Genomic DNA, 113,056 nt, shown 5'->3' on the forward strand with positions numbered 1-113,056 from the left:
GCGATCATCACGCCGAACGTGTAGTCCTCGAGCCCGTAGCCCGGGCCGGTCAGCAGCGCCCCGGACGGCTCCCGCATGATCGCCGCGCGCGTCTGCCGCGCCGCGGCGTCCGGGTAGACCACCGGGATGATGGCCCCGAAGTAGCCGATCAGCCCGGCGAGGGCCACCACCCAGACGGCGATCCGGACCCGGTCGCGGTGCAGCGCGAACCGCGCGAGCCGGGCGGCCCCGGCGACGGCGCCCGCGCCGCGGGCAGGCATCCGGGCCGGCGGCCGGCCGCCGACGAGCGCAGTCACCGCAGCACCCCGTCCACGCCGCCCGCCCCGGCCGGGCCGTACTGCTGCACGAACAGCTCCTCCAGCGTCGGCGGGGACGCCGTCAGCGACGCCAGCCCGAGGGTGGACAGGTGCGCGGTCACCGGGGACAGCGCTGCCTCGTCGACCGACAGCCGCACCGTGCGCCCGTCGACCCGGACCTCGTGCACGCCGGGGAGCGCCGCCACGCCGCGCGGGTCGCCGGCGACCGTCGCGGTCACCGCCGTGCGGCGGAGGTGGCGCAGCTCGGCCAGCGCGCCGGACAGCACCGCGCGCCCGTCGCGGATGATCGTCACCCGGTCGCAGAGCCGCTCCACCTCCGCGAGGATGTGCGAGGACAGCAGCACGGTCCGACCCTCGGCACGCGCCCGCGCGATGCACTGCTGGAAGACCAGCTCCATCAGCGGGTCCAGCCCCGAGGTCGGCTCGTCCAGCACCAGCAGCTCGACATCGGCGGCCAGCGCCGCGACGAGGGCGACCTTCTGCCGGTTCCCCTTGGAGTAGGTCCGCGCCTTCTTGCTCGGGTCGAGGTCGAACAGCTCGAGGAGCTCGGCGCGCCGCCCCGGGTCCGCCCCGCCGTGCAGGCCGGTGAGCAGGTCGATCGCCTCCCCGCCGGTCAGCCGGGGCCAGAGGCTGACGTCGCCGGGGACGTAGGCGAGGCGGCGGTGCAGGGCGACGGCGTCCGCCCAGGCGTCGCCGTCGAGCAGCCGCGCCGTGCCGGCGTCGGCGCGCAGGAGCCCGAGGAGCACCCGGATGGCGGTGGACTTCCCGGCCCCGTTCGGGCCGAGGAACCCGTGCACCTCGCCGGCCCGAACGCTCAGGTCGAGGCGGTCGAGGGCCCGCACCGGGCCGAAGGACTTGGACAGCCGGCTGATCTCGATGACGGGCACGACGCACGCACGCTCTCGGACGGACGGTCAGGATGGGTCGGGCGTGGGGGAGCGGGGTCGCCGGGACCGGGACGCCGGTCCTGCTGGCCCTGCCGGTCCTGCTGGTCCGGCTGGTCCGGCCGTCTCACCCCGGGAGCCGGCCAGGTACGCCAGGTAGGCGTCGAGGACCTCGCGGTCGGTGAGCAGGCCCTCCGTGTACAGCTCGAGCGACGGCAGCCCGACGCGCTCGACGTAGGCGCGCAGCGCGGCCCCCAGGTCCCGGGGGTCGCGCACCGGGTTCAGCGTCAGCTCGGTGAGCAGCGCACCCAGGCTGCACATGGTGAGCCACCGGGCCCGCGCGGCCTCGTCCCGGCTGGGCCGGACCGTCCCGGCGGCCACGCCGTCGGCCAGGTACTTCTCGGCGTCGGCCACGAAGGAGTCGACGAACGCGCGGGCCATGCCGCTCCCGTCCTGGAGGCTGCGCAGGACGTAACCGACCAGCGGCGCGTACGACTCGACCTGCGCCATCTCGACGAGCAGCTGCTGCGCCCGCGCCGGTCCGAGCACCTGCGCCTTGTGCTCCGCGATGGTGGCCAGCACGTGCGCGTCGCAGGCCTGCCGCAGCCCCTCCTTGCTGCCGAAGTGGTGCAGCACGAGCGCGGGGCTCACTCCAGCGTCCGCCGCGATGGTCCGCACGCTCGCGCCGAAGCCGTCGCGGGCGAACCGGTCGACGGCGGCCTCACGGATGCGCGCCCGGGCCGTGAGGTCCTCAGGCGGTGGCCGCCGCGCTGACCGCATGTTCAGGATGCTAGCCACTCGGTCAGCACCACGGCAAGACCGGAGCAGCCGGCGCCGGCACGCTCAGCCAGCGGCGCCGAACCACCGGGGCAGCTGCCCCAGCAGGCCCGCCTGGTCCTCGCCGGCCCAGGCCACGTGGCCGTCCGGCCGCAGCAGCACGGCGGGGACGTCCAGCTCCGGGCTGGCGTCGACGACGTGGTCGACCCGGTCCGCCCAGCCGGCCACGGAGAGCCGTCCGGTCTGGTCCAGCAGCAGCCCGCGGCCGGCGTACATCAGCTCGTAGAGCCGCCCCCGCCCCAGCGGAATGTCCCGCAGCCGCCGGCCGAGCAGCCCGTGCCCCTCGCCGAGGTCGTAGCGGACCCGACCCCGGTGACCTTCTCGATCAGGAAGCGGTTCACCTCCGCGAGGCCCATCAGCTCCGTCAGCAGCCGGCGGACCGCCTGCGGGCCCGGCTCGGTGGACAGCAGCTCGGCCTGCGCGCGGGTGTTGTCCAGCACGTCGGCGGCCACCGGGTGCCGCTCGGTGTGGTAGCTGTCCAGCAGCCCCTCCCGCGCCCAGCCGTCGACCTCCGCGGCCAGTTTCCAGCCGAGGTTGAACGCGTCCTGGATGCCGAGGTTCAGGCCCTGCCCGCCGAGAGGCGGGTGCACGTGCGCCGCGTCGCCGGCCAGCAGCACCCGGCCGGTCCGGTAGCGCTCGGCCAGCCGGGTGGCATCACCGAAGCGGGACAGCCAGCGCGGGGAGTGGATGCCGAAGTCGGTGCCGGCGTAGGCCCGCAGCTGTTCCCGGAACTCCTCGAGGGTCGGCGGGACCGAGCGGTCCTCGGCCACGGTGGCGGCGGGGACGACGACGCCGTACAGCCCGTTCCCGGCCGGGCCGACGCCGAAGCCGCGGTGGGTCCGGCGGACCTCGGCGACGACGGCCGCTACCTCCTCCGGCGGTGCGGTCACCGCCATCTCCCCGCGCAGCCACTCCGTCCGGGCCGGCTCGCCGGGAAAGCCCACGCCGAGCACCGTGCGGACGGTGCTGCGGCCGCCGTCGCAGCCGACGAGCCAGCGCGAGCGCAGCCGGCTGCCGTCGGCCAGGTCGACGCTGACCCCCTCCTCGTCCTGGCTCAGCCCGACCAGCTCGCTGCCGCGCCGGATCTCCGCGCCGAGCTCGGTGGCGTGCTCGGCCAGCAGGCGGTCGATGGTGGGCTGCGGGATGGCGAGGACGTAGGGATGCGCGGTGTCCATGTCCGCCGGCCACGGCCTCTCGATGCCGGCGAAGTAGCCGGCCCGGGTGAACGTCGTGCCGAGCTCGAGGAACCGGTCCAGCAGCCCGCGCTGGTCCAGCACCTCGATGCTGCGCACATGCAGGCCGAGCGCGCGGACCGCCTCCGGCGGCACCGGCTCCTTCTCCAGCACGAGCACCTGCACCCCGTGCAGCCGCAGCTCACTGGCCAGCATCGTGCCGGTCGGGCCGCCGCCGGCAATGATCACGTCAATCATGAAGGTCTCCGTCCGCTGGCATTTCTTGTGGACCACGGCCGCGCCTGGGACCAGCCGCCCGGCACCGCACGGCTTTCTGGGATCGGCATGCCGAGGGCGTCAGGCGCACAACTGTGCGGCATGACAGGGGCCTTGCCACAAGTCCCCCCGTGCGCTATATCTTGGAAGTGGCGAGATAAACACCGGAATTACCAGCCAGTGGATCGATCACCGACGAGGATCAGCCGACGCCGGTGGCTGTTTCGGAGCGGCCGCCAGGCGGTTCTCGGCGCGGCCGAGCAGGCGCCGGACCCCGCCGACGGCACGATCGCGGTCGCACGGCCGGCGCATCGTCGGCGGGGGAGCGTCGCTGTGCGGCAGGAGCACGACGCCGCCGCACCTGGTCACCGCCGGGCGGTGCCGCCGTCGCCGGAGCCGGCGCCGTCGTCCGGCCCGGCGGCCCGCAGCACCAGGCTGTCAGGGACCCGGGCGAGCCCGAGGATCTGCCGCACCACCGGCGGCGCCCACGAGCGGCCCGGGTCGTGGCGCAGGACCGGGTCGGTCAGCGCCACCTGCCGCCCGCGGACGAGGACTGTGCACCCGCCGGCGGCCAGCACGTTGCGCACCCAGTCCGCGTCCGCCCCGTAGGTCAGGGCGATCCGGTAGCCCCCGGGCGCGCGGAAGATGTTCACCGGGACGGTGCGGGACGTGCCGGACCGGCGCCCGGTATGGGTCAGCAACGCGAACCCGGGCAGGTGCGGGGCGACGCGGCGCATCACCCGGTTGAGGAGGTGCTTGTTCGCGCAGGCGAGGGCGCGGGGCAGCGGGCTCACCCGCCCAGCCTCGCCCACGGCAGGACGTCCGGCCCGACGGGGAGCCTTCCCGGGCGCCCGTCCGACCGGCCGAGATGCCTCCCGCCCGGGGGATACCCGGCTACCCTGGCGCCCACCGGCCGGGAGGGACCGCCATGACGCACCCGATCATGTTCGACGACGCCGACCCCTTCCTCGGCCGCCTGCGCCGCCTCGCGCTCGCCTTCCCCGACGCCGAGGAGCACGTCGCGCACGGCCGGCCCACGTTCCGGGCCGGGAAGACCTTCGCCATCTTCGGCTCCAGCACCAAGGGTTCGGCCACGGTCCGGGTCAGGTACCCCCGCGGGCTCCTCGTGCTTCCCGCGCCCGGTGAGCGGACGGCGCTGCTGGAAGACCCGCGCGCGTTCGTCCCCGCCTACCACGGACCCGCCGGCTGGCTCGGGCTGGACCTGGCCCACGACGGGGCCGGCCCGGCGGACGTGGACTGGCAGGAGGTCGCCGAGCTGCTCGACGACTCCTACCGCCAGGTCGCCGGCCCGCGCCGGGTGGCCCGGCTCGACGCCGACGGCGGGCCGGCCGCGCCGGGTCAGGCCGTCTCCCAGCCGGGGGTCGCGGGGTAGAGCGCGGCCGGCGGGGCCTGGCGGAACGGGCACCGTGAATCCCGGCAGCTCGGCCGTCCACCACCATCGCCTCGTGCCCGCTCGGTGTCCTGCCGCCCGCCTCTTCCGCTCTCGCCGCGTCGCTGTCACGCTGGGTCCATGTGCCGAAACATCCACGTCCTGCACAACTTCGCCCCGCCGGCCGCCTCCGAGGAGGTCCGGGCGGCGTCCCTGCAGTACGTCCGCAAGGTCGCCGGGATGACCAAGCCCTCGCAGGCCAACCAGGAGGCGTTCGACCGCGCGGTTGACCAGGTCGCGGCGGCCACCCAGGAGCTGCTCGACTCCCTGGTGACGGTTGCGCCGCCGAAGGACCGGGAGGTCGAGGCGGCCAAGGCCCGGGAGCGTAGCCGGAAGCGCTTCGCGACCCAGGCCGGGTAGCCGCTGCGGCCTGTCCGGGGCAGCCCGGCATCCGGTGCGGGGTCAGAGCGAGACGAGCGAGAGGGACGGATCCAGGCGTCGCAGGTCCCCTGCGTCGCTGGTCACGACGACCTGGCCGGTCCGGCGGGCGCAGAGAACCACATGCGCGTCCACGACGTCTGCCGTGCCCGATGCCGCCAGCAGGCGGCCGACGGCGGTCGCCCCCAGCCGGTCGAGAGCCACGACGTCAGTGGCCGGCTGGCGCAGGAGACGGGCGAGTCGAACCTGGCGGGTTGGGTTGCGTACCGCCTGGGCAAGAGCCGTCGCAGGGATGGTCACGCGGGCGGCGGTCTCCAGCGCCCGGGCCAGGAGCGTGATGACTCGGCGGTCGCCACGGTCCAGGCCGATGAGGGCCCCTGCGTCGAGCGTTACACCCCGGTCACGCGGCGCCAGCGTCACGGCCCTGGCCGAGAACATCATCCGCCCAGGCGCGCTCCTGGGCCGACAGCTCGCCGCCCGTATCAGCGAGCGCTTCTCTCAGCATCAGGCTCCACCCCGCCACGTCGTCCAGTGCGAGGGCCACAGCGTGCTGGACGAAGCCGGACACCGAGGTGGCCTGGCCCGCCTCGACAAGCCGACGCACCTCATCGAGCGTCGCCACCGGCAAGGTGACGGTGACCTTCCGAGTGTCTGCCATACCAGTCACCATACCGGCCAGGGAATGCTCTGGCCACCGCCTCGGGTGGACTACTTGATGCCGGCCGTGCCTCCGCGGAGACGGCAGCCGGGAGTGGACGGCTGCGCTCCACCCACCACCCACGGCGCTGGGCTACAACGGCGCTGCGTTGCCCGACGGTGCTGCCCGGGTCAGCCGCCGCCGGCGTACCCGTGCTGGCGCCACGCCTCGTACACCGCCACTGCGGCGGCGTTGGAGAGGTTGAGCGACCGGGTGCCCGGCACCATCGGGATACGCAGCCGCGCGGTGACGCGCGGGTCGGCCAGCACCTCCGCCGGCAGCCCGGTGGGCTCGGGGCCGAAGAGCAGCGCGTCGCCGGGGAGGTAGTCGACGTCGGCGAAGCTGGTGCTGGCGTGCCCGGTGAAGGCCAGCACCCGCCCCGGCGCGACGGCGGCCAGGGCCGAGTCGAGGTCGGGGTGCACCGCGACGCGGGCGAGGTCGTGGTAGTCCAGCCCGGCCCGCCGCAGGTGGGCGTCGGACAGGTCGAAGCCGAGCGGCTCGACCAGGTGGAGGGTGGCTCCGGTGCACGCCACCATGCGGATGGCGTTGCCCGTGTTCGGAGGGATCCGGGGCTCGTAGAAGACGACGTGGAACACGGGCGGCATCGTCTCAGTCACCGGTGCCCGCGTCGGCGCCGGTGCCCCGTACGGCCGCCGGAGCCGGGGCCGCCGCCGGGGCCGCCGCAGGCGCCGGTCACCTGACGGCGCCGGTCACCTGTCGGCGCCGGTCAGTCGACCGGCCGCCCCAGCCCCTCGACGACCTCCGCCGCCGGCAGCATCGTCAGCACCTCGCCCGGCAGCAGGATCTTCGAGCCCCGGATGCCGGAGCCGACGACGGCGGGGCCGGTGCTGACCCGGGTGTCCAGCAGCAGCCGCCACCCCGGCGGCACGCCGACCGGGGTGATGGCCCCGTACTCCATCCCGGAGGCCGCCACGGCCTGCTCCATCGGCCAGAAGGACGCCTTGCGCACGTCGAGCAGCTTGCGCACGGTGGTGTTGACGTCCGCCCGGGTGGTGGCCCGCACCACGCACGCCGCGACGCGCTCCTCCCCGGCCCGCCGCCCGGCCACCAGCACGCAGTTCGCGGAGACCTCCAGCGGCAGGTCGTAGGCCTCGGTCATCGCGGCGGTGTCGGCCAGGTCCGGGTCGATCGCGGCCACCAGCACCTGCCGGGCGACGACCGGCGCCCGCGCGGCCAGGTCGTCCAGGGCGGCGGCCGCCGGCGCGGCGAGCAGGTCGGGCCGGTCCAGGGCCGGCGTCCAGGTCAGCGTGCCGAGGACGACGGCGCCCGGGGCGGGGCCGGGAACTGGCCGGCCGCCGTCGGCGGGACCCGCGGCCGCCGGCTCTCCGGCCGGTCCGGACGGGGGCGTCTGCGGCGGGGGTGTCTGCGGCACGGCCGGTCAGCTCTGGAAGGTGGCCACGAGGATGCCCCGGGCGAGGGTGTGCGGCCGTGCCGTGCCCGCCGCCTTAGCCAGCGAGACGTCCTCGTCCAGCTCCAGGGTCTCGGTGTCCAGGGCGTGCACGACGAAGTAGTACCGGTGCGCCCGGTCCCCGGGCGGCGGCGCCGCACCGGTGTAGGCGTGCTCGCCGTCGTCGTTGCGCAGGTGAGAGGCCGCGCCCGGGAGCATCAGGTCGGACTGCCCGGCGCCCTGCTCCAGCTCGGTGGTGCCGGCGTCCAGGTCCACCACCGCCCAGTGCCACCAGCCCGACGGCGTGGGGGCGTCCGGGTCGAAGCAGGTGACCACGAAGCCCCTGGTCTCGGCCGGGAACCCGGACCAGGACAGCTGGGGCGAGACGTTGCCGCCGGCCTTGCTGTGCGCCGCCGGCATGGGGGCGCCGTCGGTGAGGTCGGTGGAGGTCACCGAGAACGCGGGCACGGCGGGCAGCTTCTCGTAGGGGTCCTGCGCGAGGGGTCGGTCGAGGTTCACGTGTCCTCCTCCTGCTCGGGAACTGCTCGGTCAGCTGTCCAACCTATCCCGCTCCGGGGACACGGGCCGGCCGGGTCGGTGGGGCCGGGCGATGTCACCGGCCGCGGCGACGATGCCTGGGTGGCCGCGGTTGACAGGCCGGGGACGACGGCCGAACACTAGTCGAACAGCAGTTCGACAGGAGGTGGGGTGAGGAGGTGGGCACCGCGCTCGCGACTGCCGGGATGGTAGACCGGCAGGCCCGGCTGGCGGCAGCTCGTTCGGCGCTGACCCGGGCGGAGACGGCCGCCGGGCTGCGTACCCGGCTGCCGGCGGCCGGGTCGGCGGGCGCCACCGCGCTGGTGGCGGTCCCCGGACCGGCGGTCGACCCGGCGGGCCCCGGGCCGACGGCGGCCCCGCCGGCCGCGGCGCAGGTCCCGGTCCCGACGGCGGGCCCCGGGACGACGGCGGTCCCGCCGTCCCCGGCGACGGTCCCGGCTGCCCCCGCCGCCCCCGCCCCGGGGGACGACCTGCCGGTGCCCGCGGCCCTGGCGCCCCTCTTCCCCGGCGGGGTGCTCGCGCGCGGCACCGTGGTGCAGGTCGCGGGCTCGACCTCCCTGCTCCTCACCCTCGCCGCCGGCGCCGCCGCCGTGGGGGCGTGGAGCGCGCTCACCGCGCTGCCGGACGTGGGCTGGCGCGCGGCCGCCGAGGCCGGGCTGGACCTGGACCGGGTGCTCGTCGTCCCCCGGCCCGGTCCCGACGCCCCGGCCGTGCTCGGCGCGCTGGCCGACGGGGTCGACCTGCTCGTCGTCGGCCGCTGCCCGGCCCTGTCCGACCGGGACCGCCGGTCCCTCTCCGCCCGCCTGCGGGCCCGGCAGGGCGTGCTCCTGAGCGCCGGGCCCTGGCCGGGGGCGAACCTGGCCCTGACGGTCGAGCGCACCGGCTGGGAGGGGCTCGGCCGGGGGTGGGGGACGCTCGCCCGGCAGCGGATGGTCATCACCGCCGTCGGCCGGGGGGCGGCGGCCGGGCCGGTGCGGACGGTGGAGGTCAGCCTGGGCGCGGGCACGGTCCGGGCCACGGGGCCGGCCCGGCCCGCCGACGTGGGCGGGCCCGCCGAGCAGGCGCCGGTGCTGCGGGCGGTGGGGTAGTGGCCGTCTCCCACGCCGCGCCGACGGCGGCCGGTGCACCTGCTACGACCGTCGCGCCGACGGCGGCCGGTGCACCCGCGCCGCCCGGTACGCCCCCGCTGTCGCCGAGCGGCCCGCCCGCCCAGGCCCTGCGCCGGGCGGTCGTGTGGGTCCCGGACTGGCCGGTCGCCGCGGCCGTCGCCGAGGGGGCCGTCCCGCCGGACGCCCCCGTGGCGGTCCACGACGGGCGCGGGGTGGTGGTGACCTCCGCCGCCGCCCGGGCCGCGGGGGTGCGCCGTGGCATGCGCCGGCGCACCGCCCAGCAGTTGTGCCCCGAGCTCGCGCTCCTCGGCGTGGACGAGGTCCGGGACGCCCGCGCCTTCGAGCCCCTCGTCCAGGTCGTGGAGACGGTGGTGGCCGGCGTCGAGGTGGTCCGTCCCGGCCTGGTCGTCATGGCCGCCCGGGGGCCCACGCGGCACCTGGGCTCGGAGGAGGCGCTGGCCGAGACGCTCGTCGGCGTCCTGGCCGAGGAGGCGGGGGCGGAGTGCCAGGTCGGCATCGGCGACGGCATGCTCACCGCCGTCCTGGCCGCCCGGCGCGGCGTCGTCGTCCCCCCGGGGCAGGCGGCCGCCGTCGCCTTCCTCGCCCCCCAGGACGTCGGCATGGTCGGCCACGCCGTCGCCGACCGCGGGTCCCGCGCGGAGGTCGCCGAGCTCGTCGACCTCCTGCGGCGCCTGGGCCTGCGCACGCTGGGCGCCCTGGCGTCGCTGGCGCCCGGCGACGTCGCCGCCCGCTTCGGCGGGCTGGGGCTGACCGCGCAGCGCCTGGCCCGCGGGCTGGACGGACGCCCGGTGGTCGCCCGCCGCCCCGAGCAGGACGTCGTCGCCGCCGCCGACCTCGACCCGCCGGCCGACCGGGCCGACGTCGCCGCCTTCGCCGCCCGCGGCCTGGCCGAGCAGCTGGCCGAGCGGATGCTGCGGCGCGGGGTGGTCTGCGGCCGCCTCCAGGTCGAGGCCCGTACCGAGGACGGGACCACGCTGACCCGCACCTGGGCCCTGGACGGCGCCCCCACCGCCCGCGAGCTCACTGACCGGGTCCGCTGGCAGCTCGAGGGGTGGCTCGCCGGGCGCAGCGGCCGGCCGCCCGCGGCGCCGCTGGTCCACCTCGCCCTGACCGCCCAGGAGGTCAGCCCCGCCGGGGCGGTGCAGGACGGGCTGTGGGGCCGGGCCCGGCGCGGGCAGGCCCAGGCGGACCGGGCGGCGCTGCGCGTCCAGGGCCTGCTGGGGCCCGACGGCGTGCTCGCCCCGGTGCTCCAGGGCGGCCGCGACCCGCGCTCGACCACCCGGCTCGTCGTCTGGGGGGACGAGGCGGCCCCGCTGCGCCGGACCGACGCCCCCTGGCCGGGGCAGCTGCCCAGCCCGTCGCCGGCCACGGTGCCGGCCGAGCCCGTGCCCGTGGAGGTGGCCGACGACGGCGGGGCGCCCGTGCGGGTGGACGCCCGCGGCCTGGCCAGCGCCGCCCCGGCCCGGGTGCGGCTGCCCGCCGCCGAGCCGGGGACGACGGCGTGCTGGCCGGCCGGGGAGCGGACGGTGACCGGCTGGGCCGGGCCCTGGCCGGTGACCGAGCGCTGGTGGGCGAGCGACCGGCGGCGCCGGGCCTACCTCCAGGTGTCCCTGGCCGACGCGCCGGCCCTGCTGCTCGTGCTGGAGGAGGGGTCCTGGTGGGTGGAGGGCGTCTACGACTGATCGGACGAGCGGGTGGTCCGTGGGCGGGGGGCTGACTGCCCGAGGCACACCGGCGTAGATTCGTCGGCACGGTCGACGCTTGGAGGTGGCGGCGTGCCGAAGGGCGAGGTCGAGGACGTGCCGTGCGCCGGCCACGGCGAGGACCCCGCGACCGAGGCGGTGGGACCCGTCTTCGTGGCCGCCGACCTCATCGGATGGCTGGGCGTGAGCCGGCAGGTGATCGACGAGCGGGTCCGGCGCCGCGACCTGCTGGCCCTGCGGACCTCTGACGGCTCAACCGTGTACCCGGAGTGGCAGTTCGACGTGGACGGTGCCGTGCTCCCCGGTGTCGGTGCTGCGCTCCGAGCGCTGAGCCAGGGCGGGATGGACGACCTGACGCACCTGCTGTGGTTCGCCGGCGAGAACCCTGAGCTCGGCGGCAGCAGCGCCGCCGCATGGCTCACCGAGAAGCGCGACCCCGGCGCGGTGGTCCGGGCCGCCCAGCACACCGCCGCCGGGTGGCGCCGGTAGCCCTAACAGAACACATGTTCGATATGATCAAGCGGTGTCCACCGTCCCCTACGCCGAGCTGCACGCGCACTCGGCCTTCAGCTTCCTCGACGGCGCGAGCCTGCCGGAGGAGCTCGCCGCCGAGGCGGCCCGGCTGGCCCTGTCGGGCCTGGCCCTGACCGACCACGACGGCCTCTACGGGGTGGTGCGCCTGGCCGAGGCCGCCCGCGCCCTCGCCCTGCCCACCGTGCTGGGCGCCGAGCTGAACCTGGGCACCACCGGCCGGGCCGGGGCGCACGAGGGCCCGGGCGCGGTGGCCGGGATGAGCGGGCGCCCCGACCCCGACGGCACCCACCTGCTCGTCCTCGCCCGCGGGGCCGAGGGCTACCGGCGCCTCGCCCGCGCCCTCGCCCGCGGCCACCTGGACTCCGGGGTGAAGGGCCGGGCGAGCTTCGACCTCGAGGACCTCGCCGCGCAGGCGGGCGGGGAGTGGCTGGTGCTCACCGGCTGCCGCAAGGGCGCGGTGCGCCGGGCCCTGGCGGGCGGGGGGACCGCCGCCGGGACCGGCGGCGGGACCGCGGCCGGGACCGCCGACGGCGGGGCCGCCGTCGGCGGGCCGAGCGACGGCGTCCGGGCGGCCCGCGCCGAGCTGGACCGGCTCACCGCGCTGTTCGGCCGGGACAACGTCGCGGTGGAGATCACCGACACCGGCGCCCCCCTGGACTCGGCCCGCAACGACGTCCTGGCCGAGCTCGCCGCCGCGGCGGCCCTGCCGCTGGTCGCCACCGGCGCCGTGCACTGCGCCCGGCCGGCCGACCAGCCCCTCGCCGACGTCCTGGCCGCCACCCGGGCCCGGGCGACCCTGGCGGAGATCGACGGCTGGCTCCCCACCGCCCCGGCCCACCTGCGCTCGGGGGCCGAGATGGCCGCCCGGCACCACCGCCACCCCGGGGCGGTGCCCGCCGCGGCGGCGCTGGCCGCCGAGTGCGCCTTCGACCTCCAGCTCGTCGCCCCGGACCTGCCCCCGTACCCCGTCCCGCCCGAGCACACCGAGGCCACCTGGCTGCGCGAGCTGACCTACCGCGGCGCCGCCGAGCGCTACGGCCCGCGCGGGGCTGAGCGTGTCCCGGGCGCCTACGAGATGATCGAGCACGAGCTGGACATCATCACCCGGCTGCACTTCCCGGGGTACTTCCTCATCGTCCACGAGATCGTCCAGTTCTGCCGGGAGCAGCGGATCCTGTGCCAGGGCCGCGGCTCGGCCGCGAACTCCGCCGTCTGCTTCGCCCTGGGCATCACCGCGGTGGACGCCGTCCAGCACCGGCTGCTCTTCGAGCGGTTCCTCTCCCCGGGACGCTCCGGCCCGCCGGACATCGACCTGGACATCGAGTCCGGCCGGCGGGAGGAGGTCATCCAGCACGTCTACGCCCGCTACGGGCGCGAGCACGCCGCCCAGGTGGCCAACGTGATCTCCTACCGGCCCCGCTCGGCGGTGCGCGACGCCGCCCGGGCCCTCGGCTACGACGTCGGCCAGCAGGACGCCTGGTCCAAGAGCATCGAGCGGTGGGGGAGCCTGCGCCCCGCCGACGCCGGCCGCCGCGGCGCCCCCGGGCGCCGTCGGGAGGGCCCGGCGCGGGACGGTCCGGGACGGGACGAGCCGGCCCCCGCCCCGGCCGGGGATCTCGACGGCATCCCCGCGCCGGTCCTGGACGTCGCCGAGCAGATGCTGCGCCTGCCCCGCCACCTGGGCATCCACTCCGGCGGCATGGTCCTGTGCGACCGGCCGGTCATCGAGGTGTGCCCGGTGGAGTGGGCCACCATGCCCGGGCGCACCGTGCTGCAGTGGGACAAGGACGACTGCGCCGACGCCGGGCTGGTGAAGTTCGACCTGCTCGGCCTGGGGATGCTCACCGCGCTGCGGATCGCCTTCGACGCCATCAACGCCGCCGCCCCGGCCGGGGCGGCCGAGCTCGGGCTGCACTCCCTGCCCCAGGAAGACCCGGCGGTGTACGACCTGCTCTGCGCGGCGGACACGGTCGGGGTCTTCCAGGTGGAGTCCCGCGCGCAGATGGCCACCCTGCCGCGGCTGCGGCCGCAGTGCTTCTACGACATCGTCGTCGAGGTCGCGCTGATCCGGCCCGGCCCCATCCAGGGGGACTCGGTCAACCCCTACCTCAACCGCCGCCGCGGCCGGGAGGCGGTCACCTACCTCCACCCCCTCCTCGAGCCGGCGCTGGCCAAGACCCTCGGCGTGCCGCTGTTTCAGGAGCAGCTCATGCAGATCGCCATCGACGTCGCCGGGTTCACCCCCGCCGAGGCCGACCAGCTGCGCAAGGCCATGGGGGCCAAGCGCTCGGAGGAGCGGATGGCGGCCCTGCGCGGGCGGCTGCTGGCCGGCATGGCGGCCAACGGGGTGAGCGCGCCGGTGGCCGAGCAGATCTACGACAAGCTCAAGGCCTTCGCCGACTTCGGCTTCCCCGAGTCCCACGCCTTCTCCTTCGCCTACCTCGTCTACGCCAGCGCCTGGCTCAAGGTCCACCATCCCGAGGCGTTCTACGCGGCGCTGCTGGCCGCGCAGCCCATGGGCTTCTACTCCCCGCAGTCCCTGGTGGCCGACGCCCGCCGGCACGGGGTCGCGGTGCAGCGCGCGGACGTCAACGTCTCGGCCGTCCAGGCCACGGTGGAGCGGGTGGGGGAGGCGGGTCCGGCCGACGGCGGGGCGGGTGGCGGCGGGTCGGCCGACGAGGCGGCCGGCGTCGCCCACCTGGTCCACTCCCACCCGGGCCTCGCCGTGCGGCTCGGCCTGGCCCCGGTGCGCGGGGTGGGCGAGCAGACGGCGGAGCGGATCGTCGCCGAGCGGGAGCGAGGCGGCCCCTTCGCCGACCTGCCCGACCTCGCGCGCCGGGTGGACCTCACCGCCGCCCAGCTGGAGGCCCTGGCCACCGCCGGCGCCCTGGGCTGCTTCGGCCTGGAGCGGCGCCAGGCGCTGTGGGCGGCGGGGGCGGTGGCCGGGGAGCACGGGACCCGGCACACGCGGCGGCGCAGCGGGCCCGGCGCCCGCACGGCAGGGACCGGTGGTCGCACCGCCGGGCCGGGCGCCCGCCGGGTGGAGCCCGGTGCCCGGCCGTGGCGCGGCGCCGGCCCGGGGGAGCCCGGGCCCACCTGGTACCAGCCGCCGCTGCCGGGCACCACGGTGGGGGCGGCGGCGCCGGAGCTGCCGGCCATGGCCCCGGTGGAGACCGCCGTCGCCGACGTGTGGGCCACCGGCGTCTCCCCGAGCACCTACCCCACCCAGTTCCGCCGTGCCGAGCTGGCGGCGGCCGGCGTGCTCCCGGTGGCCGACCTGGGCCGCCGGCCACCGGGGGAACGGCTGCGGGTGGCCGGGGTGGTCACCCACCGCCAGCGCCCGCACACCGCCGCCGGGGTGACGTTCCTGTCCCTGGAGGACGAGACCGGCCTGCTCAACGTCGTGTGCTCGGCGGGCCTGTGGGCCCGGTACCGGAAGGTGGCCCGGACCGCCGCCGCGCTCGTCGTGCGCGGGGTCCTGGAACGGGCCGACGGCGTGACGAACCTGGTGGCGGACCGGATCGAGCCGCTGAGCCTGGCCGTGCCGGCCACCTCCCGGGACTTCCGCTGAGCATCGAGCGCCGGAGGCCTCGGCCGTCCGCGAGCTCCGCCCTCAGGCCGTCCGCCGAGCTCCACCCAGGCCGTCCGCCGAGCCCGCGCCACCCCGGGCCGCCCGCCGCCGTCCCTCGGCCAGCCTGCGCGGGCACCCACCGCCGCGCTCAGTACCGGCCCGGCTCCTCGCCGTCGGGCTGGCCATACCTGCGCATGGCCGAGTAGACCGCCCAGACCACCGCCAGCAGCGGGATGGCGACGATCGCCCCGAGCAGCCCGGCGAGGAAGGTTCCGGCCGTGACACCGAGGGCCACCACCACCGGGTGCAACGAGACCTGCCGGCCCATGACGAGGGGCTCGAGGATGTGACCCTCGATCTGCCCGATGAGCGCGACCCCGACCGTGACGATGATCGCGGCGATGAACCCCTCCGCGGCCAGCGCCACCACCGCGGCGACGATCATCGCCAGCGGGGCACCGATGAGCGGGATGAACGCGCCGATGAACACCAGGACCGACAGCGGCGCGGCGAGCGGCACCCCGACGACCGTGAGGAGGATGAACGCCATGACGGCGTCGGCGCTGGCGACGATCATCGTGCCCCGGGCGTAGCCGGAGAAGGTGTACCAGCCGGCGCTGGCTGCGGTGTTCACCCGCTCGCGGCTGCGGGCCGGCAGCTGGCCCAGGAACCACCGCCACATGTGCGCCCCGCGGGCGAGGAAGAAGATGGTGACGAACAGGCCCAGGGCGAGCACGGTGAAGACCAGTGCTACGGCGCCGGCGTTGTTCAGGATCTGCCCGGCGAGGTCGGTGGCGTTCTCCTGGACGTAGGTGGTCGCCTCGTTGACGAGCCCGTTGATCGCGTCGTTGATCTCCGCCTGGGTGAAGTGGAAGGGCAGCGGCCCGTTCTCCAGGAAGTCCAGGATGGTGTTGATGCCCTGGCCGAACCGGTCGGCCAGGAAGTCCCACTGCCCGGCGACGGAGGAGATGACGTAGGTCAGCAGACCGCCCAGGACCGCAAAGCCGCCGAGCAGCGCCAGGGCGGTGGCGAGGGGGCGCGGCATGGCCCGAGACAGCCACGTGACGATCGGGTCCAGCACCGAGGTGATCACCAGGGCGAGGAAGACGGCGATGAACACCGCCTGGATGCGGCTGGTGGCGAAGACGACCAGGCCGACGGCGATGACGATCCCGATGAACAGCCACGCCGACATGCCCCACCGGCGCAGCCACCGGCTGACGTCCCCGTTGCTGTCGGCGGAGGTCCGCTCCGGCATCCGGCGGACCGAGACCCGGCCCGCGACGGTGGGGCGTGGGCCGCCCCGGGTCGTCAGCGGGGCGGCTGGGGTCGGTGGTGCGGCGGGGGGCTGAGCCACGGCCTGGTCCAGCATCTGGGAGCGGGTGGGGCGCCAGACCTGCCGCGCGCGCCGACCGACACGGCTGACCTCGCCGAGGAGCCGGCCGGAGTCGATCCGGAGCCGCCGGCCCGAACGATCGCTCATCGCGCCAGTGTGCCCTACCTCTGGCGCGGTCAGTGGTACACCACCTGGAGGTGCTCGCGAAACCCCGCCGCGTGCCTCAGGTGGGTGTGCTCGCGTCGGGCGGTCAGGCGGCGTCGCCGAGCGAGGGCCTTGACATCGGCGTGGTCGATGAACTGGCCGGCGGACCGGGCGTGGTCTGGCGCAGCCCCGGTGACTTCCATGGCCACCAGCTGCGCGCCCGCCTCGACCCACCGAGGGTCGGGCGGGCGCAGGGCGAGGGCCGTCGTCGCGGCCTTCCTGGCTCCATAGCCGCTGGGCTGCCGTGGTCATTGCCGCACTCGACCCAAGTCAGCAGAAGCCAGAATTTTGGCGCGGTCTTCCCCTGCGGTACTGACTGATGCGTGATGACGGCATGCATCGGATCCAGCTCGACCTGGACGACGAGGAGATGACTCTCCTTGCTCGCGCCGCCGCTCGTATCGGTGCGTCGCGCTCTGAACTGATCCGTCGGGCGATACGCATCCAGTACGGCGAGCAGACAACGCAGACCCGCCTGGCTGCGCTGCACGCTTCCGCGGGGACGTGGCGGGACCGATACTTCACCGGCGCGGATTATGTAGATAAGGTGCGCGGCAATCTGGACGAGCCGTCTTGATAGCTTAGTTCCCTAACCACTTGCAGTTCACTATCAGTTCGGGAGGCCGTCGAGCCGTCGCTCCGACGAGACTCTGCGAGTCCCGGAAGGAACACATGAAGCTTCTCCTCACGTCCGGCGGCATCACCAACACCAGCATCAGCGATGCGCTGGTCGACATGCTCGGCCGGCCGATCGCCGGTTCCACCGCGCTTTGCATCCCCACGGCACAGTGGGGCTTCCCCCGGGACGCGACGGTCCCAGCGCAGGGCTATCTGGACGGGCGCGCGTGGGGTGGCATGACGTCCCTGGGCTGGAAGTCGCTCGGCGTTCTCGAGCTGACTGCGCTCCCCACGATAGGCGAGGAGCAGTGGGTGCCCTGGGTCCAACAGGCCGACGTGCTACTGGTCGCCGGCGGCGAGGCCACGTATCTGTGCCACTGGTTGCGGGCCTCAGGGTTGGCCGACCGCCTCCCGTCGCTGGTTGACACGGTCTGGGTCGGGGTCAGTGCCGGCAGCATGGTGATGACCCCGCGGATCGGCGATGACTTCGTGGAGTGGACGTCCGCGCCCGACGATCGCACCCTCGGCGTCGTGGACTTCTCCATCTTCCCGCACCTCGACGTCTTCGCGGAGAACAGCCTGGCCGAGGCGGAGCGCTGGGCGGCCAGCATCGACGGGCCCGCTTACGCCATCGACGACCAAAGCGCCATCACGGTGCACGACGGCACGGTCGAGGTCGTTTCCGAAGGTCGGTGGGCGGTGCTCACCTCGTAGCCGGCCTGGACGACGGGCGCGGTCCGGTCCCCGGTATACGCGCCGTAAACGACCGAACCGAGGGTCCTAACCAAAGGCTCAACGAAGGGAGCAGCATGTCTCAACCGCGGCCGAGCGCAGTCCCCGAGGTCGCCGACCGTGCGGGGTTTGAGTATGCACTCTTCTGGGGAGGCCTGCCGCGACACGCCGCAGCATTTTCGGAGATCCCGCTGCCCTGGACAGGAGTGAGTTCTTGTCTTATGGCCGCTATAACCAAGCTGCTACGACCGCTGCAATCCGAAGCCGCCGTCGCTGCCAGCGTCTCTCCGGGTCGCCAGGCCCGGGCCGCCGCGGGGAGCCGCTGCTCCGATGACTGCGACTGAGGCACGCTCGCTCGCCTCAGCTCGGGCTCGGCCGGTCACCCCAGCCCGAGCACCTCGGCCAGCTCGACGGCGTCCTGGACGACGCAGCGGGCGCCGTCGGCCTCGGCCGGCCCGCCGTAGCCCCAGGCCACCAGGACGGCGGGGATGCCGTGGGCGGTGGCGCCGTCGACGTCGTGGTGGCGGTCACCGACCATGACCGCCCGCGATGTGTCCGCCCCGGCGGCACGCAGGCCGGCGAGGGCGTCGGCGACGATGTCCGCCTTGGCGCTGCGGGTCTCGTCCGCGGTGGCCCCGCACACGACGGTGAAGTGCTCGGTGAGGCCGTGGCGGTCCAGGATCGGCCTGGCCATCGACAGCATCTTGGACGTCGCCAGCGCGAGCGGCACGCCGGCGGCGTCGAGGTCGGCGACCAGCTCGGCCATCCCCGGGTAGAGCGGTGCGGCGAGCATCCGCGCGGAGTACCGGGAGCGGTAGTCCGCCACCACGGCCTCCAGGTCCTCCGGGCGGACGCCGCCGAAGCGGGTGAGCCCCTCCCGGATGGGTGGGCCGACGAAGGCGAGCAGGTCCGCGGGCGGGGGGTAGCCGAAGGTCGCCAGCGCCTCGGCGATGGCAGTCGTGATGACCGCGGCGGAGTCGGTCAGGGTGCCGTCCAGGTCGAGCAGCACCGCGGAGGGGTTCAGGGCGCGGCCGGCGCAGGGGTCGCAGGGGTTCGGAGCGGTGCCCGGGCCCACAGTGGCCCCAGGGCGCGGAGCGGCGCCGGGGCGCGGAGCGGCGCCGGGGCGCGGGGCGGTACCAGCGTGCGGGGTGGTGCCGGGGGCGAGGGCGGGCATGGGTCTCCGAGATCGACGGCCGGGGTCCCTCCCAGGGTAGGCCGTCAGCGAGAAGGCCCGCCGTGGCGTCCGCCGCCCTGGCGTGGCACGCTGACCTGGCCCAGCCTGCCGGCCGGCCCCGGAGGGGCAGGCCGCTCCACGGAGGAAGGACCACATGGCCAAGCTCGGCTCGCTCATCAAGGTCGCCGCGATGGCCGGACCCACGGTCTGGAAGGTCGTCCAGGCGATGGGACCGACCATCACCAAGATGCGCCGCGACTACCCCGAGGCCTTCGCCGCCGTCGAGAAGCAGGTGGGCCGCCTGGCCGGGAGCCGCAGCGCGGGCAAGGGCCCGGAGGGTCTGCGCAGGCGCATCAACGTGCTGCGCGACCAGACCACCTACCTGGCTGTCTCCGCCGACGGCGCCGCCGAGGTGCGCCGGGTCGAGCAGTGGCGCCGTCAGCTCGACAAGCTCGAGGCATCCCTGCCCCTGCTCGCCGCCATGGGCAAGACGGCCGCCCGCCGCGAGGCCAACCGCATCGGCGAGCGGATCGACGCCCTCTCCGCCGAGGTCCTCAACGCCTACATCGAGGAGCGACGGGACGACGCCGAGCTCGGGCGCTGAGACCGTGCCCGCGATCCGCGCCGCGGACCTGCCCGCCGCCGTCACCCTCGGCACCGGGCAGGGCGGCCTGCCGGTGCTCCGGGTCGCCGGCCGCGACGCCGACGCCGAGGTCTACCTCCACGGCGCCCACGTCACCGCCTGGCGCCCGGCCGGGCAGGACCCGGTGCTCTGGCTGAGCGCGGCGAGCCGGTTCGCGCCGGGCTCGGCGATCCGCGGCGGCGTGCCGATCTGCTTCCCCTGGTTCGGTCCCGCCCCCGGCGGCCGGGCGCCGTCGCACGGCTTCGCCCGGCTGGCCACCTGGCACCTCCTCGACGCCACGGACGACGGCGCCGCCGTCACCCTCGTCCTGGGCCTGACCGACGCCGACGTCACCGACCTGCCCGGCGCGGGGGAGTGGCCGCACCCGTTCACCCTGACCTACACCGTCACCGTCGGCGCCGAGCTCACGCTCGCCCTGACCGTGCAGAACACCGGGCGGGAGCCGGTGGTCCTCGAGGAGGCCCTGCACACCTACCTCGCCGTGCGGGACGTCACCGCCGTGCGGGTGGAGGGTCTCGACGGCGCCGCCTACCTGGACAAGGCCGCCGGTGCCGGGCAGCAGCGCACCCAGCACGGCCCGGTCACCCTCACCGAGGAGACCGACCGGGTCTACCGCTCCACCGCGCCGACGACCGTCGTCGACCCGGCGGCGTCCCGGGCCGTCACCGTGACCAAGGACGGCTCGGCCAGCACCGTGGTGTGGAACCCGTGGGCGGCCAAGGCCGCGGCGCTGCCGGACGTCGCCGACGGCGCCTGGCGATCCATGGTCTGCGTGGAGACCGCCAACGCCCTCGACGACGCGGTCACCCTCGACGCCGGCGCGAGCCACACCATGACCGCGCGGTACGCCGTCGCCGCGCAATGAGACAGCGGAGGTGCAAGCACCGGCGGGCCATGGGCGAGCGATGCGCCACGGGGCGCCTCACTCACCGCCCTTCCGACGAGCGCCGCGCCACGGTGCTCCTCGCCCACCGGGCGTAGCGTGACGGCTATGACCAGCCCCCAGCACCCCCTCGGCAGCTACGGCGTCTGGGTCCGCCGCCCGGACCTGACCCCCGACCTCGCCACCCGGATCGAGCGGCTCGGGTACGGCACCCTGTGGGTCGGCGGCTCCCCCGGAGCGGGCCTGGAGGAGGCCGCCGCCGCGCTCGCCGCGACCGAGCGGATCACCGTCGCGACCGGGATCGTCAACATCTGGCGCGCGGACGCCGCCGAGACGGCCCGGTCCTTCCGCCGGCTCGAGCAGGACCACCCCGGGCGGTTCCTGCTCGGCCTCGGCAGCGGCCACCCGGAGGCCGACAAGGCCCGCCGCGCCCCGCTGGCCGCCATGGCGGACTACCTCGACGTGCTCGACGCCGAGGGCGTGCCCGCCCACCGGCGGGTCCTCTCCGCGCTCGGCCCGAAGATGCTCCGCCTCGCCGCCGACCGTGCCGCCGGCAGCCACCCGTACCTCACCGTGCCCGCGCACACGGCCTGGGCGCGGGAGGTCCTCGGGCCGGGCGCCGTGCTGGCTCCCGAGGTCATGGTCATCGGCGAGACCGACAGCACCCGGGCGCGGGCCACCGGCCGCCAGATGCTCGGCGGGTACCTGGGCATGTCGAACTACACCAGCACGATGCTGCGGTGGGGGTTCACGCCGGAGGACCTGGCCGACGGCGGCAGCGACCGGCTCGTCGACGAGCTCACCCGGTGGGGCGCACCCGCGCAGCTCGCGGCCGGCCTGCGGGCGCACCTGGACGCCGGCGCCTCGCACGTCTGCGCCCAGGTGCTCCCGGTCGGCGCGGACCAGGCCCCGACGCTCGAGGCGCTCGCCGCGGAGCTGTTCGCCCGCTGACCGCCGGTGGCGGACCCGCTCGGCGCGGGTGCGTACCGCCGTCGTACCGGTCAGCCGGGGCACCGCCGTCGTACCGGTCAGCCCGGGCGCCGCCGTCGTACCGGTCAGCCCAGGCACCGGCGTCGTACTGCGGTCAGCCGGGGGCGTCGTCGCCCGCCGGGGTCGGCGGCCGGTGCACGGCGTGGACGTCGTGGTAGCGCTCGTCGAGGAACACCTTGGCGGTCAGGACCCGCCGGCCGGCCGCGAGGAGCGGGTAGGCCAGCGCGGCCAGCACGGCCCCCAGCGCGGGGCCGAGCAGGTAGACCCACAGGGCCGGGTAGGTGCCGCTGGCCACGTCCGGGCCCAGGGTCCGGGCCGGGTTCATGCTCGCCCCGGTGGGCGGGCCGCCCACCGGGACGAGGACGGTCAGGGCGAGGGCGATCACCGCCGGGGTCCACCGCGCGGTCCGGTGCGAGGAGGTCATGAGCAGGACGGCGAGCACGAGGAGGAAGGTGATCGCCACCTCGATGCCGAAGGCGCGCCAGGCGCTGACGCCCGGGCCCAGCTCGGTGCGGGCGTAGCCGGCGGTCCGGGCCCACTCGCCCATGACCGCCCCGAACGCCAGCGCGCCGAGCACGGCCCCCACCACCTGGGCGGCGACGTAGCCCAGCAGGTCGTGCACGTGCGTGCTGCCGCGGGCCCAGAACCCGATGGTCACCGCGGGGTTCAGGTGGGCGCCGCTGCGCCGGCCGAGCGGTGACACGGCGACCAGCGCGGCGAGCAGGCCGATCATCAGGCCGATGAGGGCCAGCCGCACGGTCGGGTTGGGGATCGCGGCGGTCAGCGGCGACAGCGGGCTCTCCAGGGCGGCCACCACGACGAACGCGAGGAACAGCTGCCCGCCGGTCCCGACCAGCTCGCACAGCCACTCCACCGGGTGCCAGCCCCCGAGCGCGGCGCGGGACTCGACGACGCGCCCGGCCTCGCCGCGCAGGCCGCCGCGGCGGCGGTCCTCGGTCATCGCCGGCGGCCCGCCGCGGCACGGCCGGGCGCCCCGACCCCGGCAGCCCGGGGCCCCGGCGGTCATGCTTGCTGCCACGCCTGCTCCAGGCCGGCGCGGTTGGCCCGGACCAGCTCGCGCAGGTCGGTGTCGTAGAGCGAGTCCGGCACGCCCTGGGAGAAGATCTCCACCACGCACGGACCGCGGTAGCCGGCGTCGTAGACCGCGTGCAGCAGCCGCCCGGTGGGGATCTCCCCGGTGCCCACGCTCCGGCGGTCCATCCCGGAGCGCGGGGTGCGCCAGTCGCTGGCCTGGAGCAGGAAGACCCGGTCCGGGGCGGCCTGCACCCCGTTCACCAGGTCGGGGTCCTGCCACAGGTTCCACAGGTCCAGGCAGATGCCGACCTCGTCCCGGCCCACCGCCTCGACGACGTCGAGGGCCTGCCGGTAGGTCCAGATCGCCGTCTCCTGGTTCAGCGAGACGGGGTTGAGCGGTTCCAGCGCGATCCGGACGCCGTTGTCGGCGGCGACGGCGGCCAGCTCCTTGTGGTCGGCGACCACCCGGTCGAGGGCCTCGGCCATGTTCCCGCCGGGCGCCGGGCCGGTGTTGGTGACGAAGGCCGCGCCCGGGGCGTAGGGCGCGATCCGCTCCACCGAGGCACGGAACGCGGCCAGCCGGTCCGCCCGGTCGGGCGGCTTCGGCTGGCTGGCGGAGGGCAGCACCGTGCGGACGGTCGCCTGGACCGAGCTGACCGTCAGCCCCGCCGCCTGCACCCGGCCCAGCTGCTCGTCGGCCCGGGCCGGGTCGAGCTTGACCTCGCAGACCTCGATCGCCGCGACGCCGAGGTCGGCGTAGCCGGCCACGTCCTCCTCGAAGCTCCACGGCTGGGTGGTGAACTCGCTGACCCCATAGGGGAACGGCATCGCCCCGGTCATGACGCACCGGCCAGGAAGTCGGCGACCACCTGGTTGAACTTGTCCGGCTCGTCGAGGAACAGCGCGTGGCTGGAGCTCTCGAAGAAGACCGTCCGGGCGCCGGGCACGTGCTCCCCGACCCAGGCCGGGCCGCGCCAGTCGAAGACCCGGTCCTGCCGGGCCACGAGCACCAGGGTGGGCAGGTCGAGGGTGGGCAGCAGGTCGCGCCAGTCGGCGCGGGTGTGGTCGGCCATGATCGCGTTGCGGGCCGACGGCGGGGACTTGGCCATCTCGGCGAGGAACAGCTCGCGCTGCTCCGCGGAGGGCTCGGTCAGCATGATCGTCTGGATCTGCTGACGGTCCCCGCCGGCCGGGTCCGCCGCCGTCTGCGCCTGCAGGGTGGCCAGCCCGGCGTCGTCGAAGCTGCTGGCGTGCGGGAACTTCCAGTCCACGCCGATGTACTGCCGGGGGCTCTGCTCGACGAGCACGGCCTGGGCCAGGCGGTGGGTGCCGAACAGCTCCAGGTAGCTCCAGATCACCGGGCAGCCCAGGGACCAGCCGAGCACGGTGACCTCGCGCAGGTCGAGGGCCTCGAGCAGGTCGAACAGGTCCTTGGCCAGCCGGGCGACCCGGTAGCCGTGGGCGGGCTTGTCGGAGTCGCCGTGGCCGCGCAGGTCCAGGGTGATCACCCGGGCGTGCTCGGCGAGCACCTCGGCGTTCTGGTCGAAGAATCGGCCGCTGAACGTCCAGCCGTGGATCATCACCAACGGCCGGCCGGAGCCGCGCTCGGTGTAGTGCAGCCGGATGCCGTCACTGGTCTCGACGTGTGGCATGGGGTTCCCTCCGGTCGGCCGCCGGTGCGTCAACCGGGCGGCGGGGCTGTCGGTCCGCCGAGCCCGGCGACGAGCTCGGGCGGGTAGCCGGCCCGGGTCAGCGGCGTCAGCACGTCGCGGCGCAGGTCGGGCAGGTAGCCGAGCAGGACGTCGGCCGGGCCGGTGATCTCGACGGCGCCCAGGGCCGCGGGCAGCAGCAGCGTCTGGGCCGCCTCGAGCCGCTCTTCCCGGTCCCCGGCCCGCACCAGGACCGGTGCGCCGACGTTGGTCAGGATCTGCGCCGTCGCGAAGGTGTGCCGCAGCGGGGCGGCGGTCCCGGCCCGCCACCGCTCCAGGGCGAAGTACGGCCCGGCGCACAGGAACACCCGCTCGACGCCGTCGTCCACGCCGACGTGCAGGCCGGGGCCGAAGTCGGGCCGGGTGTCGAGCCGCGCCTCCTGCACGAGGGTGTCGATGTTGGCCCGGACCTGGTCCTCGGGGATGGGCGAGCCGTCCTGCATCTGCCAGTGCATGGCGTGCTGCTGGATGTCCGAGGTCTGCTCGATCTCGTAGATGAGGGTGTCCGGGCCGAAGCTGTGCGGGGTGCCGCCGGGGACGTAGACGGTCTCCCCGGCGCGGACCGGGAGCCGGCGCAGCACCCGGTCGAAGTCCTGCGCGACCAGCGCGTCGTGGAGCTCCTCGGCGGTGACGCCGGCCTTCACCCCGCACAGCGCCGTCGCGCCGGGCGCGGCGTCGAGGACGTGCCAGGCCTCGGTCTTGCCGTGGGGCTGGCCCTCCAGCCGCTGGGCGGCGTCGTCGTCGGCGTGCAGGTGCACCGGCAGCGCGCCGGAGGCGTCGATGAACTTGGTCAGCACCGGGAACCGCTCGCCGCGCCAGCCCACCCCGACGAGCTCGTCGGGGTGGGCCTGGGTGAGGTCGCGCAGGGACCGCCCGGCCAGCGGCCCGTTGGTGACCTCGGCGCCGTTGCCGTCGACGTCGCTGCACTCCCAGGTCTCCCCGAGCCCCCAGTCCGGGATGCCGGTCTTGCCGAGCCGGCGGGCGATCTGGTGGCCGCCGAACACCAGCGGCCGGGCCGGCGTGGTCAGGCGCAGCGGGTACCAGTCCACGGGCGGCGTCCTCTCGGGGTCGGCGGGGCGGTCAGCGGCTGGGCACGGGCGGGCGGGTCAGAGGATCGGCGAACCGCCGGTGACCGCGACCCGCGCGCCGGAGACGTAGCTGGCCTCGTCCGAGGCGAGCAGGACGTAGACCGGCGCGAGCTCGGCCGGCTGCCCGGGGCGGGCGAGGGGGACCTGCTTGCCGAAGCTCTCCACCTGCTCCGGCGGCATGGTCGACGGGATCAGCGGGGTCCAGATCGGGCCGGGGGCCACGCTGTTGGCGCGGATGCCCTTGCTGCCGAGCATCTGCGCGAGCGAGCCGGCCATGTTCGCGATGCCGGCCTTGGTGACGTTGTACGGCAGCAGCATCGGCGGCGGGGTGTCGGAGTTCACCGAGGTGGTGGCGATGATCGCGGACCCGGGCTGCATGTGCGGCACGGCCGCCTTGGTCAGGTGGAAGAAGGCGCTGATGTTGATCGCGATCGTGCGGTCCCACTCCTCGTCGGGGATCTCCTCGATCGACTGGTGGGTGGCCTGGAAGGCGGCGTTGTTGACCAGGACGTCGATGCGGCCGAACTCCTGGACGGCCCGGTCGATGATCGAGCGGCAGTGCGCCGGGTCGGCGACGTCGCCGGGTACCAGGACGGCCTTGCGGCCGGCCTGCTCGACCCACTTCTGGGTCTCGGCGGCGTCCTCGTGCTCGTCGAGGTAGGAGATCAGCAGGTCGGCGCCCTCGCGGGCGTAGGCGATCGCCACCGCCCGGCCGATGCCGCTGTCGCCGCCGGTGAGCACGACCTTCTTGTCGGTCAGCCGGCCGGAGCCGCGGTAGCTCTCCTCGCCGTGGTCCGGCTTGGGGTCCATCTGCCCGGTGGTCCCGGGCGGGGTCTGCTGCTGGGGGGGCTGGGACATGACGACCTCCTGGGCTGGGCACGAAGGGGTACGGCGACCCACCAGCGGGGCTGGGCCCGCGTCGGGGAATGCCCTGCGTGGCAGGTCTGGTTCCCAGCGTCCTCCCCGGCAGGGGAAGCGCAACCCGGGAGGCTGGGCTGACGACGGCGCCCGGTCTCGCCGTGCCGACGACGGCGCCCGGTCCCGGTGTGCCGACGACGGCGCCCGGTCCCGGTGTGGCGACGACGGCGCCCGGTCCCGGTGGGGCGACGACGGCGCCCGGTCCCGGTGTGGCGACGACGGCGCCCGGTCCCGCTCGGCCGGCCCCTGGGCCGCTTTGGAACGGTCGTGCCCGCGACACACGGCCGAAGTTCCCGCGCTGATCCCGGGTGTGCCAGCATCGCGACGTCGGCCCGACCGGGCCGGTCCGAAGACCAGCGGACGGAGAGCGCGCCGATGATCGTGCTGACCGCGGCCGGCGTGCCGCGCCGACACCAGGAGGCGCTGTACGAGGAGCAGCTGCGGGTCGCCGACCTCAGCGTCGGCACCTTCCACATCCCGGCCGGCGGGCGGGACCCGCAGCAGCCGCACACCGAGGACGAGATCTACGTCGTGACCGGCGGTGCCGCCCGGCTGTGGACCCCCACGCAGGTCGTGGACGTGCGGGCCGGCAGCGTCGTCTTCGTCCCCGCCGGGGAGCAGCACCGGTTCGTCGACGTCACCGCGGACCTCACCGTGCTCGTGATCTTCGGGCCGGCGGAGCACTCCCGCGGCGACGGCGTCGGGCTGGAGCAGACCGCCGGGCTGGAGCAGTCCGCCGGGCGGGAGGAGCCCGCCAGGCGGGAGCCGGCCGGGCAGGGGGAGCCCGCCGGGCAGGAGCCGGCCGACCGTCAAGGGATCGGTGAAAGGCGATGAGGCGTCTCCTGGCGACCGGTGGGACGCGATGAGCCACCTCCTGGTGACCGGTGGGGCCCGCGGCATCGGCGCCGCCGTCGTGCGTCTCGCCGTCGAGCGCGGGTTCGTCGTCTCCTTCACCTACCGGTCCGACCACGACGCCGCCGCCCGGCTCGTCGAGGAGACGGCGGGACGGACGCACGCCATCTGCGCCGACGTCGGGGACCCAGCGCTCGCGCCGCGGGTCGTCCGGGACGCCGTCGCCGCGCTCGGCCCGGTGGACGCGCTGGTGAACAACGCCGGCACCACCGGCCCGCTCGGGACCTTCCTCGAGCGCACCGAGGCGGAGACGCGGCACGTGTTCGAGACCAATGTGCTCGGCCTCGTCGCGATGGCCCGGGCAGCCGCCCGCGCCTGGGTGGCCGAGGGACGGCCGGGCGTCATGGTCAACCTCAGCAGCACCGCCGCGGCCTCCGGGGCCCCGGGGGAGTACGTGGAGTATGCGGCGTCCAAGGCCGCCGTGGAGGCGCTGACCCGCGGGCTGGGCCGCGAGCTGGCCCCGGCCGGGATCCGGGTGGTCGCCGTCGCCCCGGGCAGCACCGACACCGACATCCACGCCGCCGCCGGCGACCCCGGCCGACCCGCCCGGGTCGCCCGCCAGATCCCGCTCGGCCGGGTGGCCCGACCGGAGGAGATCGCCCAGGTGGTGCTGTTCGCGCTGTCCCCGGAGGCCTCCTACCTCACCGCGACCACCATCACCGTCGGTGGCGGACTGTGAGCGCGGCGGCGGCGCCGTCGGCGACCGGCCGGACCCGGCGCCGTCGGGCAGGAGGGAGGGTTCCCCGATGACCGCACCCGCCGGGCACCGCGCCCGGCGCCCCGAGCACCAGGCGTTCGCGGCGGCCGCCGCGTGGTTCGCCGAGGAGGCGGGCCACGCGGTCGGCCGCCTCGAGGAACCGGGCCTGGGCGAGTGGACGGTGCGCGACCTCGTCGGCCACACCAGCCGCGCCCTGACGACGGTCCGCGCCTACCTGACCACCGAGCCCGGCCCGACGGAGCTCGCCGGGCCGGTGGAGTACTACCAGCGGGCCCTGCGGGCCTCGCCGGCCCAGGTGGCGCAGCGTGGTCGGGAGGCCGGCGCTCAGCTCGGTCCGGACCTCGTGGCGCCGGTGCGGACGCTGGTAACGGAGGTCACGCGGCTCGTGCAGGACGCCCCGGACGACGCCCTCGCCGCCACGCCCTTCGGGCTGATGCGCCTGGCGGACTACCTCCCCACCCGGACCTTCGAGCTCGTCGTGCACACCTGCGACCTGGCCGTCGCGCTCGGCCGCTCGCCCCGGCCCCCGCACGCCGCCGCGGCCTCCGCCCTGCGGCTGGCCGGCGAGCTCGCCGTGCGCGGGGGCCACGCCGACGTCGTCCTGCTCGCCCTGACCGGCAGGCGCCCGCTCCCGCCCGGCTTCACCGTCCTGGCCGGCGGGCCGGCCGTCGGCCAGGAGGCCGGAGGGCGCTGACCGGGCGGCGTCGTCGTCCGTCTGCTGCTCAGCCGGGTGGAGCCGGACGTGGCGGCTCCACCCCGGACTGTTCGAACGCGAGGACGCCCCTCGCGCAAGGACCCGTAGCACTCAGTGCGTCCCGTAGGTGGGCAGACACTCCCGAGCTCCTTCATCCTGGCCCTGGCTGGCGAGCCCAGGCTGGCTCCTTGGGCCGCTAGTCAGGCGGATTCGCGCCAGATGACCTGGTTCGGGATGATCTCGTGCCTTCCGGCGACGTCTTCCCCAGCAAGCCGGCCCAGCAGGATCTCTGCCATGCGGACCCCGGTTGCGGTTGCGTCCTGCCGCACCGTGGACAGCGCTGGCTGCGTCTGGATCGCCCACGGCGAGTCGTCGAACCCGACGACGCCGACATCCTCGGGAACGCGGCGGTGGCGGGCTCGAAGGACCGGCAAGGCACCCGCGGCCAGGAGATCGGACGCCGCGACGACGCCGTCGAGGTCGGGCGCGCGGTCGAGGAGCTCGGCCATCGCCGCGGAGCCGGCGGCGAGCGTCCACTCGGCGGCGGTGGTGACAAGCGACTCGTCATAGGCCTCACCCATGGCCTGGACGAACCCGGCATGGCGCAGCGCGGAGACCGGCGCGGCCGCTGGGCCGCGGATCTCCGCGACCCGTTCTCGGCCGGTCTGGCGCAGGCGGCGGGTGATGGCTGCCGAACCTGCGACGTTGTCCGTGTCGACGGACGGTGTCCGGCCGTCGCCGAGCGGCCTGCTTGCGGTCACGAGGGGCGTCGCAGAAGCCGAGAGCGCGACCGCGACGGGGTCGTCGTGCTGCATCGCGACGAGGACCGCTCCGTCGACGAAGCCGCCGAGGATGAGGTCGACGATGCGCTCGCCGGACTCGTCCGTGTCGACGATGAGCATGAACATCTGGTAGCCGGCAGCCGAGAGCGTCGTGTTCGCTCCGATGGCCATGCGGCTGAGGTTGGGGTCGGCGAAGAACAGGTCAGCGTGCTCGCGGACGACGAACGCGATCGCCTGCGTCTGCCGGCGAACGAGGGAACGCGCGGTGCGGTTGGGCACGTAGCCCACCTCTCGGATCGCAGCCTCGATGGCCTGGCCGGAGGCTGCGGAGACGTAGGAGCGCTTGTTGAGGTAGCGCGAGACGGTGGCGTGGGAGGTCCCGGCGGCGGCGGCCACGTCCTTGATGGTCGGGGGTCGGGTACCTCTCGGGGGGTTCATGGGCTCTCCGGCTCTGGAGTGGGGGAGGTTCTGGACGCTCGTGCACGCGACCGTACTCGGACGGCAGACGCCTCCGGGCGGGGCCTGGCCGTGGCGGCCGTGGGTGTGGTGACAGAACTATGGAAACGTGTACAGTACCCGTCGCACGCGAACATGTTCACGTGTACACACCGAGCGGTGTGGACGAGTGAAGGTCCCAAGGAGGGGAACATGCTGAACAGGCGGCGGATGCAGATCGGCGCCATGGTCACCGCGCTCGGTGTGGCGGTGGCCATGGCCGGCTGCGGCAATGGTGGCTCGGACGACGACGGCGGTGACGCGGGAACCGAGGCCAACGCGGGCACCCCGGTGACGATCGACTACTGGGGCTGGGTCCCCGGCATGCAGGACCTCGTTGACGAGTGGAACGAGGACAACCCCGACATCCAGGTCAACTACTCGGCGCAGAGCGCCGGGGACGACGCCACGTTCTCCAAGATCACGACCGCCGCCCAGGCCGGCGACGCTCCCGACCTGGTCCAGGCCGACGTCAAGTGGGTGACCAGCCTGCTGCAGTACGCCCAGGACGTCTCCGACGAGGCCGGGCAGTACGAGGACAACTACACCGCGGGCGCCTGGAGCAACGTCAGCCTCGGCGGCGCGACGTATGGCCTGCCGCAGGACTCCGGCCCCGTCGTCATGTACTACAACAAGGCGAAGTTCGACGAGCTCGGCCTTGAGGTCCCGACCACGTGGGAGCAGTTCGGTGCGACCGCGCAGCAGGTCGCCTCGCAGAATCCCGGCACCTATCTCGCCGGCTTCTCGTCCGACGACGTCGAGAACCTGCAGTCCTACGTCCAGCAGGCCGGCGGCCAGTGGTGGGCGATCGACGGCGAAGAGTGGGTCGTCGACGTGACGGGCGAAGAGAGCCTCAAGGTCGCTGACTTCTGGCAGGGCCTCGTGGACGCACAGGCCGTGTCCCCGACGAAGCGCTGGGACCCTGCGTTCTACAACGAGCTCGCGAACGGCCAGATCCTCTCGGTCGTCGGTGCCGCCTGGCAGGCGCCGCTCATCGCGGACAATGCCGCGGCGACGGCCGGTGACTGGGCAGTGGCGCCCGCCCCGCAGTGGGAGGAAGGCGCCGAGGTCTCCGCGAACAACGGAGGGTCGACGCTGCTGGTGCTGGAGGGCACCGAGCACGCGGAGGAGGCGCTCGAGTTCGCCAACTGGCTCAACACCAACGTCGAGGGCCTGCTCGGCCTCGGCCTGTTCCCCGCGACGCAGGGTGCCGAGATCGCCACCCCCGAGAACATCTCGGAGTACTTCGGCGGCGAGGACGTCTACGGTCTCCTCGCCGAGGCATCGGAGAACATCGAGACGCCGTGGCTCTTCCCGCCGACCTACGGCGACCTGAGCAAGGAGCTCACCGACGGCATCGCCGCGGTGACCAACGGCGAGACGACCCTGCCGGACGTGCTCGCGGGCTTCCAGGACTCCAGCCTGTCGGCGTTCGAGCAGGCAGACATCAACGCCACCCCGGCCGGCTGACCAGGGCGAGCAGAGGTAGTAGCGATGACCGATGTCACGACGGGCCCCCGGCGCGCCGCTGGGGGCCCGGGTGACCGGGTCCCCGTCCCGGCGGCGGTCCCGGCGCATCCGGCCCGGCGTGCCGCGCGGCGACGTTCGCTCCCGTGGAGCGTGCGCCTGCTGCTCCTGCCCTTCGTCCTGTTCTTCGTGGCGACGTTCGTCGTCCCGATCGTCTACTCGGTGTGGACGAGCCTGTTCTCCGTGACGAGCGGGGGAGGGCTCGGGCTGTCGAAGTCCGAGACCGTCTTCGTGGGGCTGGAGAACTTCGTCCGCGTCGCGCAGTCCGACGCCTTCTGGACGGGCATGGGCCGGGTGCTCGTGTACGGGCTCGTGCAGGTCCCGTTGATGACGCTGTTCGCGCTCGCCCTCGCGCTCGTGCTGGACGCGTTGATGTCGCGCGTGAAGAAGGTCTTCCAGCTCGTGTACTTCCTGCCGTACGCCGTGCCGGGTGTCGTCGCGGCGTTGGTGTGGGCGTACCTCTACGTGCCGCAGCTGAGCCCGGTGGTCCAGCTCCTCGAACGGTTCGGCGCGTCGCCCGACGTGTTCCTGCAGCAGAATACCTTGCTGCTGTCGATCGCGAACATCGCCACGTGGAGCTGGACGGGGTACAACATGATCATCATCCTCGCCGCGCTGCAGGCCATCCCGCGCGACCAGTTCGAGGCCGCGCGCCTCGACGGTGCCGGCGAGTGGCGTATCGCGTGGAGCATCAAGATCCCGAGCGTCGCCGGGGCGATCGGGCTCGCTGTGCTCATGTCGATCATCGGGACCGTCCAGCTCTTCAACGAGCCGACGATCCTGCGCACGATCTCCAACAACATCGACTCGCAGTACACCCCGATGATGATGGGGTACAACGCCGTGAGCTCGGACCCGGGCTTCTCCAGCGCGATCGCGCTGTCGATGGCCCTCATCACCGGCGTGCTCGTCTTCGCCTACTACCGACTGTCCACGAGGTTGTCCCGATGAGCGCCGCCACCGTCCCGAGCCGCACGACCCCGGGCACCGTCCGGCGGTTCAGCTGGCGCAGCGTCCCACCGGTCGCCTTCCTCACGATCAGCGCGATCTACTTCCTCATGCCGCTGTGGTGGCTCGTCGTGTCCTCCACCAAGAGCAACTCCAGCCTGCAGAACTCCAACGGGTTCTGGTTCCACGCCCCCCAGATCCTCGAGAACCTGCAGCGCACGTTCACCTACGACGGCGGGATGTTCCCGCGCTGGGTGCTCAATTCGATCCTCTACTCCGGGGCGGCAGCACTGATCGGCACGCTGCTCGCCGTGAGCGCCGGCTACGTGCTCGGCAAGTTCGCCTTCCGCGGCAAGGGACTGGTGTTCGGCGCCACCCTCGCCGGCGTCCTGGTGCCGAACGCGCTGCTCACCATCCCGCTCTACTTCGTGGCGAGCGCGGTGGGCCTGATCAACTCGCCGTGGGCGGTGATCATCCCCACCTGCGTCAGCCCGTTCGGGGTCTATCTCGCCCGCATCTACACCGAGCAGTCCATCCCCGACGAGCTGCTCGAGGCGGCGCGCATGGACGGCGCCGGCGAGCTGCGGATCTTCTTCACGATGGGCCTGAGAATCCTCGCGCCGGCGACCGTGACGATCTTCCTCTTCGTCTTCGTCTCGTCGTGGAACAACTTCTTGCTCCCGCTCATGATGCTCAATGCGGAAGAGCTCAAGCCCGTCACGCTCGGCCTCTACGGATGGCAGACCTACCGCGGCGCAGCCTCCTACGACATCGTCCTCACGGGCGCGCTCGTCGCGATCATCCCGATGGCGATCCTCTTCTTCACCCTCCAGCGTCAGCTCCGCACCGGTCTCGCTGCCGGGAGCGTCAAGGGATGACGGCACCGACCACCTACCGCCCGGAGGCCCACGGCATGCACCCGGCACCGACCACCTACCTGACCGAGACCGGCACCATGCGCGCCGCGCCGGCGACCTACTCCGCGGATGCCCACGGCATGCGCACGCCCCACCTCGCCTATGGCGGCGACTTCAACCCGGAGCAGTGGGACGAGTCCTACCTGGAGGAGGACGTGCGCCTGATGCGCGAGGCGGGCGTCAGCGTCGCAACGCTGGGCGTGTTCTCGTGGTCCGTGCTCGAACCGAGGCCCGGGCAGTACGAGCTGGACTGGCTGCGCCGCGTCATGGACCGCCTGCACGAGGCGGGCGTCGGCGTCGACCTCGCGACCGGAACCGCCTCCCCGCCCCCGTGGCTCGGTGCGCAGCACCCGGACACCCTGCCGGTGACGCGGGACGGCGTCCGGCTGTGGTGGGGCTCCCGTCAGCAGTACAACCCCGGCAGTGCAGTCCTGCGCGAGCGCATCCGGCTGCTCGTCGAGCGCATGGCCGCCGAGTTCGCGCACCACCCCGCGCTCGTCGCCTGGCATGTGAGCAACGAGTACGCGTGCCATGTCCATGAGAGCTTCGACGACGAGTCCGCGGCACGCTTCCGCACCTGGCTGCAGTCCCGGTACGGCTCCCTCACCGAGCTGAACGCGGCGTGGGGCACCGCGTTCTGGTCCCAGCGCCTCTCGAGCTGGGACGAGGTCATCCCGCCCCGGACGACGCCGACCATCCCCAACCCGCACCACCTGTCGGACTGGCGCGCGTTCTGCTCGGACAACCTGCTCGACCTGTACCTGCTCGAGCGCGACATCCTGCGTGCGGCCAACCCCGACGTACCCATCACGACGAACTTCATGGGTCTGTTCGGCCCGCTCGACTACTGGCGGTGGGCCGAGGAGGTCGACTTCGTCAGCAACGACTCCTACCCCGACCCGGCCGACCCGCGGGCCGCGCGGGTGTTCGCCTTCGAGGCAGACCTCATGCGCTCCCTCGGCCGGGGCAAGCCGTTCGTCCAGATGGAGCAGGTCACCTCGGCCGTGCAGTGGCGCTCGCGCAACGCGACGAAGCGCCCCGGCCAGTACGGCCTGTGGTCCCTCCAGGCGGTCGCGCACGGCGCGGACGGGATCCTCAACTTCCAGTGGCGCCAGTCGCTCGCGGGTGCCGAGGCCTTCCACGGGGCGATGGTCCCGCACGCGGGGACGAGCAGCCGCACGTGGGGCGAGGTCGCCGCGCTCGGGCGCCAGCTCGGGTCGCTGGACCAGGTGCGCGGCAGCCGCGTGCCCGCCGACGTGGCGATCGTCTGGGACTGGGCGAACGCGTGGGCCCAGGCCGACGCCGTCGGGCCGGTGGCGGACGCGGCCCCGGAGGCCGGTGCGCGCGCGTGGCACGCGAGCCTGTTCGAGCGCGGCCACGTCGTCGACTTCGTCCACCCCGACGACGACCTGTCGGCCTACCGCCTCGTGCTCGTCCCGTCGTTGTTCCGGCTCACGCCGGCTCACGCGCGGCGCCTGCGCGAGGCGGTCGCGGCCGGCACGTCCGTCCTGGTGACCTACCTCAGCGGCTACGTGGACGAGCACGGCCACGCGGTCGAAGGCGGCTACCTCGGCACGGTCGCGGACGTGCTCGGTGTGCGGGTCGTGGACGTCGCGCCGCTCGCCGTCGTCCCCGACGCACCGGGCCGCGCCGAGCCGATCGTGCCGGAGATCGACCGGATCACGACCGCGGTCGGCGCGCCGGCCGCGGAGCCTGACGTCCCGCTCGTCGGTGCGGACGGAGCGCCCTGGCCGGGTAAGGGCCTCGGCTGGGCGGAGCGGGTCCTCGTGGTGGACGAGGCGGTGGAGGTGCTCGCGCGCTTCGGTGGTCGCGACCACGACGGCGAGCCCGCGGTGGCCGTCCGCCGGACGCCCGGCGCCGGGGCTGCTTGGTACGTGGCTACCGACCTCGACGCGCGCGGCCGTGACCACCTGCTCGCCGACCTGCTCACCGCGGCCGGCGTGCCGGTGCCGGCCGCGGCGCCGTCCGGGGTCGAGGTGCGCGAGCGTGGCGGGGTCGTCTTCCTGCTCAACCACGGTGACGAGTCCGCGACCGTCGAGGGCGTGCGCGGCACGCGCCTCGACACTGGAGAGACGGTCGACGGCGGCATCGTCGTGGCACCGCGGTCCGCCGTCCTGCTCGGCGTTGCCGAGCAGCTGCCGGGCAGATGAACCGGAGGGGTGCTACCGCGCCCCGCGGCCCCGAAGGCCGCGCTGTGCACGACTCAATGAGGAGGAGAAGGATGTCACGTCGATCCGATGTCATGAGCTGGGGCCAGCGACGCCGACGAGGGCTCGGCCTGGTCGGAGCGATCACGGCCGCACTCGTCGCCACCGGCGGTGCGCTTCCTGCCGGGGGCGTGGAGGCCGCACCAACCGCGGCGGCCACGCCCGTAGCCACCGCGGTGGCTACGGATCCCTCGCTGCACTACGTCGACTGTGCTGCGCCGGTGGACGGCGACGGAACCGAGGCGGCGCCATGGAACACGCTCGACTCGGTCTCCGCCCACCTGCTCGAGCCGGGCGACCGGCTCCTGTTCCACCGGGGCTCGACATGCCACGGCAGCCTGCGTACGCAGGGCAGCGGGACCGCGGGGGCGCCGATCGTGATCGATGCCTACGGCGACGCCGAGGACGGCTACCCGGTCATCGCGGGCGACGGTGTGCCCGACGCCGTCCTGCTGGAGAACCAGGAGTACTGGGAGATCCGGAACCTCGAGATCACGAATGCCGACGCCGAACAGGCGAAGCAGTACACCGCCCAGCGCCGCGGCCTGACGATCCGCAACGTCGACCAGGGCCGGCTCAGCCACTTCCGCGTCGAGGGCCTGTACGTCCACGACGTGCTCGGCGAGGGCAAGAAGGACCTGGGCGGCTCGGGCGCCATCCAGCTCGAGGTCGACACGCGCGACGGGGTGACGCGTTCCTGGTTCGACGACACCGTGATCTCCGACAACCGGATCGAGAACGTCAACCGGTCGGGCATCAACATGTCGACCGCATGGAAATGCCGAGCCGAGATGGCCTGGGACTCGCCGTGCGATCCGCGGAGGCCCACGGAGCGTCCGTTCACGCCGTCCACGGGCCTGATCATCCGCAACAACACGCTCGAGGGCGTCGGCGGTGACGGCATCGTCGTGCAGATGAACGAGGGCGCGATCGTCGAGGGGAACTACCTCAAGGACGGTGCCAACCGCTCCAACTCTCACAACGCCGGAATCTGGGTGTGGAACAGCGACGACACGCTGTTCCAGTACAACGTCGTGACGAACACGCAGAAGATCAGCCAGAACGACGGTACCGCGTGGGACGCGGACTACGGGTCGCGCAACACCGTTTTCCAGTACAACCTCAGCTACGACAACGCCGGCGGGGGCATGTTCTTCTGCGGCTGCGGCAACTGGAAGATCGAGGGGCTCGGGTTCGCCACCGATGCAACCTACCGGTACAACCTCTCGGTCGGGGACGGCCAGGCCGCCGACCTGCTCGACGTACCGGGCAACGAGAACACCGACCGGTTCCAGTTCCTGTCCGGGGTGACGGACTCGTCGTCGTACAACAACACCATCATTCTTCCCGAAGACCTACCAGACGTCTCCGGCGAGGAGGGGTACCGCCTCAACGGCACGAACGACACCGGTAGCGGGCTGCTGCTTGCCAACAACCTGTACGTCACCACGGGTGAGATCGCCCCCGATACCTACGACTCGACGAGCAACGTGCTGAACTGGGTCCGCAACGCGTTCTCTGGCCCGGCCCAGAACTGGCCCGAGGGTACGGGGAAAGTCGAGATCGCCGAGACGCTGCTCACCGGCGTCGAGGGTACGTCGCCCGTCGAGGCGTTCCTCGCCCGTAGCGCCGAGCTCGAGGGTGCCGGGCAGCGGATCGCACCCGCAGGGACGTACGACATCCAGGGCAACCCCGTCGTCTCGTCGTGCGCGCCCGACATCGGCGCGTTCCAGGTGAGTGACCAGGCCGCGGACGACTGCGCGGACGCATGGACGGACCGCGTCGTCGAGGCGGGGTCGAGCATCAGCGTGCCGGTGCGCGCCAACGCGAGCGTGCGGGTCACCGGCGCGGCCGCGGGGACGATGGTCGTCACGAACCCGGCGGGGCTCGACCACGTCGCGACGCCTGACGCCCGGGGCACGGTCTCGACCGTCGTGCGCACGTCGACCGACGCCGATCCGACGCTGACGATCGCGTGCGATGAAGGTTGCACGGGGGTGAGGGTCACCGACGCGGCCGACGACATGATCGACGGGTCATTCGAGTCGCTGAAGAACACGCCGTGGTACCTGTCGCCGTGGCGCACCTGGCACAGCCCGTGGAGCGGAGCCGAGGCCGAGCGTCGACGTCAGGCAGCCGAGCTCCGCACGGGCGATGCCGCCTCGGTCTCCTCGGGCCGGCTCGCCGCGCGGATCACCAGCGCCGAGCCGCGCCTCGCGCAGGACAACCTGCCCGTCGAGGGCGGCGGGAGCTATCGACTCGCCGGCTGGGTGAGGCCGGCAGACGGCGCGGAACCGCTCACGGTGAGCCTCATGCCGTTCGTGGATAACGTCGTGGGGAGCGAGGTGCTCGCGTCCTTCGATGTTCCGGCCGGCGGGGGCGGTCTGGTCCGGCTCGACGAGCGCTTCGCACTGCCAGACGACGTCGCTGCGGTCACGATCGTCGTCAGCCAGGGCGGGCTCGTCGGCGCCCAGGAGGCCCACCTCGACGACCTCACCCTCACTCGCGACGATTCTGCGCCGCGTGTCGAGCGCGAGCCGGGCGACGTCACGGTTCGCGAGGGTGAGCTCGCGGCCTTCCTCGCGCGCTTCGCCGGGAACGATTCTCCGTCGGTCGAGTGGCAGCGCCTCGTCGACGGTGTGTGGGCACCTGTCACCGCGACGAAGCTCGGTCAGGAGGGTCAGGTCGAGCGCACCCCACGGCTCGTCCTCGACGACGTGACGCTCGCCGACTCCGGTAGCCGGTTCCGCGCGGTCGTCACCAACGCGGCAGGCACCGCGACGACGCGTGAGGCAAGGCTCACGGTCAAGCCTGCTCTCGCGGCCGGTTCGGGTGAACCGGCTGTCGCGGCGGAGGCACACTCGCGCTGCGTCGCCGGAAAGGTGTACCTCGCAGTGCGCGCGACCAACGTCTCGGACGTCCCGCTCGACGTAGAGCTCGTCACGCCGTACGGCAGCCGAACGATCGCCCAGGTCACGCCAGACGCCTCCGCCTCTGCTGCGTTCGCCGTGCGTTCCGCGCACATCGACAGCGGGATCGCAACCGTCCGCGTCGGTGGCGCGATCGTGGCCGAGCCCGCCTACGCCGCACTCGACTGCGACTGACGCTGCCACGACCCCCTCGAAGGAGAGCGCATGCCCTCACCAGAACGTGCCGCCCCGCCCGCGCGAACGACACCCACGGTCCGGTCGAGGCCAAGGTGTCCCTGCTGTGCCCGCGCCTGGGCCGGCAAGTGGCGGGCGGGACGTGGTCGCCCGCGGGCGGGCGTGGGTGTCGCGGCGCCGCCAGGGACATGAGGCAGGAGATCCGGGCATGCCCGGCAGACCGGATCGACAGGTGTCTTCGTGCGGGCCGCCTTCGGGATATCCGCAGTCAACGACGAAGGGAAGTGGTTTCGGTGGTGAAGCAGGGTTCGGTGGTGCGGCTGGGTGCGGCGGCGCTGGGTGGTGTGCTGCTGGTGGGTGTGGGGTCGGCGGCGTTCGCCGAGTCCCAGGTCGGCGAGGGCAGCGAGGTGGATGTGTCGGTGACGATCGAGGACACCGATCAGGGGGTGCTGGCGATGAGCGTGGCGGGGACGGCGGCGGCGCTGACGGAGAACGGGTCCACCGGGACGGTGCGCCAGTTCACCGGCGCGCTGCCGACGGTGACGGTGACAGACACCCGGACGGCTGAGGAGATCCCGGACGGGGCGTTCTGGTGGGTGGAGGGCACGGCATCGTCGTTCGTGGGGGAGGCGGGTCAGGCGGAGATCGGGGCGCAGAACCTGGGCTGGTCGCCGTCGGTCGTCGATGACGGGTCCGGTGCGGTGGCGGTGGGGCCGGATGTGGCTCCGGCGCTGGAGGTGGCGGAGGCGCCGAACAACGTCGGCCTGGTGGGTCGTGAGCTGTTGGCGATGGCGCTGACGAGTGAGGAGGCGGTCGGGTCGTGGGAGGCGAGCGCGGACCTGAGGCTGCAGGTGCCGGCCGATGTCGAGCCGGGGGCGTACACCTCGACGCTGACGCTGTCGCTGTTCGAGTGAGGCCGCGTGGGCGGGTGCCGGGTGGGTGCGGCATCCGCCTGTCCGCCCTGGCGGTCGGGGTGGCCGCTGCGGGGGGCGCGCGGCCCGGTGCCCGGGACGTGGAAGGCCGATGATGGCTGGGTCCTCTGGTCTGCGCCGGGTGCGCGCTCTCCTCGCCGCGGCGGTGTCTGTGCTGGTGCTCGCCGGGGTCTGCGCTCCTGCTGCCGCCTCCACGCAGGAGGAGCCGTCGGGCACGGTGACCTGGTCGGTGCGGCCGGCCGACGGGTCGGGCGAGGACGGCCGGGCGTGGGTGGAGCAGGAGCTGGACCCGGGGCAGAGCGCGAGGGAGCACCTGGCCATCCGGAACCTGTCCGCGGAGGAGGTGACGTTCCGGGTCTCGGCGGCGGACGGGTACTTCCGGGAGAACGGCCGGTTCAGCATGCTGCCCTCGGACCGGGAGTCCGTCGACGCCGGCCGGTGGATCGAGGTGCCGGAGGAGGTGCGGGTCGGCGCCGGGGAGACGGTCGTGGTGCCGTTCACCACCACCGTGCCGGAGAACGCCACTCCGGGTGATCATGCGGCGGGGATCGCGGCGTCGGTCCTGTCGGAGCAGGTCGGCGAGGACGGCACCTCGGTCGGGGTGGAGTCCCGGGTGGGGTTCCGGGTCATGACCCGCGTGCGGGGTGCGCTGGCGCCCGCAGCGGCGGTCGAGGGCGTCACGTCCGACTACGAGGTGTCGTGGAACCCGCTGGCTCCCGGCGACGCAGTCGTGCGGTTCGAGGTCGTGAACACGGGCAACGCCCGCCTGCTCGTGACGGGCGTGCTGGACGCGGCTGGCCGCAGGACTGCCTTCCCCGGCGCCGAGGAGATCGATCAGGAGCTGCTGCCGGGCGACCGGCGCGCGTTCACGGTGCCGGTGGCGCACGTCTGGCCGCTGTTCTACGCGCCGGCGTCGCTGGAGGTGGCGCCCGCGGCCGTCGGCGAGGGCGAGGGCACCGCCGTCGACCCGATCGCGGTCGACGCGGGCTTCTGGGCCGTGCCCTGGTCCCAGCTCGCCGTGCTCGCCGGGCTCGCGCTCATCATCGGATCAACCCTCTGGGGACGTCGCCGCTCGCGCCGCCGCCTGGAGAGCATGCTCGCCCAGGCACGCGAGGAAGGCCGCCGCCAGGCAGAGCAGACGAGCGAATGAAGAGCCGCGGGCCACGGCGGCGAGCTAGACGCCTCGGTGGCGCAGCAGTGCTGAAGGAGATCGGCGTAGACCTGGCGTCTCCGGAGAAGACCGGTCCGGAAGCCCGCAAACGTCCAGGCTGTGAGGGCCAAGCACGCAGTGCTGCCCGTTGTCCACCAACAAGACCTGAGCGCTGTTCGCGTCTATGGCAGGAGCGTGAACGCCGGGACGTGCGCTGGCCGCACGATCTCGAAGTGCTTCCGGTCGAGCGTGGCGATCTGGCGGGCACCGAACCGTTCTGCGACCGCGATGACGAATGCGTCGGCGCTGCCCAGGGGCAGGTTCGAGTAGCGCTCGACAAGGTCGGCGGCCCTACGCGCGTCGACGTCGTTGACGGCGATCATCCGGTACACACCGTCAGCGACGTCACGCAGGAAGGCGGCCTCGGCCGACGTGCCTGCGCGAGAGGCGAGCATGTACCCAACCTCTCCGACCAGGGGCGAGGGCAGGAGCAGTGGGCCCGGGTGAGTCTCAAGCAGCTCCACGCAGCTCTCGTGGTAGTTGTCCTTGCGGTTGGCTGCGGCGACGATCGGACCGGTGTCTACGACAATCACGCGGTGTGCCGACCGTCCCAGCCCTCTCGGACGATCTCCTTGGCCCGCACACCGAGGTCCGGCTCACCGTCGAACACGGCAGTCGTCCGGAACCTGCGCCGCTGCGGCTGTGGCTTAGCAGAGTCCGCCGAGAGCCTATGGAGCATGTCGACGGCGTCAGCGAGCCGCTCCTCGGGAACTTCGTCCAGGAGCTGGTGCGCCTCGTCCCTGACCGTCATGCTGTCAAGCCTAAGGGGGTGGGGCCCCGGGTGGGGGAGCACAGGTGATGCCGTGGATGAGACCGTCCGGGCGGCCCACGGCGGCAGGTGGGGCGGTGTGGACACGGGATAGGAAAAATACCGCATCGTTGCAGGTCAGGAGGGTGTCCGGAGGGGGACTTGAACCCCCACGCCCTATCACGGGCACTAGCACCTCAAGCTAGCGCGTCTGCCTATTCCGCCACCCGGACAGGTGGTGCACCCAGCCGCCGTCGCGGCGCGTGGCCACCGACGCCCGTCTGGGCAACGCCGTAGAAGATAGCACGCGCGCCCCCGCCCGACCGAACGGCCGAGGGGTCGAGGGAGCAGCCCGGCCACCGAGCTACCGCCCGCAGCCGCTGCACCGGCGCACCCGGTCGCTGTACTACCGTCGCCAGCCATGGAGCCCTTCGACCTGGCCACCCCCGACCGCCGCATGGTCCTTGCCCCGCCGACGGCTGCCGACGTGGACCGCATCACCGAGATCTGCCAGGACCCGGAGATCCAGCGGTGGACCACCATCCCGGTCCCCTACACCCGCGCCCACGCCGAGGGCTTCGTGACCGCCGTCGTCCCGCAGGGCTGGGCAGACGCGTCGGCGACCTGGGCCATCTACAGCGACGGCCGGCTGCACGGCATGGTGGACCTGCACGGGATCACCGACGGTAAGGCCGTGATCGGCTACTGGCTGGGGCGCCAGGCCCGCGGCCGCGGGCTGATGCACACCGCCGTCGGTCTCGCCCTCGACGCCGCCTTCGGCCGGCTCGGGCTGTCCGTCGTGGAGTGGCGGGCCGACGTCGGCAACTGGCCCTCCTGGCGGGTCGCCTGGCGGCACGGCTTCCGCAAGGAGGGCACCGTGCGGGCCCTGAACCACTCCCGCGGGGAGTGGAAGGACGGGTGGATCGGCACGCTGCGCGCGAACGACCCGCGGCGGCCGGCCACCGACTGGGACGGTCCGGTGCCGGTCGTGGCCGTTGCCGACGGCGGGGAGGTGCCGGCGGCCGACGGCGGGCCGTCCGGAGAGCCGCCGAACGCCGTCGGCGGGCCGTCCGGACAGCCGTCGCACGCCGTCGACGGCGCCCCTGGCCCCGCGCCGTCCCCCCGGGACCCGGACGCCCTCGTGCGCCAGTTCCACGCCACCTACGGCCTGCCGGTCGTGGCCGACCCGCCGAGCGTGGACCGGGACCGGGTCCACATGCGGATGGCGCTGGTGGCCGAGGAGCTCGCCGAGCTCGTCGAGGCCGTGTACGGGCCCACCGCGGGCGCCGAGATGTCCGCCGCGTTCACCCGGGCGGTCGCCGCCGACGACCGCACCCGGGACACCGTCGAGGCCGCCGACGCCCTGGGCGATCTCGTCTACGTCATCTACGGCATGGCGCTGGAGTGCGGCATCCCGCTGGACGAGGTCCTGGCCGAGATCCAGGCGTCCAACCTCTCCAAGCTCGGCGCGGACGGCCGGCCGATCTACCGCGAGGACGGCAAGGTCCTCAAGGGCCCCGGCTTCTTCCCGCCCGACATCGCCGGCGTCCTCGCCCGCCGCGGTTATCGCGGCCGGTCCTGACCGCGTCCCCTGCCCGACGGCGGGACGCGCGGCGTCCGGCCCCGACGGTGGCCCGTGGGGCCGGGGCGCCGCCGGGCACCACGTCCGGGGCCCGAGAGCGTCGGAGAGTCAGGCAGCGACCAGTGCGTCCATCTGGCCGACCGCCTCCTGCAGGCCCTCTGCCGCGCCCATGCTCAGCACCTGGTCCATCTGCTCGCGCGAGTCGTAGACCGAGCGCAGCTCCATCCGGGTGCCGCCCTCGTGGGTGGTCAGCTCCACCCGGGTGGTGGTCGTCGGCAGGTCTGCGCTCGGCGTCCCGTCCTGGTCGGCGAAGCCGTCGACGAACTCCAGGAACCGTGGCGGGTCGACCTTCTTGACCTGCCACCAGCCGCGGTAGCGCTCGCCCTCCGGACCGGTCATGAAGTAGGTGACCGCCCCGCCGGGGGTCAGGTCGTGCTCCTCCACCGTCGCCGGGTGGGTCGGCGGGCCCCACCACCGCTCCAGCTGACGGGGGTCGGCCCACAGCTGCCATACCCGCTCGGCCGGGGCGGCGAGGTCGGCCACCAGGGTCAGCGTGAGGTTGTCGTAGTCCTTGCGGACGTCGGTGACGCTCATTGTCGTGTCCTCTCGTCGTGCGGGTCGTGGATGCCGTACGGATCTTGGTCACCATGCGGGTCTTGACCGCCATCGGTCGCGCCGTTCGAGCCGTGAGGCGACTGCTGGGGCGCGCCGTGGCGGTCGTCGTGTCGCCTACCGTTCCTCGGTCCTGCCGGCTGTCCGCCTTCCTCGGCGAGCAGCCCGGACATGCGGTCCACCCGACCGGACCAGGCCGACTCCAGCGCGTCGAGCGCCTCCCGCGCCCGGCGGAGCGCGTCGGGGTCGGTCCGCACCAGGCGCTCCCGGCCGCGACGCTCCTTGGTGACCAGGCCGGCCCGCTGCAGCACCGCGACGTGCTTCTGCACCGCCGCGAAGCTCATCGGGTAGGCCTCGGCCAGTCGTGACACCGACAGCTCGGCCACCGCCGCCCGGCGGAGGATGTCACGACGGGTCACGTCGGCGAGCGCGTGGAACACCTGGTCCACGGTCGCGTCAGTGACGGAATGTACAACCACGAGGTTGCACATTAGTGGCTGGCGTGGCCGGCGGCAAGAGGCCGCCCACCGCCGCCGGCGCCCGGCGCCCGCCGTCGTCGGCAAGTGATTCCCGCTGCCGCGGCTATGCAGGACGCTGCCCACCGCGGTCGGCAAGAGGCGGCGCACCGCCGTCGGCAGGACACGCCAACCGCGGTTGGCAAGCGGCCCGCCCGCCGCGACCCCGACCCGCCGCGCCGGCCCGGGAACCGACCGGCACAATGCCCAGCATGCCGTCACCCGACACCCTCCCCGAGGGCGAGCTGGGCCAGGACAATCCCTTCCGGTCCCCCTCGTCCCTGCCGTACGAGCTGCCCGACTTCGCCGCCGTCCGCACCGAGCACCTCCGCCCCGCGATCCTGGCCGGCATGGCCGCCCAGCGCGCGGAGTGGGAGGCGATCGCCACCGACCCCGACCTCCCGGAGGTGGCCAACACCCTCGTCCCGCTCGAGCGCTCCGGCGCCCTGCTCGACCGCGCCCTCGCCGTCCTCGGCACCCTCGTCGGCTCCGTCGGGGGCGCGGAGCTGGACGCCGTCGAGGCCGACGTCGCCCCGCGCCTCGCCGCCCACCAGGACGCCCTCCTGCTCGACCGGCGGATCTTCGCCCGGCTGGAGTCCCTGCACGCCGCGGCGCCGCTGCTCGACCTGGACGAGGAGACCGCCTGGCTGCTGCACACCTACCGCCGCCGCTTCCTCCGAGCGGGGGTCCGCCTGACCGACGCCGAGATGGACCGCCTGCGCGCGCTCAACCGCGAGATCGTCAGCCGCGAGACGGAGTTCTCCCAGCGCACCGTCCGCGGCCTCGAGCACGGCGCGGTCCCGGTGGCCGACCCGGCCCAGCTCGCCGGCCTGGACGGGACGACCGTCGCCGGGCTGGCCGCCAACGCCGCCGAGCGGCCCGAGCAGGCTGCCGGCGCCGGCCACCTGATCACCCTCCTGCTGCCCACCCAGCAGCCGCTGCTCAGCCAGCTCACCGACCGCGACCTGCGCGAGCGCCTGCTGGCCGCCTCCCGCGGCCGGGGCACCGGGGAGCCGGCGGACCTGGACACCCGCGGCGCGGTCCTCGCCCTGGCCCGGCTGCGGGCCGAGCGGGCCCGGTTGCTCGGCTACCCGCACCACGCCGCCTACGTCGCCGCGGACGGCACCGCCGCGACGACGGCGGCCGTGACCGAGATGCTCGCGCGGCTCACCGGCCCCGCCGTCGCCAACGCCACCGCCGAGGCGGCCGAGCTCCAGCAGGCCATCGACGCCGATCCCCAGGTGCCCGGCCCGGCCCGGCTGCGGGCCGCCGACTGGGCGTACTACGCCGAGCGGGTCCGCCAGGACCGCTTCGCCGTCGACGACGCCGTCCTGCGCCCCTACCTCGAGCTGGACCGGGTGCTCACCGATGGCGTCTTCGCCACCGCCACCGACCTGTACGGCCTGACCTTCACCCCCCGGCCCGACCTGCCCGGCTACGCCGACGGCGTGCGGGTCTGGGAGGTCGCCGAGGCCGACGGCACGGGCCTGGGCCTGTTCGTCGGGGACTACTACGCCCGCCGGGGCAAGCGCGGCGGGGCGTGGATGCACCAGCTGGTCGACCAGTCCCGCCTGCTCGGCCGGCGCCCCGTCGTCGTGAACAACCTCAACGTCACCCGCCCGCCCGCCGGCGCCCCGACCCTGCTGACCTGGGACGAGGTCCGCACCTGCTTCCACGAGTTCGGCCACGCCCTGCACGGCCTGCTCTCCGACGTGCGCTACCCCTCCCTCGCCGGCACCGCGGTGCCCCGCGACGTCGTGGAGTACCCCTCGCAGGTGAACGAGATGTGGCTGGCCAACCGCGGCGTCGTGACCCGGTTCGCCCGGCACCACGCCACCGGGGAGCCGCTGCCCGCCGAGCTGCTCGACCGGCTCCTCGCCCAGGGCACCTACGGGGAGGGCTTCGCGACGACGGAGCACCTCGGCGCGGTCCTGCTCGACCAGGCCTGGCACCAGCTGGCGCCCGAGGACGTCCCCGACGACCCGGCCGCGGTGCCGGCCTTCGAGGCCGCCGCGCTGGAGCGGGCCGGGGCGGCGCTCGAGCTCGTTCCGCCCCGGTACTCCTCGACGTACTTCCTGCACGCCTTCGGCGGGGAGTACGACGCCGGGTACTACGCCTACCTGTGGTCCGAGGTCCTCGACGCCGACACCGTGGAGTGGTTCACCACCGAGGCGGCGCAGGGGGACGACGGCGGCCTGAACCGGGCGGCCGGCCGGCGGTTCCGGCAGGTCCTCCTGGGCCGGGGCCACTCCCGCGACCCGATGGTCTCCTTCCGCGAGCTGCGCGGCCGGGACCCCCGGATCGAGCCGCTGCTGCGCCGGCGCGGGCTGGCCCCCGCGGATGCCGGGCCGAGCCGCTGACGGCGCTGGGTAGCCTGCCGCTATGACCAGCGAGCCGCGCCACGCCCCCCGGCAGCAGCCCGACCCCGGGCAGCCCGTACCGCAGACCGGCGCCGGGCGGCCCGGTCCTGGCCAGCGTGGTCCTGGCCAGCCCGGCGCCGGGCGCCCCGCGGACGCGCCCGTGCGGCCGGAGGAGGAGGTGGTGCAGATCTGCCGCGACCTCATCCGCATCGACACCTCCAACTACGGCGACGGCTCCGGCCCGGGGGAGCGGGCGGCCGCCGAGCTGGTCCACGGCCTGCTCACCGACGTCGGCTGGGACCCCGAGCTGGTGGAGTCCGAGCCCGGCCGCGCCAGCGTGTTGCTCCGCATCCCCGGCACCGACCCGACCCGCCCGGCCCTCGTCCTGCACGGGCACACCGACGTGGTGCCCGCCCAGGCCGGGGACTGGACGGTGGATCCGTTCGCCGCCGAGGTCCGGGACGGGATGGTCTGGGGGCGCGGCGCCGTCGACATGAAGGACATGGACGCGATGATCCTGGCCGTGGTCCGGGACATGGCCCGCACCGGGTGGCGCCCGCCCCGGGACGTCGTCGTCGCGCTGCTGGCGGACGAGGAGAACGGCGGCCGGCTCGGGGCCCACTGGCTGGTGGACCACCGCCCGGAGGTGTTCGCCGGGGCGACCGAGGCGGTCAGCGAGGTCGGCGGGTACTCGGTGGAGGTCGACGGGCGGCGGGTGTACCTGCTGCAGACCGCGGAGAAAGGCCTCGCCTGGCTCCGGCTCGTCGCCGAGGGGACCGCCGGTCACGGGTCGCAGGTCAACGAGGACAACGCCGTCACCCGGCTAGCCGGGGCGGTGCACCGGATCGGCCAGCACCCCTGGCCGCTGCACCTGACCGGCACGGTGCGCGAGCTGCTCACCGGCGTCGCCGACCTCACCGGGCTGCCGTTCGACCCTGAGGACCTCGACGGCATCGACCGCCTGGTACGCGCGCTCGGGCCGGCGGCGAAGTTCGTCGGCGCCACCCTGCGCACCGGCGCCAACCCCACCCAGCTGGCGGCCGGGTACAAGGCCAACGTCGTCCCGGGGACCGCCACGGCCGCCGTCGATGTCCGGCCGCTGCCCGGCCAGGAGGCGGAGGTGCTGGCGACCATCGGTGAGCTGGCCGGGCCGGGCGTGCGGGTGGAGGACATCCACCGGGACACCGGTCTGGAGACGCCGTTCGCCGGCGACCTGGTCGACGCCATGGTCGCCGCGCTCGACGCCGAGGACCCGGGCGCCGTCGTCCTGCCGTACATGCTCTCCGGCGGGACGGACAACAAGGCGCTGTCCCGGCTGGGGATCACCGGCTACGGGTTCGCGCCGCTGCGGCTGCCGGCGGACCTGGACTTCGCCGGCATGTTCCACGGCGTGGACGAGCGGGTGCCGGTCGACGCGCTGCGCTTCGGCTGCCGGGTGCTGGAGCGGCTGCTGCGCACCTGCTGAGGCGGTCGGGGACCGCCCCGGCCGGGGGGCGGGAGAGGGCGTCGTCGGGGGCGGGAGAGGGCGTCTCGGGGGCGGGGCCGCCGCCGTCGGGCGTCAGCGCACGGCGTCAGCCGCGGCCGCCCCGGCCGACGCGGGCCCGCGTCAGAGGGTGCTCTCCACCCGCATGGCCTTGCGGCGGAGCCACACCTTGCGGTTGCCGCCGAGGTACACCCGGGTGCGGGCCAGCTCCCACCGGCCGTACTCGGCCTCGTCGGTGAGCAGGCGGCGGGCGTCCCCCCGGCTCACCGAGCGGGGGATGGTGAACGTCCGGTACTCGTAGTAGGTCTCCGCGCCGGCGCCGCGCCGACGCCGACCCATCACGCGCTGGTTGCTGCTGGCCATCGACCCCATGCTCCCTCTCGCTGCGAAGATAGCGAAATCTAGGGTATCTGCGCAGGTCAGAGCGGAGGTGTGACGCAGTCCAGGGGACGCTACCCTCGGGGACATGGCTACCGACCCGCGGGCTGCGCTCGACCGTCTCATCGCTGCCTTCGAGGCACACTACGACGCCGTCGCCGCGGCGCAGGACAGCGACGCACCGGCGGTGCTGGCCGCGGCCAGCACGCTGATGGACGCCTTCGACACCTACGACGACGCCCTGTTCACCGGGTTCGGGGTCGACACCCCCTTCGACATCTACACCGAGGACGACGAGGACGAGGACGATGACGACCTCTTCGAGGACGACGAGGACGAGGACGGGGACGACGAGGACGGCGACGGCTACGAGGACGACGAGGACGACGAGATCCGCTGAGCGCGGAGGACGAGACTTCGGCGGCGCAGTCGACGAGACCATGCACGGACGACGGGACCGTGCAGGAAGTAACACAATGTCGCGGCAGCCGTGATGCGAATTGGCGTAATCCCGCCGCGGGAGCGGCCGGTCATGGCGAGTTTGTGTTACTTCTCGCACGACTGAGCGCTGACGAGCGACCCCACCGGGCGCGGACGACGAGACGGCCGCCGAGCCCTGCCGGACCGGCGCGGCCGCAGCAGGCTCGCCGACCCGGTCAGAACCGCTCGGGGTAGCCGACCGGCGGCGCGGTCACCTCGTCCAGCACCGCCCGGATCGGCGCGGGCAGCTCGAGGTCCTCGGCCGCGAGCGCCCCGCGCAGCTGGCCCGCCGTGCGCGCGCCGACGACGGCGCAGCCGATCCCCGGCGCGTCCCGGACCCAGGCCAGGGCCACCTCCAGGGCCGTGCGGCCCAGGCCCTCGGCCGCCGTCGTCACCGCCTCCACGACCCCCCGCGCGCGGTCGGTCAGGTACGGCTCGACGAAGCCGCGCAGGTGCGGCGACGCCGCCCGGGAGCTCGCCGGCACGGTCGCCCGGTACTTGCCGGTGAGCACCCCGCGGCCGAGCGGGGACCAGGCCAGCACCCCGGCGCCGAGGCCCCGGGCGGCGGGGAGCAGCTCGCGCTCGATGCCGCGCTGGAGCAGGGAGTACTCCACCTCCACCGCGGCGAGGCCGGGGCCGCCGGACGCGGCGAGCAGGGTGGCCGCCTGGGCCGTGGTCCAGGCCGGGTAGTTCGACAGCCCGACGTAGCGGGTCCGGCCGCTGCGCACCGCGAGGTCCAGCGCGCTGAGCGTCTCGGTCAGCCGGGTGGCCGGGTCGGGGGACTGCACGAGCCACAGGTCCACGTGGTCCGTGCCGAGCCGGGCGAGGGAGGCGTCGAGGGTGTCCAGCAGCGACCCGCGGGAGGCGTCGACCACGGCGCCGCCGTCGCGGGTGCGGCGGTTGCGCACCCCGGCCTTGGTGACGAGCACGACGTCGGCCCGGTCCGCCGCCCCCGCCAGCAGCTGCCCGATGACCGCCTCGGCGGCGCCGTCGCCGTAGGAGGCCGCGGTGTCCAGGACCGTGCCGCCGGCGTCGAGGAAGACCTCGAGCTGCTCGGCCGCCTCGTGGTCGTCGGTGTCGCGGCCCCAGGTCAGCGTGCCCAGGCCGAGCCGCGAGACCGACACCCCGGTGGCCCCGAGCCTGCGCTGTTCCATGACCACACACCGTAGTGGCCGGTGCGACCGGGGCCCGGGGCGCGGCCGAGGCGGGCGGCCGGCGGCGGGTGGCCGGGGGGGTGGGCGACGGCGGGCGGCCGGCGGCGGGTGGCCGGGGGGGTGGGCGACGGCGGGCGGCCGGCGGACGTAGGCCGGACAGCCGTCCGTGAGCCAGGCCATGCGCGCCGCCGGCCGTCCACCGCCCACCGGCGCCAGTAGGGTGGCCGCTCGTGACGTGGTGGGAAGCAGTGATCCTCGGGCTCGTGCAGGGCCTGACCGAGTTCCTCCCGATCTCCTCCAGCGCGCACCTGCGCATCGTGGGCGAGCTCCTGCCCGGCGGGGGCGACCCGGGGGCCGCGTTCACCGCGATCACCCAGATCGGCACCGAGACGGCGGTGGTGATCTACTTCCGCCGCGACATCGCCCGGATCATCAGGGCGTGGTTCGGGGCCCTCCCGGTCGGCCCGTGGCGCGGCACCGTGCCGCGCACCGACCCCGACGCCCGGATGGGCTGGTTCGTGATCGTCGGGTCGGTGCCCATCGTCGTCCTCGGCCTGCTCCTGGAGGACGCGATCGACCACGCCTTCCGCAACCTCTTCCTGATCGCCGCCACCCTGGCGGTCTTCGCGGTCCTGCTCGGCTGGGCGGACGCCACCTCCCGCCGGACCAAGACGCTGGACACGATGACCTGGCGCGACGCCGTCGTCTTCGGCCTGGCGCAGGCGCTCGCGCTGGTCCCTGGGGTCTCCCGGTCCGGCGGCACCATCACCGCCGGCCTGCTGCTGGGCTACACCCGGGAGGCCGCGGCGCGGTACGCCTTCCTGCTGGCGATCCCCGCGGTGCTCGGCTCTGGCCTCTACAAGCTGGTGGGCGACGTGCTCCTCGGCGACCCGGCCGCCGGCGCCGCCGACGTCCCGGGCAGCGCGATCCTGCTCGCCACGCTCGTCGCCTTCGCCGTCGGCTACGTGGTGATCGTCTGGTTCCTCAGGTTTGTCTCCACCCGCAGCTACGCCGTGTTCGTCATCTACCGCCTGGTCCTCGCCGCCGTCGTCGTGGGGCTGGTCCTGGCCGGGGTCCTGCAGGCGGTGCCGTAGCCGCGGTCCGGTGCCGCCGGCGCCGAGCCGGGCCTCCGGTGCGGGCGGTGTGCCCGGACCATCCAGGTGTCGGCGGGCGGTGCGGTGTGTCGTCCCGGTCCGCGGGACCCGGCCTGAGCCGGACGGTCAGCCACCGTAAGTCCCGTCAGCGGCGGGTTAGAGTGCAGCGTGCGCAGCTGGACCAGCCCCGACGTCCCCGCGCTGCCCGGCCAGGGGCCGCGGCTGCGCCTGTTCGACACCGCCTCGGGGACCACCCTCCCGTCGCGGACGGAGGAGCCGGCCACGCTCTACGTCTGCGGGATCACGCCCTACGACGCCACCCACCTCGGGCACGCCAGCACCTACGTCGGCTTCGACCTGCTCGTCCGGGCGTGGCGGGACGCGGGCCGGACGGTCACCTACGTCCAGAACGTCACCGACGTCGACGACCCGTTGCTGGAGCGGGCGCGGGAGACCGGCGTGGACTGGCGCGCGCTGGCCGACGAGCAGGTCGAGCTCTACCGCTCGGACATGACCGGCCTGCGGGTGCTCGCCCCGGACCACCTCGTCGGGGCCGTGGAGGCGATGGACCTCGTCGCGGCCGCCGTCGAGGAGATGGTCGACCAGGGGGTCGCCTACCCGGTGCCGGTGCCCGCCGAGGAGCTTGCCGCGCTGCCCGACGACGGCGCCGCGGCCGCCGCCGACGCGCCCGGGGACCCGGCCGCCGACACCTACGCCGACCTGTCCCAGGACCCCTTCTTCGGCACCGCGGCCCACCTCGACGCCGCCGAGATGGTGGCGGTGTTCGCCGACAACGGCGGCGACCCCGACCGGCCCGGGAAGCGGTCCGCGCTGGACCCCCTGCTCTGGCGCCGCGCCCGCCGGGACGAGCCGCACTGGCCCGGCCGGTCCCTCGGCCCGGGCCGGGCGGGCTGGCACATCGAGTGCGCCGCGATCGCCCGGCACTACCTCGGCCCGGTGGTGGAGGTGCAGGGCGGCGGACGGGACCTGGTCTTCCCCCACCACGAGATGAGCGAGTCGCACCTGCGGGCCCTGACCCGGTTCGACGCCCCGGTGCTCGTGCACGCCCACGGCGGCATGGTCGCCTGCGGCGGGCAGAAGATGAGCAAGTCCCTCGGCAACCTCGTCCTCGTCTCCGACCTGGTGCGCCAGGGGGTGGACCCGATGGCCATCCGCCTGGCCCTGCTCGACCACCACTACCGGAGCGACTGGCAGTACTCCGCCGAGCGCCTGCGGTGGCAGCGGGACCGGCTGCGGCGCTGGCGCCAGGCGGTCCGCGCCCCGCGCGGGCCCGCGGCCGAGACGCTGCTCGCCGAGGTCCGGGCCGCGCTCGCCGACGACCTGGACTCCCCGGCGGCGCTGCGCGCGGTGGACGGCTGGGTCGAGCGGGCCCTGGCCGACGGCGACGGCGGGGAGGAGGTCGGCCCCCGGCTGGCCCGCCGCACCCTGGACGCGCTGCTCGGGATCGCGCTGTAGCGAGAGCCGGGGCGAGGACGCTGTAGCGAGAGCCGGGGCGAGCACCCCGCCGTGCACCCCGCCGTGCGGCCGCCGCCTTGTGCCAGACCCCCCCGGCCCGCGGCCGCTACTTGGGGCCGGGCCCGCCCTTGTCACCCTTGTCGTGCGCGTCCCGGCGGCGCAGGTACCGCTCGAACTCCTGGGCGATGGCCTCCCCGGACGCCTCGGGCAGCTCGGCCGTGTCCTTGGCCTCCTCGAGCTGCTGGATGTACTCGGCGACGTCCGGGTCCTGCCCGGCCAGCTGGTCCACCCCGGCCTGCCAGGCCCGGGCGTCCTCGGGGAGGTCCCCCACCGGCAGCGGCTCCCCGACCAGCTCCTCCAGCCGCTCGAGCACCGCCAGCGTGGCCTTGGGGGAGGGCGGCTGCGCCACGTAGTGCGGCACCGCCGCCCACACGCCGACCGTGTGCAGCCCGCGCTCCGCCGCGAGGTGCCCGAGCACCCCCACGATGCCCGAGGGTCCCTCGTAGTCCGACCCCTCGACCCCCAGGAGCGCCTGGACCTTCGGGTCCTGCGAGCTCGTCTGCACCGGGATCGGCCGGGAGTGCGGCACGTCGGCGAGCAGGGCCCCCACGCCCACGACGGTCCCGACCCCGAGCTGGGCCGCGACCTCGAGGATCTCCTCGCAGTAGTCCTGCCAGTGGAAGGACGGCTCCACCCCCTGCAGCAGCACCACGGTCCGGCCGGACAGCGGGGCCCGGGCCACCGAGATGGTCGTGCTCGGCCAGCTCAGCACCTGGGTGCCGTCCTCGTCCCGGCTGATCACCGGCCGGTTGACCTGGAAGTCGTGGAAGTCCTGGGGGTCGACCTCGTGGACGAGGCGCGCGTCCCACGCGTCGGCGATGTGCTCCAGGGCCGAGGTCGCGGCGTTGCCGGCGTCGTTCCAGCCCTCGAACGCCGCCAGCAGGAGTGCGGGCGGCAGCTCGGCGTCCGCCTTGCGGCCGCGGCGGGCCTCGCCCTGGGGAGTGCCGGTCATCCCCCCAGCCTAGGTGCCAGAGCCACCCGGACGCCGTCGGGCCGCCGGGCGCGTCCCGGTTATGGTCGAGACGTGCTTCCTTCCGACCTGCCTGACCCCGCCCTGCCCGACCCCGACCTACCCGACGCGGTCCTGCTCGACATGGACGGCACCCTCGTGGACACCGAGCCGTACTGGATGGCGACCGAGGCCGAGGTCATCGCCCGCCACGGCGGCAGCTGGTCGGCCGAGCAGGGGCTGCAGCTCGTCGGCAACGACCTGCGGACCTCCGCCCGGGTCATCCTGGACGAGACCGGGATCGACGTGGACCCGGACGACCTGGTGACCGAGCTCGTCGGCGCGGTGGCCGCCCGGGTCCGGCGCGACGGCGTCCCCTGGCGCCCCGGCGCCCGCGAGCTTCTCGCCGCCCTGGCCGACGCAGGGGTACCGCGGGCGCTGGTGACGATGTCCTACCGGGTCCTGACGGCCGCGGTGACCGAGACCTCGCCGGTGGCGTTCGACACCGTCGTGGCCGGTGACGAGGTCACGCACGGCAAGCCGCACCCCGAGCCTTACCTCATCGCCGCCCGGCGGCTGGGCACGACGGCCGCCCGGTGCGTGGCGGTGGAGGACTCCGCGGTGGGTGCGACGTCCGCGCTGGCGGCGGGCGCGGCGACCGTCGCGGTCCCGCTCATGGTCCCGGTCCCGGCGCAGCCCGGCCTGTCCCGGCTCCGCACCCTGGAGGACCTCGACCTGGGCCTCCTCGCCCGCATTGCGGGTGGCGAGGTGGTCGACCAGCTCGAGCCGGAGCGGTCTAGGGTCTGACCGTCCCGGGTCCACCGGCGGGCTCGGCGCGCTCGGCCGGCTCGGTGAGAGCGGCGGGCTCGGCGAGCGCGGCCGGCTCCGCGAGCACGGCCGGCTCGGTGACCGTGGCGTGCGCTGCGGACCCGGCCGGCTCCGCCGGGTTCCCGGGGCCGGCCGGGTCCACCCCGCCGACGGTGAGCAGGTGGCGCAGGCCCTCCTCGGGGACCGCCGGCGGCTCGCCGCCGAAGGCGGGGCAGTAGGCCTGGAAGCTGCACCAGGCGCACAGCCGGGAGGTCCGCGGCGCGAACTCCCCGGACCGGGCAGCGGCGGAGATGGTCTGCCAGAGCTCCTCGAGGTACCGCTCGGTCGCGAGCAGCTCCTCCGCCACCGGGTCGTGCGCGACCGTCCGCCCGTCGCCCAGGTAGACCAGCTGGAGCCGCGCCGGGACGGTGCCGTGCAGCCGCCACAGCATCAGCCCGTAGAACCGCATCTGGAAGAGGGCCTCGTCCATGAACCGCGGGTTCGGGGAGCGGCCGGTCTTGTAGTCCACCACCCGGACCGCGCCGTCCGGGGCGACGTCCAGCCGGTCGACGTACCCGCGCAGCAGGACCCCGGAGGCGAGCTCGGTCTCCACGAGCAGCTCCCGCTCGGCCGGCTGGAGCCGTTGCGGGTTCTCCATCCGGAAGTACTGGGTGAGCAGGCTCCGGGCCTGGACCAGCCAGGTGCCCAGGTCCTCCGGCCCGGTGAACATGCCGAGCACCTCCGGGCGGCGCTGCTGCAGCTCGGCCCACTGTGGGTTCAGCAGGGCCTGCGCGGCCGGCTCGGTGCGGCCGGCGGCCGGCAGGTCGAAGAGCCGCTCGAGCACCGCGTGCACGAGCGAGCCCTTGACCGCCGCCGGGCTCGGCGGCTCCGGGAGCCGGTCCACCGCCCGGAACCGGTACAGCAGCGGGCACTGCTGGAAGTCCTTGGCGCGCGACGGCGACAGCGCCGCCCGGCGGGGCGGTGCGTCCTGGACGGGCGTGGCGACGGCGGTCTCGGTCATGCTCGTCACGCTAACCCGGCGCACCGACATCCCCGCGGCGCCGCACCGGCCTGGGGGCCGGGCGGCGGCGGGCCAGCCGCTGCGGGCGCCCCGGCACCGGGCCTCCGGCTGCCGATGACGCGGCACCAGCGTCCCGTGCCGGGTTGATCGGCCCGCACCGGGCCGACCGGTCCCGCACCGGCCGTCCCGCACCGGGCCCGACACCCCGGCACCCGCCCCGTAGGGTGGGACCGGTGAGCCGCCAGCCGCGCCCGGCCCGGGCCTCCACCGCGGGCTGGGTGCTGTTCCGGCTCGGCGGCGTGCCGGTGGTGCTGGCCCCGTCCTGGCTGCTCATCGCCGCCGTCCTGCTGGCCCTGTACTACCCGGTCGTGCGCGGGCTGGTCCCGCGCGCGCCGACCGGCACGGTCGCCGCGACCACCGCGGCGTTCGTCGTCATGCTCTTCGTCTCGGTGCTCGTGCACGAGCTCGCCCACGGCCTGGTGGCCGCCCGCCTCGGGTCCCGCCCGCGGGAGTACGTCATCACCTTCTGGGGCGGCCACACCGCCTTCGAGCGCGAGCTGCCCACGCCCGGCGCCTCCGCCGCCGTCTCGGCCGCCGGCCCTGCCGCGAACGCCGTCCTCGCGGCCGCCGCCTGGGCCGCGACGCAGCTGCCTGGCCCGGCGCTGCCGCTGTGGCTGGTGCTGTGGGGCGCCGTCGTCTCCAACACCATCGTGGCGGTGTTCAACCTGCTGCCCGGGCTGCCGCTGGACGGCGGGCGGATCCTCGAGGCCGCGGTTTGGCGGGCCACCGGCGACCGGCTCCGCGGCACCACCGTGGCCGCCTGGGGCGGCCGGGTGGTCGTCGTCGCGGTGGTCGCGGCGGTCCTCCTGTGGCCGTTGCTGGAGGGCCGTCGGCCGGGCCTGGGCACCGTCCTCTGGGTCGCCATCCTCGGCTCGTTCCTGTGGGCCGGGGCCGGGCAGTCCCTCGCCGCCGCCCGGACCCTGCGCGCCGCCCGCACCCTGGACCTGCTCGCCCTGCTCCGCCCGGCGGCCGCCCTGCCGGCGACGGCCAGCGTGGCCGACGCTGAGCCCGCCCTGGCCCGCGGGGCGGCGGTGGTCGTGATCGACGGCGGCCGGCCGGTCGCCGTCGTCGACGTCACCGCGGTGGTCGCCGTGCCGGCGGAGCGCCGCGCCACCACGCCGGTGGCCGCCGTCGCCCACCCGCTGGCCGCCGAGCAGGTCCTGCCCCCGCTCACCGGGGCCGCCGCCGCGCAGGCCGTCGCCCGGGCGCAGGAGCACGGGTCGGTCGCCGTCGTCGGTGACGCCGCCGGGGTGCGCGGGATCGTGTCGGTGGCCGACGTCGCCGCGGCCCTGCGCAGGCCCGCCGTCCACCGCCGCGGGTAACCGGCCAGCCCGTCCCGTCAGCCGGTGCACCAGCCCGTGCTTCACCAGCCGGTGCGCGTACCAGGTGCGAGGACCCGGTACGCGACCCCCGCCAGCCCGGCCCGTAGACTGCCCGGCCGTGACCACCGAGCCCACCCCGCCCGCCGGCGACGCGCCACCGCCCGGACCGGCCCGCCGCCGCGGACCCCTGCGGGCCGGCGAGCGGGTGCAGCTGACCGACGCCAAGGGCCGGCAGTACACCGTCGTGCTCACCCACGACGGCTACTTCCAGAGCCAGCGGGGCTCCTTCCACCACCGCGAGCTCATCGGCGCCGAGGACGGCACCGTGCTGACCACGGCCACCGGCCACCAGCTCCTGGCCCTGCGGCCCCTGCTCAGCGACTACGTGCTCTCCATGCCCCGCGGCGCGGCGGTCATCTACCCCAAGGACGCGGCGCAGGTGGTCCAGATGGGCGACATCTACCCCGGCGCGCGGGTGGTGGAGGCCGGCGTCGGCTCCGGCGGGCTGGCCATGAGCCTGCTCTCCGCGATCGGCGAGCGCGGGCACCTGCTCTCCGTCGAGCGCCGCGCCGACTTCGCCGAGATCGCCGTCGCCAACGTCGAGTCCTGGTTCGGCGGGCCGCACCCGGCCTGGGAGGTGGTCGTCGGCGACCTCGCCGAGGTGCTGCCCGCCCGGGCCGGGCCGGCCACGGTGGACCGGGTGGTCCTGGACATGCTGGCCCCGTGGGAGAACCTGGCCGCCGTCGCCGAGGCGCTCGTCCCCGGCGGGCTGGTCCTGGCCTACGTCGCCACCACCACCCAGCTCAGCCGGTTCGTGGAGGACCTGCGCGGCACCGAGCAGTTCGCCGAGCCGCGGGCCTGGGAGTCGATGGTGCGGACCTGGCACCTCGAAGGGCTGGCGGTGCGCCCGGACCACAGGATGATCGGCCACACCGGCTTCCTCGTCACCGCCCGCCGCCTAGCGCCCGGCATGACCCCGCCGCAGCGCACCCGGCGGCCGGCCAAGGGTGCCTACGCGCCCGACGGCGACTGGGCGCCGGAGGACGTGGGGGAGCGGACCGTCGCGGACAAGAAGGTGCGGCGGGTCCGGCGCGATGTCGCCCGCCGCGCGGCGATGGAGGCCACCGGGCTGGCGTCCGGGTCGGGCGCCCCGCCCGCCGCGGACGACGGCGGCTGACGCAGGGTGCTGCGCGCGGCGCCGGTGCCCGCAGAGGCGTCGTCCGGCCCCCACGGGCGTCGTCGTAACGCCCGCGACCAGCACCGGAGTTCGTGGAATGGCTCATGGGCCTGCCCGGGGCCCCGCGGCTTGGGTCATCGATCCCGCTGGTTCGCCGAGCACCAGCCGGTGACGTCCATCGTCGACGCCATACGTAGCCTTGGCCGGGCAGCCGGTCGGTAGCGACCGGGCGCTCCCGCGGGAGCGCCCGGGTTCGGGGCGCAGCATCACGGTCGCAACCGCCACGGCGGCCGGAAGCATGCCACGCTCGGGTCAGCGGGGCACACCGCCGCGTGCCGATCCCCGGAGCCCGCGCCGGCAGTTGGGGCACTCGGCGCATCTCGGATGCCCGGTCGCAGCGTGGTCGCTGGGAGGTGGGCCGGCGCACCGTTTCGTATAACATCGATGGCATGGCTGAGCGCGAGACGATCAAGGGCACTCCTGTCACCGAGGAGCAGATCGCAGCATGGGCGGACGAGGCTGAGGCCGGATACGATGTCGAGGCACTGAAGAAGCGCGGCCGTGGGCGACCTGGCCGTGGCGCTGGGCCGTCACAGGTTGTTGCGCTGCGCCTCACCGCGGACGAGGTCGCCGACCTTGATGCACGGGCCGAACGTGAAGGCAAGTCTCGCTCCGAGGTGATCCGGGAGGCCTTGGCCTTCACGTGAGAGTCCACCCGTCCGCTCGCAAGCACGGCATCGACCCCGAGGACGCGGTCCAGGCTGCGACGTGGGCGACCTGGATCGAAGACCTCGATGACAACAGCCCCGCAAGGCAGCTGCGTCTCGGTTCGATACCCGTGGCCGCATGCTGGAGACGGTCGTACTCGTCTTCGACAGCGGAAACGAACTCGTGATCCACGCAATGAAAGCGCGACCTCAGATGCTCGATCTGCTCCCGTAGTCGAACAGAGACCGTACGATCTTCACATCGCTTTGGTCTTCTCTCACCGCTGCGACATGCGCCAATCCTACCGGCGGCCCAGACCCACAGTGAGAGCATGGAAAGACGCGCTAGGGGCACAGCCGAGTGCCGATCCCCGGATCCCTCGGCGGGTAGTTAGGCACTCAAGCTAATATCGACACGCCGGATGCCGGTACCGGCCGAGAGTGATCGATGCAGCGCTTGATCGTGCGCTGATCGATGCGGGAGCGGTGGTGATTGAGGGCGCAAGGGCGAGTGGCAAGACCATTACCGCGCCGCATCCTGCGGGCTCCTATTCGTTCATCGATGACGTTGACGTGCGACGCGCGTTGGAGGTCGCGCCAGGCTCGATTCTTGAGGATGAGCGAAGAGCGCCGAGCAGGAGCACGCGCGACAGCGGGCGGCAGAACGGGCGCAGCAGCTCCACGACCCATTCGAGCACGACCTCCACCGCCACGACCCACGCCGCGAGGGCCAGCGCGAGGCTTGTAGGAGATGACAGGGTTCCCGAGCGAGGAGGACCGCGTCCTGGAGTGGCGATGAGAGAATCGAGGGATGGACTACTCGTGTGCGCTAGAAGCCTTGATCCGGTGGGCGCAGGGCCACACTGACGTTCGGGCGCTCGTGCTGACCGGATCGGCCGCCGCCGAAGCCGCACATCCGCTCTCCGACCGGGATATCGAAGTGTTCACCACGGACGTCGAGGCGCTTCTGCGAGACGAGTCGTGGTGGAGTGACCTCGGCGAAGTGCTCGTCGTCGAACGGCTCGAAGACGGCGGCGGCAACCCGACCCGCCTGATCTACTATGCGGGCGGCAAGCTCGACTTCACCCTGCTACCCGCGCCGCGTCTGACCGGTCGAGTGTATGCGCGCCCGTTCCGGGTGCTGCTCGACAAAGACGGCGCTGCCGCGACCGCCTCACTGTCCACGTCCTCCCGAGAGCCGCCCTCGCCGCCCTCGGCGGCAGAGTTCGAGGAGTCGATCAACTGGGCGTGGGCGGCTGCCCTGATGCAGGCCAAGGCCATCGTGCGCGACGAGCCGTGGTCAGCGAAACTACGCGACCAAGACCTGAAAGCCGAACTGCTGCGGATGATTGAATGGGATCACCATGCCCAGCACGGCGCAGGGCTCGACACCCGCTACCTTGGCACGAGGATGCGACAGTGGATGGACACCGATATCCAGCACGCTCTCGAACACTGCTGGGGCGGCCTCGACGGTGACGACTCGACACGGGCGCTCCTCGCGACCACCGAGCTGTACCGCACCCTCGCCGAGCGCACCGCCACAGCGCTCGGTCTCCCGCGCTTCGACCACGAGCGAGTCGAAGCCGAAATGCATACCATCCTCGACTTCCACTCCGCCTGAACAACGACCATCCACGTGCGTCGCCGCCCAGCGATAGAGAACTGCAGGACGAAGCCGATCAGGGCACGCCTACTTTCGCGGACCTACAGAGTTCTCCGCTCGGTGCAACAACATTGAGCTGCGTCAGTCCGATGGGATCAGTGAGCGTGCAGCGCGCGCGATCTTCGCCAGATCCTCGTCAGGGTGGAGCCGCCACTACCTCCGCGTCGCGCCGCCCCGGCACCCCAGACGGTGGTGCGGGAGCAAAGCATGCTACGCATCGTGCTACACTCGCGCATGTGGCTACCATCACGCATCGCGAACTACGCAACAACTCCGCCGACATCCTGCGCCGTGTCGCCGCCGGGGAGGCGATGGAGGTGACGAACCGCGGCGTCGTCGTCGCCTATCTCTCTCCTGCCGCGACTCCGGTGCTGCCATTCCCGGTATCGCGGCCCGCTCGGCGAAGCGGCGGTTGGTCGGCGCTCCCGAAGGTCGCGCTCGGTCGTTCCGTGAGTGAGATTGTCGATGACGAGCGCGAGGATCGCTGATGACGGCTGCTGCATCGACGCCAGTGCAGGTGGTCTATCTCGACACCTCGGCGGCGGTGAAGCTCATCAGCGACGAGCGGGAGTCGGACGGACTGCGCAGCTACCTGGACGAAGGGATGGCTGTGGTCTCCAGTGATCTCCTGGAGACCGAGCTACGCCGGATCGGTATGCGCCACCGCATCGATCAGGTACTGATCACCGCCGTCCTTGACGGCGTGACGTTGACCCCACTGACGAGGGACCAGTTCCGCAAAGCGGGCCTGTACCCGCAGGTCGGCCTGCGCAGTCTCGATGCGCTGCACCTCGCCGGTGCACTGGGTATCGAGGCGGCGGCGATCCTGACCTACGACACCAGGCTCGCCGAGGCTGCCCGTGCGAACGGACTGAAGGTCGTCGCGCCGGAGTAAGACACACCGAACTCGACACGCTCAGGTATTCAGGACACCGCGGTCAGCTCGCGCCGAGCGCCTGGCCGACCCGGCGCGGATTCTCCGCGAGCGCAGATGAACGTCGGCACCGCGGCGACGTATCGGCGGGATTCGCCCCAGGTCGGGCGTCGCAGACGAGGTCACCAGACCCTCGTAGGGCATACTGCTCAACCCTTCGCGGGTCGACACAGCCGCGCGCGGACCTCCGCCTCGGACAGCGTCCCGCCGGCCTCGGCCGCGGCGCGGCCGTTGTCGACGTCGGCGCGCACGCCGTCGAGGGAGAGCCAGAACAGCGTCTCCTGCAGGGCCTCCCACTCCTCCGCCGAGACCAGCACCACGGCCGGCCGGCCGTCCCTCGTGATGGTCACGGCCGTGCGGCTGCTGACCACCTGGTCGACCAGGTCGTCCAGCCGCGCCGCCGCGGCACTGATCGGGACGGTGGGCATGCCCTCGACGGTAGACCCAGATCCGCGCCGTTCCTAGCCCCTTCCCAGACCTGCGCACGGTCTGCCGCCACGGCCGCCCGCACGTGACGTGCCCCACCCCTCCCCGCACGCCGGAGGCGGCCGGCCTACCCTGGGAGGGTCGGCAGGAGAGGACGGACATGCCCCAGGTGGACCGGTACAGCGAGGCGCGGGCCCGCGAGCTCGAGCAGCAGGCGATCTCGCTGGCCAGCAAGAACGAGCGGCTCGCCCAGGCCCTCGACACCGCCCGGCAGCGCCTGGTCCAGCTCCAGGACCAGCTGGACTCCGTCGCCAAGCCCCCCGGCTCCTACGGCACCTTCTTCGCCGCCGACCTCGAGGAGCGCGAGGCCGACGTCTTCGTCGGCGGCCGAAAGATGCGCGTCGCCGCCTCCGCCGCCGTCCCGCTCGGCGCGCTGCGGCCCGGCCAGGAGGTCCGCCTGAACGAGCAGCTGCTGCTCGTCGGCGCCGGGAGCTTCGACACCACCGGCGAGATCGTCACCGTCAAGGAGGTCCTGGACGGGGACCGCGTGCTCGTCCTGGCCCGCAGCGACGACGAGCGGGTGATGCGCCTGGCCGGCCCGCTGCTCACCGAGCGGGTCCGGGTGGGGGATGCACTGACCGCCGACATACGCACCGGGTTCCTCACCGGCCGGGTGGTGCGCTCGGAGGTCGAGGAGCTCCTGCTGGAGGAGACCCCGGACACCGACTACAGCGACATCGGCGGCCTCGGCCCGCAGATCGAGCAGATCCGGGACACCGTCGAGCTGCCGTTCCTCCACCCCGGCCTCTACCGCGAGCACGGCCTCAAGCCGCCCAAGGGCGTGCTGCTGTACGGCCCGCCCGGGTGCGGCAAGACCCTGATCGCCAAGGCCGTGGCGACCTCGCTGGCCACCACCGCCGCCCGCCGTCGGGAAGAGGAGGACGGCGACGCCCGCCCCACCGGCTCCCCGCGCAGCTACTTCCTCAACATCAAGGGCCCCGAGCTGCTCAACAAATACGTCGGCGAGACCGAGCGGCAGATCCGGGTCATCTTCGCCCGCGCCCGGGAGAAGGCCGCGCAGGGCATCCCGGTGGTCATCTTCTTCGACGAGATGGAGTCCCTCTTCCGCACCCGCGGCACCGGGGTCTCCTCCGACGTCGAGACCACGATCGTCCCCCAGCTCCTCAGCGAGATCGACGGGGTGGAGAAGCTGGAGAACGTCATCATCATCGGCGCCTCCAACCGCGAGGACATGATCGACCCCGCGATCCTGCGCCCCGGCCGCCTGGACGTGAAGATCAAGGTCGAGCGCCCGGACGCCGACGGCGCCCGGGAGATCTTCGCCAAGTACCTCACCCCCGACCTGCCGCTGCACCCCGGCGAGCTCGCCCGGCACGACGGCGACCCGGTCGCCACCGTGGCCGCCATGGTCGCGACCACCGTCGAGGCGCTCTACGGCACCGGGCCGGAGAACGAGTTCCTCGAGGTGACCTACGCCGGCGGGGACAAGGAGGTCCTGTACATCAAGGACTTCGCCTCCGGCGCGATGATCGCCAACATCGTCGACCGGGCCAAGAAGCGGGCCATCAAGGACCTGCTCGCCACCGGTGAGCGGGGCCTGCGCACAGAGCACCTGCTCGCCGCGCTGGCCGCGGAGATGCGGGAGAACGAGGACCTGCCCAACACCACCAACCCCGACGAGTGGGCCCGGGTCAGCGGCAAGAAGGGGGAGCGGATCACCTACATCCGCACCCTCAGCCCCGCCCGCGCGCCGGGCGCGGTCGCCGGCGGCCGCGCCCTGGCCGGCACCGGGCTGCCGGGCGACGTCGGCACCGGGCTGCCGGGCGACGTCGGCACCGGGCTGCCGGGCGACGGCGGCCCTGGCCTGCCCGACGTCAGCCCGGCTCCCGCCAACGGCGCGACCGGCCCGGCCGACGTCGGGAATGCGCCCGCGGAGGACATCGAGACCATCACCCCCACCCCCGGGTACCTGTGAGGGCGGCCGGCAGATGAGCGTGCACCGCCCGATGGGCATCGAGACCGAGTACGGCCTGATCGAGCCCGGCAACCCCGACGCCAACCCGATCGAGCTCGCCACCCACGTGGTCACCGCCTACGCCGGGGCGGCGCTGCGCGGGGCGCCGGTGCGGTGGGACTACGCCGGGGAGGACCCGCTCGCCGACGCCCGCGGCTTCCGGCTGGACCGGGCCGCGGCGCACCCCTCCCAGCTCACCGACGACCCCACCGCCCCCGCCCCGCCGGCCGGCGACGGCGACGGCGCCCGGGCGCGGACCACCACCCTGCGCCGGCCCAGCGCGGCCGAGCTCGCCCTGCCCACCGCGGCCAACGCCGTGCTGACCAACGGCGCCCGCCTCTACGTCGACCACGCCCACCCGGAGTACTCCAGCCCCGAGGTCACCAGCCCGCTGGACGCGGTGCGCTGGGACCGGGCCGGGGAGAGCGTCATGCGCCGCGCCATGGACGCCCTCCGGGCCACCCCCACCGCGCCCGCCGTCGTGCTGTACAAGAACAACGTCGACGGCAAGGGCGCGGCCTACGGCACCCACGAGAACTACCTGGTCAGCCGGGACGTCGCCTTCGGCGACCTGGTCCGCTACCTCACCCCGTTCTTCGTCACCCGGCCGGTCTTCTGCGGCGCCGGCCGGGTCGGGCTGGGCCAGCGCAGCGAGCGGCCCGGGTTCCAGATCGCCCAGCGCGCGGACTACGTGGAGAACGACGTCGGCCTGGAGACCACCTTCAACCGGCCCATCATCAACACCCGGGACGAGCCGCACGCCGACCCCACCCGGTACCGCCGGCTGCACGTCATCGGCGGGGACGCCAACCTGTTCGACGTCTCCACCTACCTCAAGACGGGCACCACCGCCCTGCTGCTGTGGCTGCTGGAGAACGGCGGGGCGCCCCTGGCGCTGGACGCGCTTGCCCTGGCCAACCCGGTGGGGGAGACCTGGGCGGTCAGCCACGACCCGGGCCTGACCCACCGGCTCACCCTCGCCGACGGCCGGGAGATGACCGCCCTGCAGATCCAGGGCGCGTACCTGGAGATCGTCGACGACGCCGTGCGCCGCGCCGCCGGGCCGGCCGGGGTGGACCCGGCCACCGCCGACGTCCTGGCCCGGTGGGCCGGCGTGCTCGACCGGCTGGCCACCGACCGGGCCTCCGCCGCCGCCGAGGTGGAGTGGGTCGCCAAGCTCGAGCTGCTCGAGGGCATGCGCCGGCGCGAGGCCCTGCCCTGGGACCACCCCAAGCTCCGGGCGCTGGACCTGCAGTGGGCGGACCTGCGCCCGGAGCGGTCCATCGTCGCCCGGCTGGCCGCCGCCGGCCGGGTCGAGCGGCTGGTGACCGACGCCGACGTGGCCGCCGCCGAGCACACCCCGCCGGCCGACACCCGGGCGTGGTTCCGCGGGGAGGTCGTGGCCCGGTACCCCGGGCAGGTGGCCGGGGCGAGCTGGGAGTCGGTCGTGCTGGACCTGCCCGGCGCCGACCACCTCGTCCGGGTGCCGATGACCGACCCGCTGCGCGGCACCCGCGCGCACGTCGGCGCGCTGCTGGCGGGGGCCGAGACCGCCGCGGAGCTGGTCGAGGCGCTCACCGGGCGGGCGCCCGCGTCGTAACCTGGCCAGGACACAAGGAGGAACAGCCATGGCAGAGCAGGAGCAGCGGCGCACCACCCGGCGGGAGGACCCCGGGCCCGAGCCCGTCGGCCCGCCGGTGACCGCCGCGGCCCAGGTCCGCACCCAGGAGGTCGACAGCCTCCTCGACGAGATCGACTCCGTCCTGGAGGCCAACGCCGAGTCCTTCGTGCAGGGCTTCGTGCAGAAGGGCGGGCAGTGACCCCCCGCCGGATCTTCGGCATCGAGACGGAGTACGGCATCACCTGCGCCCGGCCCCCGGCCGGGCGCACCGGTGCGGGGGACGGGGCCGCCGCCGGGGACGGGGCGGCGGCGCAGGTGTCCGCCGACGACGCCGCCCGGTACCTCTTCCGCCGGGTCGTCGCCTTCGGCCGGTCCTCCAACGTCTTCCTGCGCAACGGGGCGCGGCTCTACCTCGACGTCGGCTCGCACCCGGAGTACGCCTCCGCCGAGTGCGACGACGTCCACCAGCTCGTCGCCAACGACCGGGCCGGGGCGGCGATCCTGGACGAGATGACCGTCGAGGCGAACGCCCAGCTCGCCCAGGACGGCGTCGCCGGCACCATCCACCTGTTCAAGAACAACGTCGACTCCGCCGGGAACTCCTTCGGCTGCCACGAGAACTACCTGGTGCGCCGCCGTCGGGACTTCCACGACATGGCCACCGCCCTGGTGCCGTTCTTCGTCACCCGGCAGGTCCTCACCGGCGCCGGGCACCTCCGACGGCGGCCGGGCGGCGGCGTCGCCTACGCCTTCTCCCAGCGGGCGGACCAGATGTGGGACGCGATGAGCTCGGCGACCACCCGCTCCCGGCCCATCATCAACACCCGCGACGAGCCGCACGCCGACGCCGACCGGTACCGGCGGATGCACGTCATCGTCGGGGACTCCTCGGTGGCCGAGACCACCACCATGCTCAAGGTCGGGATGACCGACCTGCTGCTCGGCCTCCTCGAGGACGGCGGCAAGGTCAAGGACCTCGCCCTCGCCGAGCCCATGCGCGCCATCCGGGAGATCTCCACCGACCTCACCGCCGCCGGTCCGGTGGAGCTGGCGAGCGGGCGGCGGATGAGCCCGGTGCAGATCCAGGAGGAGTACCTGACCCGGGTGCGGGCCTACCTCGACGACGGCGGCCACGAGCCCACCGCGGTCCAGCGCCGGGTGCTGGACCTGTGGGAGCGGGGCCTGCACGCGCTGCGCACCGCCGACCCCAGCGGCGTGGAGACCGAGCTCGACTGGGCCATCAAGGCCCGCCTCCTGGGCCGGTACCGGGACAAGCACCGGCTGGCCCTGGATGACCCGCGGGTCGCCCGCCTGGCCCTGGCCTACCACGACATCTCCCCGGTGCACGGCCTCGCCGCCTCGCTGGAGCAGCGCGGCCTGATGGCCCGGCTGACCACCGAGGCGGAGGTGGCCGAGGCCGTCGTCCGGCCGCCCGCCACCACCCGGGCGAGGCTCCGCGGGGAGTTCGTCGCTGCCGCCCAGGACCGCCGCCGGGACATCACGGTGGACTGGGTGCACCTGAAGATCAACGACGCCGCCCAGCGCACCGTGGTGCTGAAGGACCCCTTCGCCGCCACCGACGAGCGCGTCGACGCCCTGCTCGCCGCCCTGGAGTGACCGGGCCGACGCGCGCAGGGCGCGCCCGGCCGGCCGCTGGGCAGCCTCGTCGGCCCGGCAGCCCCGCCCGCGCCCGCCCGGTCGGCCGTCGTCGTCGCCGGTCGACGTAGGCTGCCCCGGTGGAGCCCAGCACGTCCGCCCGCCCGCGACCCACCCGCCGCCGGCCGGCCGCCGGCCGCCGGCTCCCGGCCCGCCGCCGGCTCCCGGCCCGTCGCCGGCTCACCGTGCTCCTCGCGCTGCTCCTCGCCGTCGTCCTCACCGCCTGCACCTCGAGCGCGCCCGAGGAGGACCCCACCACGCCGCCGGTCGAGGTCACCGGGAGCTTCGGCTCCGTCCCCGTCGTCACCTTCACCCCGCCGCTCCCGCTGACCGAGTCCTCGGTGCAGACCCTCATCGAGGGGGACGGCCGCGAGCTCGCCGAGGGCGAGCCGATCCTGGTCACGCTCACCGCCTACGACGGCCAGGACGGCGAGCTCATGGAGGGCCGGGAGATCGGCGTCGCGCGCACGATGACGCTCACCCCGGAGGACGTCGGGGAGGACCTGTACCCGGTGCTGCTCGGCAGCCGGGAGGGCAGCCGGCTGCTCGTCGAGCAGCCGATCTCCGAGGACGGGGTCGACCGGATGCTCGTCCTGGTCATCGACGTGCGCTACACCCGGGCCCGCGGGGAGCCGGTCGAGCCGCCGGACGGCATGCCCGCCGTCGCGCTCGCCGACGACGGCGCCCCCACCATCACCGTCCCCGACGGCGAGCCGCCGGACCGGCTGCGGGTGGCCCCGCTCGTCCGCGGCGACGGCGCCCAGGTGCGTCCCGGCCAGGACGTCACCATCCAGTACACCGGCATGGCCTGGGAGACCGGCGCGCCGTACGACTCCACCTGGGCCACCGGCAAGGTGCCGCAGACGGTCGCCATCGACGAGACCTTCCCGGGCCTGCGGGACGGGCTGGTGGACCAGACGGTGGGCTCCCAGGTCCTCCTGGTCATCCCGCCGGCGCAGGCCCAGGGGACCGACACCCTGGTGCTCGTGGTCGACATCCTCGCCGTCGCCGGCGGGGACGAGGACGCCCTGGTCAGCCCGACGCCGGCGCCGTCGGCGGAGCAACCGGCGGAGCAACCGTCGGGGGAGCAGCCGTCAGGGGAGTAGCCGTCGCCCCGGTCAGCCGGTGGCGACCACCACGTCGGCCGCCGCCCGGGCGTCCCGCTCGTCCAGCAGCGCCTGCTCCTGCGCCGCCCACCCATCCCACCGGTGCGCCCAGGTTCCGCCGTCCCGCTCCAGCGCCCGCCGGTGCCGCACGGGCTCCGGCGCCTCCAGCCAGACCAGGACGTCCACGGAGGGGGCGAGCACGGCCGAGCCGGCGCCGCACCCCTCCACCACCAGCACCTCCGGCACCGGCGTCCCGGGCGGCGGCACGGCCCGCACGCCGTCGACCCGCCCGGCGTGCCAGTCGTAGGCCCGGTACCGGCCCGGGCGGCCCCGGCGGAGCGGGCCGAGCACGCCGTCGGCCACCTCCGCCAGGCCCGCGGCGAGCCCGTCCCAGCCCCGGTAGGCGTCCTCCAGGGCGAGCAGCCCCACGGCGCCGGTCCGGGGCCGGTCCCGGGCGAGAACGTCGACGAGCGCGGCCGCCAGCGCCGACTTCCCGGCCCCGGAGCGGCCGTCGATCCCCACCACCAGCGGCCGGCCCCGGTGCCGCGCGCCCGGCTCGGCCGCCCGGACCGCGGCCAGCACCGCGGGCGGGACGGCCCCGGCGGCGGCCTGCGGCCGGTCCTGGACGCTCACCCCCGGGACGCTACCGGGCGGCTACCGTGGGCGGCGGATTGCGGCGGGAGGAGGCGTCGGTGGGTGTGGCGGTGCGGGTGATCCCCTGCCTGGACGTGGCGGACGGACGCGTGGTCAAGGGCGTGAACTTCCGCGGCCTGCGCGACGCCGGCGACCCCGTCGAGCTCGCCCGCCGCTACGACGCCGAGGGCGCGGACGAGATCACCTTCCTCGACGTCTCCGCCTCCGCCGAGGGCCGGGCCACCACGCTGGAGGTGGTGGCCCGCACCGCCGAGGAGGTCTTCGTCCCGCTCACCGTCGGCGGCGGCGTCCGGGGCGTGGAGCACGTCGACCAGCTGCTCAAGGCCGGCGCGGACAAGGTGGGCGTCAACACCGCGGCGATCGCCCGGCCCGAGCTGATCAGCGAGGTCGCCCAGCGGTTCGGCAACCAGGTCCTGGTGCTCTCCGTCGACGCCCGCCGGTGCACAGGGCCGACCCGGACGCCGTCGGGCTACGAGGTGACCACCCACGGCGGGCGCCGCGGCACCGGCATCGACGCCGTGGCGTGGGCGGCCCGGGGCGCCGAGCTCGGCGCCGGGGAGATCCTGCTCAACTCCATGGACGCCGACGGCACCACCGACGGCTTCGACCTGCAGATGATCGACGACGTCCGCCCCCGGGTCGCCGTGCCGCTGATCGCCTCCGGCGGCGCCGGCACGCCCGAGCACTTCGCGGCCGCCGCCCGGCACGGCGCCGACGCCGTGCTGGCGGCCTCCGTCTTCCACTTCGGCACCCTCAGCATCGCCCAGGTGAAGGAGCACCTGCGGGCCGCCGGCGTCCCGGTGCGCTGAGCCGAGGCGCCGTCGGCCGGCCACGCTCCCGCCCGGCGCGGTCGGGAACGCTCCCGCCCGGCGCCGTCGGGCCCGGCCGGCAGCGGACCCGGCGCCGTCAGGCCGCCGGCAGCCCGGCGAGCACCGCCGGCGGCTCGCCGGTGTGCACGACGGTCAGCGCCCGCGTGGTCCGGGTCAGGGCGACGTACAGGTCGTTCAGCCCCCGGGGTCCGGCCAGGATCCCGGCCGGCTCGGCCACCACGACCGCGTCGAACTCCAGGCCCTTCGCCTGCGCCGGGGACACCACGACCGTCTCCGCCCGCAGGTCCACCGGCCCGGCGGCGCCCAGCGCCGCGGCGAGCGGCCGCACCAGCGCCGCCGGCGCGATCACCGCGGTCCGGTCCCCGCGCCGTCGGGCCTCGGCGACGGCGTCCCGGACCGCGTCCGCCAGGCCGCCGGCGGCCACCGGCACCCGGACCGGGACGGCGCCGGTCGACCGGGCGCTCACCGGGGCCGCCGCGCCGGGGTCGAGGGCCCGCAGCGCCGGGGCGGCGGCCGCCATCACCTCCGCCGGGGTGCGGTAACTGACGGTGAGCCGGCCCTGCCGGACCCGGGCGGCGGTGTGCGGCGCCAGCGCCGCCGCCCAGGAGGTCACCGCCGTCGGGCCGCTCGCCTGGTGCACGTCCCCGACGACGGTCATCGACCCGGCCGGGCAGCGCCGGAACAGGGCCCGCCAGGTCATCGCCGAGAGCTCCTGCGCCTCGTCCACGATGACGTGGCCGTACACCCAGGACCGGTCGGCGGCGGCCCGCTCGGCGAAGGTGCGGTGCTCGGGCGCCCCGTGCCGGTCGGCCAGCTCGGTGCCGCTGAGCAGCGCCCCGCCCGGCACGGCGTCGCCGTCGGCGTCCTCGGCCAGCAGGTCGTGCTCCCGCAGCACCTGCCGGGCGAAGCGGGCCGCGTCCCGGCGCTGCCGCTCGGCCCGGGACCGCGCGTCGGTGTCGTCCACGCCCAGCAGCTCGGCGGCCTCGTCGAGCAGGGCGACGTCCCCGGCCGACCAGCCGGCCCCCCGCTCCCGCCGCAGCCGGGCCCGGGCGCCGTCGTCCAGGAGCCCCGCGGCCGCGGCGGCCAGCCGGTCCTCGTCGGCGAACAGGTCCGCGAGCAGCTCCTCGGGGGTGAGCAGCGGCCAGAGGTCCTCCACCGCCGCGGCAACGCCGGGGTCGGCGATCAGCTCGCGCTCGACCAGCGGCACCTCGTGGGTCGCGACCGTCCCGTCCACCTGGCTGCCGACGGCGTCCACCCGGGCGAAGACGGCGTCCGGCGCCCGGGCGAGGGCGGCGTCGGCCCGGGCCAGCTCCTCCTCCAGCCCGTCCTCGACGTCCTGGAGCAGGCGGTACCCGGCGCCGGCCACCTCCAGCACCAGGGCCCGGAGGACCTCGGCCCGGAAGAGGCGCCGCGCCCCGTTGTGGGTCCGCTCGGACCGGCGGGCGCGCTCGCCGGCGTCCCGGAGCAGATCGGCGGGCAGGTGGTAGGCCTCGCCGTCGAAGGTGACCTCGACGCCGTCGGCGGCCTGCCGGGCGCGGACGGCCCGGGCCAGCACCTCGGCCATCACCAGGCTGCCCTTGACCGCGGTGGTCTCCGGGTCCTACGGCCGGTCCGGGACGACGCCGGGGTAGAGCTCCTCGGGCGTGGTGAGCACCACCTGGGTCTCGCCGAGCGAGGGCAGCACCTGCTCGATGTAGTCCAGGAAGGTCGGCGTCGGGCCGACGACGAGCACCCCCTGGCGGGCGACGGTCGGCCGGGCGTAGAGCAGGTACGCGGCGCGGTGCAGCGCCACGGCGGTCTTGCCGGTGCCGGGGCCGCCCTGGACCACCAGCACCCCGTCGGCGTCGGCGCGGACGATCTCGTCCTGCTCGGCCTGCAGGGTGGTGACGATGTCCTTCATCCGGCCGGTGCGGTGCTCGGCCAGGGCGGCCATCAGCGCGCCCTCGCCCTGCAGCGGCAGCGCGCCGGGGGCGGCGTCGAGGTCGAGGAGCTCGTCCTCCAGGCCGGTCACCCGCCGGGCGCTGGTGCGCAGGTGCCGGCGCCGCCGCACGCCGTGGTTGTCCGCCGGCGTGGCCAGGTAGAACGCCCGCGACCCGGGCGCGCGCCAGTCCAGCAGCAGCGGGGTGCGCTCCGGCGCCGGGCCGCGCAGCCCGGTGCGGCCGACGTAGCGGACCTGCCCCTCGGCCAGGTCCAGCCGGCCGAAGCAGAGCCCCTCCTCGGCACGGTCGAGGGTCGCGGCACGCTCGGTGAGCCGGTCGACCTGGGCCTCCCGGTCGACCAGGTCCCGGGCGGAGCCGCCGCGGGCCCGCAGCGCCCGGTCCAGCTCGCCGGCGACCTGCGCGCGGAGCTCGTCCACCCGGGCGTACAGGCGGTCCAGGTGCTGCTGCTCGTGGTCGAGCTCGGACGGCGTCATCGGAACCTCTCCCTCGGGGACGGAGGGGCCAACGGTCGGCGGGCGGGCGGTGTTCCGTCAACCGCCCGACTGGGAGCGGGCGACGACGGCGGGCCGGGCGCGCGGCATCGCGGCGGGCGCCGCTGGCCTCGGCGCCCGTCGGTCTCGGCGCGCGTCGGTCTCGGTGCCCGTCGGCCGCGGTGCCCGTCGGCCGCGGTGCCCGTCGGCCGCGGCGCCCACCGGCTGTGAGCCCGCGACAGCGGGGCGAGCCGGGCATAGTGTCGAGGCACCCCTCAGCGAAGGAGCCCGACGATGACGAACACTCCGAACACCCCGATCATCCCGCCCGACGAGAGCCGCCCGGGCCACTTCCCCGCCGACACCGACCCGCTCCTCGGCGGCGACGACGACGACCAGCCGCTGGACCCCGACCGCGACGAGAATCAGGTCGACAGCGCCGACGCGGACCGGCAGGCCGCGACGGAGGGCACCCTCGACACCGACCGGTAACGGCCGGCGCTCGGGCAGCGGCGGGCCGCGGGTGGGCCGGACCCGGCGCTCGAGCAGCAGCGGGCCGCGCGGGCGGGCCGGGCGCCGTCGTCGTGCCCGAGGTGCGTCATCCGGGCACGTGTGCCGCGGACGGTGGGCGCACGCGGTGACGGATGCGGCCAGGGGTTGCTGGGGCGGCAGCGCCTCACGCTAGGTTAGGAGTACCTAACGCAGACGAGGACGCCATGGCCCGCACAGGCATGAGCGCCACCCGGGTCAAGCCCGCGGTGGCGCAGCTCCTGACGCTGCACGTGCTGCGCAGCGAGCGCATCTCGCCGAGCTTCGTGCGCGTCACCCTCGGCGGGGGCGAGGTCGAGCGGTTCGCCCCGATGGGCTTCGACCAGTGGTTCCGGCTGTTCCTGCCGGTGTCGGACGCCTCGCTGTCGCGCCTGCCGAACAGGCTCGACACGCTGGCGTACCTGCGGTACCTCGCGATCGCCAGGACCGACCGTCCGGTGCTGCGCAACTACACCGTCCGGGCCTTCCGCGACCACGGTCCCGACGGCGCCGAGCTCGACGTCGACTTCGTCCTGCACGGCTCCGTCGCCGACGGCACCTCCGGTCCCGCGGCGGCCTGGGCGCAGACCTGCCGCCGCGGCGACGCCGTCGCGATCCTCGACGAGGGGATCACCTTCCACCCCCCGGAGCACCTGCTCCGCCGCGTGAGGGTCGTCGTCGACGAGACCGGGCTGCCGGCCGCCGCGGGCATCCTTTCCTCCCTCCCGCGCGACGCCGCCGGCGTCGCGGTGCTCGAGATCCCGGAGCGGGGCGACGCCCAGGACCTCACCCCGCCCGAGCACGTCACCGTCGAGTGGGTGGTCCGCGAGGAGCCGGATGCCGTGCCCGGCGCCGCGGCGCTCGCCCGCGCCGTCGCCGAACCCCTCGACCACCCGTTCTACGGCTGGATCGCCGGCGAGCAGCGCCTGGCCACCGAGCTGCGCCGCCACTGGGTGCGCTCCGGCGCCGCAAAGACCGACGTCACCTTCGGCGGCTACTGGAAGTCCCGCGCCCGCCACTGAGGTCCGTCAGCGGGCGGGCGCACTACCGTTAGCGCATGGCTGGCATGCCACTTTCCATCCGGTTCGACCCGGCATTGCTGGACCGTTTGCGCCGCGGAGCCGCAGGGCGGGGAACGACACCGTCGGGCCTTGCGCAGCGGCTCGTCGACGAGGGCCTGCGCTCCCAGGAGTTTCCCGGCACCGTGTTCCGCGATGGCCCGTCCGGTCGCCGGGCCGGTCTCGCGGTCGGGCCTGATCTATGGGAGGTGGTAGCGGCGCTGCGCGACTCGGAGCTGCGCGGAGACGGCGCCGTCGAGGTGGCCGCCAGGGACATGGACCTCCCGCTCGGGATGGTGCGAATGGCGCTGGCCTACTACGGCGCCTACCCCGAGGAGATCGACACCGAGATCGCCGAGAACGAGCGCGCGTCCGAGGAGGGCCTGCGGTCGTGGGAGTCGCAGCAGCGGCTCCTGGCATGACGTGGCGCCTGCTGCTCGACGAGCACTGCTCCAAGGCGATCGCCGCCTCCTTGCGTCAGCTCGGGCACGACGTCGGGGTTGCGGTCGCCGATCCAGAGCTGGGCGGGGCGAGCGACCCTGGCCTGTTCCGGTGGGCCGCCGAGGCGGGACGCCGGATCGTCACTGAGAGCACCAAGGACTTCCGGCCGCTGCTGCTGCGGGCCACCACGTCAGGTGCTCCGGCGGCACCGTTCCTGCTCGTCCCGCCTCGACGGTTCCCCCGAGGACGTGGGGACCGCACGGCCGCGATCGCCGCGGCGCTCCAGGCCTGGCTCGCCCACCCCGATGCGGACCGGCGACCCGTCGAAGACTGGCTGGTGTAGCAACGTCACCCGACCAGGCGACGCCAGCTTCTCCCGGCTGCTGGAAGGCCCGCGCCCGGCACTGAAGTCCGTCAGCGGCTCGCCAGGAAGCGGTCGACGACGGCGGACCGGCCGTGCACGTCGACCTCGGCGTGCGTGCGCCCGAGGGCGTGCAGCGCGAGCTCGACCGGGTCGCCGACGACGACCACGGCGTCGGCGCCGCGGTGGACCACCCGCCGGGGACCGCCCGGGACCACCAGGACCACGCCCACCGGGCTGGTGCGGTAGCTCAGCCGTGCCGTCGGCAGCAGCCGGGCCCAGACGGCCCGGACCATGTCCGGCGGGAGGACCCGGGGCTCGGCCGGCTCCGCACCCCCGCGCCGGACGTCCTCATGGTGGACGACGTACTCGATGAGGTTGCCGGTGTCACCCAGCCAGCCCACCGGTGACCAGGCCGGCGGGCCGCCGGCGAACCGGTCGACCAGCGCCTGGTAGCCGGCGGGGGTGCGCGCCCCGGCGACGAGCCGGCCGAGGAACGGCTCCTGGCCCGGGGGTCGCCGGGCCAGCATGTCCGGCAAGACCAGGTAAGGCCGCTGCTCCCGCAGGACGAGGTGGCCGAGCACGTGCCGAACCGTCCACCCCTCGCACATCGTCGCCGCGTCCGGGTCCGCCTCGCGCAGGGTCTGCACGAGCGCGGCCCGCTCGGTCTCCATCCAGGGCATCGGCATCCTCCTCGTGGTGCTGGCTGGCGCCCGACCTCCGGTCGGGCGCCGGTTCCCTGCCCGTCATGTCGCCCGGGCCGGGCCGCTTGTCGCTCGGGCCCCGGCCGCTTGTCGCTCGGGCCGGGCCGCTGACCGGTGCGGCGCTCGCCCCGGCCCCTGTACCACCGTGGCACGGCCGTGCCCCGGCGGCACCCGGCCCAGTCGACAGTGGCTAAGTCGGCCCCCGCGCCGGCCCCGTCTCAGCCGGCACCGGGCTCGGCCGGCATCCGGCTCCGCCGGCAACCGGCCGGCCGCTCCGCCCGCCCGGCGTGGCAAGATCGTCTGGTGCCTCCGACGAGTTCCCTCGCCCCGGACGTCGCCGCCCGCCTCAAGCGGGACGAGCACGGCCTGGTCTGCGCCGTCGTGCAGCAGCACGACACCGGTGAGGTCCTCATGGTCGGCTGGATGGACGACGAGGCCCTGGCCCGCACCCTCACCACCGGCCGCGCGACCTACTGGTCCCGGTCCCGGCAGGAGTACTGGCGCAAGGGCGACACGTCGGGCCACACCCAGCACGTCAAGGCCGTGAGCATCGACTGCGACGGCGACGCGCTCCTCGTCCAGGTCGACCAGGTCGGCCCGGCCTGCCACACCGGGGCCCGGAGCTGCTTCGCGGCCGGCGGGGACCTCGGCGCCGTCCCGGGCAGCCGGCCGTGATCGGCGTCGACGGACCCAGCGGTCCCGGCGAGACCACGCCAACCGACGGCACCTCCCCCGACGCGGTCACGCCCGTCACGGTCGCCTGGGGCGAGACCTGGCCGGACCTGTCGACCTTCCGGCGGATGGCCGCCGACCGCCGCGTCGTCCCGGTCGTGCGCCGCCTCCTCGCCGACGACGTCACCCCGGTCGGCCTGTACCGCCAGCTCGCCGGCGGCCGGCCCGGCACCTTCATCCTGGAGTCCGCCGAGCACGACGGCGCCTGGTCGCGCTGGTCCTTCGTCGGCGCCGCTGCCCGCGCCACTCTCACCGCCCGCGACGGGCACGCGACGTGGACCGGGGACGTGCCGGTGGGCATCCCCACCAGCGGGCCCGTCCTGGAGGTCCTCGACGCCGCCCTCACCGCCCTGTCCGCCCCGGCCGTGCCCGGCCTGCCCCCGCTCACCGGCGGCCTGGTCGGGGCGCTGGGCTGGGACGTGCTGCGCGAGTGGGAGCCGACCCTGCGGGCCCTGGCCCCGCGCGAGCACGACACCCCCGACGTCGCGCTCTGCCTGGCCACCGACATGGCGGCGGTGGACCACCACGACGGGTCCGTGTGGCTCATCGCGAACGCGGTCAACTTCGACGACACCGACGCCCGGGTGGACGCCGCGCACGCCGACGCCGTCGCCCGGCTCAACAAGATGATGGCCGCCCTGCAGACCCCGAGCGCCTCCCACGCCGCCGTCCGGGTGCCGGTCGCCGAGCCCGAGCTGAGGTTCCGCACCCCGCGGGCGGAGTTCGAGAACGCGGTGCTGGCCGCCAAGGACGCGATCCGCGACGGCGAGGTCTTCCAGGTCGTCATCTCCCAGCGCCTGGACATCCCCTGCCCGGCCGACCCGCTGGACGTCTACCGGGTGCTCCGCACCATCAACCCCAGCCCGTACATGTACTACCTGCAGCTGCACGACGGCGGCCAGGTCCCGCCCGATGCCGACGGCGAGGCCCCGGCCGGCCTGGCCGGGGAGGTTCCGGCGGTCGCGACCGGCCAGGTTCCCGCCGACGCCGACGGCGACGGCGAGGCGACCGACCCCGCCGGCAGCGGGCCGCAACCCGCCGGGGCGGGGAGCTTCGCCGTCGTCGGCTCCAGCCCCGAGACCCTGGTCCGCGTCCAGGACGGCGCCGTCACGACCTTCCCCATCGCCGGGTCCCGCCCCCGCGGGGCCGGCCCGGCCGAGGACCGTGCCCTGGCCGAGGAGCTCCTCGCGGACCCGAAGGAGCTCAGCGAGCACGTCATGCTGGTCGACCTCGCCCGCAACGACCTCGCCAAGGTCTGCCACCCGGAGACGGTGGAGGTGGTCGAGCTCATGGAGATCAAGCGGTTCAGCCACATCATGCACATCTCCTCCACGGTGACCGGGCGGCTGCGCCCGGACGCCAGCGCGCTGGACTGCCTCGTCGCCACCTTCCCCGCCGGCACCCTCTCCGGGGCGCCCAAGCCGCGGGCGATCGAGCTCATCGACACCCTCGAGCCGGTCCGCCGCGGCCTGTACGGCGGGGTCGTCGGCTACCTCGACTTCGCCGGCAACGCCGACCTCGCCATCGCGATCCGCACCGCCGTCATCCGCGCCGGCACCGCCACCGTCCAGGCCGGCGGCGGCATCGTCGCCGACTCGGTGCCCGCCGCCGAGTACGAGGAGAGCCGCAACAAGGCGGCGGCGGCCGTCCGGGCCGTCCAGGTCGCGGCCGGGCTCCGCCCCGCCGGGCGGGCGTGAGCCGGCGGGCCGCCCGGGGCGGCGCCCACGAGACGGGCGCGGGCGGGGCCGGTGACCGGGCGACGGCGCGTGCCGCCCGGCCGGCGCGCCGCACCGTGGTCCTCGCCGCGCTCGTCCTCGCCGGGCTGCTCCTCGCCGTCGGCGCGCTGCCGTGGGCGGACGGGCAGGCGCCCACCGTCCTGGCCGTGGAGCCGGTCTCGGTCAGCGGCACGACGGCGGTGCCGGCGCTCGCCGGTGCCGCGCTGGTCGCGGGCGCCGCGGCCCTCGCCGCCGGGCTGGGCCGACGCGTCGCGGTAACGGTCGCCGGTGTCGCGCTCCTCGCCGCCGGTGTCGGCGCGGCCGTCGCCGTGGCCGACTTCCTCGCGGACCCGGCCGCGCCCCTGCTCGCGGCGGCGGCCGAGCTCAGCGGGGTGCGCCAGCTCCAGGGCCTGGCGACGACGACGCCGTGGCCCTATGCGGCCGTCGTGCTCGCCGTCGGGCTCGCCGGGGTCGGCGTGGTCACCCTCGTCGTGGGACGCCGGTGGGCGGTCGCCGGCCGGCGCTACGAGCGCCCGGCGCGTCCCCGTACCCCGGCCGCTGACGAGCGGACCCGCGCGATGGACGACTGGGATGCGCTCGGCCGCGGCGAGGACCCGACGGCCGGCCGGTAGCACGGTCGGCCCGACCGGTGCCGGCCGCCACTCCCGAGCAGGTCGAGGTCGAAGCCACCTGGGCGAGCATCGGACCGGCGCATTGCGTCCGTGTGGTACTTGTGTGTGGTATCCAGCGCCGTGGAACTGGCACAAGTACCACACGGACGCTCCTCAAGTACCAACGGACACGGTGCGCTCGCGGCGCCGGCCACCCCCGCGGTCCCGCCGCCGCCCGCGCCCGCCCGACTCGCTACCCTGGGGCGAGCCGACCCGTCGCCCTGGAGGGACGTCCGATGCCCCAGCCCCCTGCCCGCCAGACCTACAAGCTGCCCACCCACGCCGCGTACAGCAACCACGGCCGCACGCCGGCCGCCTGGGTGCTCATGATCGGCTGCTGCCTGGGCGTCCTCATCGTCGGGCTGGGGCTCATCCTGACCCTGCGGTGGGTGCTCATCGCGGGCCTGGTCGTCATCGCCGTGTCCCTGGTCGCCAGCCTCGTCATGCGCGGGATGGGGCTGGGGCAGGCACCCCAGGAGCAGCCCGGGAAGCGGGACGGTGACTGGTACAGCGACTGAGGACGGCCGGCGCGGGCGTCGGCTGACGTCGGCGGGGCACCTGCCGACGGCGGGGCGCCTGCCGACGGCGGGGCGCCTGCCGACGGCGGGGCGCCTGCCGACAGACGGCCGGCCGCCGGCGGGCCGCCTGCCGGACGGGGCGGGGAGCTGCCTGCCCGGCCCGCCTACGATCGGGGTCACCGTCCGAGGGGAGAGCGCGTCGTGACCGTGCTGGAGGAGATCGTCGCCGGGGTCCGGGAGGACCTCGTCGAGCGGGAGGCCCGGCGCCCGCTGACCGAGCTCAAGGAGCTCGCCCAGCGCCAGCCCGGCGCCAAGAACGCCGTCGCGGCGCTGCGCGGCGAGCACGACGCGGTCACCATCATCGCCGAGGTCAAGCGGTCGAGCCCGTCCAAGGGGGCGCTCGCCGACATCGCGGACCCGGCCGGGCTGGCCGCGGAGTACGAGGCCGGCGGGGCCGCCGTCGTCTCGGTGCTCACCGAGGCCCGCCGGTTCGGCGGCTCGCTGGCCGACCTCAGCGCCGTCCGGGCCGCCGTCGACCTGCCCGTCCTGCGCAAGGACTTCATCGTCACGCCGTACCAGGTGTGGGAGGCGCGGGCGCACGGGGCGGACCTGGTCCTGCTCATCGTCGCCGCGCTGGAGCAGACCGTGCTGACCTCCCTCGTCGAGCGGGTGCACTCCCTGGGGATGACCGCGCTGGTCGAGGCGCACGACCGCACCGAGGCCAGCCGGGCGGTGGACGCCGGCGCCCGGGTGGTGGGCATCAACGCCCGGAACCTGCACACCCTCCGGGTGGACCGGGCCGTCTTCGCCCAGGTGGCCGACGTCGTCCCGGACGGGGTCCTGCGGGTCGCCGAGTCCGGGGTCCGGGGCCCGCACGACGTCCTGGATTACGCCCGCGCCGGCGCCGACTCGGTCCTGGTCGGCGAGGCGCTCGTCACCCAGGGCAACCCGCGCCAGGCGGTCGCCGACATGGTCGCCGCCGGCGCCCACCCCTCGCTGCGGGCGGTGCGCCGGTGAGCGCGCAGCCCGACGAGCAGCGCCCTGGGGGGCCGGACTCCGGGCAGGCGACGGCCGGGCAGCCGGCGGCCGAGAAGCCGGTGTCCGAGGAGCCGGCGGCCGGTACGCCGCACCCCGGCCAGCGCCTCGCCGAGGCCGCCGGGCCGTACTTCGGCGCGTTCGGCGGCCGGTTCGTCCCCGAGGCGCTCGTCGCCGCGCTGGACGAGCTCGCCGCGGCCTGGGAGTCGCTCAAGACTGACCCCGAGTACCTCGCGGAGATGGACCACCTCCACCGCACCTACACCGGCCGGCCGAGCATCCTCACCGAGGTCCCGCGGTTCGGCCGGCACGCGGGCGGCGCGCGGGTGCTGCTCAAGCGGGAGGACCTCAACCACACCGGCTCGCACAAGATCAACAACGTCCTGGGCCAGGCCCTGCTCACCCGCAAGATCGGCAAGCGGCGGGTCATCGCCGAGACCGGGGCCGGCCAGCACGGCGTCGCCACCGCGACCGCCGCGGCGCTGCTCGGCCTGGACTGCACCGTCTACATGGGCGAGGAGGACGTGCGCCGCCAGGCCCTCAACGTCGCCCGGATGCGCCTGCTCGGCACCGAGGTCGTCCCGGTCACCACCGGCTCGCGCACCCTGAAGGACGCCATCAACGAGGCGTTCCGCGACTGGGTCACCAACGTCGAGACCACCACCTACATCTTCGGCACCGCCGCCGGCCCGCACCCGTTCCCCACCATCGTCCGGGACCTGCAGAAGGTGATCGGGGAGGAGGCGCGCGCGCAGGTCCTCGACCTCACCGGCGCCCTGCCCGACGTGGTCTGCGCGTGCGTGGGCGGCGGCTCCAACGCGATCGGGATCTTCAACGCCTTCCTCGACGACGACGGGGTGCGCCTGGTCGGGCTGGAGGCGGCCGGCGATGGCGTCGAGACCGGCCGGCACGCCTCCTCCATCACCGGCGGCGCGCCCGGCGTCCTGCACGGCGCCCGCAGCTACCTGCTGCAGGACGAGGACGGCCAGACCGTGGAGTCCCACTCGATCTCCGCCGGCCTGGACTACCCCGGCGTCGGGCCGGAGCACTCCTGGCTCGCCACCATCCACCGCGCCGAGTACCAGCCGGTCACCGACGCCGAGGCGATGGACGCGTTCCGGCTGCTGTGCCGCACCGAGGGCATCATCCCGGCGATCGAGAGCGCGCACGCCCTCGCCGGGGCGATCCGGATCGGCCGGGAGGCGCAGGCCGCCGGGCAGCCGGCGCCGACGATCCTGGTCAACCTCTCCGGCCGCGGGGACAAGGACGTGGAGACCGCGGCCGCCTGGTTCGAGCTCCTCGACGCCGACGAGCACTCCGTCCCGGTCCCGACGGCGGCCGCCGGACCGGCGGAGGAGGCGAAGACCGGGGCGGTCGACGCCGCGGGCTACGCCGCCACCGGCAGCGTGGAGGTCTGAGATGACGACACCGACGACGACCCCCGCCCCGCCGACGTCCCGCACCGCCGCGGCCCTGGACGCCGCCCGGGCCCGCGGCGGCGCGGCCCTGGTCGGCTACCTGCCGGTCGGCTTCCCCGACGTGCCCACCTCGGTGCGGGCCGCGCGGGAGATCGTCGCGGCCGGCGCCGACGTCGTCGAGCTCGGGCTGCCCTACTCCGACCCCGGCATGGACGGGGAGACCATCCAGCGGGCCGCCCAGGCCGCCCTGGACGGCGGCACCCGCACCGCCGACGTCCTCCGCGCCGTCGAGCAGGTCGCCCAGACCGGCGCGGCCGTGCTCGTGATGACCTACTACAACCCGGTGCACCGCTACGGCGTGGACCGCTTCGCCCGCGACCTCGCCGCGGCCGGCGGCGCCGGGCTGATCACCCCGGACCTCATCCCGGACGAGGCGGGGGAGTGGCTCGCCGCCTCCGACACCCACGGCCTGGACCGGGTCTTCCTCGTCGCGCCCAGCTCGACCGACGCGCGGCTGCGCAGCACCGCCAAGGCGTGCCGCGGGTTCGTCTACGCCGCCTCCACCATGGGCGTCACCGGCGCCCGCGCCGCGGTGGACAGCCACGCCCGCCGGCTGGTCGAGCGCACCCGGGCGGCCGGCGCCGAGCGGGTCTGCGTGGGTCTGGGCGTGTCCACCGGCGAGCAGGCCGCGGAGATCGCCGGGTACGCCGACGGCGTCATCGTCGGCTCGGCCCTGGTCCGTACGCTCCAGCGGGACGACGGCGACAGCACCGCCGCGCTGCGCGACCTCGCCGCGCTGGCCGCCGAGCTCGCGGCCGGGGCGCACGGGGCCTGACCGCCCCCGGTCCGACCGGTGCCGCGCCCCGACCGGCCGCCCGCGCCCGACCGGCCCGGAGCCTGACCGCACCCGGGTCTGACCGCCCCCCGGGCTTGACCGCCCGCAGGGCCTGGCCGGCCGCCGTTGGCCGGGCCGGGCACCCCGACGGCTACCCTGCACCCGTGCCCCCCGTCCTCACCGCCCTGCCCAGCCCGCCGCAGGCGGAGTGGTACCTCGGCCCGCTCCCGATCCGGGCCTACGCCATCGCCATCCTCGTCGGCATCCTGCTCGCCTGGTGGGTGCTGGACCGGCGCTACACCGCCAAGGGCGGCCCGCCGGACACCGCGACGGACGTGGCGGTCTTCTGGATGGTCCCGTTCGGCATCGTCGGGGCCCGGATCTACCACGTCCTGACCTCCCCGGACGCCTACTTCGGGCCCGACGGCGACCCCGTCCGCATCCTGTACGTCTGGCACGGCGGGCTCGGCATCTGGGGCGCCGTCGCGGCCGGCGCGCTCGGCGCCTGGCTCGGCCTGCGGCGGCGGGGCCTGCGGCTGGCGCCGTTCGCCGACGCGCTCGCCCCGGGGCTGCTGGTGGCCCAGGCCGCCGGCCGGCTGGGCAACTACTTCAACCAGGAGCTCTACGGCGCCCCGACCACCCTGCCGTGGGGCCTGCAGGTCGACGACGCCCACCGGGTCGCCGGCTACCCCGCCGGCACGCTCTTCCACCCCACCTTCCTCTACGAGATGCTGTGGAACCTGGCCGCGGTGGGCGTCCTGGTCTGGGCCGAGCGGCGGTTCCGGCTCGGGCACGGCCGGGTCTTCTGGCTCTACGTCATGCTCTACACGGCCGGCCGGGTGTGGATCGAGGCGCTCCGGATCGACGACGCCGAGCGGGTGCTCGGCGTCCGGCTGAACGTGTGGACCTCCATCCTCGTCTTCCTCCTCGCCCTGGTGGCCTTCCTGCTCAGCCGGCGCAGCCGCGGCCGGCCCGACCCGCTCTGGCTGCCCGGCCGGGGCCCGGCCGCCCGGGACACCCCCGGAGGCGCCGACGACGGCGGGTCCGTCGCCGACGACGGCGGTGCTGACGACGGCGGTGCTGACGACGGCGGTGCTGACGACCCCGCCCGGGCCGTCGCCGACGGCCCCGCCCCGGCCGTCCCCCGCCGCAGCCGGCGGGCGACCCAGCGCCCCGACCGCTGACCCGCCCACCCTTCCCACCTGCACCGACGCCCCGGCCGGGGGCCGCGCCGGCCCGGCCCGCCGGAGGAGCCCCCGCCGCCCGCCGGAGGAGCAGTGTCAAGCATGTGGACATGGTTGTTCACCGGCGGGTCTGCGCCGAGTAACATCGCCCCGCACAGCGGGCCGATGCCGTCCCCCACGTTCGACAGGCGGGGCCCGCACCGGTCCCGTGGTGAGGAACCGATGGACCGAGCCAGGACTACCCCGTTCAGCAGCCCCGCGCCCCGGGGCCTCTACGACGGCCAGCAGGAGCACGACGCCTGCGGCGTCGGCTTCGTCGCCACGCTGCGCGGCACCCCCGGCCGGGACATCGTGGACGCCGCCCTCACGGTGCTGCTCAACCTCGACCACCGCGGCGCCGTCGGCGCCGAGGAGAACACCGGCGACGGCGCCGGCCTGCTCACCCAGGTCCCGGACGCCTTCCTGCGCGCCGTCGTCGACTTCCCGCTGCCGCCGGCCGGCGGCTACGCGCCCGGGCTGGTGTTCCTCCCCGGCGCGGAGGACGGACCGGCCGCCGTCGCCGACGCCGTCGCCGGCATCGAGACCATCGCCGCCGAGGAGGACCTCACCGTCCTCGGCTGGCGCGAGGTGCCCACCGACCCCTCGATGATCGGGCCCAGCGCCCGGGAGTCGATGCCCACCTTCCGCCAGCTCTTCGTCGCCGACGCCGCCGGGAAGCGCACCGGGCTGGACCTGGACCGGCGCACCTTCCGGCTCCGCAAGCGCATCGAGCGCGAGCTGGGCGTCTACCTCGCCTCGCTGTCCGCCCGGACCCTGGTCTACAAGGGCATGCTCACCACCACCCAGCTACAGCCCTTCTTCCCCGACCTCTCCGACGAGCGGCTGGCCAGCGAGATCGCCCTGGTGCACTCCCGCTTCTCCACCAACACCTTCCCGTCCTGGCCGCTCGCCCAGCCGTTCCGGCTGCTCGCGCACAACGGGGAGATCAACACCGTGCGCGGCAACCGCGGCTGGATGGCGGCCCGGGAGGGCACCGCGTCCTCGGACGTGCTCGGCGACCTGGAGCCGCTCACCCCGATCTGCACCCCCGGCGCCTCGGACTCGGCCACCTTCGACGAGGTCCTCGAGCTCCTCCACCTCGCCGGCCGGTCCCTGCCGCACGCGATCCTGATGATGGTCCCCGAGGCCTGGCAGAACCACACCGGCATGCCGCCGGCGGTGCGCGCCTTCTACGAGTACACCTCCACCCTCATCGAGCCCTGGGACGGCCCCGCCGCGCTCACCTTCACCGACGGCACCCTGGTCGGCGCCGTGCTGGACCGCAACGGGCTGCGCCCGGGCCGGTACTGGGTCACCGACGACGGCCTGGTCGTCCTCGCCTCCGAGACCGGGGTGCTGGACCTGCCGCCGGAGAAGGTCGTCCGCAAGGGCCGGCTGCAGCCCGGGCGGATGTTCCTGGTCGACACCCAGGCCGGCCGGATCGTGCCCGACGAGGAGGTCAAGCGCTCCCTCGCCGACGCCCACCCCTACCAGCAGTGGCTCGACGCCGGCCTGGTGCACCTGGAGGACCTGCCCGACCGGGACCACGTGGACCACTCCCGGCTCTCGGTCGTGCGCCGCCAGCAGACCTTCGGCTACACCGAGGAAGAGCTCCGGATCCTGCTCGCGCCGATGGCCGCCACCGGTGCGGAGCCGATCGGCTCGATGGGCACCGACACCCCCCTGGCCGTCCTCTCCGCCCGGCCCCGGCTGCTCTTCGACTACTTCACCCAGCTCTTCGCCCAGGTGACCAACCCGCCGCTGGACGCCATCCGGGAAGAGCTGGTCACCGCCCTGGGCGGCGCCATCGGCCCGGAGCCGAACCTGCTCGCCGACACCCCCGACCACGCCCGCAAGGTCGTCGTCCCCTTCCCCACGATGGACAACGACCAGCTCGCCAAGATCAAGCACATCGGCCGGGCCCGCCGCGGCCACGGCTTCACCTCCACCACCATCTCCGGGCTGTACCGGGTCTCCGGCGGCGGGGCCGCCCTGCAGGAGCGGCTGGCGGAGATCTTCGCCGAGGTCGACGCCGCCATCGACGCCGGGGTGAGCTTCCTGATCCTGTCCGACCGGGAGTCCACCGCCGAGCTCGCGCCGATCCCGTCCCTGCTGCTCACCGCGGCCGTGCACCACCACACCCTGCGCCGGCGCACCCGGACCAAGATCTCTCTGCTGGTCGAGGCGGGGGACGTCCGGGAGGTCCACCACGTCGCGCTGCTCATCGGCTACGGCGCCGCCGCGGTCAACCCGTACCTGGCGATGGAGAGCGTGGAGCACCTGGTCCGCGACGGCGTGCTGACCGGGGTCAGCCCCGAGCAGGCGGTGGCCAACCTGATCACCGCCCTGGGCAAGGGCGTGCTGAAGGTGATGTCCAAGATGGGCATCTCCACCCTCGCCTCCTACCGCGGCGCCCAGGTCTTCGAGGCCCTGGGCCTGTCCGAGGACCTGGTGGCCGAGTACTTCACCGGCACCCCCACCCCGCTCGGCGGGGTCGGGCTGGACGTCATCGCCGCCGAGGTCGCCGCCCGGCACGCCACCGCCTACCCGCCGTCGGGCATCTCGCCCAAGCACCGCACCCTGCGCACCGGCGGGGAGTACCAGTGGCGCCGCGAGGGCGAGCCGCACCTGTTCGACCCCGAGACGATCTTCCGGCTCCAGCACTCCACCCGGACCCGCCGCTACGACGTCTTCCGGTCCTACACCCGGGGGGTGGACGAGCAGTCCCGCCGGCTGATGACCCTGCGCGGGCTGCTCCGGCTGAACGCCGCCGGCCGCACCCCGGTGCCGCTGGAGGAGGTGGAGCCGGTCAGCGCGATCGTCAAGCGGTTCTCCACCGGCGCGATGAGCTACGGCTCCATCTCCGCCGAGGCGCATGAGACCCTCGCGGTCGCGATGAACATGCTCGGCGGGAAGTCCAACACCGGCGAGGGCGGGGAGGACCCGGACCGGCTCCGCGACCCGCGCCGCCGCTCGGCGATCAAGCAGGTGGCCTCCGGCCGGTTCGGGGTCACCGCCGAGTACCTGACCAACGCCGACGACATCCAGATCAAGATGGCCCAGGGCGCCAAGCCCGGCGAGGGCGGCCAGCTACCGGCGCACAAGGTCTACCCGTGGATCGCCCAGACCCGGCACTCCACCCCCGGCGTCGGGCTCATCTCCCCGCCGCCGCACCACGACATCTACTCCATCGAGGACCTCAAGCAGCTCATCCACGACCTGAAGAACGCCAACCCGGCCGCCCGGGTGCACGTGAAGCTGGTCAGCGAGATCGGGGTGGGCACGGTCGCGGCCGGGGTGGCCAAGGCGCACGCCGACGTCGTCCTGGTCTCCGGGCACGACGGCGGCACCGGCGCCTCGCCGCTGACCTCGCTCAAGCACGCCGGCGGCCCGTGGGAGATCGGGCTGGCCGAGACCCAGCAGACCCTGGTGCTCAACGGGCTGCGGGACCGGGTGGTGGTCCAGGCCGACGGGCAGATGAAGACCGGCCGGGACGTGGTGGTCGCCGCCCTGCTCGGCGCCGAGGAGTTCGGCTTCGCCACCGCCCCGCTGGTGGTGGAGGGCTGCGTGATGATGCGGGTCTGCCACCTGGACACCTGCCCGGTGGGCATCGCCACCCAGAACCCCGAGCTCCGGTCCCGGTTCACCGGTCGCGCCGAGCACGTGGTCACCTTCTTCGAGTTCGTCGCCGAGGAGGTCCGCGAGCACCTCGCCGCCCTCGGGCTGCGGTCCCTGGACGAGGCGGTCGGTCAGGCGGACCTGCTGGACACCACCGCGGCGGTGGAGCACTGGAAGGCCTCCGGGCTGGACCTGGAGCCGCTGCTGACCAAGGTCGACCCGGCGCCCGGCTCCGCGCTGCGGCACGTGCGCGCCCAGGACCACGGCCTGGCGGCCGCGCTGGACCACGAGCTCATCGCCCGCGCCGGCCCGGCGCTGGAGCGCGGCGAGCCGGTGCGGATCGACCTGCCGGTGCGCAACACCAACCGCACCGTGGGCACCATGCTCGGCCACGAGGTGACCAAGCGTTACGGCGGCGCCGGCCTGCCGGACGGCACGATCGACATCACCCTGACCGGCTCCGCCGGGCAGTCCTTCGGCGCCCTGCTGCCCCGCGGGGTGACCCTGCGGCTGCACGGGGACGCCAACGACTACGTCGGCAAGTCCCTCTCCGGCGGCCGGATCGTGCTGGCCCCGCCGGCCGGGTCGGTGCTCGCCGCCGAGGAGAACGTCATCGCCGGCAACGTCATCGGCTACGGCGCCACGGCCGGGGAGATCTTCCTCCGCGGCCGGGCCGGGGAGCGGTTCGGGGTGCGCAACTCCGGGGCCACCCTGGTGGTGGAGGGGGTGGGGGACCACGCCGCGGAGTACATGACCGGCGGCACCATGCTGGTCCTGGGCCCGACCGGCCGGAACCTCGGCGCCGGCATGTCCGGCGGCACCGCCTACGTCCTGGACCTCGACCCCGGCAAGGTCAACGGCCCGGCCCTGGCCACCGGCGAGCTGCTGCTGCGCCCGCTGGACGCCGAGGACGTCACCATCGTCACCGCGCTGCTGCGCCGGCACGCCGACCTGACCGGCTCGGCGGTGGCCGCCGCCCTGCTGGCCGACGGCGGCGGCCTGCCCCGGCTGACCAAGGTGCTCCCGCGGCAGTACGCCGCCGTCTCCGCCGCCCTGGTCCGGGCGGCCGAGGACGGCCTGGACCCCAGCTCACCGGACGTGTGGGCCTCGATCATGAAGGCGAGCACCCATGGCTGACCCCCGCGGCTTCCTGACTTACCGCGAGCGCGAGCTGCCCCGCCGGCGCCCGGTGCCGGTGCGCATCCTGGACTCCCGGGAGGTGTACGAGCGGCGCGCCGAGGACGCCCCGGCCCTGGTCCGCCAGGCCACCCGGTGCATGGACTGCGGGGTGCCGTTCTGCCACAACGGCTGCCCGCTGGGCAACCTGATCCCGGAGTGGAACGAGCTCACCCGCCGCCAGGACTGGGCCGGGGCGATCGAGCGGCTGCACGCCACCAACAACTTCCCGGAGTGGACCGGCCGGCTGTGCCCGGCCCCGTGCGAGTCCGCCTGCGTGCTGGGCATCAACCAGCCGGCGGTGACCATCAAGAACATCGAGCAGTCCATCGCCGACAACGCCTGGGACCTGGGCCTGGTCGAGCCGCAGGTGCCCGAGCGGCTGACCGGGGCCACGGTCGCCGTCGTCGGGTCCGGCCCGGCCGGGCTGGCCGCCGCCCAGCAGCTCACCCGGGCCGGGCACACGGTGGCCGTCTACGAGCGGGACGACCGCATCGGCGGGCTGCTCACCTACGGCATCCCCGACTTCAAGATGGAGAAGGACCAGGTCGAGCGGCGGGTCGCGCAGATGGTCGCCGAGGGCACCCGGTTCCGTCCCGGCGTCGACGTCGGCGGCACCGGGCCGGGCGCGCTGACCGGGGCGGACCTGCGCGAGCGCTACGACGCCGTCGTGCTGGCCATGGGCTCCACGGTGCCCCGGGACCTGCCCGTCCCGGGCCGGGACCTGGCCGGGGTGCACACCGCCATGGAGTACCTGGTCCAGGCCAACCGGGCGGTGGCCGGCGACGACGTCCCGGACCAGATCCTGGCCACCGGCAAGGACGTGGTCATCATCGGCGGCGGCGACACCGGCTCGGACTGCCTGGGCACCGCCACCCGGCAGGGCGCCCGCTCGGTCACCCAGATCGACATCAATCCCGTCCCGCCCCGGGAGCGGGCCGCGGACCAGCCCTGGCCGACCTACCCCAAGGTCTACCGGGTCTCCACCTCGCACGAGGAGAACGGCGAGCGGGTCTACGCCACCGGCACCGCCGAGCTGCTCAGCGACGGCAGTGCCGGCCCGGGCGCCGTCACCCACCTGCGGCTGGAGACGGTGGAGAAGGTCGACGGGCGCGCCGTCCCGGTGCCCGGCACCGAGCGGGTCGTGCCCGCCCAGCTCGTCCTGCTCGCCCTGGGCTTCACCGGCGTGCCGCGCACCGGGCTGGTCGACCAGCTCGGGGTGGCGGTGGACGCCCGCGGCCGGGTGGTCCGCGATGAGACGTTTGCCACGTCGGTCCCCGGGGTCTTCGTCGCCGGCGACGCCGGGCGGGGGCAGTCCCTCATCGTCTGGGCGATCGCCGAGGGCCGGGCGGCGGCGGCCGCGGTCGACGCGTTCCTGCGCGGCGAGACCGACCTTCCCGCGCCGATCCTGCCCTCGACGGCGTCCGTCTCGGTCTGACGGCGCCGCGGCCCGGGCCGGCCGGCCCGGGACGGCACCCGGCGGCCGGGCGGGACCGGCCGCCGTCGGCGGGCCCGGCCGCACCCCGCACCGCCCTCGGGCCGGCCCCGGTAGGCCACCGCCGGCGGGTCCTCCTGGGCGGTACGGCCCGCGCCCGGCCCGGACGGCTGCCCTAGGCTGAGGCCCATGCGTAGAGCCAAGATCGTGTGCACGATTGGGCCGGCGACCGCGTCGGCCGAGAAGGTCCAGGAGCTGGTGGACGCCGGCATGGACGTCGCCCGGATCAACCGCAGCCACGGCGACGTCGCCGAGCACGAGGCGGTCTACCGCAACGTGCGCGCCGCCGCCCAGGCCTCCGGGCGCGCGGTCGCGGTGCTGGTGGACCTGCAGGGCCCAAAGATCCGGCTGGGCAACTTCACCGCCGAGAAGGTGTACCTCAAGGAGGGCGACACCTTCACCATCACCACCGAGGACGTCCCTGGCACCGCCGAGATCGCCTCCACCACGTTCGCCGGCCTGCCCGGGGACTGCAAGCCCGGGGACCGGATCCTCATCGACGACGGCAAGGTGGCCGTGCGGGTGCTGGAGGTCGACGGCCCGCGCGTCGTCACCCGGGTGGAGGTGCCCGGGCCGGTCTCCAACCACAAGGGGCTGAACCTGCCCGGCGTCGCCGTCTCGGTCCCGGCGCTGTCGGAGAAGGACAAGGACGACCTGCGCTGGGGCCTGCAGATCGGCGCCGACCTGATCGCCCTGTCCTTCGTCCGCTCGGCCGCCGACGTGGAGGACGTGCACGCAATCATGGAGGAGGTCGGCCGCCGGGTGCCGGTCATCGCCAAGGTGGAGAAGCCGCAGGCGGTGGAGAACCTGGTCGAGGTGGTCGAGGCGTTCGACGGGATCATGGTCGCCCGCGGCGACCTCGGCGTGGAGATGCCGCTGGAGCAGGTCCCGCTGGTCCAGAAGCGGGCCATCGAGCTCGCCCGGCGCAGCGCCAAGCCGGTCATCGTCGCCACCCAGATGCTGGAGTCGATGGTCACCAACCCCCGGCCCACCCGCGCGGAGGCCTCCGACGTCGCCAACGCGATCCTCGACGGCGCCGACGCGGTCATGCTCTCCGGGGAGACCTCGGTGGGGGAGTTCCCGATCGAGACCGTGCGGACCATGGCCCGGATCGTGGAGAACACCGAGGAGCACGGCGGCGAGCGGATCGCCCCGCTCGGCTCCGCCCCGCACACCCGCGGCGGCGTCATCACCCGGGCGGCCGCGGACATCGGGGAGATGCTCGAGGTCAAGTACCTGGTGACGTTCACCGAGTCCGGCGACTCCGCCCGGCGGATGTGCCGGCTGCGCTCGCCGATCCCGCTGCTGGCGTTCACCCCCAACACCGACACCCGGAACCGGCTGGCGCTGTCCTGGGGCGTGCAGACCCACACCGTGCCCAAGGTCAGCCACACCGACGACATGGTCAACCAGGTCGACCAGCTCCTGCAGGCCACCGGGCTGGCCGAGGAGGGCGACCGGGTCGTCATCGTCGCCGGCATGCCGCCGGGCCAGGTCGGCTCGACCAACTCCATCCGTGTGCACAAGATCGGGGAGACCTACACCCGGGCCTGACGCTGCCGCGCCTGCCCCGCCGACGGCGGTGCGTGCCCGCCGACCGCCATCGGTCGGCTTCTCGGCCGGCCGCCGGTCGGACGGGCACGCCCGCGGCCTGGCCGCCGGTCGGCCAACACCCTCGGTCCGGCCAGCACCGGCACCGGCTGCGCCCGCACGGGCCAGCGCCGTCGGCAGTCCGGCCCAGGCCGGCCGGTACCCTGACCGGCGGATGTACCCCGGCCGGCCCACCCCGGGCCGACCGGAGCACGCTCCTGTGGTGGAACTGGCAGACACTCCGCACTCAAAATGCGGCGCCGAGAGGCATGCGGGTTCGAGTCCCGCCAGGAGCACGGCCGCCCCGCGGTGCAGGTTTGCCGGCTTGGGACCTGCCGGAGCACGACCGGCCGCGTTGTCTCGACGACGATGACTGTCTCGACGCATCGGGTGCGGGTGTACCCAGTCATGGTCGTCGAGACAGTCATAGTGGTTGTTGCCAGCAACCGTTTTGTCGTTCTCGGTGCTGTGCGGGGGCGCCGGCGGCGGCGTCGTGCGTCGAGACAGTCATAGTGGTTGTTGCCAGCAACCGATTTGTCGTTCTCGGTGCAGGTGCAGGTGCAGGCGCGGGGCTGCGGCTGGAAGGCCTGCAGACAGCGGCGCGCTGCTCACCGGCAAGGGCGGCCCGGGCGACGACGGCCTGAGGTACGCGTCACGTCGGCGCCTGGCGCGGTGCCGCGCGGCGCATGCACCGTTACGCTGCTCTGGTGAGCACGAACGACAGCGACGCCCAGTCCACCGCCGGCACCGAGCGGACCACGCCCACGCTGGACCTGCCCGAGCGCGCGCCGGCCGCCAGCGCCCCGGCCGAGCCGTCGACGCGCCGCCGCGTCGTCGTGGCCGAGGACGAGACCCTCATCCGGCTCGACATCGTCGAGTCCCTGACCGAGGCCGGCTTCGAGGTCGTCGGCGAGGCCGCCGACGGCGAGGCCGCCGTCCGGCTCGCCACCGAGCTCGAGCCGGACGTCGTCGTGATGGACGTCAAGATGCCCGTGATGGACGGCATCACCGCGGCCGAGCGGCTCATCGCCAACCGCACCTGCGCCGTCGTCATGCTCACCGCCTTCTCCCAGAAGGAGCTGGTCGAGCGGGCCCGCGACGTCGGCGCCATGGCCTACGTGGTCAAGCCGTTCACCCCGGCCGACCTGCTGCCCGCGGTGGAGATCGCCATCTCCCGCCACGAGGAGATCACCTCCCTGGAGTCCGAGGTCGCCTCGCTCGCCGAGCAGTTCGAGACCCGCAAGCGGGTCGACCGGGCCAAGGGCCTGCTCATGACCAAGATGGGGCTGACCGAGCCGGAGGCGTTCCGGTGGATCCAGAAGACCTCCATGGACCGGCGCCTGACCATGCGTGAGGTCGCCGACGCGGTCATCGAGCAGGTCGGCGGCAAGTAGCCGCCCGCGGCCGTCGGGCGGCAAGTAGCCGCCCGCGGCTGCCGCGTCAGCCGTCCTGCCGACCGCCGTCGGCCGGCAGGTCCAGCAGCATGCAGCTGAGCCGGGCGGTGCAGACCCGGCGGTCGTCGTCGTCGACGACGGCGACCTGGTAGCTGGCGGTCCGGGCGCCGTGGTGCAGCGGCGTGGCGGTGGCCGTCACGTGACCCTCCCGTACCGACCGGTGGTGGGTGGCGTTGACCTCGGTGCCCACGGCCGTCCGGCCCGTCCCGGCGTGCAGCGTCGCGGCGATGGAGCCGACCGTCTCCGCCAGCGCCACCGACGCCCCGCCGTGCAGCAGCCCGAACGGCTGGGTGTTGCCGGCCACCGGCATGCGGGCCACCACCCGCTCCGCGGACGCCTCGAGCAGCTCGATGCCGAGCCGGTCGGACAGGGTGCCGACCGAGGCCGCCTGCAGGCGGGCCAGGAGGTGAGCGGTCATGGGGCCAGGGTGGCACACGGCACAGAACCCCGCGGGCGTGCCGGCACGCCCGCGACGGGGCAGGGGAGCACTGGGAACGGCGCCGGGCCCGCCCCGCACCCGTGTCCCCGGCAGCACCTAGGGTGTCTGCGTGACCGACTCCCGCCCACGCCTGCTGCTCATCGACGGACACTCCATGGCCTTCCGGGCGTTCTTCGCGCTGCCCGCGGAGAACTTCAGCACCAGCACCGGGCAGACCACGAACGCGGTCTACGGCTTCCTCTCCATGCTGCTGAAGCTGCTCGCCGACGAGCAGCCCACCCACCTCGCCGTCGCGTTCGACGTCTCCGACGTCACCTTCCGCACCGAGGAGTACGCGGAGTACAAGGCCGGCCGGGCGGAGACGCCGCAGCCGTTCCGCGGCCAGGTCCCGCTCATCCAGGAGGTCCTCGCGGCGATGAACGTCGCGGTGCTGGAGAAGCCGAACGTCGAGGCCGACGACATCATCGCCACCCTCGCCACCCAGGCCACCGCCGCCGGGATGGACGTGCTGATCTGCTCCGGGGACCGGGACACCTTCCAGCTCGTCGACGAGGCCACCACCGTCCTGTACCCGATCCGCGGGGTCTCCACCCTCACCCGGATGACCCCGGACGCCGTCGCCGAGAAGTACGGCGTCCCGCCCGAGCGCTACCCCGACCTCGCCGCCCTGGTGGGGGAGACCAGCGACAACCTGCCCGGCGTGCCCGGGGTCGGCCCGAAGACCGCCGCGAAGTGGATCCTGCAGTTCGACGGGCTCGACGGCGTCATCGGGCACGCCGACCAGGTCGGCGGCAAGGCCGGGCAGAGCCTGCGCGACCACCTCGACCAGGTGATCCGCAACCGGCGGCTCAACCACCTGCTGCGCGACCTGGAGCTGCCGCTGCGGCCGGACGACCTGGTGCGCCGCGACGTCGACCGCGAGCAGGTGCACCAGCTCTTCGACACCCTCGAGTTCACCACCCTGCGCGAGCGGCTCTTCGCCATCCTGCCCGCCTCCCCGGACGAGGCCGCCGCCCCGGCCGGCCCCCTCGAGGTCGACGTCGTCCCCGTGGGCCAGGCCGACGGCGGCCTCGCCGGCTGGCTCGCGGCCCGCCGCGGGCAGGTGCTCGGCCTGGACGTCACCGGCACCGTCCAGCACGGCACCGGCGACGCGTGGTCCCTGGCGGTCGGGGACGACGCCGGGCACGCCGTCACCGTCGACCTCACCGAGATCGACGCCGACGCCGAGCAGGCGCTGGCCACCTGGCTCGCCGACCCGGCCGCCCCCAAGGCCCTGCACGAGGCGAAGACCGCCTGGCACGCCCTAGACGGGCGCGGCCTGCCGCTCGCCGGGGTCGCCTTCGACACCGCGCTCGGCGCCTACCTGTGCCACCCGGACCAGCGGCAGTACGCCCTGCCCGACCTCGCCGCCCGGTACCTGGGCCGGGAGATCGAGGAGGGCGACGCCGCCCAGGGCGTGCTCACCCTGGACGAGGCGGCCGGGGACCGCTACGCCGGGCTGCGCGCGGCCGCGGTCGCCGAGCTCGCCCAGGCCCTCGGCGCCGAGCTCGCGGACCGCGGCGCCGCCGCCCTGCTGCGGGACCTGGAGCTGCCCGTGCAGCGGGTGCTCGAGCGGATGGAGAAGGCCGGGATCGCCGCGGACACCGCCAACCTCGCCGAGCTCCAGGCCGGGTTCGACAACGCCGTCGCCCGCGCCGCCGAGCAGGCCTACGAGGCGATCGGGCACGAGGTTAACCTCTCCAGCCCCAAGCAGCTGCAGGAGGTCCTCTTCACCGAGCTCGACATGCCCCGGACCAAGCGCACCAAGACCGGCTACACCACCGACGCCGACGCACTGGCGGACCTGTACGTCAAGAGGCCCCACCCCTTCCTGGAGCACCTGCTGGCCCACCGGGACCAGATCCGGCTCCGGCAGACGGTGGAGGGCCTGCTCCGGACCGTCGCCCCGGACGGGCGGATCCACACCACCTTCCACCAGACCATCGCCGCCACCGGCCGGCTCAGCTCCACCGACCCGAACCTGCAGAACATCCCGGTGCGCACCGAGGACGGCCTGCGCATCCGGGAGGGGTTCGTGGTGGGGGAGGGCTACGAGTGCCTGCTCACCGCCGACTACTCCCAGATCGAGATGCGGATCATGGCGCACCTCTCCGGCGACGCCGGGCTCATCGCGGCCTTCCGGTCCGGCGAGGACCTGCACTCCTACGTCGGCTCCCGCGTCTTCGAGGTCCCCACCGACGCCGTCACCCCGGCCCAGCGCTCGAAGATCAAGGCGATGAGCTACGGCCTGGCGTACGGGCTGAGCGCGTTCGGGCTCTCCCGTCAGCTCGGCGTCGACGTCGAGGAGGCCCGGACCCTGATGGACGACTACTTCGAGCGGTTCGGCGGCGTCCGGGACTACCTCACCGGCGTCGTCGCGCAGGCCCGCCGGACCGGGTACACCGAGACCATCATGGGCCGGCGGCGATACCTGCCGGACCTGACCAGCGACAACCGGCAGCGGCGGGACATGGCCGAGCGGATGGCCCTCAACGCCCCGATCCAGGGCTCGGCCGCGGACATCATCAAGGTCGCGATGATCGGGGTGCGGTGGGCCCTGGACGACGCCGGCCTGGCGTCCCGGCTGCTCCTCCAGGTCCACGACGAGCTCGTCCTGGAGGTGGCCCCGGGGGAGCGGGAGAGGGTCGAGGCGCTGGTCCGCGAGCAGATGGCGGCGGCCGCCGACCTGCAGGTCCCGCTGGACGTCTCGGTCGGCTGGGGCCGGTCCTGGCGGGACGCCGCGCACTGAGCGGATCGCACGGCCCTCAAGGACCGGCGGGAGCGCCGTCCCGGCTCGGTGCCTCGGCGCCGTGGCCGCGGCGGTAGGCCGACGGGCTGACCGAGTGGATCCGGCCGAACTGCCGGGTGAAGTACAGCGGGTCGGAGTAGCCGACCTGGGCGGCGATCGAGGAGACGGAGCGGTCGGTGGTGTCGAGGAGCTCGCGCGCCTCGGCCATCCGCAGGCGCGTCTGGTACTCCAGCACCCCGAAGCCGGTGGCGCGGCGGAACCGGGCGGCGAAGTGCGACTGGCTCAGGCCGGCCATCTCGGCCAGCTCGGGCACGGATATCCGCTCGGACAGGTTGGCCCGCAGGTACTCCAGCACGCTCTCGACCGGGTCGCTGCCGCCGGGCGCCGGGGCCCGCCGGTAGGCGGCCACGAGGGCCAGCGCGTGCCAGGCGGCACCGGCGGCCGCCACCAGGCTGGAGGTCGTCTCGTCGTGCTCCATGCGGCGCAGGACGGTGTTGAGCAGCGAGACGACGCGCGGCGGGTCGCCCAGCCGCACCACCGGCCGCGCCGCGCTCGCGCCGGTCGCGGCGAGCAGCCCAGGAACCGCGTCCCCGACGACGTGCATCCACCAGATCGTCCAGGGGTCGGCCGGATCGGCCTCGTAGCCGTGCGGCTCCCCGGGGGGCAGGACCAGCGCATGCCCCTGGGTCACCCGGTGCCGCCCGGACCGCAGCGAGCAGACGCCCTGACCGGCCACGCAGACGATCACGATGCTCTGCCCGGCCCCGCGCGGCCGAGACCGCCCGTGCCGCAGGGCGCGGGGGAAGAACCCGACGTCGGTGACCAGGAGCTGGGAGGTCGCCGGCCGCCGTCGGGCCTGCTCCAGGAGCGGGCGCGGCAGCACGCGCATCCGCTGCCCCGGGAACCCGTCGCGCTTGTGCTCGGCGGCCCAGGCGGGGTCCGGGCGGACCAGAGGATCGTCCATGTGCTCCGTCGGATGCGACATTCCGGGAGCATAACCGCCGCTCCTAGCGTTCACGCCATGCCCAACGACGCGTCTCGCCTGGACCTCCCGCCCGTCCCGACCGAGCAGATGACCGCACCGGTCGCGGCCTGGCGCGAGCCGGTCACCATCGACACCTACCTGCCCGCGGCCCCGGACCGGTACCCGGCCTACCTGGAGAACCGCGTCTACCAGGGGTCCTCCGGCCGGATCTACCCCTTGCCGTTCCACGAGCGCATCGAGCAGACCAAGCGGCCGCGGCGCTGGGACGCGATCCACCTGGAGAACGCCTGGGTCCGGCTGATGGTGCTGCCCGAGCTGGGCGGCCGGATCCACGTCGGGCTGGACAAGTCCAACGGCTACGACTTCTTCTACCGCAACAACGTGATCAAGCCGGCGCTGGTCGGGCTCGCCGGACCGTGGATCTCCGGCGGCGTGGAGCTGAACTGGCCGCAGCACCACCGGCCGGCAACCTTCCTGCCGACGGACGCCTTCATCGAGCACGAGGACGACGGCGCGGTCACCGTCTGGTGCTCCGACCACGACCCCTTCGCCCGGATGAAGGGCATGCACGGCATCCGGCTGCGCCCGGACAGCGCTCTCATCGAGCTGCGGGTGCGGCTGTTCAACCGCACCGAGGACGTCCAGACCTTCCTGTGGTGGGCCAACGCCGCCGCCCGGGTGGACGACCAGTACCAGTCGTTCTTCCCCACCGACGTCCGCTTCGTCGCCGACCACGCCAAGCGCGCGGTCACCACCTTCCCCCGTGCCGACCGCCCGTACTACGGCGTCGACTACCCGGCGCGGGTCACCCCCGAGCGGCCCGACGGCGACCGGATCGACTGGTACCGCAACATCCCGGTCCCCACCTCCTACATGTGCCTGGGGACCCAGGACGACTTCTTCGGCGGGTACGACCACGGCGCCCGGGCCGGCTTCGTGCACTGGGCCGACCACCGGATCGCGCCCGGGAAGAAGCAGTGGACCTGGGGAAACTCGCCGTTCGGCTGGGCCTGGGACGACAACCTGACCGACGGCGACGGCCCGTACGTCGAGCTGATGGCCGGCGTCTTCACCGACAACCAGCCGGACTTCACCTTCCTCGCCCCAGGCGAGACCAAGTCCTTCAGCCAGTTCTGGTACCCGATCCGCGAGGTCGGACCGGTGCACCAGGCGACCCTGGAGGCCGCGGTCCGCCTCGACGTCGAGCCGCTCGCCGACGTCGAGCCGCTCGCCGACGTCGAGCCGCTCGCCGACGTCGAGCCGGCCGCCGACGCCGCGCCGCTGGCCGACGGCGAGCCGGCCGCCGACCCCGCGCCGGCCGCCGACCCCGCGCCGGCCGCGGGCGGGAGCCCCGCCGAGGCGACCGAGATCCGCCTCGGCGTGGCGGTGACCCGCCCGCGGCGCGACGTCGAGGTCACCCTCACCCGCGCCGACGGGACGGTCCTGCTGTCCGAGCGCGTCGACGCCGACCCGGGCCGCCCGGTGCTGCGCCGCCTCGTGGTGGCGCAGGCCCTGGCGCCCACGGACGTCACGGCCACCGTCCGCAGCGGGCCGGAGGTCCTGATCCGCTGGACCCACCGGGCCGCGCCCGCGGACGTCGTCGTCCCCGACCCGGCCCGCGAGCCCGCGGCGCCCGCGGACATCGCCTCCCTGGAGGAGCTCCTGCTCACCGCCCGCCACCTCGACCAGTACCGCCACGCCACCCGGTCTTCCGAGCCGTACTGGCTCGAGGCGCTGGCGCGCGACCCCGGCAACAGCCGGGCGAACGTGGCGCTCGGCGTGCGCCGGCTGCGGTCCGGGCGCTACGAGGAGGCCGAGCGCTACCTGCGCACCGCCGTCGAGCGCGAGACCACGCTCAACCCCAACCCGCCGGACGGTGAGCCCTTCTACCAGCTCGCCCGGGTGCTGGAGCGGACCGGGCGGGCGGCGCAGGCCCGGGACCTGTACGGCAAGGCCGCCTGGTCGGCCGCCTGGCGGTCCCCGGCGGGCCTGGCCACGGCGCGCCTCGACGCCCGCGCCGGCCGTCCGGCCGACGCGCTCGCCGCCGCTCGGGAGGTCCTCGAGACCGACGCCGGGCACCTGCAGGCGCGCGCCGTCGCGGCCGTGGCGCTGCGACGCCTCGGCCGGCCGGCGGAGGCGGCGGAGGTCCTGGCCGCCTCGGCGGCCCTGGACCCGCTGGACATGTGGACGCGGGACCTCGCGGGCCGGGAGCTGACCGCGGACGCCCCGACGCTCCTCGACGTCGCCCTCGAGCACGCGAGCGTCGGCCAGACCGACGACGCCCTCCGGCTGCTCCACCGGGCGGCCGGGAGCCCGACCCACCCGGGCCAGGTCAACGTCGCACCGCTGGCGCACTACCACCGCGCGGACCTGCTCCGCCGGGCCGGCCGGGCGGAGGAGGCGCGCGCGGCCCACCGCGACGCGCTCGCCGCCGACGCCACGTCCTGCCTCGCCTCCCGCCTCGACGACGCGGACATGCTGGTCCGGACCGTCGCCGCGTGGCCCGACGACGCCCGGGCCTGGGCGCTGCTCGGGCACTGGCTGTACTTCGAGCGGCGCTACACCGACGCCGTCGCGGCGTGGCGCCGGTCCGTCGCGGCCGACGGCGGCGACGCCGTCGTGCGCCGCAACCTCGCCGTCGCCGAGGTCAACGTGCTGGGCCGCCCCGCGGAGGCCGCGCGCTGGTACGAGCGGGCCCTAGAGGCCGCGCCGGGCGACGCCCGGCTGGTCTACGAGTCCGACCAGCTCGCCAAGCGCAGGGGCATCCCGGCCGTGGAGCGGCTGGCCCGGCTGGAGGGGCTGCGCGAGGTCGTCGCCGAGCGCGACGACCTGACGGTGGAGCTGGCGGAGCTCCTCACCGCCCAGGACCGGCCCGAGGAGGCGCTCGCGATCCTCGGCGGCCGGCGGTTCCAGCCGTGGGAGGGCGGCGAGGGACGCGTGCTCGGGGCCTGGGACGAGGCGTCGCTGGCGCTGGCCCGGGGGGCGATGGCCGACGGCGACCCGGTCCGCGCCGTCACGCTCCTGCAGGGAGCGCTCGCTCCGCCTGCCAACCTGGGCGAGGCGCGGCACCCGCTGGCCAACTGCGCCCACCTGCTCCTCGCCCTCGGCGACGCCTACGAGCGCGCCGGCGAGGACGAGCGCGCCCGGCATGCGTGGCAGGAGGCGGCCACGTTCGCCGGCGACTTCCGCACCATGAGCGCGGTCCCGTACTCGGAGATGACGTACTACTCCGTGCTCGCCTGCCGGCGGCTCGGTCGGGCGGCCGACGAGCGCGAGCTCCTCGCGGGCCTGGAGCGCTACACCCGCCACCTGGCCCAGGAGCCGGCGACGGTGGACTACTTCGCCACCTCCCTGCCGACGATGCTGCTGTTCACAGAGGATGTCCAGGCCACGAGGGACACCACGGTGCTGCTGCTGCGCGCCCAGCTCCGGCTGCTCGACGGGCAGGGCGCCGAGGCCCGGGCGCTGGTGGACCAGGTCCTCGAGCGTGACCCGAGCCTGGTGCGTGCGCTCGACATCCGACGTGCCACGGCCGAGCAGGAGGCACCCCGCCCCCTGTGACACCACCCCTGTGACACCACTGCGCCGGCCCGGCCGGGCCGGCGCCGGAAACCCACCACCGCACGGGCTGCGGAGCTCGCGCGGACCGAGAGGAGAAGTCGCAATGATGCAACGCGGAATCGGTCGCACGCCGAGGCGGCAGGCACGACGAGGGGCGGCGGCGCTGGCCGCGGCCGGGGCGGCGGCCCTGCTGGTCGCCGGGTGCGGCGGCGGGTCCGGCGGCCCGGAGGCGGCCGACGCGGAGCCGGCTCCGGCGAGCCGCGAGCCGGGCGAGCAGGTCGACCTGACCTTCTGGTCGTGGGTCCCCGGTGTGGACAAGGCCGTTGACCTGTGGAACTCGGAGAACCCCGACGTGCAGGTCAAGCTCGAGCAGATCCCCACCGGCAGCGCCGGCGGCTACGCCAAGATGTACTCCGCCCTCGAGGCCGGCGAGGGAGCCCCTGACCTCGCCCAGGTGGAGTACCAGGAGGTCCCCGGCTTCCTGCTCGAGGGCGGCCTGGTCGACCTCGCCGAGTACGGGGCGGAGGAGCACCAGGACGAGTTCGTCGACTGGCAGTGGCAGCAGGGAGTGTTCGGCGACGGCGTCTACGCCATCCCGCAGGCCTCCGGCCCCATGGCCATGTTCTACCGCGAGGATCTCTTCACCCAGTGGGGCATCGAGGTGCCCACCACCTGGGAGGAGTTCCGGGCGGCGGCGGAGGCGGTCCGCGCGGCGGATCCGGAGGCGTACATCTCCACGTTCCCGCCAGGGAACTCCGCCTGGTTTGCCTCGCTCGCCTGGCAGAACGGCGGCCAGTGGTTCGGGATCGACGGCGAAACCTGGACGGTGGACATCGACAACGAGCAGACCCGCGAGGTGGCCGAGTACTGGGACGGCATGGTCCGCGACGGGCTGGTCAAGACCGACCCCGACTTCGCCAACGGCTGGTACAGCGACCTGCAGTCGGGCCGGATCGTCGGCTGGGTCGGTGCGCAGTGGGGGGACGCGATCCTCGCCGGCAACGCCCCGGACACCGCCGGCAAGTGGCGGGTCGCGCCGATGCCGCAGTGGGAGGAGGACGGGGAGTTCGCCTCCGCCAACTGGGGCGGGTCCTCCACGGCGGTCCTGACCGGTACGGAGTACCCGACCGAGGCGATGGAGTTCGCGGTGTGGCTCAACACCGACCCGGAGAGCATCGACCTGCTGGTCGAGGGCGGGTACGGCTGGCCGGCGGCCGCCGACGCCCTCGAGGGCTCCACCCTCGACCGCGAGTACGAGTTCTTCGGCGGGCAGAAGATCAACGACGTCTTCGCCGAGGCCGACCAGGCGATCGACCGCGACTGGTCCTGGATCCCCACCACCGCGGCGGCCTACCAGCACCTCAACGACGGGTTCCAGCGGGCGATCGCCGGCGAGGGCAGCTTCGTGGAGACGCTCGAGGAGGCGCAGCGCGAGACGGTCGCCGACCTGGAGGCCAAGGGGCTGCAGGTGGATGCGCCGTGAGCCGCGCCGCCACGCCGAGCCGGCGGCGCACCCGCGCCGCCACGCCGAGCCGGCGGCGCACCCGCGCCGCCACGCCGAGCCGGCGGCGCACCCGCGCCGCGCTCGGCTTCCTCACCCCGTTCCTGGCGCTGTACGCGGCGTTCTTCGTCCTGCCGATCGGGTACGCCCTCTACCAGAGCCTGCTCACCACGGTGCGCACCGGACCGCTCGGGATGGGCGGCGCCGAGCGCGTCTTCGCCGGGCTGAGCAACTACCAGGCGGCGCTCGGCGACCAGGCTTTCCTCGACAGCCTCGTGCGGGTGGCGATCTTCGGCGTCGTGCAGGTGCCGGTGATGATCGGCCTGGCGACGGTGCTCGCCCTGGTGCTCGACTCCGCGTCGGCCCGGGGCGTGCGGTTCTTCCGCAGCTCCTACTTCCTGCCGTACGGCGTGCCGGGGGTGATCGCCTCGATCCTCTGGGGCTTCCTGTACACGCCCGGCGTGAGCCCCATCGTGGACGTCCTCGGCTCGATCGGGGTCGAGGTGAGCTTCCTCGACGGCGGCTCGGTGCTGTGGTCGATCCTGAACATCGTGACCTGGCAGTTCGCCGGTTACAACGTGCTGATCATCGTGGCCCAGCTCAACTCGATCGACCGGGACCTGTACGAGGCGGCGCGGATCGACGGCGCCAACGCGTGGCACCTCGTGCGGCACGTCAAGCTGCCGCTCATCACGCCCGCGCTCGTGCTGACGACGGTCTTCACGATCATCGGCAGCCTCCAGCTGTTCGCCGAACCGTTGGTGCTCCGGCCGATCAGCAACGCCATCTCCATGACGTACACGCCCAACCTGGCGGCGTACACGCAGGCGTTCGTGAACAACAACTACAGCCTCGCGGCCGCCCAGGCGGTCATCCTCGCGCTGGTCGCCGGCGTCCTCTCCTTCGGCTTCCTCCGCCTCGTGAACAGGAAGGGAGCGGACACGTGACCTCCACCGACCTCGGCACGGCGCAGACCGACCCGGCCGCCGCTCGAACCTCGCACCCCCCGGGCCGCCGGCGGACGGCTGGCCCGCGCGATACCGGCCGGACCGGCCGGGGCTCGCGCACCTCCCTCCGCTGGCGCATCCTCACCGTCGGGCTGCTGACCGTCGTCGCCGTGTACTTCTTGCTGCCCGTCTACTGGCTGGTCGTTGCCGCAACGAAGTCCACCGGCGACCTCTTCGGCTCGTTCGGGCTGTGGTTCTCCGACCCGCAGCTCATCCAGAACGTGCAGAACGTGCTCACCTACTCCGACGGCATCTACCTGCGCTGGGTGCTGAATAGCGTCCTCTACGCCGGGGTCGGCGCCCTCGTGGCGACGATCCTCTCGGCCATGGGCGGGTACGCCCTCGGCAAGTTCGCCTTCCGGGGGCGGGAGGCGCTCTTCAACACGGTCCTCGCCGGTGTGTTCATCCCCGGGACGGCGCTCGCGCTGCCGCTGTTCCTGCTCTTCAGCGAGTGGGGCCTGGCGAACACCTACCTCGCGGTGCTCCTGCCGTCGATGGTGAGCCCGTTCGGCCTCTACCTCTGCCGGATCTACGCGGCCGCGGGCGTACCGGACTCGGTGCTCGAGGCGGCCCGGATCGACGGTGCGAGCGAGACCCGTATCTTCCGGACCATCGTCCTGCGCCTCATGACGCCGGCGTTGGTGACGGTGTTCCTGTTCCAGTTCGTCGGGATCTGGAACAACTACTTCCTGCCGCTGGTGATGCTGTCGGACCCCGCGCGCTACCCGATCACGCTCGGCCTGACCTCGTGGCAGTCCTTCGCCGACCGTCAGCCCGAGCTCTACCAGCTCACCGTGGGCGGAGCGTTCCTCTCGGTCATCCCGCTGATGATCGCGATCGTCGTGCTCCAGCGGTTCTGGCGCGGCGGGCTCGCGGAGGGCAGCGTCAAGGGCTGACGACGGCGGGGGGCGCCCGCGAGGCAGCCACGCGCCGGCCTGCTGAAACCCGACCGGCAGGGACCGGGACTGGGCGACCTGGGCCGCACGACGGCGGCCGCACGACGCTGGCCGCACGGCACCTGCAGCACCAGACCGCATGACACCGACCGCACCACACCGACGCACCACACCGACAGAGCTCCACTGCGGCAGACGGGAGAAGCCGATGAGACGATCCGCAGCACTGACGGCCGGCACGACGCTGGTCCTCGCGCTGACCCTCGCGACGGCTCCGGCGGCGAGCGCCGACGAGCCCACCGAACCCGCGGACACCCGTATCGAGACGATCGACGGCACCGGTGTGCTGTTCCAGTACGACCACGTGGTCCCCGAGTTCGACGCGTCGGCGACGGAGGAGCGTACCCGCGAGGAGATCTCGCTCGACGGCCGCTGGTCCTTCCGGTTCGACCCAGACGGCGTCGGCGAGCAGGAGGGGTGGGCCGCCGCCGAGACCGACATGCGCGGCTGGGACACCATCGACGTCCCCTCGTCCTGGGACCTCAAGGACACCCCGGACTTCGACGGGTACGACGGCACGAGGTTCGGCACCGGCACCGCCTTCCAGGACGGCGACGCCTGGTACCGCACGACCGTCCGGGTCCCCAGGTCCTGGAAGGACGACCACGTCCGGCTGTCCTTCCTCGGGGTGAGCTACCGCGCGGACGTCTGGGTCGACGGCCGCTTCGCCGGAGCCCACGAGGGCGGCCACACCCCGTTCGCCCTGCCGGTCGCCGACCTGCTGCGGCCGGGGAAGACCGCCACGATCGCCGTCAAGGTCCACCGCCGCGCGTCGTTCGAGGACTACACGACCGGCACCGGTCCGGTCACCGATGACTACGCCATCCCGTGGAAGCCTGTCGACTACTGGCCGTACGCCGGCATCACCCGGTCCGTCCGCCTCGAGGCCGTGCCCGGGGTGAGCGTGGCCAAGGTGCTCGTGGACGCGCGCGACGGCGAGCTCGACGCTCGGGCCGTCGTCGAGAACACCGGCACGCGGCCCTTCACCGGCTCGGTCCGGCTGCATCCCGGCGAGGGAACCGGGGGCGCGCCGGTCACGGTCCCCGTGCAGGTGCCCGCGGGCGCGGTCCGGGTCGTGGCGGCACGCATCCCGCTCCCGCGGGCGCAGGCCTGGAGCACCGAGGCGCCACGCCTCTACACCGCGGCCGCCGAGCTCCGCACCGGACCGGTGCGGTCGAACCGCCCGGCGCTCGACCGGCTCACCGCGGACTACGGCCTCCGGTCGGTGACCGTGGCCGACGCCGAGCTCCGGCTCGACGGTGAGCCCGTCTTCCTCAAGGGCCTGAACTGGCACGAGGAGACCGGCCGCAGCGGCCGCTCGCTCACGGCCGCCGAGTACGACCACGAGCTCGGTCACGCCCTGGACCTCGGCGTCAACTTCCTGCGCAACGCCGTCTACAACCGCCACCCGTTGGCCTACGAGTGGACGGACACCCACGGCGTGCTGGTGATGGACGACATCGACACGATGTGGCTCAACACCGCCCAGCAGCGGCTCCAGACCGAGTCCTACGGGCTGTCCCGGGCGCTGGCCGCCAGCATGACCTGGAACCAGCACAACCGGCCCTCGGTGGTCCTGTGGGGGCTGCAGAACGAGTCGGAGATCGACCCGGGCGGGGCGCCGGTCTACCGGGCGTGGCTGCAGGACATGAAGGACGCCGTCGACGCCCTCGACCTGCAGGAACGGCCGGTGACCTGGGCCTCGAGCACCACGAACGACCCCGCGTTCGACATCGCCGACGTCATCGGCTTCAACGAGTACTTCGGCTACTTCTACGGCGCGAACGACGACCTCGGCCCGGCGCTGGACGCCGTGCACGCCGCCCACCCCGACAAGCCGCTCCTCATCACCGAGAACGGTTCGTGGTCCTACCTCGGCCGGCGCGGCAGCGCCCAGGAGGAGGGGACCGAGGACTGGCAGGCCGCCAACCTGGCCGCGCACTGGGAGCAGGCGGTCGAGCGCCCCTTCGTGGCCGGGTACACGCACTGGGTCCTGAAGGACTACAAGCAGCGGCTCGGCTACAACGAGGAGCTCAACGGCATCTCCACCATGGGCCTCCTCGGCTGGGACTCGACCACCAAGCGGCTCGCCTACGAGGTCTACCGCGACGCCGTCCCCCCGCGATGACCCGCCCACCGGGGACGACCCGCCCCCCGCGATGACCCGCCCACCGGGGACGACCCGCCCCCCGCGGTGACCCGCCCACCGGGGACGACCCGCCCCCCTTCCACCTGTTCACCCGTCAGCACCACCGAGAGGCATCACCAGTGACCGTCACCGAGCGCCCGCGCGGCGTCCCCGCCCACCTGCCGCCCCGGCTCACGATCAGCCTGTGGGACTTCACCTGGTACACCCAGACGATGCCGGGGGAGCCGTTCGCCGACCTCGACGCCGCCTTCGCCGAGGCGGTCGACCGCGGCTACAACACCGTGCGCATCTGCGCCATGCCGTTCCTGCTGTTCGGCGACCACGGCATCGACACCACCGCGCTGCGCCTGACCAAGATCGGCGGCGAGGTCGGCGTGCGGACCCGCTGGTACGACGTCGCCGGCGGCGCCGTCATCGACGGCAGGGCGCACCTCCTTGCGCTCCTCCGGGCCGCCGAGCGGCACGGCTGCTACGTGATCCTCTCCTCCTGGGAGTACCAGCAGAGCCCGGCGTTCCTGGAGGGGCCGGAGTGGTACGAGGCGCTCATGGCCGTCGAGCCCGACGACCGGCACCGGGTCATGGCCCAGGCGATGGCCGACCTGGTGCAGTGGGTGAAGGACCACGGGCTCGGGGACCGGATCGCCTACGCCGAGATCCACAACGAGGTCGACCTGAGCCGTCTCGCGCTCGCCGGCGGCGGGTCGCAGCAGGAGGACCCGTACTGGCCGCAGCGCCCGTTCCTGACCGACGGCGTCGACCTCATGCGGCAGCGCCACCCGGACGTGCTCGCCACGACCTGCTACGGCATCCCGCCCCACCTGGACCTGGGTGCGGTCCCGGACAACGGCCAGGTCGCGCACTTCCACGTCTACGTCTACGGCGTGCTCGGCGCGATCGAGCGGTGGGCCGGGGTGCGCGCCCGGGAGGGCTTCCCCTCCGACCAGCTGCGGTCGCTGCTGCGCGAGGACGCCCCCGACGTCGCCTCGTACCAGGGCCAGGTCGACCCCTGGCGGCTGTCGGCCACCGGCATCTCGACCAGCATGTTCTACACCTACGACTGGGTCGACACGACGCGCTGGGACAACTGGCTCTACGAGCGCTACGGCCAGTGGCGGGAGGCGATGCTGCAGGCGATCGACGACCGGCTCACCGCGCTGGACCTCTTCGCGCGCCGGCACGAGGCGCCCCTGGTGATCGGTGAGGGCTGGATCGGCTACACGCCGCTCCTGGCGGAGTTCGAGGACGGCCCGGTCGGGCGGACCCTGGCCGAGCACGCCATCACCCGGTGCATCGAGCGCGGCGCCTGGGGCGCCGTCCTCGGCTCGAACTCTGCCCCGCACCACCCGGGCTGGCAGAACGTGGACTGGCAGCGCCGCTGGAACCGGCGGCTGCTCGCGGCGGACCCGACCGCCTGACCGCCAAGGCGCTCGGCCGGGTCCGCCCCGGCGCGCTACTGGGTCCGCCCAGGACCTTGCCCGGGTCCGCCCCGGCTCGCTTCGCGGGCTCGTCCCGACGGCGATCGCGACGAGCCGCCGGGCGCTGCCGCCGCCGCCGCCGGGTCAGCTCACGGCCGCCGGGCGACCAGGATGGCGGTGCCCGGCAGGAGCGCGCCGCGCTCGGGGCCCCAGCCGCCCCAGGTGCTGGTGTTCTCCGGCGGCCACTCCGGCTCCACCAGGTCCTCGATGACCAGCCCGGCAGCGACGACGTCGCGGACGTGGTCGCCCAGGGTGCGGTGGAACTCGGCGTACGCCGGCGTCCCGTCCCGGTCGCGCTCGACGTAGGGGGTGCGGTCGAAGTAGGACCGCGAGACCCGCAGGCCGGCGGCGGTGGGGTCGTCGGGGAACGCCCAGCGGATCGGGTGGGTGACCGAGAACACCCAGCGCCCGCCCGGCCGCAGCACCCGCGCCGCCTCGGCGTGCACCCGCTCGGCGTCCGGCACGAACGCGATGGCGCCGAAGGCGGTGAAGGCGACGTCGACGGAGGCGGCCGGGAAGGGCAGGGCGCGGGCGTCGGCCAGGACGGTCGGCACCGCCACCCCGGTCCGGGCGTCCAGCTCGGCCGCCCGGGCCAGCATCCCGGCCGCCACGTCCGTGCCGACCACCTGCTCCACGCCCTGGGACCGCAGCCACCGTGAGCACTGCGCCGCGCCGCAGCCGACCTCCAGCACCCGGGTGCCGCGCAGCCGGTCGAGCGGGCCGAGGAGGTGGGCGTCGGACTCGCGCAGCCCCTCCGGGCACCAGCAGAAGTCCGCGGCGCCCAGGAAGTCGCCGTGCTCGGCGAGGTAGTCCCCGGCCGCGGCCGACCACCACCCGGCGTTGGCGCGGGCCGCGGCCGCGTCGTCCACGTCGTCGTAGCCGGCCCAGGCCGGCCCGTCCGGGGCACCCATGGCGTCAGTGTGCCGGGCGGTGCCGAGCGGTGGGGGCGGGGCCGCCGTCGTTCCCCGGCGCGCGCCACGGCCGCCGTCGTTCGCCGGCCCGCCACGGCCGCCGTCGTCCCCCGCCGGCAAGCACGGCCTGCTGCGCCCCGCGGGTGAAACTGGCCGCTCACGGTCCCCGGCCGGCCGCCGCTGGGTTGGTTGCTCCGGGTCGTCGCCGGTCGGTAAGATGCTCTGTTGGCACTCGTGCACCCGCGCGCGCCATGCACCCCCGCAGCACCCCTGTCCGCACTACTACCTGTCCGCATCGGAGTCCACAGCTCAATGACCACTACTACGCCCACGCAGTCGACGTCCCCCCAGGTCGCCGTCAACGACATCGGCTCGGCCGAGGACTTCCTCGCCGCCGTCGACGAGACCATCAAGTACTTCAACGACGGGGACATCGTCGAGGGCACCATCGTCAAGGTCGACCGCGACGAGGTCCTCCTCGACATCGGCTACAAGACCGAGGGCGTCATCCTCTCCCGCGAGCTCTCCATCAAGCACGACGTCGACCCGGAAGAGGTCGTCTCCGTCGGCGACCAGGTCGAGGCCCTGGTCCTGCAGAAGGAGGACAAGGAGGGCCGGCTCCTTCTGTCCAAGAAGCGCGCCCAGTACGAGCGCGCCTGGAGCACCATCGAGAAGATCAAGGACGAGGACGGCGTTGTCACCGGCACCGTCATCGAGGTCGTCAAGGGCGGCCTCATCCTCGACATCGGGCTGCGCGGCTTCCTGCCCGCCTCCCTGGTGGAGATGCGCCGCGTCCGCGACCTCCAGCCCTACGTCGGCCGCGAGCTCGAGGCGAAGATCATCGAGCTGGACAAGAACCGCAACAACGTGGTCCTCTCCCGCCGCGCCTGGCTCGAGCAGACCCAGTCCGAGGTGCGCTCGCACTTCCTGCAGACCCTGCAGAAGGGCCAGGTCCGCCACGGCGTCGTCTCCTCGATCGTCAACTTCGGCGCGTTCGTGGACCTCGGCGGCGTCGACGGCCTCGTGCACGTCTCCGAGCTGTCCTGGAAGCACATCGACCACCCCAGCGAGGTCGTCGAGGTCGGCCAGGAGGTCACCGTCGAGGTCCTCGACGTGGACATGGACCGCGAGCGGGTCTCCCTCTCGCTCAAGGCCACCCAGGAAGACCCGTGGCAGGCCTTCGCCCGCACCCACGCCATCGGCCAGGTGGTGCCGGGCAAGGTCACCAAGCTCGTCCCGTTCGGCGCGTTCGTCCGCGTCGAGGACGGCATCGAGGGCCTGGTGCACATCTCCGAGCTCGCCCAGCGGCACGTCGAGCTGCCCGAGCAGGTCGCCAAGGTCGGCCAGGAGGTCTTCGTCAAGGTCATCGACATCGACCTGGACCGCCGCCGGATCTCCCTCTCCCTCAAGCAGGCCAACGAGGGCGTGGACCCGAACAGCGACGACTTCGACCCGTCGCTGTACGGCATGGCCGCCGAGTACGACGAGCAGGGGAATTACAAGTACCCCGAGGGCTTCGACCCGGACACCAACGAGTGGCTCGAGGGCTACGAGGCCCAGCGCGAGGCGTGGGAGTCCGAGTACGCCCAGGCCCAGGCGCGCTGGGAGGCCCACAAGCGGCAGGTCGCCGCCGCGATGAACGCCGACACCGGTGGCGGCGAGGACAACGAGCCGGCGCCCGCCGCGGCACCGGCGTCGTACACCTCCGCCCCGAACGAGGCGCAGGGCACCCTCGCCTCCGACGAGGCGCTCGCCGCCCTGCGGGAGAAGCTCACCGGTCACTGACCCGCGCTTCCGCCCGACGCACGAGGCCCGCCACCCTCCAGGGGTGGCGGGCCTCGCCGCGTCCGGCGCGGCGGGTGGCGGGTGCTCAACGCAGCCGTGGATCCGCGGCCGCCCGGGCTCGGCAGCGCGCAGCCCGCCGCGGATCCGCTCGGTTTGACGGCCCGCCACGGGCCCGGGCGCGCGGCGGACCGTCAGGCCGGACCCGCGCCGGCGGTCAGGCCAGCCGCGCGGTCAGCGTGATCTCCGTGCCGGTCAGCGCCTGGCTCACCGGGCAGCCCTGCTTGGCAGCCTCGGCGATGCGCTGGAAGTCGTCCTCGGAGATGCCGTCCACCTGCGCCTCGACGGTGAGGTGGATGCCGGAGATGCGCGGGCCGCCGGCGTCGAACGTCACCTCCGCGGCGGTCTGGACCCGGGTCGGCGGGGTGCCGTTGCCGTCCAGCTCGTTGGCGAAGGCCATCGAGAAGCAGGTGGCGTGCGCGGCCCCGAGAAGCTCCTCGGGGTTGGTCGTCGAGCCGTGCTCCTCGCTGCGCGCCTTCCAGTTGACGTCGAAGGTGGCTGCCCCGGAGCTGTCCAGCCGGGTCTGCCCGCTGCCGTCGAAGAGGTTCCCGGTCCAGGTGGTGCTCGCCTTGCTCACCAGTGCCTTGGGCATGTCGACTCCTTCCCGCGCCCGGACCCTCCGGGCGCCCGCGGCGGCGGCGCCGCTGCCCCCATCCTGCCCGCCGGGGGCCGTGGGCGCACCGGTAGGGTGCCGGGTATGACCGTGCCCGCGACCGCCCCCCGCCCGGCCGACGACGGCGCCCCGGCACCCGCGGGACGGACCGCGGCCACCCCGGCGACCGGGGACGCGCCTGCCGGGGCCGAGGTGCTCGAGCGGCAGCGGCTGCGCCATCCGCTCGCCGTGCGGCACCTGCGGGTCCTGCGCACCACCCGGCTCAGCGACCGCCTGCTGCGCATCACCGCCGGCGGGGACAGCCTCGCCGGCTTCACCGCGCCCGGACCGGCCGACCACGTCAAGCTCTTCGTGCCCGACCCGGTCACCGGCGAGCTGCACGCCCCGACGGCCGGCCCCGACGGGCTGGTCCGCCCGGCCACCCCGCCGACCGTGCGCGACTACACCCCGCGCGCGGTCCGGCCCGGCGAGCTCGACCTCGACGTCGTCCTGCACGAGGGTCCCGGCCCGGTGTCCGCCTGGGCCGCGGCCGCCCGGCCAGGGGACGCCCTCGCCGTCGCCGGCCCGCGCGGCTCCAAGCTCCCCCCGGCCGGCGCCGCCCACGTCCTGCTCGGCGGGGACGAGACCGCGCTGCCCGCCCTGGCCCGCTGGCTGGAGGCGCTCCCCGCCGACCTCCCGGTCGACGTCCTGCTCGAGGTGGCCGACCCGGCCGACGCCGGCTACCTCGAGGGCTCCACCACCCCCGGCACCCGGCTGCACGTCCTGGCCCGGGGCGGCGCCGCCCCCGGCACCACCACCCTGCTCGCGGAGGCGGCGCGCGCCCTGCCGCCCCGGCCCGGGCCTGGCTTCGCCTGGTTCGCCGGCGAGGCCGGCTCCCTCGTCCCGCTGCGCCGGTGGCTGCGGCACGACTCCCCGTTCCACCGCGGCAACGTCGCCGTGGACGGGTACTGGAAGCGCGGCGTCGTCGCCCTGGACCACCACGCCCCGATCGACCCCGCCGATCCGGACGAGTAGATGCTGGCCGTGGGCCTGAGCGGCGGGATCGGCTCGGGCAAGTCCACCGTCGCCGCCGAGCTGGCTCGGCTCGGCGCGGTCGTCGTCGACGCCGACGCGCTCGCCCGGGAGGTCGTCGCGCCGGGCACGGCCGGCCTGGCCGCGGTGGTCGAGGCCTTCGGCCCCGGGGTCCTGCGGCCCGACGGCGGCCTGGACCGTCCCGCGCTGGGCCGCCTCGTCTTCGCCGACGACGCCGCCCGCCGGCGCCTGGAGGGCATCACCCACCCGCTGGTGGCCGCCGAGGCGGCCCGGCGGCAGGCGGCCGCCGGGCCGGGCGCCGTCGTCGTGCACGACGTGCCGCTCCTGGTCGAGAACGGCCTGGCCCAGCGGTACGACCTGGTGGTCGTCGTCGGCGCGCCGGTGGAGGTCCGGCTGGCCCGGCTCCGGGGGCGCGGGATGACCGAGGAGGACGCCCGGGCCCGGATCCGCGCGCAGGCCGACGACGCCGCGCGCCGCGCCGTCGCCGACGTCTGGCTGGACAACTCCGGCACCCGGGCGGAGCTGGTCGAGCAGGTCCGGCGGCTCTGGGCCGAGCGGCTGCTGCCCGCGGCCGGCGAGCGGGCCGGGGCCCGCCGCGCCGGCGGCTGACCGGACGCCCCGCTACCCCCGGGCGGCCGACTGCGGCGCCGGCCGGGCCCCGACGAGCGGCTCGTCCGGCGCGGCCGGCCGGCTGAGCCCGGCGGCGGCGTAGGCCTCGTCCTCGTCCAGCGTCTCGCGCTCGAGCAGCCGGGCGACGATGCTCTCCAGCCGGTCCCGGTGCTCGGCGAGGAGCTCCCGGGCCCGCCGGTAGCAGTCCGCGACCAGGTCCCGGACCTCCCGGTCCACCGCCTGCAGCAGCGCCTCGGAGGCGCCGGCCTGCCGCGGGTCGCCCTCGGTGGGGTAGACCTGCACCGGCCCGATCTGGGCGGACATCCCCCACCGGCCCACCATCTGCCGGGCGATGCCGGTGGCCTGCTGCAGGTCGGACTCCGCGCCGGTGGTCACCACCCCGAAGACCTCCTGCTCGGCGGCCATCCCGCCGAGGGCGCCGACGATCCGCCCGCGCAGGTACTCCGCGTCGTAGCCGTAGCGGTCGGTGTCCGGCGTGGACAGGGTGACCCCGAGGGCCCGCCCGCGCGGGATGATCGAGATCTTCCGGACCGGGTCCGCGCCGGGCTGGAGCATCCCGA

At 74.6% G+C, this 113,056-nt stretch carries 101 protein-coding genes, 2 tRNA genes and 2 pseudogenes (2 of these 105 running past the window's edge); 68 read left to right on the forward strand and 37 right to left on the reverse strand.

Translation table 11 applies throughout. The features are described from left to right. The 5 genes and pseudogenes from MF406_RS07720 to MF406_RS07740 form a co-directional block, all read right to left on the reverse strand. A protein-coding gene (locus MF406_RS07720; protein WP_242897411.1) for an ABC transporter permease crosses the window boundary here: on the reverse strand, positions 1-296 show its 5' end (the start). The gene continues 1,348 nt to the left of window position 1, outside the view; 296 of the gene's 1,644 nt are visible here — the first part of the coding sequence; it begins with the start codon at positions 294-296; its stop codon lies off the left edge, out of view. After that, positions 293-1,204 (reverse strand): ABC transporter ATP-binding protein, encoded by a 912-nt coding sequence (locus MF406_RS07725; protein ID WP_242897412.1) that lies wholly within the window; start codon positions 1,202-1,204, stop codon positions 293-295. Before MF406_RS07725 ends, MF406_RS07720 begins: the two co-directional genes overlap by 4 nt. Positions 1,205-1,231: 27 nt before the next feature. Continuing rightward, positions 1,232-1,981, reverse strand: coding sequence for a TetR/AcrR family transcriptional regulator (locus MF406_RS07730; RefSeq protein ID WP_242897414.1), 750 nt, complete (start codon positions 1,979-1,981; stop codon positions 1,232-1,234). Between the two features lie 63 nt (positions 1,982-2,044). After that, a pseudogene (gene rox / locus MF406_RS07735) lies at positions 2,045-3,468 on the reverse strand (rifampin monooxygenase). A 383-nt stretch (positions 3,469-3,851) separates the two neighbouring features. Continuing rightward, entirely contained in the window at positions 3,852-4,280 is a 429-nt protein-coding gene (locus tag MF406_RS07740; protein ID WP_242897416.1) for a nitroreductase family deazaflavin-dependent oxidoreductase, read from the reverse strand. A 134-nt stretch (positions 4,281-4,414) separates the two neighbouring features. Between MF406_RS07740 and MF406_RS07745 the strand changes: the two genes are divergently transcribed. Together MF406_RS07745 and MF406_RS07750 are read left to right on the forward strand one after the other, a co-directional pair. Further along, positions 4,415-4,879 (forward strand): MmcQ/YjbR family DNA-binding protein, encoded by a 465-nt coding sequence (locus tag MF406_RS07745; RefSeq protein ID WP_242897418.1) that lies wholly within the window; start codon positions 4,415-4,417, stop codon positions 4,877-4,879. Positions 4,880-5,017: 138 nt separating this feature from the next. Beyond that, a complete protein-coding gene (locus MF406_RS07750) occupies positions 5,018-5,296 on the forward strand; it encodes a DUF2277 domain-containing protein (RefSeq protein WP_242897420.1) in 279 nt (92 codons plus the stop codon). Between the two features lie 42 nt (positions 5,297-5,338). Here the strand turns inward: MF406_RS07750 and MF406_RS07755 are convergent, their stop codons facing one another. The 5 genes from MF406_RS07755 to MF406_RS07775 form a co-directional block, all read right to left on the reverse strand. After that, a complete protein-coding gene (locus tag MF406_RS07755) occupies positions 5,339-5,755 on the reverse strand; it encodes a PIN domain-containing protein (protein WP_242897422.1) in 417 nt (138 codons plus the stop codon). Continuing rightward, positions 5,715-5,972: a ribbon-helix-helix domain-containing protein gene (locus tag MF406_RS07760; protein ID WP_242897424.1), complete on the reverse strand. Its 258-nt coding sequence runs from the start codon at positions 5,970-5,972 to the stop codon at positions 5,715-5,717. The genes MF406_RS07755 and MF406_RS07760 overlap by 41 nt, the downstream gene beginning before the upstream one ends. A 170-nt stretch (positions 5,973-6,142) precedes the next feature. Beyond that, entirely contained in the window at positions 6,143-6,616 is a 474-nt protein-coding gene (locus MF406_RS07765) for a tRNA (cytidine(34)-2'-O)-methyltransferase (RefSeq protein WP_371744657.1), read from the reverse strand. Positions 6,617-6,738: 122 nt separating this feature from the next. After that, complete coding sequence (locus MF406_RS07770; protein WP_242897727.1) at positions 6,739-7,278, reverse strand: YbaK/EbsC family protein; 540 nt, start codon at positions 7,276-7,278, stop codon at positions 6,739-6,741. Between the two features lie 132 nt (positions 7,279-7,410). After that, entirely contained in the window at positions 7,411-7,938 is a 528-nt protein-coding gene (locus tag MF406_RS07775) for a YbhB/YbcL family Raf kinase inhibitor-like protein (RefSeq protein WP_242897426.1), read from the reverse strand. 197 nt (positions 7,939-8,135) lie between these two features. On the opposite strand from MF406_RS07775, the gene MF406_RS07780 reads away from it, so the two are divergent. The 4 genes from MF406_RS07780 to MF406_RS07795 all read left to right on the forward strand — a co-directional run bounded on the left by MF406_RS07780 (position 8,136) and on the right by MF406_RS07795 (position 14,915). Continuing rightward, entirely contained in the window at positions 8,136-9,065 is a 930-nt protein-coding gene (locus MF406_RS07780; RefSeq protein WP_242897428.1) for a hypothetical protein, read from the forward strand. Then, positions 9,065-10,789, forward strand: coding sequence for a DNA polymerase Y family protein (locus MF406_RS07785; RefSeq protein ID WP_242897430.1), 1,725 nt, complete (start codon positions 9,065-9,067; stop codon positions 10,787-10,789). The genes MF406_RS07780 and MF406_RS07785 overlap by 1 nt, the downstream gene beginning before the upstream one ends. A 93-nt stretch (positions 10,790-10,882) precedes the next feature. Beyond that, positions 10,883-11,299: a hypothetical protein gene (locus tag MF406_RS07790; protein ID WP_242897431.1), complete on the forward strand. Its 417-nt coding sequence runs from the start codon at positions 10,883-10,885 to the stop codon at positions 11,297-11,299. A 34-nt stretch (positions 11,300-11,333) separates the two neighbouring features. Next, positions 11,334-14,915: an error-prone DNA polymerase gene (locus MF406_RS07795; protein ID WP_242897433.1), complete on the forward strand. Its 3,582-nt coding sequence runs from the start codon at positions 11,334-11,336 to the stop codon at positions 14,913-14,915. A 148-nt stretch (positions 14,916-15,063) separates the two neighbouring features. Here the strand turns inward: MF406_RS07795 and MF406_RS07800 are convergent, their stop codons facing one another. Then, entirely contained in the window at positions 15,064-16,398 is a 1,335-nt protein-coding gene (locus MF406_RS07800) for an AI-2E family transporter (RefSeq protein WP_242897435.1), read from the reverse strand. Positions 16,399-16,774: 376 nt separating this feature from the next. On the opposite strand from MF406_RS07800, the gene MF406_RS07805 reads away from it, so the two are divergent. Next, positions 16,775-17,032: a CopG family transcriptional regulator gene (locus MF406_RS07805; protein ID WP_242897436.1), complete on the forward strand. Its 258-nt coding sequence runs from the start codon at positions 16,775-16,777 to the stop codon at positions 17,030-17,032. 95 nt (positions 17,033-17,127) lie between these two features. Then, complete coding sequence (locus MF406_RS07810; RefSeq protein WP_242897438.1) at positions 17,128-17,787, forward strand: Type 1 glutamine amidotransferase-like domain-containing protein; 660 nt, start codon at positions 17,128-17,130, stop codon at positions 17,785-17,787. Positions 17,788-18,184: 397 nt separating this feature from the next. On the opposite strand, the gene MF406_RS07815 is transcribed toward MF406_RS07810, so the two are convergent. Next, positions 18,185-18,814, reverse strand: coding sequence for an HAD hydrolase-like protein (locus MF406_RS07815; RefSeq protein WP_242897728.1), 630 nt, complete (start codon positions 18,812-18,814; stop codon positions 18,185-18,187). A gap of 319 nt (positions 18,815-19,133) precedes the next feature. Between MF406_RS07815 and MF406_RS07820 the strand changes: the two genes are divergently transcribed. The 3 genes from MF406_RS07820 to MF406_RS07830 all read left to right on the forward strand — a co-directional run bounded on the left by MF406_RS07820 (position 19,134) and on the right by MF406_RS07830 (position 21,456). Continuing rightward, complete coding sequence (locus MF406_RS07820) at positions 19,134-19,583, forward strand: hypothetical protein (RefSeq protein WP_242897440.1); 450 nt, start codon at positions 19,134-19,136, stop codon at positions 19,581-19,583. A 4-nt stretch (positions 19,584-19,587) separates the two neighbouring features. Further along, positions 19,588-20,487: a D-hexose-6-phosphate mutarotase gene (locus MF406_RS07825; protein ID WP_242897441.1), complete on the forward strand. Its 900-nt coding sequence runs from the start codon at positions 19,588-19,590 to the stop codon at positions 20,485-20,487. A gap of 126 nt (positions 20,488-20,613) precedes the next feature. Continuing rightward, entirely contained in the window at positions 20,614-21,456 is an 843-nt protein-coding gene (locus MF406_RS07830; protein ID WP_242897443.1) for a TIGR03620 family F420-dependent LLM class oxidoreductase, read from the forward strand. 133 nt (positions 21,457-21,589) lie between these two features. Here the strand turns inward: MF406_RS07830 and MF406_RS07835 are convergent, their stop codons facing one another. The 5 genes from MF406_RS07835 to MF406_RS07855 form a co-directional block, all read right to left on the reverse strand. Further along, a complete protein-coding gene (locus MF406_RS07835; protein WP_242897445.1) occupies positions 21,590-22,456 on the reverse strand; it encodes an MIP/aquaporin family protein in 867 nt (288 codons plus the stop codon). 62 nt (positions 22,457-22,518) lie between these two features. Then, positions 22,519-23,358 (reverse strand): sugar phosphate isomerase/epimerase, encoded by an 840-nt coding sequence (locus MF406_RS07840; protein ID WP_242897447.1) that lies wholly within the window; start codon positions 23,356-23,358, stop codon positions 22,519-22,521. A gap of 8 nt (positions 23,359-23,366) precedes the next feature. Beyond that, positions 23,367-24,182, reverse strand: coding sequence for an alpha/beta fold hydrolase (locus MF406_RS07845; protein ID WP_242897449.1), 816 nt, complete (start codon positions 24,180-24,182; stop codon positions 23,367-23,369). Positions 24,183-24,211: 29 nt separating this feature from the next. Continuing rightward, complete coding sequence (locus tag MF406_RS07850; protein ID WP_242897451.1) at positions 24,212-25,288, reverse strand: class I mannose-6-phosphate isomerase; 1,077 nt, start codon at positions 25,286-25,288, stop codon at positions 24,212-24,214. Positions 25,289-25,345: 57 nt separating this feature from the next. After that, complete coding sequence (locus MF406_RS07855) at positions 25,346-26,185, reverse strand: SDR family oxidoreductase (protein WP_242897453.1); 840 nt, start codon at positions 26,183-26,185, stop codon at positions 25,346-25,348. A gap of 435 nt (positions 26,186-26,620) precedes the next feature. On the opposite strand from MF406_RS07855, the gene MF406_RS07860 reads away from it, so the two are divergent. The 3 genes from MF406_RS07860 to MF406_RS07870 all read left to right on the forward strand — a co-directional run bounded on the left by MF406_RS07860 (position 26,621) and on the right by MF406_RS07870 (position 28,569). Then, complete coding sequence (locus tag MF406_RS07860) at positions 26,621-27,079, forward strand: cupin domain-containing protein (RefSeq protein ID WP_242897460.1); 459 nt, start codon at positions 26,621-26,623, stop codon at positions 27,077-27,079. Between the two features lie 28 nt (positions 27,080-27,107). After that, the gene (locus tag MF406_RS07865; protein ID WP_242897462.1) at positions 27,108-27,836 is read left to right on the forward strand and encodes an SDR family NAD(P)-dependent oxidoreductase; all 729 of its coding nucleotides are present in this window, start codon (positions 27,108-27,110) and stop codon (positions 27,834-27,836) included. Between the two features lie 67 nt (positions 27,837-27,903). Further along, positions 27,904-28,569: a maleylpyruvate isomerase N-terminal domain-containing protein gene (locus MF406_RS07870; RefSeq protein WP_242897463.1), complete on the forward strand. Its 666-nt coding sequence runs from the start codon at positions 27,904-27,906 to the stop codon at positions 28,567-28,569. Positions 28,570-28,769: 200 nt separating this feature from the next. Here the strand turns inward: MF406_RS07870 and MF406_RS07875 are convergent, their stop codons facing one another. After that, a complete protein-coding gene (locus tag MF406_RS07875; RefSeq protein ID WP_242897470.1) occupies positions 28,770-29,789 on the reverse strand; it encodes a LacI family DNA-binding transcriptional regulator in 1,020 nt (339 codons plus the stop codon). A gap of 210 nt (positions 29,790-29,999) precedes the next feature. On the opposite strand from MF406_RS07875, the gene MF406_RS07880 reads away from it, so the two are divergent. The 7 genes from MF406_RS07880 (at position 30,000) to MF406_RS07910 (ending at position 40,652) form a co-directional block, all read left to right on the forward strand. Then, complete coding sequence (locus MF406_RS07880) at positions 30,000-31,316, forward strand: ABC transporter substrate-binding protein (RefSeq protein ID WP_242897484.1); 1,317 nt, start codon at positions 30,000-30,002, stop codon at positions 31,314-31,316. Positions 31,317-31,466: 150 nt separating this feature from the next. Further along, entirely contained in the window at positions 31,467-32,324 is an 858-nt protein-coding gene (locus MF406_RS07885) for a carbohydrate ABC transporter permease (RefSeq protein WP_242897485.1), read from the forward strand. After that, positions 32,321-33,199, forward strand: a complete 879-nt coding sequence (locus tag MF406_RS07890) for a carbohydrate ABC transporter permease (RefSeq protein ID WP_242897486.1) — start codon at positions 32,321-32,323, stop codon at positions 33,197-33,199. The genes MF406_RS07885 and MF406_RS07890 overlap by 4 nt, the downstream gene beginning before the upstream one ends. Continuing rightward, positions 33,196-35,409: a beta-galactosidase gene (locus MF406_RS07895; RefSeq protein ID WP_242897487.1), complete on the forward strand. Its 2,214-nt coding sequence runs from the start codon at positions 33,196-33,198 to the stop codon at positions 35,407-35,409. The genes MF406_RS07890 and MF406_RS07895 overlap by 4 nt, the downstream gene beginning before the upstream one ends. 92 nt (positions 35,410-35,501) lie before the next feature. Beyond that, positions 35,502-38,570, forward strand: coding sequence for a right-handed parallel beta-helix repeat-containing protein (locus tag MF406_RS07900; protein ID WP_242897488.1), 3,069 nt, complete (start codon positions 35,502-35,504; stop codon positions 38,568-38,570). A gap of 188 nt (positions 38,571-38,758) precedes the next feature. Beyond that, positions 38,759-39,484 carry a hypothetical protein gene (locus MF406_RS07905; RefSeq protein WP_242897489.1) on the forward strand — a complete coding sequence of 242 codons (726 nt, stop codon included), beginning with the start codon at positions 38,759-38,761 and terminating at the stop codon, positions 39,482-39,484. A 109-nt stretch (positions 39,485-39,593) separates the two neighbouring features. Further along, entirely contained in the window at positions 39,594-40,652 is a 1,059-nt protein-coding gene (locus MF406_RS07910; RefSeq protein ID WP_242897490.1) for a WxL protein peptidoglycan domain-containing protein, read from the forward strand. A 182-nt stretch (positions 40,653-40,834) separates the two neighbouring features. Here MF406_RS07910 and MF406_RS07915 read toward each other — a convergent pair whose 3' ends face one another. From MF406_RS07915 to MF406_RS07925, 3 genes are all read right to left on the reverse strand, one after another. Continuing rightward, entirely contained in the window at positions 40,835-41,245 is a 411-nt protein-coding gene (locus tag MF406_RS07915) for a type II toxin-antitoxin system VapC family toxin (protein ID WP_242897491.1), read from the reverse strand. Then, complete coding sequence (locus MF406_RS07920) at positions 41,242-41,463, reverse strand: hypothetical protein (RefSeq protein WP_242897492.1); 222 nt, start codon at positions 41,461-41,463, stop codon at positions 41,242-41,244. Before MF406_RS07920 ends, MF406_RS07915 begins: the two co-directional genes overlap by 4 nt. A 144-nt stretch (positions 41,464-41,607) precedes the next feature. Continuing rightward, positions 41,608-41,693, reverse strand: a tRNA-Leu gene (locus MF406_RS07925). Positions 41,694-41,881: 188 nt separating this feature from the next. Between MF406_RS07925 and MF406_RS19075 the strand changes: the two genes are divergently transcribed. Then, positions 41,882-43,042 (forward strand): GNAT family N-acetyltransferase, encoded by a 1,161-nt coding sequence (locus MF406_RS19075; protein WP_371744632.1) that lies wholly within the window; start codon positions 41,882-41,884, stop codon positions 43,040-43,042. Positions 43,043-43,150: 108 nt separating this feature from the next. On the opposite strand, the gene MF406_RS07940 is transcribed toward MF406_RS19075, so the two are convergent. Both MF406_RS07940 and MF406_RS07945 read right to left on the reverse strand, forming a co-directional pair. Beyond that, positions 43,151-43,636 carry an SRPBCC domain-containing protein gene (locus MF406_RS07940; protein ID WP_242897493.1) on the reverse strand — a complete coding sequence of 162 codons (486 nt, stop codon included), beginning with the start codon at positions 43,634-43,636 and terminating at the stop codon, positions 43,151-43,153. Continuing rightward, a complete protein-coding gene (locus MF406_RS07945; RefSeq protein ID WP_371744633.1) occupies positions 43,633-44,145 on the reverse strand; it encodes an ArsR/SmtB family transcription factor in 513 nt (170 codons plus the stop codon). The genes MF406_RS07940 and MF406_RS07945 overlap by 4 nt, the downstream gene beginning before the upstream one ends. 236 nt (positions 44,146-44,381) lie before the next feature. On the opposite strand from MF406_RS07945, the gene MF406_RS07950 reads away from it, so the two are divergent. Both MF406_RS07950 and MF406_RS07955 read left to right on the forward strand, forming a co-directional pair. Further along, positions 44,382-46,529: a M3 family metallopeptidase gene (locus MF406_RS07950; RefSeq protein ID WP_242897494.1), complete on the forward strand. Its 2,148-nt coding sequence runs from the start codon at positions 44,382-44,384 to the stop codon at positions 46,527-46,529. 22 nt (positions 46,530-46,551) lie between these two features. Next, positions 46,552-47,994: a M20/M25/M40 family metallo-hydrolase gene (locus MF406_RS07955; RefSeq protein WP_242897495.1), complete on the forward strand. Its 1,443-nt coding sequence runs from the start codon at positions 46,552-46,554 to the stop codon at positions 47,992-47,994. Positions 47,995-48,135: 141 nt separating this feature from the next. On the opposite strand, the gene MF406_RS07960 is transcribed toward MF406_RS07955, so the two are convergent. Next, a complete protein-coding gene (locus MF406_RS07960) occupies positions 48,136-48,351 on the reverse strand; it encodes a DUF5703 family protein (protein WP_242897730.1) in 216 nt (71 codons plus the stop codon). Between the two features lie 127 nt (positions 48,352-48,478). Between MF406_RS07960 and MF406_RS07965 the strand changes: the two genes are divergently transcribed. Next, complete coding sequence (locus MF406_RS07965) at positions 48,479-48,790, forward strand: DNA primase (protein WP_242897496.1); 312 nt, start codon at positions 48,479-48,481, stop codon at positions 48,788-48,790. 256 nt (positions 48,791-49,046) lie between these two features. On the opposite strand, the gene MF406_RS07970 is transcribed toward MF406_RS07965, so the two are convergent. After that, entirely contained in the window at positions 49,047-50,024 is a 978-nt protein-coding gene (locus MF406_RS07970; RefSeq protein ID WP_242897497.1) for an aldo/keto reductase, read from the reverse strand. A 230-nt stretch (positions 50,025-50,254) separates the two neighbouring features. On the opposite strand from MF406_RS07970, the gene MF406_RS07975 reads away from it, so the two are divergent. Together MF406_RS07975 and mshC are read left to right on the forward strand one after the other, a co-directional pair. Then, the gene (locus MF406_RS07975; RefSeq protein WP_242897498.1) at positions 50,255-51,118 is read left to right on the forward strand and encodes an undecaprenyl-diphosphate phosphatase; all 864 of its coding nucleotides are present in this window, start codon (positions 50,255-50,257) and stop codon (positions 51,116-51,118) included. 168 nt (positions 51,119-51,286) lie between these two features. Further along, the gene (gene mshC, locus MF406_RS07980; RefSeq protein WP_242897499.1) at positions 51,287-52,594 is read left to right on the forward strand and encodes a cysteine--1-D-myo-inosityl 2-amino-2-deoxy-alpha-D-glucopyranoside ligase; all 1,308 of its coding nucleotides are present in this window, start codon (positions 51,287-51,289) and stop codon (positions 52,592-52,594) included. Positions 52,595-52,700: 106 nt separating this feature from the next. Here the strand turns inward: mshC and MF406_RS07985 are convergent, their stop codons facing one another. Further along, positions 52,701-53,606: a PAC2 family protein gene (locus MF406_RS07985; protein WP_242897500.1), complete on the reverse strand. Its 906-nt coding sequence runs from the start codon at positions 53,604-53,606 to the stop codon at positions 52,701-52,703. A 72-nt stretch (positions 53,607-53,678) separates the two neighbouring features. On the opposite strand from MF406_RS07985, the gene MF406_RS07990 reads away from it, so the two are divergent. After that, positions 53,679-54,410, forward strand: coding sequence for an HAD family phosphatase (locus MF406_RS07990; protein ID WP_242897501.1), 732 nt, complete (start codon positions 53,679-53,681; stop codon positions 54,408-54,410). Here MF406_RS07990 and MF406_RS07995 read toward each other — a convergent pair. Further along, complete coding sequence (locus MF406_RS07995; protein ID WP_371744635.1) at positions 54,400-55,431, reverse strand: RecB family exonuclease; 1,032 nt, start codon at positions 55,429-55,431, stop codon at positions 54,400-54,402. The genes MF406_RS07990 and MF406_RS07995 overlap by 11 nt on opposite strands. Before the next feature lie 233 nt (positions 55,432-55,664). On the opposite strand from MF406_RS07995, the gene MF406_RS08000 reads away from it, so the two are divergent. The 7 genes and pseudogenes from MF406_RS08000 (at position 55,665) to MF406_RS08030 (ending at position 61,258) form a co-directional block, all read left to right on the forward strand. Then, on the forward strand, positions 55,665-56,813 hold the full coding sequence (locus tag MF406_RS08000) for a site-2 protease family protein (protein WP_242897502.1): 1,149 nt from the start codon (positions 55,665-55,667) through the stop codon (positions 56,811-56,813). A gap of 118 nt (positions 56,814-56,931) precedes the next feature. Beyond that, complete coding sequence (locus tag MF406_RS08005) at positions 56,932-57,990, forward strand: tRNA (adenine-N1)-methyltransferase (RefSeq protein ID WP_242897503.1); 1,059 nt, start codon at positions 56,932-56,934, stop codon at positions 57,988-57,990. Between the two features lie 449 nt (positions 57,991-58,439). Further along, positions 58,440-58,697, forward strand: coding sequence for a CopG family transcriptional regulator (locus MF406_RS08010; protein WP_242897504.1), 258 nt, complete (start codon positions 58,440-58,442; stop codon positions 58,695-58,697). Then, positions 58,694-58,932 (forward strand): annotated as a pseudogene (locus tag MF406_RS08015) (toxin). Before MF406_RS08010 ends, MF406_RS08015 begins: the two are co-directional and overlap by 4 nt. A 576-nt stretch (positions 58,933-59,508) precedes the next feature. Next, on the forward strand, positions 59,509-60,321 hold the full coding sequence (locus MF406_RS08020; protein WP_242897505.1) for an aminoglycoside 6-adenylyltransferase: 813 nt from the start codon (positions 59,509-59,511) through the stop codon (positions 60,319-60,321). 278 nt (positions 60,322-60,599) lie between these two features. After that, complete coding sequence (locus tag MF406_RS08025) at positions 60,600-60,851, forward strand: type II toxin-antitoxin system Phd/YefM family antitoxin (RefSeq protein ID WP_242897506.1); 252 nt, start codon at positions 60,600-60,602, stop codon at positions 60,849-60,851. Next, a complete protein-coding gene (locus MF406_RS08030) occupies positions 60,851-61,258 on the forward strand; it encodes a type II toxin-antitoxin system VapC family toxin (protein WP_242897507.1) in 408 nt (135 codons plus the stop codon). The genes MF406_RS08025 and MF406_RS08030 overlap by 1 nt, the downstream gene beginning before the upstream one ends. 188 nt (positions 61,259-61,446) lie before the next feature. Here the strand turns inward: MF406_RS08030 and MF406_RS08035 are convergent, their stop codons facing one another. Continuing rightward, positions 61,447-61,725 (reverse strand): type II toxin-antitoxin system Phd/YefM family antitoxin, encoded by a 279-nt coding sequence (locus MF406_RS08035; protein WP_242897508.1) that lies wholly within the window; start codon positions 61,723-61,725, stop codon positions 61,447-61,449. A gap of 158 nt (positions 61,726-61,883) precedes the next feature. Between MF406_RS08035 and arc the strand changes: the two genes are divergently transcribed. From arc to MF406_RS08060, 5 genes are all read left to right on the forward strand, one after another. Beyond that, positions 61,884-63,719: a proteasome ATPase gene (arc, locus tag MF406_RS08040; protein ID WP_242897509.1), complete on the forward strand. Its 1,836-nt coding sequence runs from the start codon at positions 61,884-61,886 to the stop codon at positions 63,717-63,719. Between the two features lie 13 nt (positions 63,720-63,732). Beyond that, on the forward strand, positions 63,733-65,358 hold the full coding sequence (gene dop / locus MF406_RS08045) for a depupylase/deamidase Dop (protein WP_305852996.1): 1,626 nt from the start codon (positions 63,733-63,735) through the stop codon (positions 65,356-65,358). Between the two features lie 28 nt (positions 65,359-65,386). Continuing rightward, entirely contained in the window at positions 65,387-65,578 is a 192-nt protein-coding gene (locus MF406_RS08050; RefSeq protein ID WP_242897510.1) for a ubiquitin-like protein Pup, read from the forward strand. Beyond that, the gene (gene pafA, locus MF406_RS08055; RefSeq protein ID WP_242897511.1) at positions 65,575-66,996 is read left to right on the forward strand and encodes a Pup--protein ligase; all 1,422 of its coding nucleotides are present in this window, start codon (positions 65,575-65,577) and stop codon (positions 66,994-66,996) included. Before MF406_RS08050 ends, pafA begins: the two co-directional genes overlap by 4 nt. Before the next feature lie 119 nt (positions 66,997-67,115). Then, positions 67,116-68,141, forward strand: coding sequence for an FKBP-type peptidyl-prolyl cis-trans isomerase (locus tag MF406_RS08060; RefSeq protein WP_242897512.1), 1,026 nt, complete (start codon positions 67,116-67,118; stop codon positions 68,139-68,141). Positions 68,142-68,153: 12 nt separating this feature from the next. Here MF406_RS08060 and MF406_RS08065 read toward each other — a convergent pair whose 3' ends face one another. After that, on the reverse strand, positions 68,154-68,774 hold the full coding sequence (locus MF406_RS08065) for a uridine kinase (protein WP_242897513.1): 621 nt from the start codon (positions 68,772-68,774) through the stop codon (positions 68,154-68,156). Between the two features lie 59 nt (positions 68,775-68,833). On the opposite strand from MF406_RS08065, the gene hisF reads away from it, so the two are divergent. Continuing rightward, positions 68,834-69,604, forward strand: a complete 771-nt coding sequence (hisF, locus tag MF406_RS08070) for an imidazole glycerol phosphate synthase subunit HisF (protein WP_242897514.1) — start codon at positions 68,834-68,836, stop codon at positions 69,602-69,604. Positions 69,605-69,701: 97 nt separating this feature from the next. On the opposite strand, the gene MF406_RS08075 is transcribed toward hisF, so the two are convergent. Both MF406_RS08075 and MF406_RS08080 read right to left on the reverse strand, forming a co-directional pair. Further along, positions 69,702-71,189, reverse strand: a complete 1,488-nt coding sequence (locus MF406_RS08075) for a hypothetical protein (protein WP_242897515.1) — start codon at positions 71,187-71,189, stop codon at positions 69,702-69,704. A gap of 36 nt (positions 71,190-71,225) precedes the next feature. Next, complete coding sequence (locus tag MF406_RS08080; RefSeq protein WP_242897516.1) at positions 71,226-72,038, reverse strand: UvrD-helicase domain-containing protein; 813 nt, start codon at positions 72,036-72,038, stop codon at positions 71,226-71,228. A gap of 291 nt (positions 72,039-72,329) precedes the next feature. Between MF406_RS08080 and MF406_RS08085 the strand changes: the two genes are divergently transcribed. From MF406_RS08085 to MF406_RS08100, 4 genes are all read left to right on the forward strand, one after another. Next, the gene (locus MF406_RS08085) at positions 72,330-72,527 is read left to right on the forward strand and encodes a hypothetical protein (RefSeq protein WP_242897517.1); all 198 of its coding nucleotides are present in this window, start codon (positions 72,330-72,332) and stop codon (positions 72,525-72,527) included. Between the two features lie 224 nt (positions 72,528-72,751). Continuing rightward, the gene (locus tag MF406_RS08090) at positions 72,752-73,585 is read left to right on the forward strand and encodes a siderophore-interacting protein (RefSeq protein ID WP_242897518.1); all 834 of its coding nucleotides are present in this window, start codon (positions 72,752-72,754) and stop codon (positions 73,583-73,585) included. 35 nt (positions 73,586-73,620) lie between these two features. After that, positions 73,621-74,043, forward strand: coding sequence for a hypothetical protein (locus MF406_RS08095; RefSeq protein WP_242897519.1), 423 nt, complete (start codon positions 73,621-73,623; stop codon positions 74,041-74,043). Then, positions 74,040-74,405: a DUF5615 family PIN-like protein gene (locus tag MF406_RS08100; RefSeq protein WP_242897520.1), complete on the forward strand. Its 366-nt coding sequence runs from the start codon at positions 74,040-74,042 to the stop codon at positions 74,403-74,405. Before MF406_RS08095 ends, MF406_RS08100 begins: the two co-directional genes overlap by 4 nt. 71 nt (positions 74,406-74,476) lie before the next feature. Here MF406_RS08100 and MF406_RS08105 read toward each other — a convergent pair whose 3' ends face one another. Continuing rightward, positions 74,477-75,106 carry a TIGR03085 family metal-binding protein gene (locus MF406_RS08105; protein WP_242897521.1) on the reverse strand — a complete coding sequence of 210 codons (630 nt, stop codon included), beginning with the start codon at positions 75,104-75,106 and terminating at the stop codon, positions 74,477-74,479. 324 nt (positions 75,107-75,430) lie between these two features. Between MF406_RS08105 and hisI the strand changes: the two genes are divergently transcribed. The 13 genes from hisI (at position 75,431) to MF406_RS08170 (ending at position 92,547) form a co-directional block, all read left to right on the forward strand. Next, positions 75,431-75,802 (forward strand): phosphoribosyl-AMP cyclohydrolase, encoded by a 372-nt coding sequence (gene hisI / locus MF406_RS08110; RefSeq protein WP_242897522.1) that lies wholly within the window; start codon positions 75,431-75,433, stop codon positions 75,800-75,802. Between the two features lie 125 nt (positions 75,803-75,927). Next, the gene (locus MF406_RS08115; protein ID WP_242897732.1) at positions 75,928-77,556 is read left to right on the forward strand and encodes a chorismate-binding protein; all 1,629 of its coding nucleotides are present in this window, start codon (positions 75,928-75,930) and stop codon (positions 77,554-77,556) included. Next, positions 77,553-78,206, forward strand: coding sequence for a Trp biosynthesis-associated membrane protein (locus MF406_RS08120; protein WP_242897523.1), 654 nt, complete (start codon positions 77,553-77,555; stop codon positions 78,204-78,206). The genes MF406_RS08115 and MF406_RS08120 overlap by 4 nt, the downstream gene beginning before the upstream one ends. A 275-nt stretch (positions 78,207-78,481) precedes the next feature. Continuing rightward, a complete protein-coding gene (locus MF406_RS08125; protein ID WP_242897524.1) occupies positions 78,482-78,763 on the forward strand; it encodes an HGxxPAAW family protein in 282 nt (93 codons plus the stop codon). Positions 78,764-78,964: 201 nt separating this feature from the next. After that, positions 78,965-79,780 (forward strand): indole-3-glycerol phosphate synthase TrpC, encoded by an 816-nt coding sequence (gene trpC / locus MF406_RS08130; protein ID WP_242897525.1) that lies wholly within the window; start codon positions 78,965-78,967, stop codon positions 79,778-79,780. 80 nt (positions 79,781-79,860) lie between these two features. Next, entirely contained in the window at positions 79,861-81,216 is a 1,356-nt protein-coding gene (trpB, locus tag MF406_RS08135; RefSeq protein WP_242897733.1) for a tryptophan synthase subunit beta, read from the forward strand. 1 nt (position 81,217) lies between these two features. Next, positions 81,218-82,051 carry a tryptophan synthase subunit alpha gene (gene trpA, locus MF406_RS08140; RefSeq protein WP_242897526.1) on the forward strand — a complete coding sequence of 278 codons (834 nt, stop codon included), beginning with the start codon at positions 81,218-81,220 and terminating at the stop codon, positions 82,049-82,051. Positions 82,052-82,215: 164 nt separating this feature from the next. Beyond that, positions 82,216-83,235, forward strand: a complete 1,020-nt coding sequence (lgt, locus tag MF406_RS08145) for a prolipoprotein diacylglyceryl transferase (protein ID WP_242897527.1) — start codon at positions 82,216-82,218, stop codon at positions 83,233-83,235. Between the two features lie 222 nt (positions 83,236-83,457). Beyond that, positions 83,458-88,029: a glutamate synthase large subunit gene (gltB, locus tag MF406_RS08150; protein WP_242897528.1), complete on the forward strand. Its 4,572-nt coding sequence runs from the start codon at positions 83,458-83,460 to the stop codon at positions 88,027-88,029. Next, positions 88,022-89,506 carry a glutamate synthase subunit beta gene (locus MF406_RS08155; protein WP_242897529.1) on the forward strand — a complete coding sequence of 495 codons (1,485 nt, stop codon included), beginning with the start codon at positions 88,022-88,024 and terminating at the stop codon, positions 89,504-89,506. Before gltB ends, MF406_RS08155 begins: the two co-directional genes overlap by 8 nt. A gap of 186 nt (positions 89,507-89,692) precedes the next feature. Further along, entirely contained in the window at positions 89,693-91,117 is a 1,425-nt protein-coding gene (gene pyk / locus MF406_RS08160; protein WP_242897530.1) for a pyruvate kinase, read from the forward strand. A 250-nt stretch (positions 91,118-91,367) separates the two neighbouring features. Beyond that, positions 91,368-91,449 (forward strand) — tRNA-Leu (locus MF406_RS08165). Positions 91,450-91,920: 471 nt separating this feature from the next. Then, positions 91,921-92,547 carry an ANTAR domain-containing response regulator gene (locus MF406_RS08170; protein ID WP_371744658.1) on the forward strand — a complete coding sequence of 209 codons (627 nt, stop codon included), beginning with the start codon at positions 91,921-91,923 and terminating at the stop codon, positions 92,545-92,547. A gap of 46 nt (positions 92,548-92,593) precedes the next feature. On the opposite strand, the gene MF406_RS08175 is transcribed toward MF406_RS08170, so the two are convergent. After that, positions 92,594-93,025: a hotdog fold thioesterase gene (locus MF406_RS08175; RefSeq protein WP_242897531.1), complete on the reverse strand. Its 432-nt coding sequence runs from the start codon at positions 93,023-93,025 to the stop codon at positions 92,594-92,596. Positions 93,026-93,155: 130 nt separating this feature from the next. Here MF406_RS08175 and polA point away from each other — a divergent pair, with 130 nt between their 5' ends. Beyond that, positions 93,156-95,834 carry a DNA polymerase I gene (gene polA, locus MF406_RS08180; RefSeq protein ID WP_256463945.1) on the forward strand — a complete coding sequence of 893 codons (2,679 nt, stop codon included), beginning with the start codon at positions 93,156-93,158 and terminating at the stop codon, positions 95,832-95,834. A gap of 16 nt (positions 95,835-95,850) precedes the next feature. On the opposite strand, the gene MF406_RS08185 is transcribed toward polA, so the two are convergent. After that, the gene (locus MF406_RS08185) at positions 95,851-96,819 is read right to left on the reverse strand and encodes an AraC family transcriptional regulator (RefSeq protein WP_242897532.1); all 969 of its coding nucleotides are present in this window, start codon (positions 96,817-96,819) and stop codon (positions 95,851-95,853) included. A 36-nt stretch (positions 96,820-96,855) separates the two neighbouring features. Here MF406_RS08185 and MF406_RS08190 point away from each other — a divergent pair, with 36 nt between their 5' ends. From MF406_RS08190 to MF406_RS08215, 6 genes are all read left to right on the forward strand, one after another. Beyond that, positions 96,856-100,380 carry a DUF5107 domain-containing protein gene (locus MF406_RS08190; protein WP_242897533.1) on the forward strand — a complete coding sequence of 1,175 codons (3,525 nt, stop codon included), beginning with the start codon at positions 96,856-96,858 and terminating at the stop codon, positions 100,378-100,380. Positions 100,381-100,483: 103 nt separating this feature from the next. Beyond that, entirely contained in the window at positions 100,484-101,863 is a 1,380-nt protein-coding gene (locus MF406_RS08195; RefSeq protein WP_242897534.1) for an extracellular solute-binding protein, read from the forward strand. Next, positions 101,860-102,828, forward strand: coding sequence for a carbohydrate ABC transporter permease (locus MF406_RS08200; protein WP_242897535.1), 969 nt, complete (start codon positions 101,860-101,862; stop codon positions 102,826-102,828). Before MF406_RS08195 ends, MF406_RS08200 begins: the two co-directional genes overlap by 4 nt. Continuing rightward, positions 102,825-103,784, forward strand: a complete 960-nt coding sequence (locus MF406_RS08205; RefSeq protein WP_371744637.1) for a carbohydrate ABC transporter permease — start codon at positions 102,825-102,827, stop codon at positions 103,782-103,784. Before MF406_RS08200 ends, MF406_RS08205 begins: the two co-directional genes overlap by 4 nt. A gap of 208 nt (positions 103,785-103,992) precedes the next feature. Next, on the forward strand, positions 103,993-105,972 hold the full coding sequence (locus MF406_RS08210; protein WP_242897536.1) for a glycoside hydrolase family 2 protein: 1,980 nt from the start codon (positions 103,993-103,995) through the stop codon (positions 105,970-105,972). A gap of 140 nt (positions 105,973-106,112) precedes the next feature. After that, positions 106,113-107,408 carry a cellulase-like family protein gene (locus MF406_RS08215; protein ID WP_242897537.1) on the forward strand — a complete coding sequence of 432 codons (1,296 nt, stop codon included), beginning with the start codon at positions 106,113-106,115 and terminating at the stop codon, positions 107,406-107,408. A gap of 149 nt (positions 107,409-107,557) precedes the next feature. Here MF406_RS08215 and MF406_RS08220 read toward each other — a convergent pair whose 3' ends face one another. Further along, positions 107,558-108,379 carry a class I SAM-dependent methyltransferase gene (locus tag MF406_RS08220; protein WP_242897538.1) on the reverse strand — a complete coding sequence of 274 codons (822 nt, stop codon included), beginning with the start codon at positions 108,377-108,379 and terminating at the stop codon, positions 107,558-107,560. A gap of 312 nt (positions 108,380-108,691) precedes the next feature. On the opposite strand from MF406_RS08220, the gene rpsA reads away from it, so the two are divergent. Continuing rightward, positions 108,692-110,164, forward strand: a complete 1,473-nt coding sequence (gene rpsA / locus MF406_RS08225) for a 30S ribosomal protein S1 (RefSeq protein WP_242897539.1) — start codon at positions 108,692-108,694, stop codon at positions 110,162-110,164. Between the two features lie 214 nt (positions 110,165-110,378). Here the strand turns inward: rpsA and MF406_RS08230 are convergent, their stop codons facing one another. Beyond that, the gene (locus tag MF406_RS08230; protein WP_242897540.1) at positions 110,379-110,813 is read right to left on the reverse strand and encodes an OsmC family peroxiredoxin; all 435 of its coding nucleotides are present in this window, start codon (positions 110,811-110,813) and stop codon (positions 110,379-110,381) included. Positions 110,814-110,918: 105 nt separating this feature from the next. Between MF406_RS08230 and MF406_RS08235 the strand changes: the two genes are divergently transcribed. Further along, positions 110,919-111,848: a siderophore-interacting protein gene (locus tag MF406_RS08235; protein WP_242897541.1), complete on the forward strand. Its 930-nt coding sequence runs from the start codon at positions 110,919-110,921 to the stop codon at positions 111,846-111,848. Beyond that, positions 111,849-112,475: a dephospho-CoA kinase gene (gene coaE / locus MF406_RS08240; protein ID WP_242897542.1), complete on the forward strand. Its 627-nt coding sequence runs from the start codon at positions 111,849-111,851 to the stop codon at positions 112,473-112,475. 12 nt (positions 112,476-112,487) lie between these two features. Here the strand turns inward: coaE and ftsH are convergent, their stop codons facing one another. Beyond that, on the reverse strand, positions 112,488-113,056 hold the final stretch of the coding sequence (ftsH, locus tag MF406_RS08245; protein ID WP_242897543.1) for an ATP-dependent zinc metalloprotease FtsH. 1,429 nt of this gene lie beyond the right edge of the window; the window shows 569 of its 1,998 coding nt (coding positions 1,430-1,998); its start codon lies off the right edge, out of view; the stop codon is at positions 112,488-112,490.

Source organism: Georgenia sp. TF02-10 (assembly GCF_022759505.1).
GTDB lineage: Bacteria > Actinomycetota > Actinomycetes > Actinomycetales > Actinomycetaceae > TF02-10.

What these genes read in the sequence shown, in the direction of transcription:
- MF406_RS07730 (WP_242897414.1), bottom strand. Translation starts at nt 1,981, where the DNA reads ATGCGGTCAGCGCGGCGGCCACCGCCTGAGGACCTCACGGCCCGGGCG.
- MF406_RS07745 (WP_242897418.1), top strand. Translation starts at nt 4,415, where the DNA reads ATGACGCACCCGATCATGTTCGACGACGCCGACCCCTTCCTCGGCCGC.
- MF406_RS07750 (WP_242897420.1), top strand. Translation starts at nt 5,018, where the DNA reads ATGTGCCGAAACATCCACGTCCTGCACAACTTCGCCCCGCCGGCCGCC.
- MF406_RS07755 (WP_242897422.1), bottom strand. Translation starts at nt 5,755, where the DNA reads ATGATGTTCTCGGCCAGGGCCGTGACGCTGGCGCCGCGTGACCGGGGT.
- MF406_RS07760 (WP_242897424.1), bottom strand. Translation starts at nt 5,972, where the DNA reads ATGGCAGACACTCGGAAGGTCACCGTCACCTTGCCGGTGGCGACGCTC.
- MF406_RS07765 (WP_371744657.1), bottom strand. Translation starts at nt 6,616, where the DNA reads ATGCCGCCCGTGTTCCACGTCGTCTTCTACGAGCCCCGGATCCCTCCG.
- MF406_RS07800 (WP_242897435.1), bottom strand. Translation starts at nt 16,398, where the DNA reads ATGAGCGATCGTTCGGGCCGGCGGCTCCGGATCGACTCCGGCCGGCTC.
- MF406_RS07805 (WP_242897436.1), top strand. Translation starts at nt 16,775, where the DNA reads ATGCGTGATGACGGCATGCATCGGATCCAGCTCGACCTGGACGACGAG.
- MF406_RS07810 (WP_242897438.1), top strand. Translation starts at nt 17,128, where the DNA reads ATGAAGCTTCTCCTCACGTCCGGCGGCATCACCAACACCAGCATCAGC.
- MF406_RS07820 (WP_242897440.1), top strand. Translation starts at nt 19,134, where the DNA reads ATGGCCAAGCTCGGCTCGCTCATCAAGGTCGCCGCGATGGCCGGACCC.
- MF406_RS07830 (WP_242897443.1), top strand. Translation starts at nt 20,614, where the DNA reads ATGACCAGCCCCCAGCACCCCCTCGGCAGCTACGGCGTCTGGGTCCGC.
- MF406_RS07835 (WP_242897445.1), bottom strand. Translation starts at nt 22,456, where the DNA reads ATGACCGAGGACCGCCGCCGCGGCGGCCTGCGCGGCGAGGCCGGGCGC.
- MF406_RS07840 (WP_242897447.1), bottom strand. Translation starts at nt 23,358, where the DNA reads ATGCCGTTCCCCTATGGGGTCAGCGAGTTCACCACCCAGCCGTGGAGC.
- MF406_RS07845 (WP_242897449.1), bottom strand. Translation starts at nt 24,182, where the DNA reads ATGCCACACGTCGAGACCAGTGACGGCATCCGGCTGCACTACACCGAG.
- MF406_RS07855 (WP_242897453.1), bottom strand. Translation starts at nt 26,185, where the DNA reads ATGTCCCAGCCCCCCCAGCAGCAGACCCCGCCCGGGACCACCGGGCAG.
- MF406_RS07860 (WP_242897460.1), top strand. Translation starts at nt 26,621, where the DNA reads ATGATCGTGCTGACCGCGGCCGGCGTGCCGCGCCGACACCAGGAGGCG.
- MF406_RS07865 (WP_242897462.1), top strand. Translation starts at nt 27,108, where the DNA reads ATGAGCCACCTCCTGGTGACCGGTGGGGCCCGCGGCATCGGCGCCGCC.
- MF406_RS07870 (WP_242897463.1), top strand. Translation starts at nt 27,904, where the DNA reads ATGACCGCACCCGCCGGGCACCGCGCCCGGCGCCCCGAGCACCAGGCG.
- MF406_RS07875 (WP_242897470.1), bottom strand. Translation starts at nt 29,789, where the DNA reads ATGAACCCCCCGAGAGGTACCCGACCCCCGACCATCAAGGACGTGGCC.
- MF406_RS07880 (WP_242897484.1), top strand. Translation starts at nt 30,000, where the DNA reads ATGCTGAACAGGCGGCGGATGCAGATCGGCGCCATGGTCACCGCGCTC.
- MF406_RS07890 (WP_242897486.1), top strand. Translation starts at nt 32,321, where the DNA reads ATGAGCGCCGCCACCGTCCCGAGCCGCACGACCCCGGGCACCGTCCGG.
- MF406_RS07895 (WP_242897487.1), top strand. Translation starts at nt 33,196, where the DNA reads ATGACGGCACCGACCACCTACCGCCCGGAGGCCCACGGCATGCACCCG.
- MF406_RS07900 (WP_242897488.1), top strand. Translation starts at nt 35,502, where the DNA reads ATGAGCTGGGGCCAGCGACGCCGACGAGGGCTCGGCCTGGTCGGAGCG.
- MF406_RS07905 (WP_242897489.1), top strand. Translation starts at nt 38,759, where the DNA reads ATGAGGCAGGAGATCCGGGCATGCCCGGCAGACCGGATCGACAGGTGT.
- MF406_RS07910 (WP_242897490.1), top strand. Translation starts at nt 39,594, where the DNA reads ATGATGGCTGGGTCCTCTGGTCTGCGCCGGGTGCGCGCTCTCCTCGCC.
- MF406_RS07920 (WP_242897492.1), bottom strand. Translation starts at nt 41,463, where the DNA reads ATGACGGTCAGGGACGAGGCGCACCAGCTCCTGGACGAAGTTCCCGAG.
- MF406_RS19075 (WP_371744632.1), top strand. Translation starts at nt 41,882, where the DNA reads ATGGAGCCCTTCGACCTGGCCACCCCCGACCGCCGCATGGTCCTTGCC.
- MF406_RS07940 (WP_242897493.1), bottom strand. Translation starts at nt 43,636, where the DNA reads ATGAGCGTCACCGACGTCCGCAAGGACTACGACAACCTCACGCTGACC.
- MF406_RS07945 (WP_371744633.1), bottom strand. Translation starts at nt 44,145, where the DNA reads ATGTGCAACCTCGTGGTTGTACATTCCGTCACTGACGCGACCGTGGAC.
- MF406_RS07950 (WP_242897494.1), top strand. Translation starts at nt 44,382, where the DNA reads ATGCCGTCACCCGACACCCTCCCCGAGGGCGAGCTGGGCCAGGACAAT.
- MF406_RS07955 (WP_242897495.1), top strand. Translation starts at nt 46,552, where the DNA reads ATGACCAGCGAGCCGCGCCACGCCCCCCGGCAGCAGCCCGACCCCGGG.
- MF406_RS07960 (WP_242897730.1), bottom strand. Translation starts at nt 48,351, where the DNA reads ATGGGTCGGCGTCGGCGCGGCGCCGGCGCGGAGACCTACTACGAGTAC.
- MF406_RS07965 (WP_242897496.1), top strand. Translation starts at nt 48,479, where the DNA reads ATGGCTACCGACCCGCGGGCTGCGCTCGACCGTCTCATCGCTGCCTTC.
- MF406_RS07970 (WP_242897497.1), bottom strand. Translation starts at nt 50,024, where the DNA reads ATGGAACAGCGCAGGCTCGGGGCCACCGGGGTGTCGGTCTCGCGGCTC.
- MF406_RS07985 (WP_242897500.1), bottom strand. Translation starts at nt 53,606, where the DNA reads ATGACCGGCACTCCCCAGGGCGAGGCCCGCCGCGGCCGCAAGGCGGAC.
- MF406_RS07995 (WP_371744635.1), bottom strand. Translation starts at nt 55,431, where the DNA reads ATGACCGAGACCGCCGTCGCCACGCCCGTCCAGGACGCACCGCCCCGC.
- MF406_RS08010 (WP_242897504.1), top strand. Translation starts at nt 58,440, where the DNA reads ATGGCTGAGCGCGAGACGATCAAGGGCACTCCTGTCACCGAGGAGCAG.
- MF406_RS08020 (WP_242897505.1), top strand. Translation starts at nt 59,509, where the DNA reads ATGGACTACTCGTGTGCGCTAGAAGCCTTGATCCGGTGGGCGCAGGGC.
- MF406_RS08030 (WP_242897507.1), top strand. Translation starts at nt 60,851, where the DNA reads ATGACGGCTGCTGCATCGACGCCAGTGCAGGTGGTCTATCTCGACACC.
- MF406_RS08035 (WP_242897508.1), bottom strand. Translation starts at nt 61,725, where the DNA reads ATGCCCACCGTCCCGATCAGTGCCGCGGCGGCGCGGCTGGACGACCTG.
- arc (WP_242897509.1), top strand. Translation starts at nt 61,884, where the DNA reads ATGCCCCAGGTGGACCGGTACAGCGAGGCGCGGGCCCGCGAGCTCGAG.
- dop (WP_305852996.1), top strand. Translation starts at nt 63,733, where the DNA reads ATGAGCGTGCACCGCCCGATGGGCATCGAGACCGAGTACGGCCTGATC.
- MF406_RS08050 (WP_242897510.1), top strand. Translation starts at nt 65,387, where the DNA reads ATGGCAGAGCAGGAGCAGCGGCGCACCACCCGGCGGGAGGACCCCGGG.
- MF406_RS08075 (WP_242897515.1), bottom strand. Translation starts at nt 71,189, where the DNA reads ATGGCCGAGGTGCTGGCCCGGGCCGTCCGCGCCCGGCAGGCCGCCGAC.
- MF406_RS08080 (WP_242897516.1), bottom strand. Translation starts at nt 72,038, where the DNA reads ATGACGCCGTCCGAGCTCGACCACGAGCAGCAGCACCTGGACCGCCTG.
- MF406_RS08085 (WP_242897517.1), top strand. Translation starts at nt 72,330, where the DNA reads ATGACGAACACTCCGAACACCCCGATCATCCCGCCCGACGAGAGCCGC.
- MF406_RS08090 (WP_242897518.1), top strand. Translation starts at nt 72,752, where the DNA reads ATGGCCCGCACAGGCATGAGCGCCACCCGGGTCAAGCCCGCGGTGGCG.
- MF406_RS08095 (WP_242897519.1), top strand. Translation starts at nt 73,621, where the DNA reads ATGGCTGGCATGCCACTTTCCATCCGGTTCGACCCGGCATTGCTGGAC.
- MF406_RS08100 (WP_242897520.1), top strand. Translation starts at nt 74,040, where the DNA reads ATGACGTGGCGCCTGCTGCTCGACGAGCACTGCTCCAAGGCGATCGCC.
- MF406_RS08105 (WP_242897521.1), bottom strand. Translation starts at nt 75,106, where the DNA reads ATGCCCTGGATGGAGACCGAGCGGGCCGCGCTCGTGCAGACCCTGCGC.
- MF406_RS08115 (WP_242897732.1), top strand. Translation starts at nt 75,928, where the DNA reads ATGGCCGCCGACCGCCGCGTCGTCCCGGTCGTGCGCCGCCTCCTCGCC.
- MF406_RS08125 (WP_242897524.1), top strand. Translation starts at nt 78,482, where the DNA reads ATGCCCCAGCCCCCTGCCCGCCAGACCTACAAGCTGCCCACCCACGCC.
- trpA (WP_242897526.1), top strand. Translation starts at nt 81,218, where the DNA reads ATGACGACACCGACGACGACCCCCGCCCCGCCGACGTCCCGCACCGCC.
- gltB (WP_242897528.1), top strand. Translation starts at nt 83,458, where the DNA reads ATGGACCGAGCCAGGACTACCCCGTTCAGCAGCCCCGCGCCCCGGGGC.
- MF406_RS08155 (WP_242897529.1), top strand. Translation starts at nt 88,022, where the DNA reads ATGGCTGACCCCCGCGGCTTCCTGACTTACCGCGAGCGCGAGCTGCCC.
- pyk (WP_242897530.1), top strand. Translation starts at nt 89,693, where the DNA reads ATGCGTAGAGCCAAGATCGTGTGCACGATTGGGCCGGCGACCGCGTCG.
- MF406_RS08175 (WP_242897531.1), bottom strand. Translation starts at nt 93,025, where the DNA reads ATGACCGCTCACCTCCTGGCCCGCCTGCAGGCGGCCTCGGTCGGCACC.
- MF406_RS08185 (WP_242897532.1), bottom strand. Translation starts at nt 96,819, where the DNA reads ATGTCGCATCCGACGGAGCACATGGACGATCCTCTGGTCCGCCCGGAC.
- MF406_RS08190 (WP_242897533.1), top strand. Translation starts at nt 96,856, where the DNA reads ATGCCCAACGACGCGTCTCGCCTGGACCTCCCGCCCGTCCCGACCGAG.
- MF406_RS08195 (WP_242897534.1), top strand. Translation starts at nt 100,484, where the DNA reads ATGATGCAACGCGGAATCGGTCGCACGCCGAGGCGGCAGGCACGACGA.
- MF406_RS08210 (WP_242897536.1), top strand. Translation starts at nt 103,993, where the DNA reads ATGAGACGATCCGCAGCACTGACGGCCGGCACGACGCTGGTCCTCGCG.
- MF406_RS08220 (WP_242897538.1), bottom strand. Translation starts at nt 108,379, where the DNA reads ATGGGTGCCCCGGACGGGCCGGCCTGGGCCGGCTACGACGACGTGGAC.
- rpsA (WP_242897539.1), top strand. Translation starts at nt 108,692, where the DNA reads ATGACCACTACTACGCCCACGCAGTCGACGTCCCCCCAGGTCGCCGTC.
- MF406_RS08230 (WP_242897540.1), bottom strand. Translation starts at nt 110,813, where the DNA reads ATGCCCAAGGCACTGGTGAGCAAGGCGAGCACCACCTGGACCGGGAAC.
- MF406_RS08235 (WP_242897541.1), top strand. Translation starts at nt 110,919, where the DNA reads ATGACCGTGCCCGCGACCGCCCCCCGCCCGGCCGACGACGGCGCCCCG.
- coaE (WP_242897542.1), top strand. Translation starts at nt 111,849, where the DNA reads ATGCTGGCCGTGGGCCTGAGCGGCGGGATCGGCTCGGGCAAGTCCACC.